Source organism: Stenotrophomonas sp. P2112 (assembly GCF_041897515.1).
GTDB lineage: Bacteria > Pseudomonadota > Gammaproteobacteria > Xanthomonadales > Xanthomonadaceae > Stenotrophomonas > Stenotrophomonas sepilia.
Genome location: NZ_CP169216.1, coordinates 3,593,047 through 3,707,446, shown reverse-complemented (window position 1 = coordinate 3,707,446; position 114,400 = coordinate 3,593,047). Strand labels below are relative to the sequence as shown.

The window sequence follows — 114,400 nt, the reverse complement described above, 5'->3', positions numbered from 1 at the left end:
CTGGAAGTAGTACGGAATGCGGCCCGCGCGGACCTCCACGCTGCCGATGCCGTCCAGCTGCGCCTGCGGCCAGCGCCAGCATGGCTGGAAGATGTCGACGTTGAACACCGCACGCGTTCCCTCGCGCGGGCCGTCGTCTTCCAGGCGCAGCACCAGCCCCTTCTTGCCCACGCAGCTGAGCAGCGCATCGCTGCGGCGGCTGAGCAGCGACTGCGCGGTGAACGTGGCGATGGTCGGCTTCGCGGCCAGCATCTGGCCCTGGTAGAACGCGGCGGCCTGCACGGTGGTCGGCAGCGTCGCGGTCAGCGGCTGCTGGTACAACGGCGACTGCCCGGTCACCGGCTGGCCATCGGTGCTGTAGCGCACTTCATAGCCCAGCGGATTGGCCAGCGATAGGGTCACGGAGTTTTTCGCGCGATCATCGGTGTAGTCCACGCCCACTTCGAACGGGGTCTGAGCGTAGGCCAGGCCCCAGGCACGGTAGCGCTGCAGCTGCGCGGGCAGGCGCGCGAGGAAATCGCGGAAGTCGCGATGTTCCGGCGTACTCCAGCCGGTCTCGGCCACGGCGGCCAGGCGCGGGAACAGGTTGTGCTGCAGGCGCGCGTAGGTGCGCGTGTGCTCGGTAAACATGTTGGCTTGCAGGCCGAGAATGTGCTGGCGCTTGTCGGCCGCCAGCTCGGCCGGCACCGGCTCGAAGTTGTACAGCTTGCCGAGGTTGACCTGGGTCGGGCGGCCCGGCGGTTCATTCGGCGAGGCCGTCTGCAGGTAATCCAGGTACAGGTACCCCACCGGCGACATGACCACGTCATGGCCGGCACTGGCTGCAGCCAGGCCACCTTCGGTGCCCTGCCACGACATCACCGTGGCCTGCGGTGGTAGGCCGCCTTCGAGGATTTCGTCCCAGCCGATCAGGCGCCGGTCGTGCTGCTCCAGGAAGGTCTCCAGGCGCTTGATGATGTGGCTCTGCATGGCCATTTCATCCTTGATGCCCAGCGCACGCATGCGCTGCTGCACCTGTTTCGAGGCTTCCCACTGGTCCTTGACTGCTTCGTCGCCGCCGACGTGGACGTACTTCGCAGGGAACAGCGCGATCACTTCTTCCAGTACGTTCTCGAGGAAGGTGACGGTGCTGTCTTCCACGTTGAACAGGTTCGGGAACACGCCCCATTCGCTGATCGGCTTCAGCGGGGTGTTGATTGAACCCAATTCCGGGTACGCGGCGATCGCCGCGGTGGCATGGCCGGGCACATCGATTTCTGGAATCACCTGGATATGCAGCCTGGCGGCATAGGCGATCACTTCGCGGATCTGCTCCTGCGTGTAAAAGCCGCAGTACGGATGCTGCTGGCCACTGGCCGGGTCGATGCCGCCGTCGCCGGCCGGCAGGCGGCAGCTGCCCACCTCGGTCAGCTTCGGGTAGCGCTTGATCTCCATGCGCCAGCCCTGGTCATCGGTGAGGTGCCAATGGAAGGTATTGAGCTTGTGCGCGGCCATGGCATCGAGCACATGCTTGATCTCGTCCAGGCTCTGGAAGTGCCGCGCCGAGTCGAGCATGAAACCGCGCCAGCCGAAGCGCGGCGCGTCCTGGATCTGCACCGCCGGCAGCACGCCGTTGCTGCCACCCGTGGCCAGCTGGGCAAGCGTGGTTGCGCCGTAGAACAGGCCGGTTTCGTTGCCGGCCTGCACCAGCACGCCCTGCGCGGTGCTTTCCAGCGTGTAGCTCTCACCACTGTCGCGGAAGGTCGGGATGATCTGGAAGCGGATGCTGCCCGACGTGCCTGCCGCCTTGCCTTGGGCCGGCGTAAGGCGCGGACCGCCGCTGCGGGCCAGCAGGTCGGCGAACTGGGTGGCGACGCGCTGCGCGGCTTCGCCTTCGGCGTGCAGCGCGGTATCGGCGCGTACGGTGATGCCGCTACCCAGGCCGGGCTGCACCGTGGCCGGGGCGGGAATCAGCATCAGGCTGCCGGCACGCAGCTGCGGACCCGGTGCTTCAGCGGCCGGCGTGGGATCGGCGGCGAGTGCGGGCAGTGCCGGCAACAGGGCGAGCAGGCTGCCCAGCAGCACTGCGCTGCGCATCCGGGCGCGGGAAGGCTTGACCATCGGAACGACTCCTTGGAACGGTGCGATGAACGCTATACATGAAAAACGCCGGGCCCGGAATGACCCAGGCCCGGCGTGCGTGCACGACTCGGCGATGTTGCTGCCGCTGGATCAGTACTTGAAGCGGAAGTTGAGGTAGTACTGGCGACCGTTGCTGTAGAACGAGGTCGGGATGGCCGCGGTCTGGTAGTACTTGTAGGTCGGGTTGTTGAGGTTCAGGCCATCCAGGCTGATGCTCAGCCAATCGGTGGCCTTGTAGCTCAGCGATGCCGACAGCGTGCCGAAATCATCCTGGTAATACGGGTTGGTGCCCGACAGGCTGATCAGGAACGAGGAACGGCGGGTGTAGCTGACCCGGGCGCCAAAACGCTCGTTCTCGAAGTAGGCACCCACGTTGTAGGTGTTCTTCGAGGTGCCCAGCAGGTTGTGCGAACCATCCGACCAGGTGTGCGAGGTGGTGCCGTTGGCGTAGGTGTAGTTGGCATTGATGCCGAAGTACTCGCCGATCGGCTGCTCGTAGGCCACTTCCACGCCGGTGACCTTGCCGTCGGCATTGATCGGGGTGGAGATCTGGTAGGTCTCAAGCTGGTTGGTCAGTTCGCTGTAGAGCTGGCGCGAGACCACGTCGAAGGCGATGTAGTCCTTCAGCTTCATGTGGTACGCACCCACCGACAGCAGGCCGCGCGGCATGAAGTACCACTCCAGGTTGGCATCCAGGTTGGTCGACAGGGTCGGCTTGAGGTTCGGATTGCCGCCGCCGCCGGTGCGGTTCAGGTCCGAGCCGTACGAGGACGCGCCCAGTGCCGAGTAGTCCGGCAGGGTCTGGGTCTGCGAGGCGGCGACACGCAGCACCAGCGAGTCGTCCAGGTCGAACTTGATGTTGGCGCTGGGCAGGACACGGTTGCGCTTGTTCTGGAAGGCCAGGCGCTCCCACATGCCGAACAGGCTGCTGACATCGGCATCTGCGGCCTTGCTGACGGCGTTGTAGGTGTCGATGTCCTGCTTGATGTTGACGTAGCGCAGGCCGACGTTGCCGCTCCACCAGTCGCCGCGGAAGTTGGCCTGCACGTAGCCGGCGAAGTTCTTTTCCTTCACCTTCCACTCGGCGCCATAGTTGTGGCGACCGGTCGGGCCGTCATTGCCGGCCAGCCAGGTGGAGTTGTTGGTCACCGCGTCCTTCAGCGCGCCCGGGGTGAAGTACCACAGGTTGCGCGGGAAAGTGCCGCCGATGTCACCGGCAAAGCCGCTGGGATAGTTGGCCGTGGCACCGTTCTTCAGCGCGCTCCAGATGTCAACCGGGGTTGCACCTTCCGGCGACAGCGCTTCGCGCTTGTGGTCGGCGAAACGCAGGCCGAAGTCGATCGAGCTCAGTACGCCGCCATCGTTGAAGTACTGGTTGAAGTCGAGCGTGGCCCACTTCTCCTTGTCTTCGGCGGTGACCTGCTGGTTGCCCCAGGTGCCGAAGCTGGTCACGCCGTTGGGCGAGAGGTCGCCGCCGACGTTCCAGTCGATCGGCGAGCCATTGCCGTGGGTGGCCCAGCTGGCGCCGCCGCCGTTGGCCAGGGTGACCTCGGCGATGTACTGGCGCGGCGTCTCACCGGTGCCCTTGGTGCTGCCGGCCTGGAACTTGGCGGTCAGGCTGTCGCTGATCTGCCAGTCGGCATCGAAGGTGACATAGCTCGACTTGGCCTTCGACTCGCGGTAGATCATGTCGTACACCGCATAGTCGGTGCCCGGCACGCCCCTGTAGCTGGCGTTGGTCAGCACGCCGTCCTTGACCACATAGCCCGGATCCGGCGCCTGCGACTTGGCGAAGCTGTTGCCGAACATCATGAAGTTGCGGTTGTAGTTGTTGGCCTTCAGCTCGGAGCTGAAACCATTCAGGCCCAGGGTGAGGCTGTCGCTCGGCTTGAACTGCAACGAGACCAGGCCGCCCTTGCGCTCGCGGGTCTGCTCAAACAGGGTCGAACCCAGCAGGCCCGGCACATTGACGCCGATCAGGTCCGGATTGGTCTTGGCGACCGGATCGCCGGCGCCGATCTTGAAGAAGCCGCCCGGGATTTCCTGTGCTTCACGGCGCAGCTCGCGCTTCTGGCTGAAGCCCTGCACCATCACGCCGAAGGTGCCTTCCTCGTTCTTGTAGTTGAACAGTGCCGAGTACTGCGGGTCGTTCGACTTGGCCTGGTCCGAGCGCACCATGCCGATCGAGCCTTCCGCGGTGAACGGCTTGGAGAACTCCAGCGGCTTGCGGGTGATGATGTTGACGGTACCGGTGGTACCGCCGTCCTGCAGCTTGGCCTGCGAGGACTTGTTCACTTCCACCGAGCTGACCAGTTCCGACGGCAGCAGCGAGTAGCTGACGCTGCGGCCGACGTTGTTGCCCTGGCTGAGCACGAACCAGTCGGCCGAGCCGACGGTGTGGCCGTTGATCAGGGTCTGGGTCAGGCTCGGGCTGGTGCCGCGCAGGCTGACACGGTCGGCTTCATCGAAGCCACCTTCGTCGGCGCTGGACGAGCTGATGTTCACGCCGGGCAGGCGCTGCAGGGTATCGGCAACGTTGTGCGCGGGCAGCTTGCCCACGTCTTCGGCGGTGACCACTTCCACGCGCGCATTGGCTTCGCGCTTGGTGTCCAGCGACTTCTCCATCGAGCCACGGATGCCGGTAACGGTCACGGTGTCCAGATCGGTGGCGGTCGGGGCCGCCTGCTGCGCGTGCGCACTGAAGGCGATGCAGCTGACGATGGCGGCCGAAAGCAGGGTCTTGCGGGTGTTCATGATGTCTCTCCTCATCACTCGATTGGGTGCCGGCGGCGGTGTTCGGTTACGGTTGCGATGACATGCGCGGGGCGGCGGCGAAGTCCCGTGCGTTGGCGTGCCACGTACTGCGTGCTGCGATTGCGTTGAAGCCTGTTGCGGTGTCAGGCGGCCGACTGCTGCAGGTACCAGCTGGCAGCGCCAACCACGCCCAGCTGGCCGTGCTCGACGACCTTTACCGGGATGCGTGCCAGCGCTTCGCCCATCGGCCCCTTCTGCAGGTAGCGTTCGACGAAGGTGCTGGCGTGCAGGTATTCGCGGATCTGCGGCAGGATGCCGCCGGCCAGGTAGACACCACCGTGGGCGCCGTAGAACAGCGCCATGTCGCCGATGGTGCTGCCGAGCAGGCCACAGAACACATCCAGCGCCTGGCGCGCATGCGCATCGGTATCGGCCATGGCCGCAGCGGTGACTGCGTCGGGGCTTGCCAGGGTCGGCGCCTGCCCCTGCAGCGCGCACACCGCACGGTACAGGTTCATCAGGCCGGGGCCGGAGATCGCATGCTCGATCGACACGTGCGCGCGGTCGCGCTGCATGTGGCGGACGATGGCCATTTCCAGTTCGGTGCTGGCCGCCAGGGTCGGCTGGCCGGCTTCGGTGGGCAGGACCACCGGGCCGTGCGCGGTGGGGATCCACAGCGCTGCACCGAGGCCGGTGCCGGGGCCGACCACCAGGGTCGGGCCACGCGCGGCGGTCTCCGGCCCGCACAGGTGCAACACGCCACTGGCGTCCACCTGCGCGGCGGCGTAGGCCACCGCTTCGAAATCGTTGACGATGTAGACCCGCTGCAGGCCGACCTCGGCTTCCACCTGGCGCGCCGACAGCGGCCACGGCAGGTTGGCGGTGATCACCGTGCCGTCTTCGCGGGCATAGCCGGCGCTGGCGACCACGCAATGCGTGGGCCGCGGGCCTTCGCCCAGGAAGTCGGACAGGATCGCGCTGAGGCCGGCATGGTCGGCATTGCGGTACTTGCGGTACTCCAGCACCTGCACCGGATGGGTGGCGTCACCGCTGGCCTGGACCCGGGCCACGCGCACATGGGTGCCACCGACGTCGGCGGCCAGGAACGAGGGCGCGACGCGGGACAGGACATGCGACGGGGCGGGGTGGCTGGCGATCACGCGGGCTCCTGCTGCAGGTGGGCCGGCCCGGGGATCGGGGGCGGCGATTGGGGCGGAGTCTGTAACCGCGCTGACAACGATGTCAACGAGTTCGTGACACTTTCGTTGCTGCGTCGCAACGAATGCGGCGCGCAGTAAACGTTTACACGGTGTGAGTGCGGGTTTCACGTGGGAACCATTGGTGCACGGGGCTCTAGGCCTGCCGCGCATTCAGCGGGGCGTACCGCGGCGGACTTGCGCAGTGCAGCACGAGGTTCAGGCAGGCGTGCATGGAAGTTGACAAACCGCCGTTGTCCATCGAAAGAATGTGACAACGTTGTTCCCAGCCACTCTCCGACGCCGCGTTCTGCGGCCGTCGCCGCAGGAGCCCTCCTGATGTCCGCCGTCCCCGCTGCAAGCGCGCGCCCGAACGTGGCCACCTCCATCGCCATCGTTGGCGTGTTGTTCTTCCTGATCGGCTTCTTCACCTGGCTCAACGGCCCGCTGATCACCTTCGTCAAGTTGGCCTTCGAACTCAGCGAGGTCGGTGCCTTCCTGGTGCTGATGGTGTTCTACCTGTCCTATTTCTTCCTGGCCCTGCCGGCGTCCTGGATCCTTCGCCGCACCGGCATGAAGAAGGGCCTGAGCCTGAGCCTGCTGGTGATGGCCGGGGGGGCCGCGCTGTTCGGTGAATTCGCCACCCAGCGCTGGTACCCGGGCGCGCTCGGCGGTCTGTTCGTGATCGGCAGCGGCCTCGCCCTGCTGCAGACCGCGATCAACCCCTACATCTCGATCCTCGGCCCGATTGAAACGGCGGCACGCCGCATCGCGCTGATGGGCATCTGCAACAAGATCGCCGGCATGCTGGCGCCGGTGCTGATCGGCACCCTGGTGCTGCACGGCATCGGCGATCTGGACAAGCAGGTGCAGGCCGCCGACGCGGTCACCAAGGTCGCGCTGCTCAACGAATTCGCCGCCAAGATCCATGCGCCGTACCTGGCGATGGCCGCGCTGCTGGTGGTGCTGGCGGTGGCCGTGCTGTTCTCGCCTCTGCCGGAGATCAAGTCCTCCGAAGCCAATGCAACGCCGTCAGGTGCACCGGGAACGGCCGAGCGCCGCAGCATCTTCCAGTTCCCGCATCTGTGGCTGGGCGTGCTGTGCCTGTTCGTGTACGTAGGCGTGGAAGTCATGGCCGGTGATGCGATCGGAACCTACGGTCACGGTTTCGGCTTGCCGCTGGACCAGACCAAGATGTTCACCTCGCTGACGCTGGGTGCGATGTTGGCCGGCTACGTGGTCGGCCTGCTGGCGATCCCCGGCCTGGTCTCGCAGTCGCGCTACCTGACCATTTCGGCAGTGATGGGCGTGGTGTTCTGCCTGGGCGCCTGGGCCACCCACGGCTACGTCTCGGTGGCCTTCGTGGCCCTGCTGGGCTTCGCCAACGCCATGATGTGGCCGGCCATCTTCCCGCTGGCGATCCGCGGCCTGGGCCGCTTCACCGAGACCGGCTCGGCCCTGCTGGTGATGGGCATCGCCGGCGGCGCGATCATTCCGCAGCTGTTCGCCGTGCTCAAGCAGCACATCGACTTCCAGCTGGTGTTCGTGCTGCTGATGGTGCCGTGCTACCTGTACATCCTGTTCTACTCGGTGATCGGCCATCGTGCCGGCCTGCCGCAGGACAAGGCCTGATCGGCGATGATGGACTGCAGCCAACCCCAGGGAAAACCCATGCGCAGAGCGACCATCAAGGACGTTGCGGAGAAGGCCAAGGTCTCGCTGAAGACGGTCTCGCGGGTGATCAACAATGAGCCCTCGGTGATGCAGGCCACCCGTGCGCGGGTGCTCCGTGCCATCGCCGAGCTCGACTACGAGCCCGATCCGTCCGCGCGCAACCTGCGCAGCGGCACTACCTTCGTGATCGGGCTGGTCTACGACAACCCGAACCCGTACCACATCATCGGCGTGCAGAACGGCGTGCTGGCCGCGTGCCGCGAGACCGGTTTCGGCCTGCAGATCCATCCCTGTGATTCGAGCTCGCCGTTGCTGGCCGATGAACTGGCCGACTGGGTGCAGCGCTCGCGGCTGGCCGGGCTGGTGTTGACCGCACCGATGTCCGAGCGCCGAGACCTGATCCAGGCGCTGACCGCGCGTGGCATCAAGCTGGTGCGCATCATCGCCGCCACCGAAGACCCGGCCGACGGCGCCTGCGTGTTCGTCGACGACCGCGAGGCGGCCTACGAGATCACCGAGCACCTGATCCAGCTCGGTCACCAGCGCATCGGTTTCCTCTGGGGCGGCAGCTCGCACCGCTCCTCGGGCGAACGCTATGCCGGCTACGAAGCGGCGCTGAAGGACTACGGCATGACCGTGGACAAGCACCTGGTGGTGCAGGGCGATTACACCTTCGACGATGGTTTCCGTGGGGCGCGCCGCCTGCTGGCGCTGCGCGAACCGCCCACCGCCATCTTCGGTTCCAACGACGAAATCGCTGCCGGCGTGCTGGCCGCCGCCAAGTCGGCCGGCATGAACGTGCCCTACGACCTGTCCATCGCCGGTTTCGAGGACAGCCCGTTCTCGCGCCAGTCGTGGCCACCGCTGACCACCGCCAAGCAGGCCACCGAGGACATCGCCCGCCACGCCGCGCGCCTGCTGATCGCACAACTGCGCAGCGACGCCTACGACGATGCGCCGGCACCGCTGCACAACCAGGGCTTCGTGCCGCAGCTGGTGGTGCGCGGCTCGACCGCGCCGATGCGCCCGGCCGGCGCACGCCCCCTTCCTTCCGATCCTGCCTGAGCCCGCCATGTCGCTGTCAGACCCCACGTCCACCCTGATGTTCGCCGAGGCCGCCGAAGCGGCCGACGTGGTTGCCCGCCAGTTCTCGCGCAACCACGCCATCCTGGAAACCCTGGCCGCCAGCCTGCGCGCGGCGCCGCCGCCGTTCGTGGTCACCTGTGCACGCGGCAGCTCCGACCATGCCGCCACCTACGGCAAGTACCTGCTGGAAACCCAGCTGGGCCTGGTGGTTGCGTCGGCCTCGCCGTCGGTGGGGTCGGTCTATGCCGCACCGCTGCAGCTGCGCGGTGCGCTGTTCATCGTCATTTCGCAGTCGGGCAAGAGCCCGGACCTGCTGCGCAACGCCGAGGCGGCCAAGGCCGCTGGCGCACGCGTGATCGCGCTGGTCAACGTCGAGGATTCGCCGCTGGCGCAGCTGGCCGACACGGTCATTCCGCTGCATGCCGGTGCCGAAAAGAGCGTGGCGGCGACCAAGAGCTACCTGGCCTCGCTGGCTGCACTGCTGCAGCTGGCCGCCTACTGGAAGCAGGACAGCAGCCTGCGCAACGCGCTGGACCTGCTGCCGGACGCGATGCGTGAAGCCTGGCAGTGCGACTGGAGTGCGGTGACCGAAGGCCTGGTCGAGGCCACCAACCTGTTCGTGCTCGGCCGTGGCCTGGGCTTGGGCGCGGCGCAGGAAGCGGCGCTGAAGTTCAAGGAAACCTGCAGCCTGCACGCCGAAGCCTACAGCTCGGCCGAAGTGAAGCATGGCCCGATGGCGCTGGTCGACCGCGGCTTCCCGGTGCTGGCCTTCGCCCAGCCCGACGAAACCGGCGCCGGCACCCGCGCGGTGGTCGAGGAATTTTCTGCACGGGGCGCGCAGGTGTGGCTGGCCGGGGCCGGCGGCAACCTGCCGGTGGCGGCCGCACCGCACCCGCTGTGCGCACCGCTGCTGACCGTGCAGAGCTTCTACCGCGCGATCAATGCGCTGGCGCTGCGTCGTGGCTTCAACCCGGATCTGCCGCCGCATCTGAACAAGGTTACGGAGACGGTGTGATGGCAACGGTGCTGCGCAACGCCCGCATTCTCGCCGGCGATGATTTCCGCGATGACCTGGCGGTGGTGATCGAAAACGGGCAGATCACCGCTCTGTTGCCCGACGCCGCACCACAGCTTGGCCATGCTGCCGAGCAGGTGGACCTGGGCGGCGGCTGGCTGCTGCCCGGCTTCATCGACGTGCAGGTCAATGGCGGTGGCGGCGCGTTGTTCAACAACACGCCCGATGTTGCCTCGCTGCGTACCATCGCGCAGGCTCACCGCCGCTTCGGTACCACCGCGATGCTGCCCACGCTGATCAGCGATGACGTGGCGGTGATGCGCGAAGCCATCGGTGCGATGCGCGAGGCGATCGCGCAGGGCGTGCCGGGCGTGATCGGCATCCATCTCGAAGGGCCCTACATCGCGCCGACGCGCAAGGGCACGCACGATGCCAGCAAGTTCCGCGTGCCGGACGAAGAAGAGATCGCGCTGGCCGCGTCGCTGGACAACGGGGTGACCCTGCTGACCCTGGCACCGGAGCGCGTGCCGCTGGAGACCATCCGCGCGCTGGTCGAACGTGGCGTGATCGTGGCCGCCGGCCACACCGCAGGCACCTACGAAGAGATCCGCGCCGGCCTGGATGCCGGCGTGCGTGGCTTCACCCACCTGTACAACGCGATGTCACCGCTGCAGGGCCGCGAGCCTGGCGCGGTGGGCGCTGCGCTGGAAGACCGCGACAGCTGGATCGGCATCATCGTCGATGGCGTGCATGTGCATCCGGCCAGCCTGCGGGTGGCGCTGGCGGCCAAGCCGCGCGGTCGCCTGCTGCTGGTGACCGATGCGATGCCGCCGGTCGGTGCCGACGATCCCAGCTACGTGCTGTACGGCGAAACCATCACCGCCATCGACGGCGTGGTGCGCAATGCCGCCGGTTCGCTGGCGGGCTCGGCGCTGGACATGGCCACGGCGGTGCGCAACACCGTGCAGCTGCTCGGCCAGCCGCTGGCCGAAGCCGCGCGCATGGCTTCGACCTACCCGGCGCAGTTCCTCAATGTCGACGACCGCCTGGGCCACATCGCCGAGGGCTACCAGGCCGACCTGGTGCTGCTGGATGACGCCCTGCAGGTACGTGGCACCTGGATTGCCGGACAGTACGAGGCCGCCTGATGAACAGTACGCCGCCACGCCGTCTGGGCTCGATCGATGCCCTGCGCGGCATCACCGTGGCGGCGATGCTGCTGGTCAACAATCCAGGCGACTGGAGTGCAGTGTTCGCGCCGCTGCGCCATTCGGAATGGCATGGCTGCACGCCTACCGATCTGGTGTTCCCGTTCTTCCTGTTCCTGGTGGGCGTGTCGATGGCCTTCAGCGTGGCACCGCGCGCGCTGGATGCCGCTGCGCGTCCTGCACTGGCGCGCGGTGTGCTGGAGCGCGCGCTGCGCATCCTGGTGGCCGGTGCGCTGCTGCACCTGCTGATCTGGTGGGCGTTGGATACCCATCACTTCCGCATCTGGGGCGTGCTGCAACGCATCGCGGTGTGTGCGGCGTTGGTGGGCGTGCTGGCGGTCTACGCGCGGCCGCGCGTGCAGGCCGGCATGCTTGTTGGACTGTTGGTGGGGTACACGGTGCTGCTGCTGGGCGTCGGTGACCTGGCGCCGTGGACCAACCCGGCCAGCCGCCTGGACACCACGCTGTTCGCACCGTGGATCTATCAATGGCATGCCGATACCCGCCTCGGCCATGACCCGGAAGGATTGCTGAGCACGCTGGGTGCACTGGCCAGTACCGTGCTCGGCCTGTTGGCCGGTGGCCTGCTGCGCAGCGGGCGTTCGACGGCACTGGCCGGGCTGGCCGTGGCGACCGCCGTGCTGGGCCTGTTGCTGGCCGGGGTGCTGCCGTTGAACAAGCAGCTGTGGACGCCCAGTTACGTGCTGTGGACCGGTGGCCTGGCCGCGCTGGCGCTGTGGCTGGGCCACGTGCTGATAGACCTGAAGGGATGGCCGGCGCTGGGCCGGCGCTTCGGCGTCAATGCGATCACCGCGTATCTGGGGGCCTCGGTGATGTCGGTGGCGTTGATGGCCAGCGGTGCCTGGAGCTGGATCTGGCAGCAGCTGGCCGCCGCGATGCCGCAGGCGCTCGAGCTGGCATCGATGCTGCAGGCGCTGGCGTTCGTCGCACTCTGGTGGGGCGTGGCATGGTGGCTGGACCGGCGGAAGATCTACCTGAAGATCTGACCCCATCCGCCAACGCCATCCACGCATGGCGTGGATCTACCAGGTGCCACGATTGAATCGATTGGCGATGCAGGATCAGTAGATCCACGCCATGCGTGGATGCTTTGCGCGTGATTCCGGATGCCGGAAAAATGAACGATTTCAGCCACATCACATTGGCGTGAGGGCCCGGCGATTTCATATCCGAAGTGTGATTTCCCGCACGCAAGTTCACCTATCGAAACGGTTCACATGACGGCAGACTGCACACGCAGCAGCGTGCATTTGCAGTTCCTGATTCCCTGTCCAGGAGGACTGTATGACCCGTGCCGTCCCGCGCGCTTTCCGTCCGCGCCGCCTCACCGTTTCCATGCTTCAGGCACTGGCAGTCCCGTCCATGGTGCTGTTGACCGCCAGCGCCGCCTGGGCCGGCTGCAGCACCGTCGCTCCGGTCGCCGGCCAGACGGTCACCTGCGATGCCAACGCGCCGAATCCGCAGACGGTGCCTATCACAGCCAGCGGCGAAGCGGGCATCAGCGTCAACGTCGCCAGCGGTGCCCAGTTGCAGCAGAGCGGTGGTGGCAGTGCGATTTCGCTGGTCGGGGCCGGCGGGCACCTGCTGTCCAACCTCGGCACGATCAGTTCGGTGGGGGGTGTGGCGGTCCAGCTCGGTGGCGGCAGCCGTGTCGAGAATTCGGGCAGCATCAGCACCGGCAACAACATCGCGCTGCAGTTCGTTGGCGCCGGCGACAGCGTGTTGGTCAACCGTGGAACGATCAGCGGGCGCACTGGCGTACAGTTCGATTCGGGCAACGACCGCCTCGAGATGCAGGCCGGCAGCATCAGCGGCGGCGTCCTGCAAGGAGATGGCAACGATGTGCTGCTGCTGGGCAATGGCACCATCGACAGCATCGACCAGGGTAGCGGCGATGACCAGATGACCGTCACCGGCGGCACCGTCACCGGCGTGGTGGCGCAGGGCAGTGGCCGCGATGATTTCGTCATGAGTGGCGGCACGATCGGCGCGCTGCAGCAGGGCGACAACATCGATACCTTCCGCATGAGCGGTGGCCGCATCGTCGGTGCGTTCGAAGATGGCGACCAGGCCTGGATGACCGCAGGCCGCATCGGCCGCGTCAACATGAAGCTGGACAAGAACCTGTGGGACCAGTCCGGCGGTACTGTTGATGGCAACGTGGTGACCGGCTTCGACACCGACACCATCATCATTTCGGGCACGGCCTACATCGGCGGCAACATCAGCGTCAGCGGCGGCAACGACAGCGTGACCATCACCGATGGTACCGTGCGCGGGCAGATACTGCTCAGTACCGGCGATGACACCTTCAACTGGAGCGGCGGTGGCATTGTCTACGGTGCGATCGACATGGGCCCAGACAACGACGTGGCCAACCTCAGCAACCTCAACCAAGGCAACCTGGGTGCGGTGCCGCTGTTCGACGGGGGCAGTGGCATCGACCAGCTCAACCTGAGCAACGTCAAGACCGCAGGCGTGGGCCGCTTCCAGAACTGGGAGGCGATCAGCCTGGCCAACAGCACGGAGCTGAGCTTCGATGGCGACCTGGTGCTGGGCGACAGCGCAACCGGCACCGGTACGCTCACGGTGGACGACACCAGCACCGTCTACGCGGGCAGTGGCGGCCATGCCATCCGCCCATTCAACAGTGCTGCACTGGTGGAGATGGTCAATGCCGGGCGCATCGACCTGACCGGTACCGGCGCCGGCGACGTGTTCACCGTGCGTGGCAACTACCGTGGTGACGGCGGGGGCCTGTACCTGCGTACCGTGCTGGGCGCGGACAACTCGCCCAGCGATCGCCTGGTGATCGATGGCGGTATCGCCACCGGCACCACCGGCATCGGCGTACTCAATGCCGGCGGCAGCGGCGCGGCCACGCTGGCCGACGGCATCCTGGTGGTGCAGGCCTTGAATGGTGGCCGCACCGCGCCGGGCGCGTTCTCGCTGTTTGCACCGGTCGCGGCCGGTGCCTACGAGTACTTCCTGTTCAAGGGCGGTGTCAGTGCCGGCACCAGCGAGAACTGGTACCTGCGTTCGACGCTGGTGACCGGCCCGACGCCGGCACCCAACGGTGGTGGCAGCGCCACCCCACCGCCGCTGACGCCGCCGGTGGCACCCCCGCCCCCCATTGCCCCGGCGCCGCCACCGCCGCCCGAAGGAGCCATCGATCCGGACCTGACCGCAGGCGAGACCGCACCACCGCCGCCGCCGCCGGAACCGGCGCCGGTGGCACCGCCCAGCGATCCGGCGGTGCCGGACGTGCCGGTGGCCGGCGGTGCATTGCCCGGTACCGGTGCACCGCCGACGCCGGGTGCACGCCCGGCCGAAGGCGCGGTGGTACCGCTGTACCGCGTGGAGACCGCCGCCTACGCGGTGGTGCCGCCGCTGCTGCGCGAGACCTCGCTGGCCAGCCTCGGTACCTTCCACGAGCGGCAGGGCGAACAGCGCCTGCTGTACAACCAGGGCGCATTCCGCACCGCCTGGGGTCGCCTGGTGGGGCAGAGCAGCGAGATCCATTGGAAGGGCGATGCACAGCCCGGCTTTGATGGCGACGTGATGGGCCTGCAGGCCGGCCTCGACGTATGGGCTGCGGCGTCGGACAACCACCGCAACCAGATCGGCGTGTTCGTCGGCCGCACCCGCGCGCAGGGCAAGACCACCGGCCTGGCACTGGGCTGGGAGAACGTACAGGTGGGCCAGAACCGCCTGGACGACAAGCACGTGGGCCTGTACTGGACGTTCACCGACAGCAGCGGTGCCTACATCGACGCCGTGGCGATGCAGAGCCGCTACGACGGCCGCGCGCGTTCCTCGCGCGGGCTCGGCTTCGGCCTGAGCGGCGACGGCACCAGTGTGTCGGTGGAGGCTGGCAAGCCGCTGCTGCACTTCGGGCAGTCCGCATGGTGGCTGGAACCGCAGGTGCAGGTGATCTGGCAGCGCACTTCGCTGGATGACCGTCGCGATGAAATATCGAGCGTGCGCTTCGACAACGACAACGCCTGGACCGGCCGTGTGGGCCTGCGTTTGGCCGGCGATTACCAGCTGGCCGACAACGGCTGGCAACCGTATTTCAAGCTGAATTACTGGCATGGTCGTTCCGGCGAGGATCGCATCCGCTTCGACGACGACGTGATCATCAATTCGCAGCGTTCACGCGCGCTGGAAGCCGGCGTGGGTGTGGTCGGGCGCTTCAACCGCACCATCAGTGCGTACGCCGTGGCCGACTACACGCGCGAGCTGGGCGGCGACCGCAACGAGAAGCGCCGCATCATCGAAGGCAACATCGGGCTGCGCGCGGACTGGTAGCGCCCTTGCGCTCGGGGGACCCTGCTCTGGTAGGTGCCGACCTTGGTCGGCACTGAACCTACCGACGCCACGAGCACAGTGCAGCCGAGCATAGGCTCGGCTCTACGACAACGGCGCGCACGCATCCGGCTCCACCAACGCCCCGGCATGATCGGCCAACACCACCACCGCATGCAGCAACCCTTCCTCCACCTGTGGCGGACACTGCACCTGCGCATCATCCATCTCGCGCGCCGACTGCGCCGCCAGCAACACACCGCCGCAGGCGGACAATGCGGCAAGACAGCGCGTCGCCTCGGCCAGTTCCCGGCCGCGCGCCTCGCTGAGTTGCCGCTCGCGCCACGCCTGGCCGTCGGCTCCGTGGCTGTGTGCGATGCCGCGCAACCGGGCGAAGAGCGCCGACTGCGGCGCCTGTTCGTCGGCTTCGGTGAGCGCATCTTCCAGCGCTTCGGCTGCCGTAGTGGACAGCTGCAGGTCGGGCAATGCAGCACCGAGCAGTGCCTGCAGGCGCGGATAGGTGGGGTAGGGCGTGTTCATGGCAGCAACCTCACAAGGCAAGGCCACCTGCGGGATGCAAGGTGGCGGGCGGTGCGGGTTGGCGTGCCGGTGAAGCTCTTCACGAGGAATGACGCCGGCGGATCCGGGGATCCCCACGCACCGCCCGCCGCAGAACGACGGACGGTGCATTGTTCGGGCAGGCAACGACGTTGCAAGCCCGCTCGTGAAAAGCTTCGTTCAGGACGCCAATCCCGGTCAGCGCAGGAAGCGCCGACGGGGGCCACCTTGGCGCGTTGTGCGCCGCGATGACATGGGCAAAGTTGCAATGTGGTGACTGCACGCAAGCCGCCTTGCTGCAATCAGCGACCGGGCCGGATACGACAGTTCGCGCGTGGCGCAAGCGATCATGCCCCGGTTATGCTGCGGTCCTGACTCAACGACAAGGAAGCGTCGCATGCAGGTTCGCAAGGGAGTGCGTCGCATCGGCGCGCTGATGTTCGTGTTGCTGGCGACCGGCGCCATGGCCGATACGCCAAGCACGGTCGAGGTGCCCTCGCCGGAGGCCCTGGCCGAGATCCTCAGCCTGCTTGAACGCCAGGCGCTGTATCGCGATCGGGTGGACTGGCCCGCCATCCGCATCCGCCTGCAATCGGCGCAGGGCGACCCCGCGCAACGGCTGGCCGTTCTGCGCGAAGCCATTGCGCTCAGCACCGGCCACCATGGTGCATGGACCACGACCCAGCGCCAGCGTGAATCCCTTGCGCGCGCGCAGCAGGCCGGTGCCGCCGCCGTGGACCAGGCCAAGGCCGTCGATGCGGTGGATGCGCGCATCGGCTGGGTGGTCATCGAGGGCTATGCCCCTATGCCCGGCGCGACGCCGCAGGAGAAATTCCGCCAGGACATCCAGCGCGCCGCGCGGTGGCAGCAGGTCATCCGAAGCAAGGACGACGGCATGCGCTGTGGCTGGATCGTCGACCTGCGTGACAACAGCGGTGGCAACATGTGGCCGATGCTGCTGGGCATGGCACCGTTGCTGCGCACCTCGGTGGTGAACAACGAAGATGTGGGAGCGTTCGAAGCCGCACAGGGGCCGGAGCGCTGGACGTTGACCGCGACCGCTGTACAGCGTGCAGGCAAGTCGGTGCTGGACTTCGGCCAGTCCGGCTATGTGCTGCGGCAGCCCGGCGCGCCGGTGGCGGTGCTGTTCGGGCCGCGCACCGGCAGTTCGGGCGAGGCCTCGGTGCTGGCGTGGCGTGGTCGTCCGCAGACGCGGAGTTTCGGTCAGCCTACTGCGGGTGTCTCCACTGGCAATGTCGTGCACACGCTTGCCGATGGCAGTCGCCTGCTGCTGACCACCAGCGTGATGCGGGACCGCAATGATCGTGGTGATGGCTTGAAGATCGAGCCCGACCAGCGCGTCGACGGGGACGCCGCCACCGTGGCCGCCGCCCAAGCCTGGCTGCTGGCCCAGCCCGCCTGCCAAGGCACCCGGTCATGATCCTGATCGGTCAACAGGAACGGGTGCTGATCGTCGGCCCCACCGAAGCCCACCACTGCCTGCGCTGCCAGACCGAAACCGAATTCGCCCCGCAGCTGCGCTACAAAATGGCGCGCATCGACCTGCTGTTCGGCTTCACCTACCAGCGCCGCTACGAACTGGCCTGTACCCGTTGCGAGCACGGCTGGGTGCTGGATACCGAGACCATGGACCAGCAGCTGGGCGGGGTGCCGATCCCGTGGCGGCACCGCTTCGGCCTGCCGTTGATGCTGGTGGTGGTGGCGGGGCTGGCGGTGGCCGGATGGATGTGGCGGCACGGATACATCGGCCGCTGATGGAGATGACACGGTTGCTTATATCCCAAATTGGGACTAGGGTATCCGAATGAAAGTGGTTGCTTTGGCGACGCTGAAACGATTCTGGGAACGTCACCCTGATTCGGAAGCAGCGCTGAGGTCCTGGTATGACGAAGTGAGGCACGCCGTCTGGGACACACCGCATGACGTACGCCAACGTTACGCAAGCGCAAGTTTCGTGGCCAACAGTCGTGTGGTGTTCAACATAAATGGCAACAGCTACCGGCTCATCGTCGCTGTGGGTTACAGGTTTCAAGTGGTCTACATCAAGTTCATTGGCACCCACGCCGAGTACGACCGGATCGACGCCGACACTGTGGAGCTTCTATGAACATCCATCCCATCCGTACGGAAGACGACTACGAAAACGCGCTGCGCATGATTTCGGCCTATGTCGACAACGAGCCGGAGCCGGGCAGCGAAGATGGCGATCGATTTGAAATTCTCGTAACGCTGGTTGAAGCCTACGAAGCGAAGCACTACCCGATCGAGCCGCCAGATCCCATCGATGCAATCCGCTTCCGCATGGAGCAGGGCGGTCTGACCGTGAAGGATCTGGTGCCCTCCATCGGCCAGCTCAACCGTGTCTATGAAGTGTTGAATCGCAAGCGCGGTCTGACTCTTGAAATGATCCGGAAGCTTCACCGCAACCTGGGCATTCCCGCAGAAAGTCTCATCGGCCGCTGAAGCCCCTACCGATACGCTGCCGTGCCTCACTCCCGGCCTGTTAAAGTTGCAGCCTGCAACCACGTACCGGAACCGACCATGGACCACGACACCCCGTTCGAACCCCTCAACGACCTCGAGGTGCGCCTGCTGCAGGCCCAGGACGGTACGCTGACCGCAGCGCAGTTCCTCGACGGCCTGCTGACTTCGACGGCGTTCGTGCTGCTGGACAAGGCCATTGGTGAGGATGGCGCCTGGGACGAAAGCATCTCGCCGCTGGTGCTGACCAGCGAGAGCGGCGAGCCGATGTTCGCGGTGTTCACTGCCCCCGAGCGCGCGGGCCTGTGGCACGAGCAGCTGCCGCAGTTTGCGCATGCCATGCCGATCGCGGTGCACGCGCTGCTGGCCGGTATCGGCGACGGCGTCGGCCTGGTCCTGAACCCGGGCCTGGACGTGGGCATGGAGATGATTCCCGATGCCGTGGCCCAGCTGAAGCAGCGTGCGGCGGCGATTACCCGCGGCATGGCGCACTGAATCCAGCGATTGCGTGGTTGCCGGCCAACGGCCGGCACTACCCGTGGTGCAGGACGGCTGCGATGGCTTGCAAGCGCGTCCTGTTCCATGGGGAGGAGCATCGTGGGCAAGCGTTCTAACCGATCGCTGTGGGTCTATGAGATCGGCCTTCTTGTGGGTTTGACTCTGGCAGCTGCGTTCATCACCCGGTTCAATCCGGTGGAGACGCTCCGGCTGGGTGGATGGCTGTTCCTCTTGATGCAACCCATCATGTTGGGTGCTCATGCTGTCGACCATTTCTCGCGGAAGCGCCGTCGTTAGACGGGCGATGTGAAGGTGCCGGCCAGCAGCCGGCATCATCAGATGCTTCAGCGGGCAGCGGCGATGGCTTTCACCCGGGCCTTGGCGAGTGCCTCACCGATGGCCGGGCCCTTCAGATGCGTGGTATCCAGGTCCCGCGCCTGCACTGACAGCGCTGCCCGGTGCAGGCGCTTGAGCGTTTCGCCCTGCGGGTAGTCGGCATCCTCGAAACCGAGCCGGCCGCGCTTGTCGGCCTCGCAGCACAACGCGATGCGGGCCACGCGTTCCGGCCGGCGCAGCGCATCACAGCGGCCCAGCAGTTCCAGCACGGTGGCATCGCGTAGTTCGTCGATGCGGTGCACGTTCAAGTGCTCGCGGCAGACCGCTTCGGCCAGCTGCTGGTGCTCGGCGGGAATCTTCAACCGCGTACACAGTGCCTTCAGCGGCTTGATGCCGCGCTGCTCGTGCATGATGTGGCGCGGCCATTCCTCCGGCGGGGTCAGGCCCTTGCCGAGATCGTGGGTGAGCGCGGCGAAGCCGACCAGGTCATCACCCGGCGCCAGTTTCGCGGCCATGTCGCTGACCATTTCCTGGTGGATGCCGGTATCGATCTCGGGGTGGAACTCGGCACGTTGCGGCACGCCGTACAGCGCTTCCAGCTCGGGCAGGATCGGGCCCAGGGCATGCGCATCGTGCAGCGTGCGCAGGAAGGCGGAGGGCCGCTCACTGACCAGCGCCTTGCGCAGTTCCTGCCAGACGCGCTCCGGCACCAGCGCGTCCAGCTCGCCACTGGCGGCGACCTCGCGCATCAGCGCCATGGTCTCTTCGGCGACGGTAAAGCCCAGCGGTGCGAAGCGCGCCATGAAACGGGCCGCGCGCAGCACGCGCAATGGATCTTCGACGAACGCAGGACCGACATGGCGCAGCACGCGTTGCTCGATATCGCGCACACCACCGTAGGGATCGACCAGCGTGCCGGTGTCTTCGTCGCAGGCAATCGCGTTGATGGTGAAGTCGCGGCGCTGCAGGTCTTCTTCCAGCGTTACGGCCGGATCAGCATCCACCACGAAGCCGCGATAGCCGCGGCCGGATTTGCGCTCGGTGCGCGCCAGTGCGTATTCCTCACCCGTGTTCGGGTGCAGGAACACCGGGAAGTCACGGCCAACCGCAGTGTAGCCCAGCGCTTCCATCTGCGCGGGCGTGGCGCCAACCACCACCCAGTCATGGTCGCCGGCAGGGCGCTGCAGCAGGCGGTCGCGCACGGCGCCGCCGACAAGATAGATCTTCATGGGGGAATGATCGCACGGCCGGCGCAGATGTTCCGGTAGTGCCGGCCGCTGGCCGGCAGCTTCGGAATGGCTGCGGTTGCCGGCCAGCGGCCGGCACTACCAATACAGAGGCATCACGGCAGGCCGCGCCACCCCGAAGCAGCACCCAGGCGGTGCATATTCCGATCGAGGCCAGCCGCCGGCACGACCGCTGTGCGATCAATCGCCGCCCTGCTCGGCGTTGGCGGCGCAGCTGAAGTTCTTGCGCTTGTCGACCAGGCGGCCCATCAGGCGGTCGCTCAGTGGCAGGGCATCACCATTGAGGCGCCAGTCGTAGATCACGCTGAAGGCCAGCACGCGGGCGACGTACTCGCGGGTTTCCTTGTAGCTGATTGTCTCGATCCACAGGTCCGGATCGAAGCCCGGGCGCTGGCCCTGCCAGCGTGCGGTCGGGGTCGGGCCGGCGTTGTAGGCGGCGATGGTCACGTACGGCAGACCGTCGTACTTGTTCATCAGCTGGCGCAGGTAGGCGGTGCCGATGGCAATGTTGGTGTCCGGGTCGTACAGGCTGTCGGCGCCGCCGTAGCCGGTCAGGCCGATCGACTTGGCCACGCTGGCACCGGTGGCCGGCAGCACCTGCATCAGGCCCATGGCATTGGCAGGCGAGCGCGCACGGGGAGTGAAGGTACTCTCGGCGCGGATCTCCGCGGCCACCCAGGCCGGGTCGATCGCGTTGCGTGCCGATTCGCGGCGGATGGTGGCGTCGTGATGCAGCGGGAAGCGCAGGTCGTACAGGCGCTGTTCCTGCGGCTGCTTGCCGAGCGCGAACACGGCGCGGTCGAACCAGCCATTGTCCTGCGCCACGCGCACGGCGAGGCGGCGCTGGGTGTCATCGAAGCGCGACAGCGCGCTGTTCCATTCGGCCACGGCCCAGCCAGCGCGGTCGATCTGGTACAGCGCCATCGCGCGCTGGATGGCCGGGTCGCGCGCGATCACCGCCTGTGCCTGTGCGCTGTCGTTCGGCTTCCACGGGCACAGGGTGTAGCCCTGCTGCAGCTTGTCGGCGGCGAGGAAGCCGTGGAAGGTCGGCGCGCGCGCGGCCTCGCGGAACAGCGGCTGCGCCTGCTGGGCCTGGCCGGTCTTCTCCAGCATGCGGCCTTCGAAGTAGCGCCAGCGCGGGTCGCTGCGCTGCTTGCTGCCCATCTTGCGAATGGCGGTCAGCGCCGCCGGCCAGTCGCCGCGCGACATCGCTTCGCGCACGCGCCACTCGTGCAGGCGTTCGTCATAGGCCGACTCCGGCACCGCGTTGAGGCGGCGTGCCGAATCGGGCAGATAGGAGGCCACTGTCCACAGCGCGATCTGGTACAGCACCTGGCCCTGCTGGTCGGTACTCAGGCCGAGCGTCTGGGCGTACTGCGGCAGCTGCTGCTCGGTGGCGCCGGGGTCGGCCTTGGCCAGCTTGGCCAGGCCATCGGTGGCGATGCGCCGGCTGCGCTCGTTGCGTGGCCAGTTCAGGGCGCTGGCATTGGGCTTGTCGACAAAGGCGGCGTAATTGTTCGCCAGCGCCAGGTCGGCGGCAGGCAGGCCGCGTGCAGCGCTGCGCATCACCGCCGGTTGCTGGGCATCGGCGGCGGCATCGATGCGTTCCCAGCGCAGGGCGTCGCTCAGGCCACCCTGTGCCTGCAGCACGGCAAAAACGGCATCACAGCCGTCCGGCAGCGACTTGCCGTTCTTGCGCCACAGATCCTGCGCTTCACTGATCCACTGCGGATCGACCTTGCCCGTCACCTGGCGCGCGGTCAGCTGCGCACAGCGCAGGCCGGTGTTTTCGGTGGGCGCCCAGTTGGCCAGCAGGGTCGGCCAGTCCTGGCGGCGTGCGAGCGAGGGCAGCCACACGCTGCGGAAGGTGGTGGCCACGGCCTGGCCGTCGTAGCGCTTGAGGAAGGCCTGCGCCTGCGCGGTATCGACGGTATCGATGTTGCGGCGCAGGTTGGCGTACTCCAGCCAGCCATAGGCCGGGTGACGGCTGAGCGCAGCGGCTTGGCCAGGATCGAACTGGCCGCGTTCGGCGGCTGCGATCGCGGCTTTCAGCTGCGCGTTCTGGGCATCGAGGGACTGGGCATTGGCGCAGCCGATCAGCAGCGTGGTGGCCAAGGGCAGCAGGGACAGGGCGGTCGAAGTGCGTCGGGTCATGGCGGGCAGCATAGCGGGCAATGGCTGAATTCAGTTTCGCATTGCGTGCACGCCGAGCGTCGGCAACGACAGCTGAATGACCCCGCGCAGGCCACTGCCGCAGCGGATGGGAGGCGTCGTAACGTCGGCCTTGGGCGAACGGCCCGGCTGCAGGGAGCGGCACATGGCGTTCAGTAGCGCAGGAAGAAGCGGCCCGCTGGCGGACATCAATGTCACGCCACTGGTGGATGTGATGCTGGTGCTGTTGATCATCTTCATCGTGACCGCGCCGATCGTGGCCCGGCCGATTGCCGTGCAATTGCCGCAGGCCACCGATCGGGTGGTCGACCGTCCCGAACCGCCACCGCCGATCGAGCTGCGCCTGGACGCTGCCAACCAGCTCAGCTGGAACGGCCAGCCGATGGCGATCGGCGAACTGCAGGCGCGCCTGCAGGCACAGGCGGGCGAGCATGCCGGCAACCTGCCGGAGCTGCGCATCGCCACCGATCCGGCGGCCGAGTACGAAGGCATGGCGCGGATATTGGCTGCGGCCGAAGCCACTGGCATGGAGCGCATTGCCTTCGTGCGATAGAGCGTTGTCTCACTGCTGCTCATGCGGTGATTGCTGCATGAGCGGCGCTTGCCCTGCTGACAGCGTCGCATCCAGGATCCGCAGAAAAGCCATTTCAATCTGCACTGGAACCTGGGTCGGATGTGCTCGCCACTTTCTGCGCTCAGGGTCATGTTCAACGTGGAAAGCAGTCAACTCGGCTCTCTCGAAATCCACCACAACCGTCAGTCCCTCTCCCGAGGCCAAGGCCGCATCGCTGGGAGAGGGACAGTTGTTGCACTCGATCACGCCGCCTGCTCTCGATTCACCTGCCAGGGAAAGAAGCAGCGTCATCACCATCGTGACGCCCGGCACGGCAGTCACTGCTTTCATGTTCGGCCCTCCCGCGAATGGCTGGAGGTGCGAGTCTGCGCTGGGTCGACTGGTGGGGCCTCCTGAATGAAGGAATTTTCAAACTATTCCTGAAACGATCCGGCAAAGGCCTTTTCCGTGAATGCGGAAGCTACCGGCGCGCGCTGTCGCAGCCTGCATCAAGGCTGCCTGCGGTGAACAGTATCGTCCGGTCATAACCTGCAGCTATCTGACGCAATCGGCCTGCAATTGCGTCAATTCCGCGTGAAAGAGTGTCGATCATCACGCCGCGATTTTTACCACTTGTTTACAAAGGAGACGGCGCCGCCATGCAGGGAGGGAGTGCGGCGGCCCATGTCCCGACATTCCTTTGGAGAGAGAGCGAATGAATCACCTGCACCACCGCCCTTTGGCGGTTGCCGTCGCGCTGTGCGTGATGACCCTGGCACCGTTGGGTGCCGCTGCACAATCCACCACCAACCTGGATGCGGTGGAAGTCACCGGTACCCGCATCAAGCGCGCTGAGGTGGAGGGCCAGGTGCCGATCCAGACGCTGACGCGCGGCGATATCGAACGCACCGGCCTGACCTCGATCGGCGAAGTGCTGCAGCAGCTCACCGGTTCCGGTTCGGCGCTCAACGCCAAGTTCAACTCGTCCGGCAACTTCGGCTTCCCGCCCGATGGCAGTGGTGTAGGTGCCGGTTCGGCGCAGGTGGACCTGCGCCACCTGGGCGCCAAGCGCGTGCTGGTGCTGGTCGACGGCATCCGCTGGGTCAATGAGTCATCCGCATCCGGCGTCGGCTCGGCCACCGATCTCAATACCATTCCGCTGGCCATCGTCGAGCGCATCGAAGTGCTGGAAGATGGCGCGTCGTCGCTGTACGGTTCCGACGCCATTGCCGGCGTGGTCAACATCATCACCCGCCGTGACTTCGATGGCGGCCAGGTGACCCTGAACTATGGCGAGTACAGCAAGGGCGATGGCACGCAGAAGGGCGTGGACCTGGCCTGGGGCAAGAGCGGCGACCGCTTCAGCCTGTTCCTGGGCGCCAGCTGGACCAAGCAGGATCCGGTGTTTGCCAAGGACCGCGAGCAGTCGCGCTTCCCGATTCCCGGCACCGGGCTGGCGTTCGGCAGCGGTGGCATTCCGCAGGGTCGTTTCATGTTCACCGACCCGAACACCGGCGCGGTGCAGAACATCGTGCCCAATACCGGCGTGAGCAACCCGCGCTACGACGGCAGCGCCGGCTGCGCGCGCACCGATGACTACCACTGCTTCACCAGCGCCGACCGGTTCAATTTCGCCGAGTACAACATGGTGCTGACGCCCTCGGAGCGCAAGGGCCTGTTCGGTCAGTTCCGCTTCGACATCACCGACAACGTGCAGTGGTACGTCAAGGCACTGGGCAACCGTCGTGAGTCGACCAACCAGGCCGGCCCGGAGCCGCTGTTCTTCGGCCCCGATGGCGCCACCGGCAATCCGCTGGCCGACAACATCACCGTGTCCGCGCTCAATCCGTACAACCCGTTCGGCTTCGACCTGGTCTCGGGTGACAACCTGAGCCTGATCGGCCGCCGCCCGGTGGAAGGCGGCGCGCGCGTGTTCAAGCAGGAAGTGGACACCACGTATTTCGCCACCGGCTTCGTCGGCAACTTCCAGGCGGCTGACCGCAGCTGGTACTGGGACGTCAACGGCATGTACAGCAAGAACAAGGCCGAACAGACCAACTACGGCAGCTACAACATCTACAACGTCAACATGGCGCTGGGCGATCCGTCGGTCTGTGCGGCGACGCCGGGCTGCGTGCCGCTGAACATCTTCGGCGGTGTCGGTTCGATCACCCCGGACATGCTGAAGTGGATCCAGCCGGTGGTGCGTGACCGCAGCCAGAACGAACTGAGCCTGTTCACCGCCAACCTGTCCAGCGACCTGTTCACGCTGCCGGCCGGCCCGGTGTCGTTCGCTACCGGCTTCGAGTATCGCAAGTACGAGGGTTCGTACCAGCCCGATCCGCTGACGGTGGCCGGCCACTACAACGGCGTGCCGTCGCAGCCGACCTCGGGTTCCTATGACGTCAACGAGGCGTATCTGGAGTTGAGCGTGCCGATCTTCGCCGATTCGACCTTCGGCAAGAAGCTGGATCTGAGCCTGGCCGGGCGCTACTCGGACTACTCCACCTTCGGTGGTGAATTCACGCCCAAGTACGGCCTGCGCTGGCAGGTCACCGATGACTTCGTGCTGCGCACCACGTACGCCGAGGGTTTCCGCGCACCGTCCATTGGCGAACTGTACGGCTCGGCCGCACGTGCCGACCTGCAGCTGTTCGATCCGTGCTCGGTGGGCCTGGGCGGTACGCCGCCGCGTGGCAGTGCCGCCAATTGTGCCGCGCTGGGCGTGCCGGCCGGCTTCCAGCAGGCCAACTCGCAGATCTCGGTGACCACCGGCGGCAATCGTGATCTGGAACCGGAGCGCTCGCGCAGCTTCAGCACCGGCTTCGTGTGGAGCCCGTGGTTCGGCAACAACGCGTCGTGGTCGGAGCGCTTCGATGTGGAGGTGACCTTCTACCGCCACGCCATCGATGGTGCGATCCAGGCCATCAACGCGCAGACCCAGCTGGACCTGTGCGTGGACACGCTTGACCCGGTGTACTGCGATGGCATCACCCGCGCCAGCACGGGTGCGGTCAGCAGCTTCAACAACCGCCTGACCAATCTGGGCTCGATCAAGACCGACGGCTGGGACGTGGACCTGTTCTGGACGTTGCCGCAGACCTCCTTCGGCCAGTTCAAGCTGGCCTGGAAGAACACGTTCGTCGGTCGTTACGAAGCCACCGGCGCGGCCGGGCAGAAGCAGCCGCAGAAGCCGGGCGTGGAAGTGGCCGACAGCTCCATTCCGGAGTGGACCAGCAACGCCAGCATCGCCTGGACGATGGATCGCTGGAGTGCGAACTGGACGGTGCGGCACATCTCCGAACTGACCGAGAACTGCGGCGATGCCGTGGCATTCCCGGTGTGCAGCAACCAGGCAGCCGGCACCAACACGCTCTCGGCCACCACCTTCCACGACATGCAGGTGGGCTACAAGATCGACTGGATGAAGGGGCTGCAGCTGACCGCGGGCCTGAACAATGTGTTCGACAAGGATCCGCCGATCTGCCTGTCGTGCTCGTTGAACGGGTATGACGCTTCGACCTACGACATCCCGCGCGGTCGTTACTGGTACCTGCGCGCGGACCTGCGGTTCTGATGTGAGGGGGGGCAGCGCCGGTCAGTTCCGGCGCTGCCTTGCGGATGTAGCGCCGAGTCCGCGCTCGGCTGATTCTCTGAGCCGAGCATGGGCTCGGCTCTACAGGTGCGGGGCGGTCGTACCCCGCGTCTGATCAGAACGCCCAGGTGAACGTCAGCGAGCCATTGCGGCCATCGCCGTAGGCACCGTAGCCGGTGATCTGCGAGTAGTACTTCTTGTCCAGCAGATTGTTGAGGTTGGCCTGCACGCTCCATTCCGGCGACAGGCGGTAACGCACGAAGGCGCTGACCAGGGCGTAGCCGCTCTGTTCGATGCGGCCGTAAGCCGGCACCGCGTAGTAGATGCGGTTCTGCCAGTTGGCGCCGCCGCCGACGGTCAGTGCCTGCAGCGACTGAGGGGTGTAGCTGGTGAACAGTTTCAGCGCGGTCTGCGGCAGGTTGGTGTTGATGTCGGCGCCGTTGATGTCCTTGGCCACGTAGCGCGAAGCACCGAAGGTAGCGTTCCAGCCGGGCGTCAGTTCGCCGTTCACTTCGAACTCGAAGCCACGGCTGACGGTGCCGCGCGCGGCCACGTAGGCCGTTTCGCCGCCGGTGCCGCCGATGACCGGCTCGCCGGTGGACTGGCCGACGTTGTCCTGTTCGATGCGGAACACCGCCAGCGAGGCATTCAGGCGGTTGTCGAACCACGCCCCCTTGACGCCCACTTCGTAGCTCTTGCCATCGACCGGATCGAGGTAGCTGCCGTTGCGGTCCTTCAGCGTCTGCGGCTGGAAGATTTCGGTGTAGCTGGCGTAGGTCGAGTACGTGCCGTTGATGTCGAACACCAGCCCGGCGTACGGCGTGGTGACCTTGTGCGTGCGGTCGGCGCCTTCGCCCTCGCTCTTCCAGTCGGTGTAGCGGGCGCCGATGATCAGCTTCAGCGGATCGGCCAGCGACAGGCGCGCGGCCGCGTAGCCGGCCTTCTGGGTGATGGTGCCCTCGCTGGCCAGTGCCAGCGGGTTCCAGTTCGGCTCGCTGATGTTGCCGGTCCAGTTCAGATAGCTTGCGAACGGATCCCAGGTCTGGCCGGCACCGCCGACCTGGTAGTCGCCGTAGTTGGCGTACTCGCGCTTGTTGTAACTCAGGCCTGCCATGAACTGGTGCTCGCGGCCGAACAGCTGGAACGGACCATCAACGTAGCCATCGACGCCGGTGACCTTGCGCTCGGTGTTGTAGAAGCCCGCGGACGGCGAGATGCCCGCGCCGGTGGTCTTGTCGAAGTTCGATGCGCCCGTGGTCCAGTCGTTGTAGGCCGGGTAGAACAGCTTGTCGTCAGCCTTGGTCTCATCGTGCGTGGCACCGACCTTGAACTTCCAGCCATTGCTGAAGGCGTGCTGCAGGGTGGCGAAGGCGCGTTTGCTGGTGGTGTCCCAGTAGGTCCACTTCGGGCTCGCGTTGAACGATTCGTCGTAGCCCGTGCGCGAGCCATCGGAGTACAGCATCGGGAAGCCACCCCAGGTCGCGCCATTGGCGCGCTTCTGCTGGTAGTCGTAGCCCACGCTCAGCTGGGTGTCCGGGGTCAGGTCGGCGTCGATGACGGCGTAGCCCAGCGTCTTGCGCTGGTTATAGCGGTCCATCTGGCCGTCGGTGTCCAGATAGCTGCCGATCACGCGGCCGCGCACGGTGCCGCTGGCGTTGAGTGCGCTGCCCACGTCCACCGTGGTGCGGGTGCGGCCCCAGCTGCCCACGTTCACCGACACGCTGCCGGCCAGCTCGGCGCTGTCGGCGTGCTTGCGGATCAGGTTGACCGATGCGGACGGATTGCCGGCGCCGCTGAGCAGGCCGGTGGCGCCGCGCACCACTTCCACGCGGTCGTACAGCGCCAGGTCCAGGCCGGAATCACCATAGCTCCAGTTTTGCACCATCTGCGTGGGCAGGCCATCGAACTGGTAGGCATCGATGTAGAACCCGCGCGCGTAGAACTCGGTGCGCTCGCTGTCGGACTGGGTGCTGGTCACGCCGGTGGTGTTGGCCAGCACGTCGATGATGTCGTCCAGGTTCTGATCTTCGATGCGCTGGTGGCTGATGATGCTGATCGACTGAGGGATCTCGCGCGGCGCCAGGTCGAAGCGGGTGCCGGCCGAGGTGCGGCGCACCGAATAGCCTTCGGCGCGTTCGCCCTTGACCACCACCTTGTCGAGGGTGGTCGGATCGGCGGCGGTGTCGGCGAAGGCGGCCGGGGCCACGGCGCAGAGAACGGCGAGCACGGCAACGAACAGCCGTTGCGGCTGCGGGGTACGGAAGGCGGAACGGGTCATGGGGGTCCTGGACGAGCACGCGCGCTCGGCCGGCATCCAGAAGGCGAGGCGCTACGGGTAGGGGGAGGGCGGGCAGGCCGTCCTGGCGCCACCGGAAACGAAAGAAATCGTAATACGAACTATTCCTATTTACAAATAATGAACGAATCGATCCGATGATCCGGGTGTGGGCTGGGTCAGCGCAGCAGCGGGAGTGGATCGCGCGCGCCGTCGGTGCCGTAGATGCCCCAGTGCAGGTGCGGCGGCGTGCCCTTGGCATTGCCGCTGTCGCCGACGTGGCCAAGCAGGTCGCCGGCCTGGACCACCTGGCCGCGCGCCAGGCCCTCGGCCCAGTCGTCCAGATGGGCGTAGTAGTAGCGCTCACGCCCGGGCCCGATCACCCACACCTGGCGGCCACCGAGGCCGCGGTCGCTGACATCCACGACGACGCCGGCGGTGGCACTGCGCACCGGGGTACCGCGCCTGGCGAAGATGTCGATGCCGGCGTGGGAGCGGTCACGGCCGCGTGGGGCGCCGAAGGTATCGGCGATCTGGCGGGGCCGCACACCTTCCACCGGCACCGGAAGCTCGGTGGCCGGAGGCATCCGCGAGAGTGTCCACAGCAGTTTCGGTGCAGCGGCCCATGGGCTGTTCCACAGTGCCATGGCGGCAACGATCGCGATGACCAGCCACAGGCCGCGCAGCAGCCAGCGGCGCAGGCGACGGGCGGGGGAGGGCGATGTGTTCATGGTCTCCGACTGTAGCGCCCAGCCATGCTCGGCGGCTGTTGCTTTGCGGTCAAAGCGCAGTCGAGCATGGCTCAGCGCTACAGAACCGGGTCCAGTGGCACTTCGAAACTGCGCTTCAACGTTCCCAGTGCAACCGAGGTGCGGAAGCGCTCGATGTTGTCATCGCCACCGAACAGCCGCTCGGTGATCGCCTCGTACTCTTCCATCGACGCGGCCGACACCAGCAGCAGGAAATCGCCGTCGCCGGTGATCGAGTAGCACTGCTGCACCGCCGGGTCGTCCTGCACGCGGCGCTTGAACGGCGCCACGCGTTCGCGCTGCTCGCTGACCACGCGCACCTCGACGATGATGGTCAGCGGTCGCCCGACCTTGGCTGCGGCGACTACCGCCACGTTGGCCGCGATCACACCGCTGTCCTGCAGGCGTTTGATGCGGCGCTGCACGGCTGGGGTGGACAGGTGCACGGCCTCGGCGATCTCGCGCTGCGGCAGGGTGTTGTCCCGCTGCAGCAGGCCGAGGATGGCGCGGTCGAGGCTGTCGAGCACGGGGGCGGTAGCCATGGTGAGCAGAAGTTGCACGAACGGGCTGTCAATTGAGCCAAGTGCTCGGCGCGGGCGCAATAGACTTTGCCCATGCAGACCTCACGACTCGCGCCGATGTTGCCGGCGCTGGCGGTGCTTGGCTCGGTCACCTCGCTGGCCATCGGCACCTCCTACGCAAAACACCTGTTCCCGCTGATCGGCGCCCAGGGCACCAGCGCGCTGCGCGTGGGCTTCTCGGCGCTGTTGCTGCTGCTGTTCTGGCGGCCGTGGCGCTGGAAGACCGGCCGCGCGGATGCGATCACCCTCCTGCGCTACGGGCTCACCCTGGGCCTGATGAACCTGCTGTTCTACATGGCCCTGCGCACGATTCCCTTCGGCATCGCGGTGGCCATCGAGTTCACCGGGCCGCTGACGGTGGCGATGCTGTCATCACGGCGCCCGATCGATTTCCTCTGGGTGGGCTGCGCGGCGGTGGGGCTGTTGCTGCTGCTGCCGCTGGGCGGCGGCCGGGCGCTGGATCCGACCGGCGTGCTGTATGCGATGGGCGCAGCGGCGTGTTGGGGGCTTTACATCGTATTCGGCAAGCGTGCCGGACACCTGCACGCCGGGCATTCGGTGTCGCTGGGGCTGCTGGCGGCTTCGCTGGTGGTGGTGCCGGTGGGCGTGGTGCATGCCGGTGCCGCGCTGCTCGACCCGAAGATCCTGGCAGCCGGGCTGCTGGTGGCGCTGGTGTCCAGCGCGATCCCGATGTCACTGGAGATGATGGCGCTCAAGCGCCTGCCAAAGGAGACCTTCGGCATCCTGATCAGCATGGAGCCGGCGGTGGCCGCGCTGTGGGCGATGCTGCTGCTGCACGAACACCTGCACGGGCTGCAGTGGCTGGCGATCGGCTGCACGGTGCTGGCTTCGGTGGGCAGCACGATGACCGCGCGGCGATTGAAGGTGCCGGTGGTCCAGGCCGGGTAGCGGCAGAGAGCGTGCGGACCAACGGTCCGCACCCACCAGAGCGGCGTGCGGACCAGCGGTCCGCACCTACCAGGGGGGCGGTTCAGCGCAGGGCGTCGGCCGGGACGTCGATCTGCATCGCCAGGGCGAGGTGATCGGAGAACGCGGCCGGCACGGCTTCCACGGTGCGGGTCTGCAGGCCACTGCTGACCAGGATGTGGTCGATGGCGCGGTCGGGGCGCCAGCTGGGGAAGGTCGGCACGATGCAGCCGGGCGGTTGCAGTCGGGTCTTCTGGTACAGCACCTGCATTTCCGGGCGTTCGGCCAGACAGTTGAAGTCGCCCATCAGCACCGCGTTGGGGTGGTCGGACAGCAGCTCGGCGATGAAGCCCAGCTGCGACATCCGCGATCCCGCGCCCAATGACAGATGGGCCACCGCCACCGCCAGGCCGTCGGCACCATCGCCGAACTTGGCCAGCAGCACGCCGCGCCCGCCGATGCGGCCGGGCAGGGCGTGGTCCTGCACTTCCACCGGTTCCAGCTTGCTCAGCAGGCCATTGGCGCTGGAGGCGACCCCGCCCATGCGCCGGTTCGGCTGGTGGCTCCAGTAGTTGAAGCCGGCGCGCTGGGCCAGGTAATGGGTCTGGTTGGTGAAGCCCGAGCGCAGGCTGCCCGGGTCGGCCTCCTGCAGGCCGACGATGTCATGTTCGCGCGCCAGGGTGGCGATCGCGTCCAGGCTGCTGCGCTTGCGACCCGCCGGCAGCGCATGTGACCAGCTGCGGGTCACATAGTCGCTGTAACGGCGGGTACTTGAGCCGGCCTGGATGTTGGCCGTCAGCAAGCGCAGGGTCCGTGTACGGGGGGAATTCACGGCCGGGAAATGCTTCTCTTGGATCAGTGAGCCTGGGCCGCACCGCGTTCGCGGGCGATCAGGTGGTCGGCGATGCGCAGCATGTCCGGGAAGCTCTTGCCCTTAACCAGGTACTTGCCGTTGACGATGATCGACGGGGTGCCGCTGATCTGGCTGCGCTGGGCGAACTGCTTGGCCGAGTTGGTCTTGGCGTTCACCGCGAAGCTGCCCATGGTGGCCGCGAACTGCTTCGGATCGACGCCGTAGGCGGCGTAGAACTTGGCGATGTCTTCCACCGAGTCACGGCCGCGCTCGCCCTTCAGGGTCTTCTGCGAGTGGATGGCGGCGTACAGCGCTTCGTGGGTCTTCTCCTGCACGCCCAGGGTCTGCGCGGCGTAGAAGGCACGGGCGTAGTCATCCCAGGTGCCGCCGAACATGGCCGGCACGTAGACGAAGTTCACGTCGCTGGGCAGGCCGGCCTTCCACGGGCCGACCAGCGGCTGGAACGCGGCGCAGGCCGGGCAGACGTAGCCGAAGATCTCGGTCACTTCGATCTTGCCGGCGGCCGGCTGGAACGGCTGGCCGTTCGGGATCACCTGGTAGTCGGCACCTTCCACCGGAGCCGGGCCGGTCAGTGCGGCGGTGGTCGGGGCCGGCGCGGCGGCCGGAGTTGCTTCGGCCGGAGTCTTCTCGCCTTCAGCGGCAGCCGGCGCGGCGCCTTCGCTGCCCGCCGCCGGTGCGGCAGCCGGTTCGGTGGTCGTGGCCGGGGTTGCTGCCGGTTCGGCGGGGGCCGCGGTGGTGTTGGTGCTGCCGTCGTCGGCCTTGCAGGCGGCCAGGATCGGCAGCAGCGCTGCGAGGGCGAGGGCGTAACGGATCTTCATGGAAACGTCTCCAGCATCTGGAAAGGTGGGGCCGGCGGCAGGCGCCGGCCAAGGGGAAATGATGACACGCGGCGGCGACAACGCCGTGTCGGTGGTGGGTGTTGGTTCAGCGGCCGCGGGCAGCGCGCGCCTGCACGATCAGCGCCGAGGCAATGCGCAGCTGGTCGTCGAAGCTGTTGCCGCGCACCAGGTACTGGCCATTGATGATGATGGCCGGGGTGCCCGGAATCTTGGTGCGCTGGGCGAACGCGCGCGCGGCCTCGACCTTCTTCTGCACGGCATCGCCGCGCAGGGCCTGGAGGTAGCGGTCCGGGGTCACGCCGTAGGCCTTGTAGAAGGTGGCGAGCTCATCGGCGGAGACGTTCTGCATCGGCAGCGAACCCTGCTCGTGCAGGGCCTTGAACACGGCGGCATGGCTGCGCTTGGCCACGCCGACTTCGTCGGCGGCGTAGTAGGCCAGTGCCCAGGCATCCCAGGCACCGCCGAAGGCCGCCGGGACCGGGGTGAAGCGCACGTCGGCCGGCAGCTTGGCCGCCCAGGCTTCCAGCTGCGGTTCGAAATGGGCGCAGTGCGGGCAGGTGTAGCCGAAGACTTCGACCACTTCGATCTTGCCGGCCAGCGGCTGGAACGGGCCCGGCTGGGCGATGCGCTCGTAGTCTTTGCCCTCGACCAGCGGGGCATTGGCGGGGGTGGCGGCGCAGGCTGCCAGCGGCAGCAGCACCAGCACGGACAACAGCAGGCGGGAAATCAACCTCATCGACACGCATCTCCGTTGAAAAAAGCAACGCCGGCGCAGCCGCCGGCGTGAAGGAAACATACCGCAGCCGTGGGCCGGCGTCGCGGCCCGGGCCGACCAGTGGTGGTCAGGGGGCGGCAGCCGGTTGTGTTGGCGTGGCCGTGGTGGCCACATCGTCTGCCTTGTTGTGCAGGCCCTGCAGGTAGCTCGACAGCGCCTGCACCTCCTGCTCGCTGAGCTTCTGCGCGACCGTGGCCATGATCTGGAAGTGCGCCTTGTCGGTCTCGTTGGTCTGGCCGGCCTGGTACTCCTGCAGGCGGCGCGCGACATAGCTGGCGTGCTGGCCACCGAGATGCGGATAGGCCGGGCCGGGATTGCCGGCACCGCTGGGGCCATGGCAGGCCATGCAGGCCGGCAGGCCACGCTTGGCATCGCCGCCGCGGTACAGCTGCTGGCCGATCTCGTAGAACTTCATGCCCTTGTAGGGGCCGTCGGCGACCGCCGTGTCATCGGCGATGCCGGGGTTGGCCTTCTGCGTGGCGAAGTAGGCGCCGATATCACGCATGTCCTGCGGGGTGAGGTTCTGCACGAACGGCACCATCGCCACCGCCGCGCCGGAACTGCGCTGGCCGTTGGCGATCAGGGCCATCTGCTGGGCCACGTAGCGTTCGCTCTGGCCGGCAATGGACGGGTACATCTCCACCGTGGAATTGCCGTCGGCACCGTGGCAGGCCGCGCAGGCCGTCGCCTTGGTCTGCCCGGCCTTCGCATCGCCCCAATGGGTCTTGCTGAAATCCACCTCCAGCGAGGCGGTGTTGATCGGCCCATTGTCGGGCAGCGGGGTCAACGTGGTCTGCGCGAACGCAGCAGCGGCAACGACTACAGCAGTGGCAAGGGCGGATACGGCAAGAACGCGAGCGTGGCGCATGCTGAAGCTCCGTATGGACCGGGCCGGGCGGTGGCGGCCGGCATCGCCCGGATTATCAACGCCGTTTCCGCGCACGGTCAACGCAGCAGTGCAGCAAAATGCCCGCAAAGGCCGCCGGCACGGGCGCGCGGCGCCGCAACATGCGATCCTAGGCACATGTCATTGCTCATCGAACGCGCCCGTTACCACCTTTCGGCCCATAACGTGCGGCAGCTGCCGCCCGACGAAGGGGCCGAAGTGGCCTTCGCCGGCCGCTCCAACGCCGGCAAGTCCAGTGCGCTCAACGCGCTGACCCGCCAGAACGCCCTGGCGCGTGTCTCCAAGACCCCCGGCCGTACCCAGCAGCTGGTGTTCTTCCAGGTCACCCCGGAGGCGCATCTGGTCGACCTGCCCGGTTACGGCTACGCCAAGGTGCCGCTGGACCTGCAGGCGCACTGGCAGGCCTTCATCGACAAGTACTTCCGCACCCGCGAGGCCCTGAAGGGGCTGGTGGTGGTGATGGACATCCGTCATCCGCTGAAGGACTACGACCGGCAGATGCTGTCCTATGCCGTGCAGCGTGGCCTGCCGGCGCACGCCCTGCTGACCAAGGCCGACAAGCTCAGCCGCAGCCAGCAGATGCAGTCCTTGCAGAAGGTGCGCAAGGAGCTGCAATCGGCCTACGGTGACAGCGTCAGCGTGCAGGTGTTCTCGGGCGAAGACCGTACCGGCGTGGACGAAGCCCGCGGCGTGATCGGCGGCTGGCTGGGGCTGGAATAAGGCATTTCCGGTCGCCCGGCTGGCAGCCGGGCGCTACCCGATCGGTGGGTGCCGACCTTGGTCGGTACACCCTCACAACGGCGAATACTCCGCCGGGACCCACGCATAGGCCTGGCCTTCCCTGCGGACGTGGCCCAGGCCCGGGAACGGCAGGTGCGCACCGGCCACCCACCAGCCGTTGGCGGTGGCCTGCTGCAGCAGCCCGCGACGGCTGGCGATGGCCGCCTTACGGTCCGAATCGGCCTCGAACGCGGCCGCGGGGTGCGCGAACTGCACCGCATGGAAGTGCAGCACGTCGCCCCACACCAGCAGTGACTGGCCTTGGCTGTCGAACCGGTAGGAGACGTGGCCGGGGGTATGGCCATGGGTGTCCATCGCCACCGCGCCGCCGGGCAGGGCATCGCCGGGGTTGAACGTGCGCAGGTGGCCACTGGCCTGGTACGGTGCCACCGCGTTGCGCGCCAGCGGGAAGGCGAAGCGCACACCCTTCGGCGCGGAAACCTCGCTGGCCGGGTTGAGCCAGTAGTCGGCATCGGCCCTGGACAGCCACACCGTGGCATTCGGGTAGGCCGGCTTGCCCTGCGCATCGAGCACCCCGCACAGGTGGTCCGGATGGGCGTGGGTCAGCAGCACCTCGTCCACCTCGGCCGGGTCCACGCCGGAGGCGCGCAGGTTGCCCAGCACCTGGCCCAGGCCGGGGCCGAAGCACTGCGCGGTGCCGGTATCGACCAGGGTCAGGTGGTTGCCCTGGCGCACCAGGAACGCGTTGATTGCGGTCTGCAGGCCCTTCTTGTCTTCGGGCACGTAGCGGCCTTCCAACAGGCGGCTGACCAGTGTCGGCGGCACATCGACCACTTCCTGCCGGCCCAGCGCGACCACGCCGTCGAACAGGGCGGTGACCTGCAGCGCACCGACGCGCTGGTGGTAGACGCCGGGCACCTGCTGGGTGGGCGCGGGCGAGGTGGCTTCGGCCAGCGCCGCCAGTGGCAGGGCGGACAGGGCCAGCAGCAGGGCGGTGCGTAGGGGCAGATGGCGCAGGGTCATGAGGGTTCTCGGTGGATGATGGGCGGTTCCGTTGGCCTAGCGTGCCGTGACTGGCGTGCGCACGGCGCTCAAACCACTGCGTGGAATGCTCAGGGAAGGGGGTGTTGTCTGCAGGGCTGCGCCCTGCACCCGCTACGAGCCAGAGCAACGGCCGAAGCAACAGCAACAGCGGGCTATCCGTGGGATGGCGGGGTGGGTCCGGTTGCGGGAGACGCCGTAAACCCGTCCATGGGGGCTTGGCCGCGGCATCCATGCCGCGGACACTCCCGCAACCGGACCCACCCCGCCTTCGACAGTTTTCCGCGAACTGTTGGAGATGCTCTTGGGGTCAGATCCGTTTTCCGCAGGAAAACGGATCTGACCCCAGATCGATTTCGATATCTGACAGAAAAATCGTGTCGACCAAGGTCGACGCCTACCAACAGCCGCGAAGATCTGTCAGAGGTGGGGCGGTGTGGGTGGGCAGGACCGTTGGCGCCATGGATGGCGCCATCGAGCCCCCATGGATGGGTTTACGGCGTGTCCTGCCCACCCACACCGCCCCGCCCTCCCACGGATAGCCGCTGTTGCTGTTGCTTTGGCTGTTGCTTCGGCTCTTGCACTTGCTTTGGCGGGTGCAGGGCGCAGCCCTGCCGAACCCCTCAAATGTCTGTGGGAGCCAGCCCGTACTGCTCGGCAAAGCGCTTGCTGAAACTGGCCGCAGAGCGGTAGCCCGCGCGTGCGGCCACGGTCTTCAGCGGCAGGTCGGTGGTGTAGAGCAGCTGCATGCCATGCGCCAGCCGGGCCTCGGTGAGCAGCTGGCGCAGGCTGGTGTCCTCGGCGGCGAGCCGACGGCGCAGGGTCGCGCCGCTCAGCGCGAACAGCGCTTCCACATCGCGCGATTGCCAGTCGCGAGCGGGTTCGGCGGCGATGCGGTCGCGGATCTGTTCGCCCAGGCTCGGCGCCTGCGGCAGCAGCAGGTTGCCGTGGCCCTGCCGGCACAGGGTCAGTACCAACGAGGCCAGGGCCAGCCGCGCTTCGCTGTAACGGCCGTCCTGCAGAGATTGCCGCCACTGGCGCAGCACCGCGCCATGATCGATCAACGGCAGCCGCGCCATCGCATGACCGGCGGCGGGAAGCTCCCCGCTCCACAGCGTGCGTGCGGCCGCCAGCACTTCGGCACACAGCGGCACGATGGCGCTGAGGTAGCGGCCACTGCGTGGGTCGGGGGTGTTGACCACATCGATGCGGCAGCGCTGGGTCAGCAGCAGGATGTCGCCGGGCATGAACTCCAGCGACTGGTGCGCGGTACGCACTTGCTTGCGTCCTTCCAGCAGGATCGCGAACTGTGGTTGTGGAATCTCCACCGAGCTGGCGCCATGTTCGCGCCGAGCGGTGATGCACGCATAACCTTCGGCGCGTGCGCAGCCGGCCAGGCTGGCCATCTCGGCCAGCAGTGCGGTGGCCGGTGGCAGCATGGCGGTCATGACACGTGGGCACCGAACAGGCGACCGACGCCGGCCGCCGCGGCCATCGCCAATGCGCCCCAGAACATCACCCGGATCGCGCCGCGAACCGGCGGTGCGCCGCCGGCCCTGGCCGCCACTGCGCCGGTCAGGCACAGGCCGAGCAGGGTACTGGCCGTGGTCATCAGTGCGACCCTGTCGACCGGCGCGAGCAGGGCGGTCAGCACCGGCAGCGCCGCGCCACAGGTGAACGCACCGGCCGAGGCCAGCGCTGCCTGCAGCGGGCGGGCGCGCAGGGTATCGGTGATGCCCAGTTCGTCGCGGGCGTGGGCACCCAGCGCATCATGGGCGGTGAGCTGTTCGGCCACCTGCCGTGCCAGCGCAGGCTCCAGGCCGCGGTGGCGGTAGATCGCGGCCAGCTCCTCCAGCTCGCTGTGCGGATTTTCGCGCAGCTCGCGCTTTTCCATTGCCAGGTCTGCGTCCTCGGTGTCGGCCTGGGTCTGTACCGAGACGTACTCGCCGGCGGCCATCGACATCGCGCCGGCCACGGTGCCGGCCACGCCGGTGGCGAGGATGGTGGTAGCGGAGGCGCCGCCGGCGGCCACGCCGACCACCAGGCCGGCCACCGAGACGATGCCATCATTGGCGCCCAGCACGGCGGCACGCAGCCAGCCGACGCGCTCGGAGCGGTGCAGTTCGGGATGTCGTGAATGGCGGCTCATGTCGTTGAGTGTACGAGGGTCAAGAGGGCGTCGGTGGGATGCTGAAACCCGTCACCGTCGCATGACGCAACGAGGTGCCACGCTATAGTGCGCCCTTGCGATGGAAGGCCGCGAGCCCCACATCCCCCGCCACCGTCCAGCGAGCCCTCCCCTTGTCGAGCCCCAGCCACGTCGCCGATACCCCCATTACCGACCGCTCGCAGCTGGTGGAGGTGATCGCCTCCGGCGAGAAGCCTCGCGCGCAGTGGCGCATCGGCACCGAGCACGAGAAGTTCGGGTTCCGCCTGGACGACCTGCGCCCGCCGACCTTCGAGGGGGAGCGCGGCATTGAAGCACTGCTCAACGGCCTGGTCCGCTTCGGCTGGGAGCCGGTACAGGAGAATGGCTGCACCATCGCCCTGCTGCGCGATGGGGCCTCGGTGACGCTGGAACCGGCCGGCCAGCTGGAGCTGTCAGGTGCGGCGCTGGAGACCATCCACCAGACCTGCGTGGAGACCGGCACCCACCTCAACGAAGTGGCGCAGGTGGCCGGCGAACTGCAGCTGGGCTTCCTCGGCATGGGCTTCCAGCCGAAGTGGAAGCGCGATGAAATGCCGTGGATGCCGAAGGGCCGCTACAAGATCATGCGCGCGTACATGCCCAAGGTCGGTTCGCTGGGCCTGGACATGATGACCCGTACCTGCACGGTGCAGGTGAACCTGGACTACGCCACCGAAGCGGACATGGTGAAGAAGTTCCGCGTGTCCCTGGCGCTGCAGCCGATCGCCACCGCGCTGTTCGCCGATTCGCCGTTCACCGAAGGCAAGCCGAACGGCTACCTGAGCTATCGCTCGCACATCTGGACCGACACCGACGCCGACCGCACCGGCATGCTCGACTTCGTATTCGAGGATGGATTCGGCTACGAGCGCTATGTCGATTACCTGCTCGACGTGCCGATGTACTTCTCCTACCGCGACGGCACCTACCACGACGCCAGCGGGCAGAGTTTCCGCGACTTCATGCAGGGCAAGCTGCCGGTGCTGCCGGGCGCGTTGCCGACCCTGCGCGACTGGTCGGACCACATGACCACCGCGTTTCCGGAAGTGCGCCTGAAGAAGTATCTGGAAATGCGCGGCGCCGATGGTGGCCCGTGGAGCCGCCTGTGTGCGCTGCCGGCGTTCTGGGTGGGCCTGCTGTACGACGACACTGCGCTGGACGCTGCCTGGGACCTGGTGCGTGACTTCACCCTGGCCGAGCGCCATGCGCTGCGTGACGGCGTGCCGAAGCATGCAATGAACCTGCCGTTCCGCAACGGCACGGTGCGCGACCTGGCCCGGGAAGCGGTCAGGATTTCCGTGGAAGGCCTCAAGCGCCGTGCGGCGCGCAATGCCGACGGCCAGGACGAGAGCAAGTTCCTGGACGTGCTGCAGGAGATCGTCGAATCCGGCCTGACCCCGGCCGAGCGCAAGCTGGCGCTGTTCCATGGCCGCTGGCATGGTGACGTCGATCCGGTGTTCCGCGAGTTCGCGTACTGAGTGGATTGCGGTAGTGCCGGCCGCTGGCCGGCAGCCTGGCAGGGTCGCCGGCCAGCGGCCGGCACTACCAGAAGAAAAACCCCGGCATTGCCGGGGTTTTTCATTTCCAGATCCGTCCTGGTTCAGGCCGCGTTCTTCAACGTCGCCATGTCGATCACGAAGCGGTAGCGCACATCGTTCTTCGCCATGCGCTCCCAGGCTTCGTTGACGTTCCTGATGTCGATCATCTCGACGTCGCTGACGATGCCGTGCTCGGCGCAGAAGTCCATCATTTCCTGGGTTTCGGCCATGCCACCGATCGCCGAGCCGGTCAGGTGCTTGCGGCCGAAGATCACGCTGCCGCCGGTCAGCGGCGGGTCCAGTTCGGTCAGCACGCCCACCAGGCACATGGTGGCTTCGCGCTTGAGCAGGCCCATGTACGGATTGGTGTCATGGCTGACCGGGATGGTATTGAGCAGGAAGTCGAAGCTGCCGGCGTGCGCCTTCATCTGCGCCGCATCGCGCGAGACCAGCACCTCATCGGCGCCCAGGCGCTTGGCATCGGCGCCCTTTTCCGGGGTGGTGGTGATCATCACCACGTGCGCGCCGAGTGCCTTGGCGAACTTCACGCCCATGTGGCCGAGGCCGCCGAGGCCGATCACGCCGACCTTCTGGCCCGGGCCGACCTTCCAATGGCGCAGCGGCGACCACGTGGTAATCCCGGCGCACAGCAGCGGTGCGGCCGCCTTCAGGTCGAGGGTATCGGAGACCTTCACCACGAAGCGCTGCTCTACCACCACGTGGTCGGAATAGCCGCCGTAGGTCGGTGCGCCGCTTTCGCGTTCACGGCCGTTGTAGGTCCAGGTCGCGCCCTCGGCACAGTACTGCTCCAGGTCGTGCTGGCAGGCGTCGCAGTGGCGGCAGGAGTCGACCATGCAACCCACGCCGGCGTGGTCGCCGACCTTGAAGCGGGTAACGTTGCTGCCGACCTCGGTGACGCGGCCGATGATCTCGTGGCCCGGCACCATCGGGTAGATCGAGCCACCCCAGTCATCGCGGGCCTGGTGCAGGTCGGAGTGGCAGATGCCGCTGTAGAGGATCTCGATGCGCACATCGTCGGGACCGACCGCACGGCGTTCGAACTCATAGGGGACCAGCGGAGCGGTATGGGAATGGGCGGCGTAACCACGGGCGAGGGACATGGGGAATCCTTGGCAGGGTTTATCGAAAGGCGCTTTACAATACGCCGCGTTCCCAATGGCAAGAAGCGTGGATATCGGCATGATTCATCAAGTGAAACTGCACAATCATGGCCACTGACAACCTTTCCCACCTGGCCGCGTTCGCGGCGGTTGCCCGCCACCGCAGCTTCCGCCGCGCCGGCGCCGAGCTGGCGCTGTCGACCTCGGCGGTGAGCTATGCGATCCGCGCGCTGGAAGAACGACTGGGCGTGGGCCTGTTCCACCGCACCACGCGCAGCGTGGCCCTGACCGAGGCCGGGCAGCGCCTGCTGGAGCGCCTTCAGCCGGCGCTGGGGCAGGTGCATGACGCGCTGGAAGAAATGAACCACTTCCGTGCCGCCCCGGCCGGCCTGCTGCGCATCAACGCCACCCGGGCGGCGGTGGCGACCCAGCTGCGGCCTCGGCTGGCGCGCTTCCTGCACGCTCACCCCGATGTACGCGTCGAGCTGACCGAAAATGATGGGCTGGTCGATATCGTCGCCGAGGGCTACGACGCGGGCGTGCGCCTGCACGAATTCGTGCCCGAGGACATGGTGGCGGTGCCGATGGGGCCGCCTCTGCGTGGGCTGATCGTTGGCTCGCCGGATTACCTGCGGCGACATCCGGCGCCGCAGCATCCGCGCGACCTGGCCGCGCATGAATGCATCCGCTTCCGCTTTGCCAGCGGGCATCTGTACAAATGGCAGTTCGAGCGCAGCGGGCAAGCGCTGGAGATCGACGTGCCGGGCCGGCTGACGTTGAGCGAGCAGGGCACCGTGGTCGGTGCAGTGCTTGATGGCATCGGCCTGGCCTACGTGCTGGAAGACACCGCGCGGCCGTATATCGAATCGAGGCAGATGGTGGCGGTACTGGAAGACTGGAGCGAGCCGTTCGCCGGGTTCGCGCTGTACTACCCGAAGCAGCGGCAGATGCCCGGAGCGCTGCGCGCGTTCGTCGACATGCTGCGGGAGTGACGTGCGGTGGTGCGTATCCACGCATGGCGTGGATCTACTGCCGAACGACAGCCTCCACGCGTTGCTTGAAGCGGATCAGTAGATCCGCGCCATGCGTGGATTGGCGCCCGCGACGCAGCCAGCAATTCATTCGACCAGCGCGTCGTAGCCTTCGCCACTGAACTGGATCAGGCAGAAGCCGTGCCCGAACGGATCGGCCAGCACGGCGATACGGCCCCAGCGGCGCTCGCGCACCGGTTGCTCGAGCATCGCTCCGGCCGCGACCGCACGCATCAACGCGGCATCGATGTCTTCCACCACCCAGTCCAAGTGCAGCGGGGTCCAGTGGCGCTCGTAGTCACGCACATCGCCGTCTTCGGTGGCGGCGCTGCCAGCCTCGTTCTGCAGCAGGTAGAGCGGTGTTGGCCCACCGAGCAGTTCCACCGCGCCGGTACCGAGCCGACGACCGATGCGCAACCCGAACGCGGCCAGGTAGAACGCTTCGGCCGCGGCCAGGTCGGGCACGTCGATGTTGACGATGAAGTTGCGGGCAGTGGCGTTCACGGCAGTGATTTCCAGCATCCGGTGGTTGCAGTCTAGTCTCGCCACCTGCTGCTGCCGGTTCATCTCCTGCGCGGATTCGGGCAAGCTGGGCGGCCTCCATCGACAAGGACATCCATGAGCGTGCTATCCGACATCGAACAGGCCACCGGCCAGGCCTTCCCGCCCCTGTTCAAGCAGTTGCATGCAGCGGGTCGGTTGAGCTGGGGCACTCCCCATCCGGATTGGTCCGAGGTGGTGTTCCCGACGCTGCAGGCGGATCCACCGGTGTTGCTATACGCCCAGGATTACGAGCCGTTGGAACACGATGAGCTGCTGGAGGCGTGGCAGGAGCTGACCGCCGAGGACCACTACAATCCCCTGCGTCCCGACCTGCAGCTCCTGCCGTTTGCGCGGACCGGCGGCGGCGACAGCTACTGCTTCTGGAGCAACGCGCCCGATTCTGCCGAGCCGCCCGTCGTGCTCGTGTGGCATGACGATGATCGTGCCGATGTGCTGGCCGCCAACTACCAGGATTTCCTGTTCCGCAAGATGGTCGAAGCCGTTGCCGACTACCAAGCGCCGTATACGCTGCTGTCGCACGGCGAGCTGGCCGGCAATCTGCAGCGCTGGCTGCAGAGCCACCAGTCGTTCCTGCGCGGCGACCAGTTCGCGGCGTTGCAGCGGTTGTTCGCCCGCGTTGACGATATTGAAGAAGCAAACATCAGCGAAGACGACGCACAGGCCATCGTCGTTGAAGTGATCGGCTTCGAGCGGTTGGACGAGTCGTTCGCTTACGTGCGCGAGGAAGTTTGAGCCAAGGGTCGGAGCCCCACCTGTGGTGGGGATCCGATCCCGTGCGGGATCAGCCTGCGGCCGGGTAATCGAGGTAGCCTGCTTCGCCGCCACCGTAATAGGTGCTGCGGTCGGGCGTGGCCAACGCGATGTTGCGCTGCAGGCGCTCGACCAGATCCGGGTTGGCGATGAACGGCTGGCCGAACGCGGCCAGGTCGATGGTGCCCGCTTCGACCAGCTGCAGGGCGCGTTCGCGGGTCATGCCACCTGCCAGGATGACGGTGCCACCGTAGGCCTGCCTGAACTGCCGCAGGAACGCCTCACCCAGCACCGACTGGCCTGCCTGCAGGTTGTCGTTGAGGTGCACATAGGCCAGCCCACGCTTGCCCAGTTCCTCGGCCAGGTACAGATAGGTGGCTTCGTTGTCGGGGTAGAACGGCATGTCGAAGGTGAGGTTGTTCGGTGCCAGGCGCACGCCGACGCGCTGCGCACCGATGCGCTGGGCCATCGCATCGACGGTCTCCAGGATCAAGCGCGCACGATTGGACAGCGAACCGCCGTAGCGATCATCGCGCTGGTTGATGAGCGGGTTGAGGAACTGTTCGAACAGGTAGCCGTTGGCGGCATGCAGTTCGATGCCATCGAAACCGGCGACGATGGCGTTGTCGGCGCCGCGCGCGAAGTCGTCGACGATGCCGGGGATCTCTTCGGTGGCCAGCGCACGTGCCGGGGTGGGATCGGCGTGGCCGCGGCTGCCGTCGTCCAGATAGACGAACGAAGTGTTCTTCGGTGCACTGGCGACCGGCCGGGTACCGGCGCTTACCGGTTGGCCACCGTCGGGCTGCAGCGAGGAATGCGACATGCGGCCGACGTGCCAGAGCTGGGCGAAGATCGTGCCCTGTGCGGCATGCACCGCCTCGGTGACGAGCTTCCACCCGGCGGCCTGCTCGGCCGACCAGATACCCGGCACGTCGATGTAACCCTGGCCCTGCGGCGAGACCGGGGTGCCTTCACTGATGATCAGGCCGGCGCTGGCGCGCTGCCGGTAGTACTGCGCGGTGAGTTCATTGGCCACCGCGCCGGGGTTGCGGGCACGGGTCATCGGGGCCATCACGATGCGGTTGCGCAGGGCGGTGCCTGCCAGATCGAAGGGGCGGAACAGGGCGGCGGTCATGTCGGTCATCTCGGTGCGGGGGGAGGCGCCAGCGGCGCGATGCACACAGGATGGAGTTGACATGCAGGCGCATAAAGCGCTTCGATCTCCCTAGATGCGGGACGATTTGTCCCCAATGGAGCGCGATAGATGCTGCCGCTGGAATCATTGAATGGCCTGGTCACGTTCGTTACCACGGCCCGCTCAGGCAGCTTCACCGAGGCTGCCGACGCGCTGGGCATCTCGCGCTCGGCGGTGGGCAAGGCCATCGCCCGGCTGGAAGCGCGGCTGGGCGTGCGCCTGTTCCACCGCACCACGCGGCGCATCGCGCTGACCACCGACGGCGAAGCGTACTACGCATCGTGTGCGGCGGCGCTGGAAGAAATCTCCGCCGCCGAGGCCTGCCTGGGGTCGGCCGGCCTGCCCAGCGGACGGCTGCGCATCGACATGCCATCCTCGTTCGGGCGCCTGGTGGTGCTGCCGGTGCTGCTGCGCCTGTGCCGGCAATACCCGGACCTGCAACTGACGATGACCTTCACCGATCACTTCGTCGATCCGGTCGAAGAGGGCATCGACCTGCTGATCCGCTTCGGCGGATTGCACCAGGCCGAACATCTGGTCGCGCGCCGGCTGGGTCGCCAACGACTGGTCACCTGCGCATCGCCGGAGTACCTGCGGGCGCATGGCGTGCCGGGCCGCGTGGAGGAACTGTCGCAGCACCGCAGCATCGTTGGTTTCCGCCACGGCCAGCCGGTGGCGTGGCGGATCGGCAGGGATGATGCCGAGGGAACGTTCATCCCGAATGCGACCTACCAGCTCAACGATGGTGACGCGGTGATCGATGCGGCCATCGCTGGGCTGGGCATCTGCCAGATGCCCGTTTCACTGGTCCGCCGTCATCTGGAATCCGGCGCGCTGCAATCGGTGCTGGATGCGCACATGCAGCGGCATATCGACATCCATGCGCTGTGGCCACCGACCCGCCACCTGCGGCCGAAGGTGCGCTACGTGGTGGATGAGCTGGCGCGGTTGGCGGGTGAGGGATTGTTCGATTGAGCTGGCCACGATTGAGTTCCTGCTGGCTGCTTGTATACTATCCCCCAGTATAGTTCCTGGGTGGTTCGCCATGCCGCACTCCCCCGAAGAGAAGAAGAAGGTCCTGGCCCGCGTGCGCCGCATCCGCGGCCAGTGCGATGCGCTTGACCGCGCGCTGGAAGCCGGCGCCGACTGCGGGCCGGTGCTGCAGCAGATCGCCGCCATCCGTGGCGCGGTCAACGGCCTGATGTCCGAGGTGATGGAGGCCCATCTGCGCGAGGAATTCGGCCAGCCCGCTGCCTCCGACGAGCAACGCGCCGAACGCGTGCGCGACATGAGCGCGTTGATCCGCTCGTACCTGAAATAAACGACGGCGCAACATGGCGCCGCCCATCCTGTCATTGCCTGTCCCTGGAGAAGCCATCATGAAGTCCCGTGCCGCCGTCGCCTTTGGTCCCGGCCAGCCGCTGCAGATCGTCGAGATCGACGTCGCCCCGCCGAAGAAGGGCGAAGTGCTGGTGAAAATCACCCATACCGGTGTCTGCCACACCGATGCGTTCACCCTGTCCGGCGATGACCCGGAAGGCCTGTTCCCGGTGGTGCTGGGCCATGAAGGCGCCGGCATCGTGGTGGAAGTGGGCGAGGGCGTGACCAGCGTCAAGCCGGGCGACCACGTGATTCCGCTGTATACCGCCGAGTGCGGCGAGTGCCTGTTCTGCAAGAGCGGCAAGACCAACCTGTGCGTATCGGTGCGTGCCACCCAGGGCAAGGGGGTGATGCCCGACGGCACCAGCCGCTTCAGCTACAACGGCGAGCCGCTGTATCACTACATGGGCTGCTCGACCTTCAGCGAATACACCGTTGTGGCCGAAGTCTCGCTGGCGAAGATCAATCCGGACGCCAACCCGGAACACGTCTGCCTGCTCGGCTGCGGTGTCACCACCGGCATCGGCGCGGTGCACAACACCGCCAAGGTGCAGGAAGGCGACAGCGTGGCGGTGTTCGGCCTGGGTGGCATCGGCCTGGCGGTGATCCAGGGTGCGCGCCAGGCCAAGGCCGGCCGCATCATCGCGGTGGACACCAACCCGTCCAAGTTTGAGCTGGCGCGCGAGTTCGGTGCCACCGACTGCATCAACCCGAAGGATTTCGACAAGCCGATCCAGCAGGTCATCGTTGAAATGACCACCTGGGGTGTGGACCACAGCTTCGAGTGCATCGGCAACGTCAACGTGATGCGTGCGGCGCTGGAATGCGCGCACCGTGGCTGGGGCCAGAGCGTGGTGATCGGCGTGGCCGGTGCCGGGCAGGAGATCTCCACCCGCCCGTTCCAGCTGGTGACCGGCCGCAAGTGGATGGGCACTGCCTTCGGTGGCGTGAAGGGCCGCAGCCAGCTGCCGGGCATGGTCGAGGACGCGATGAAGGGCGACATCGAACTGGCCCCGTTCGTCACCCACACCATGGGCCTGGACAAGATCAACGATGCCTTCGACCTGATGCATGAAGGCAAGTCGATCCGTTCGGTGGTCCATTACTGAGCCGCAGCGTGGGCTGGTTCGATGCCTTGCGCAGGCCGCGTGCGGAAGATCCGCGCGCGGCCCTGGTTGATCCGATCGAGCAGGCGTTGCGCGTGCTGGGTTGGGTCGAAGGCGTCGTGGGTCCGCCGCGCGCAGTGGACTCACCCTTCGGCATTGACGAAATGCCGTTCGAGCACTGGCTGGCGCAGGTGTTCCTGCCGCGCCTGCACGAAGCCCGCGCCGATGGCCAATGGCCACCGCGCAGTGACGTGGCGGTCGCAGCGTACCGCAACCTGGACGGCCAGCCTGGTGTCGAACCGCTGCTGCGCCTGCTGTCGCAGCTGGATGAGTTGATCAACACACGTGACGGCTGACGCCGGCACGCAGGAGAGTTCCATGGAACGTATTGAACACCGCGCCTGTTTCGGCGGTTGGCAGGATGTTTACCGCCATCGTTCGACCACGCTGGGCTGCGACATGCAGTTCGCCGTGTACCTGCCGCCGCAGGCGGAAACGCAGAAGCTGCCGGTGCTGTATTGGCTGAGCGGGCTGACCTGCACCGAGCAGAATTTCATCACCAAGGCCGGTGCGCAGCGCTATGCAGCCGAGCACGGCGTAATCATCGTCGCGCCGGATACCAGCCCGCGCGGTGATGACGTGGCCGATGCCGAGGGCTATGACCTGGGCAAGGGGGCGGGGTTCTACCTCAACGCCACCCGTGCACCGTGGGCGAAGCACTACCGCATGCATGACTATGTGGCGCAGGAACTGCCGGCGCTGATCGAGGCGAACTTCCCGGTCACCGGGGCGCGTGGCATCAGCGGCCACTCGATGGGTGGCCATGGTGCGCTGGTGATCGCGCTGCGCAACCCGGGGCGCTACCGCAGTGTGTCGGCGTTCTCGCCGATCGTCGCGCCCAGCCACGTACCGTGGGGGCAGAAGGCGTTCACGGCTTATCTGGGCGACAACCCAGCCGACTGGGCGCAGTGGGACGCGTGTGCGTTGCTGGCGACGGCCAGCGAGCGCCTGCCGTTGCTGGTCGACCAGGGCGAGGCGGACGAGTTCCTGCAGACCCAGCTGCAGCCGCAGCGCCTGCAGGAGGCCTGCGCCGCAGCCGGCCATCCGCTGACCCTGCGCCTGCAGCCGGGCTACGACCACAGCTACTATTTCATCGCCAGCTTCATCGGCGAGCACGTCGCCCACCACGCTCGCGCCCTGCACGCCTGAGGGCTTTCCGGTAGTGCCGGCCGCTGGCCGGCAACCCGCAGCCCTGCAATTCCCTGGGATTGCCGGCCAGCGGACGGCACTACCATGGTGATGCACGCGGAGTGTCGTTTTGCCGCAGTGGATCACGCCGCTGTGGCGTGCCGGCGCGCTATCGTGCGCTCAGACGGCCTTGCGGATCGGGGGGATGCATGCCGGTAGTGCTGGCGCTGCTGTACGTGCTCTGCCATGGGCTGGCCGTGGCGTTCTGGCCGAGCCCGGCGGGCGTGGGCTCTTTCCTGTTCCTGACCGGCGCACCGCTGCTGGCCGCCGCCGCGTGCCTGGTGCGGGCGCAACGTGACCGCGCCGCTCTGGGCTGGCGTTCTACCGCGATGGCACTGCTGCTGTGGGCCGGTGGCATGACGTTCAACATGGTGGATGCGCTGGGCGCCGGCCGGGCTGACTTCACCCCACGCGTCAGCCTGTTGTTGTACGTGCTGTATGGCGTGCCGCTGGTGTTCATCCTGGCCCGGGCACGCCGCGAGCGCCCGAGCATCAGCCTGATCGATGCGGCGATGGCGGCGCTGCTGGGTGTGCTGTTCTTCGTGCACACCGCATCGTTCGCCGCCCGTGTCGAGGTCGACGCCCATGCCATGTCCAACATGCAGCGCATGTTCGACATCCAGAACCTGTGTATCGCCGCGTTCGCCGTGGTGCGATGGCTGGCCGGCGACGTGCCCGAACGGCGCAGGTTCTTCCGTGCACTGGCGTTGTACGCACTGGCCTATCTGCTGGTGGCCTACTACATCAACCACTACACCTCCGATGATGCATTCGGTGCGTTCAACGACCTGCTGATCGACGTACCTTTTCTGCTGATCGCCTGCATGGCGCTGGACACGGCGCCGGACACAGGCACCACGGCACACCCGCGGCTGGCGAGGACGGTGCAGGCCGCCGGTCCGATCATCCTGCCGTTGCTGCTGCTGGTGGTCGGCACGCTGGTGGTCGATCATGCGCGGCCGTTGGCCGTCGCGGGCTTCGTCGTAGCCACCCTTGGTTTCGGCCTGCGCAGCGTCCTGCTGCAGACCGATCTGCTGGAGCGTCAGGCGGCGCTGGATCAACTGGCGCGGCAGGATGGCCTCACCGGCGTGGCCAATCGCCGCGAGTTCGACGCGCGGCTGACCTCCGAGTGGAATCGCGCGCGGCGCAGCGGCACCGAGCTGGGCCTGCTGCTGGTGGATATTGACCACTTCAAGGCCTTCAACGACCGGCACGGCCATCCGGCCGGTGATCGTTGCCTGCAGGCGGTGGCCGGGGTGCTGAAGGGCGTCGCAGGTCGCGGCAGTGACAGCGTTGCGCGTTATGGCGGTGAAGAATTCGCTGTCATCGTGCCTGGAAGCCCACTGTCGGGCGTGCTGGCGCTGGCCGAGCGCCTGCGCGAAGCGGTCGAAGCGCTGCCATTGCCGGAAGGCCCGGTCAGCATCAGCGTCGGCGTGGGCTACCTGCACCCACCGGCGCTGGCCAGTGCCGACCAGCTGCTGGCCGATGCCGATGCCGGCCTGTATGCCGCAAAGCGTGCCGGCCGCAACCGGGTGGTCCTGCATGCGCGCGTGCTGGATGACGAGGGCAACGCGCACGGCACCATGGACTGTTGAGCGGACCAGCCCATGGCGTGCCGCCCATCCAGGGACATCGCACTGGGTAGTGCCGGCCGGTGGCCGGCATCTCCTCGGTTGCCGGCCAGCGGCCGGCACTACCACGGCGTGGCCTCAACGCACGTCGCGCAGTTCCCAGTGGTGGCCGGCCAGCAGGCGCAGGCGCTGCTTGAACACGTCACTGTCGATACGGGTGGTGGCGACCAGGTTGATGCGCAGGTCCTTCTGCTCGCCGGTCACGGTGGCGTCCGGATCGGTCACGCTCCACTGCGGTTCCACCGCATCCGGGTCGGGTTGCTTGGCCTTCCACCGTTCGAACAGCGTGCCGCTGCGCAGGGCGTCCTGCAGCTCTTCGGCGAAACCGGCGGCGCCCTGCGAATGGAAGGACAGGTCAGGGTCGTTGCCGCGGGCCTTGGACGGGTCGGGCAGGCTGATGTGGTACTGCGCAGGCATGAAGTTCTCCTTGAAGTGCGGCAAGGCTGGCACAACCACGGTGGAATCGGTGTGCAGATTCGGGGCATCACTCGAACCGATGTGGCCCATCGGCAAAGCCCACGGTGACCGCGCCCTTGCCGACATTGACCATGCCGGTCAGGCTCATCACCGATTCGTACACGGTCACGCCATTGCCGGCGCAGACCTCCTTCATCTGTACATAGCCGGGCAGGCTGCGCAGCTCATCCAGCTCACCGCCGTAGCTGACGCATACCGTCGGCGTCATCAGCCCGGCACGTACGCGCTGGCCGACCACCGCGAACAGCTTCTGCACGGCGCTGTCGAAGCCCTTGATCTTGGCGACCGGCCCGGTTTCGCCGCGGTAGCCGTGCAGCACCGGCTTGATGTCCAGTGCGCTGCCCAGCGCCGCACTGAGCAGGCCGACGCTGCGGTCGCCCTTGTGCCGGGCGCGCGCACGCATGTAGTACAGATCACGGGTGACCATGTAGCCGTGCACGTTGCCAGCCAGTTCTTCCAGCCGTTCGCGGATCTGCTGCACGCTGGCACCAGTGTCACGCAGGCGAACCGCCTCCACTGCGGTCACGGCCTGCGCAGCGAACAGGTTCTGGGTATCGAGCACGCGCAGGGCGAACGGCGAGTTGTAGCCCGCTGCCTGCCGCACCGGCTTGTAATCGTTGAGGATGGCGAAGCTGGCCTGCAGCGCATTGTCGTGGATCGGGCTGCGGGTCTTGGTGATGGTCATGCAGAACACGTGGTCGTAATCGATCACCAGCTGCTGCAGGAACAGGTCGCGGATCTGGTTGACACTGAAGGGGATGGTCTCCGCCTCGGCACCGTGCTCGGCCACGTGTGCATGCAGGAAACTCAGCGTGGCCTGCTCATCGCGATGATCGGCCAGAACCGCTTCACCGATTCGTACGGTGATCGGCAGCAGCACGATGTTGTGCTCGGCAATGAAGTCCTGCGGCAGGTCGCAGGCCGAGTCGACGACGATTCCGATGCGCATCCGCGGCTCCCCCTCCAGGGCGGTTGTAGGTTCGGAAACGTGAAATCTATCTCAAATTCTGGCGTGGCGCGCGAGGGAAACGCGCCAGGCCCTGTTCAGCGACTGCGCTGCACGGCCACCGGAAGTTCGGCCAGGCGCTGCCATTCGGGCTGCTGCAGCAGGGCGGGATCGGCCAGCACGGCGGCCATCAACGGATGGGCGTCGTTGCCCCAGAACAGTTCGTCATCGATGGCCAGGGTCGGTACGCCGAACACGCCGGCAGCAATGGCGGCCTCGGTGTTCCTCCGCAGCTGCTCCTTGACCGCGGGGGCCGCGGTGGCGCTGGCGACATCCTCGATCCCCAGCCGCGCAGCCGGTTCGCGCAGGGCCTCGGCGCTATCGGCGGCATTGCCGTCGCGCCAGATCCAGTCGAACAGCACGTCTACCGCCTGCACGCTGCCACCGGCGGCCAGGCACAGCCGCAGGGCAGACAACGGGTTGAACGGGTGGCCCGGCGGGAACCGCAGCGGTGTTCCTTCGGCCTGCGCAGTCCACAGCAGCTGGCGGTACATGAAGCGGCGCTTGGCCGGAATCTCGGCCGGCCCGAGGTTGCCCAGGTGATGCAGCACGGCACCGAAGGCGATCGGCACGGTCTGGATCCGTGCGAACTGGGGCAGCTGCTTCAGCTTCTGCCAGTGCAGGTAGGAATAGGGCGAGACGAAGTCGAAGTACCAGCGCAGGGTGGCCATGCGGGTTTCCTTGGGTAACTGGAGGTCAGGGCTGCGCGTTGCGCTGCAGGTAGCGGTCGCGCAGTTCGGTCTGGCGCGAGCGCATCGGCATCGCCCGGCCGCCCAGCCAGACCTGTTCGGCATAGTGCGCCACGTCCAGCGGGTCGCCCTCCCACAGCACCAGGTCGGCACGCTTGCCCGGCTCGATGCTGCCGATCTGGTCGGCCACGCCGAACGCCTGCGCCGGCACCCGGGTCAGGCCGGCCAGGCCGTCGGCCCAGGGCAGGCCATTGGCCACGGCATTGCCGGCCAGCTGGCGCATCTTGCGGGCGTTGTGCGAGGCGTCGCCTCGCTGCACGAACGAGACCGCCACGCCGGAACGCTGCAGGCGTGCCGCATTTTCCAGCGTGGCACCGATCTGGTCGAAGCTGGCCGGCAGGTTGGACAACACATCGACGAACACCGGTACCTGTGCGGCGGCCAGCTCCGGCGCCAGCTGCCAGGCTTCGCTGCCACCGGCGATGGCGATCTTCACTTGCTCGCGGGCGGCCCAGCGCAGCAGCTGGCGGATGTCCGCCGCGCGGTCCACCTCCACCACGATGCGGCCCTGGCCGGCCAGGTAGCGGCCCAGCGTGCGGCGCCCGGCCGGGGTCAGCAGCGCATGCGGCGAGTCCGCGGCGACCTGGCCGCGTGCCTCGTCCACCATCTGCTGCAGCAGCATCCATTGCGCCGCACGCGAATGCCCGGTCAGCTCCACTGCGGCCGATCCCAGGCGCAGGAACAGCGCGCGCGGCCCGAGGGGATCGGCGCTGCCGTCCAGCCGCATCACGCCACCCTGGCCTGCAACGAAGCCGCCACCGGTGGCCGCCCCCAGGGCGGTGAAGCCGATGCCGTCCAGGCGCGCCACCGGGATCAGCACCGAGGCCGGGTTGTACGCCAGGGTGACATCGAACTCGGGGCGCAACGGTTGTTCGCCGATCTTCAACGTGCTGTCGACCGTGCTCGCTTCACCGGAGACCTCTTCGATGCCGATCTCGGTGATGCCCCCGAACAGCGCCGGTGTCAGCGGACGGCCATCGGCCTCGACCACGCTGGCCCCGGCCGGGGCGGACAGCCCGCTGCCGACGGCGCGGATGATCCCGCCCTGCACCAGCACATCGGCGTGCTGCAGGCTGCCGCGCGCGCTGGCCGTATGTACGGTCGCGTTGCGCACCAGCAGGTCCTGCGCCTGCACGGATGCGGAGAGGCAGGCCAGCACCATGACCGTAGCGCCGAGCCATGCCCGGCGACGCTTGTTCAACGCGCCCATCAGTGCACCTCCTGGCCAAGCTGGAAGTCGGAACGTGGCGTGGCCGCAGGTGCGCTGCGGTCGTACAGGCGGCGGCCGTCGATGAAGACCTGCTCGGCCAGCGCGTACGAGCTGAAGGGGTTGCCGTTCCACACCACCACGTCGGCCATCTTGCCGGCCTCCAGGGTGCCGGTCTGGCCTTCAATCCCCAGCGCCCTGGCGGCGTTGGCGGTCATCCAGGTGATGGCGTGTTCGGGGGGGATCTCCGGCATGCGTGCGCGGCGCGCGGCGGCGATCACCTTGGCCGCTTCCTGGTTCAGGCGCTGGATGCCTTCGGGGGAGTCGGAATGGACGATGGCGCAGCTGTTCTTCGGCCGATCGACCAGTGCGATGTTCTCCGGAATGCCGTCGAAGGCTTCCATCTTGAAGCCCCACCAGTCGGCCCACAGCGCGCCGCAGACGCCGTCGGCAGCCAGCCGGTCGGCCAGCTTGTAGGCTTCCACGCCGTGGTGGAAGGCGGCCACCTTGAATCCGAATTCCTTGGCCAGGTCGAGCATGGTGGCCATCTCGTCGGCGCGGTAGCAATGGATGTGCACGCGGATGTCGCCTTCGATCGCGCCGGCCAGCGTGTCCAGCTTGAGATCGCGCTTGCCGCCGGCATCACCGGCGCTGTCGCCCTTGTCGCTGCCGAACCAGCCCTTGCGCTTGGCCGGCTTCGGTTTGTTCTTGGCGATGTAGTCGGCGGCATCGATGAAGGCGGCGCGGTAACCGGCAACGTTGCCCATCCGCGTGGCCGGAGCGACGCCCTTGCCTCCGCCGTAGACCCGCTTCGGGTTCTCGCCGCAGGCCATTTTCAGCCCCCACGGCGCGCCGGGGAACTTCATCGCTTGGTAGGTGATGGCGGGGACGTTCTTCAGGGTCACACCACGACCACCGACCAGGTTGGCCGAGCCCGGCAGCACCTGCATGCTGGTCACGCCGCCGGCCAGTGCGGTGGCGAAACCCGGGTCCTGCGGCCACACCGAGTGCTCGGCCCAGACGTTGGCGGTGACCGGCGCGGTCATCTCGTTGCCGTCGCTGTGCGCGCCGACGCCCGGGTTGGGGTACACGCCCAGGTGCGAGTGCACGTCGATCAGGCCCGGTGTGACCCACTTGCCCTGCGCATCGATGCGGGTGACACCAGCATCGGCCTGCAACTGGCGGCCGACGGCAACGATGCGGCCCTCGCGCAGCAGCACGTCGGCGTTGTCCAGGCGCTGGCCGGTGCCGGTCAGCACGGTCGCGTTCTGGATCAGCACCGGTGCATCGGGGTGTGCCTGGTAGGTGCTGGGGTAGGGATCGGCGACGAAGCGCGAGGCGCCCACCGCCGGTGCCGTGCTCAATGAAAGCAGCGCCAGTGCCACCCCGGTGCGCAACAACGTCGATGCCATGCAGTTCCCCTCACCAGAAACATGAATCCACGGACGCTAGCCGGGGCCGATGTGGCTTGCCAAGTGACCTTGGACAGGGGCGTGGGGGGGGGGGGTAGGAATTTTCTGATGGAGGATTTGTGAAGGAAATATTAACGTTGGATGAAGCAATGGGCTGATTACGTCTTGCGCTGACCTGTATCACCAGCTTACGCACCTGCTCCAACGACGGAGCCGGGCCCGTACCTTTCATGGAATCAAGGACGCAACCGATGACTGCTGCAAAGCTCCGCCGTTCGACCGTTTCGCGCCGTTCCTTCCTGCCCTCGCCGCTGGCGTCGGCCATTGTCGGTTCCTTGCTGGTGGCCACCGCACTGCCGGTCCTGGCCCAGGACAGTGACGACGCCCTGGCCCGTTACCAGCTGCAGCGCAGCCTGCAGTCGGCGTTCGCCGCGCAAGGCGGAGTGAGCGCCTCCGCTCCCGCGATGATCGCTCCCTCGGTAGCGATTCCGGTGGCGGCGCTGGCTCCCAGCGTCAATGCTTCCGCGGAGCCGGTCATGGGCAGGCCCGGCGATGCTGCGAGCTGGCGCACCAGTGAATTCGAACTCGACTGGGGCCTGGCTGCGATCAATGCCGACGTGGCCTATGCGCGCGGGCTGACCGGTGCCGGCATCCGCCTGGGCGTGTTCGACAGTGGCACGGGTCTGGACCATCCGGAATTCGCCGGCAAGGACAACCGCAGCGTCCGCATCGCCGATCTGATGGCTGACGGCACGCGCTGCACCAACACCACCGCAGTGCGTGGGCCGGCGGCCTGCTTCGCCAGTGATGGCGATGACGTCCAGATCAGCTATGTCGGGTACAACGCCAACGTGCCCGACAACATCCGCAGGATCATCGAGTCGGGCCCCTATGTGCAGCCGGGGATGCAGTTCGAGATCCATGGTACGCACGTTGCCGGCACCATCGCGGCGAACCGGGACGGAAGCGGCATGCACGGTGTGTCCTTCGGTTCGGACCTGACCGTTGGCCGGCTGTTCTCCGACAGCATCCGCGAGTGGCAGCGCACGGCGACCGGCTACTCGGTCGTGACGCTGGGCGCGATCGGCCCGAAAGTCAGCGCCTTCCAGGACCTCTATGCCCAGATGAACGCGCAGGGCGTGCGTGCCATCAACCATAGCTGGGGCCTGGTCACGGAACCGACGACAGCGACGGACATGGACGCGATCTACAACGACCCGGACGACCGCCAGTACCTGAACACCTTTGCCGACGGATCGCGTGCGCGCGGGATGATCCAGGTGTGGGCGGCCGGCAATACCAGTTCGGTGATTCCGACGCCTGCGCAGAGCCCCATCGCCGGCCTCTACGCCACGCTGCCGCGCGCATTCGCCGACATCGAGCCGTACTGGTTGAGCGTGGTCAACGTCGGTACCAATCTGACCCTGAGCAATCGCTCCAACAAGTGCGGCCTGAGTGCCAACTGGTGCCTTGCCGCACCGGGTTCGGACATCGTATCGACCGCCTATGGTGATGATTCCAGCCTGGCCGGCAGCGTCGGCATCGACGCCAACGGCAATGTCAGCCTGGACATCCAGCAGCGCGTGCCTACCTATGGCTATGCGCTGCTGAGTGGAACCTCCATGGCCGCGCCCCACGTCACCGGCGCGCTGGGCCTGCTGTTTGAACGCTTCCCCTATCTGGACAGCGCGCAGGTGCGCGATGTGCTGCTGACTACGACCACCGATCTGGGCGCGCCCGGCATCGACGACATCTACGGTTGGGGCCTGTTGAACCTGGCCAAGGCCATCGAGGGTTACGGTTCGCTGCGCGTGGACACCAACGTGGTGATGAACCAGCGTGCCGGTGGCCTGAAAGTGTGGGAGGGCGATGCTTGGGACAACTGGACCAACGACATCGGCGGCCCCGGCAAGCTGACCAAGAGCGGCATCGGCTGGCTGCGCTTGAGCGGCGACAACAGCTTCAACGGTGCGCTGGTGCGCGAGGGCGTGCTGGAACTGGATGGCGTCAATACGCTCACCGGAGCGGTGGACGTGGCCGGCGGTAGCTTCCTGCTCAATGGCACGTTGAAGAACACTGCGCTGAACAGTCAGGGGGGCTCCAGCCATATCAACGCACGCGGTGTGCTGGATGGCTCCGACCTGAACGTCAACGGTGGCGTGGTCATCTTCGACGGTGTGCAGCGCGGCGCCCACACCTCGGTGGCCGCGCAGGGGACGTTCGAATTGAACGGAAGGCTGGAAAACAGCGCGTTGACCAGCCTGGGCAACAGTCGTGTGAATGCAGGCGGGGTACTCGCAGGCTCCGATCTGACCGTCAACGGTGGCGTGCTGTCGTTCAACGGCACGCAGAGCGGTGGTCACACCCTCGTTGGCCCGAACGGCACGCTGAAGGGCATCGGCCAGCTGGGCGATACCACCGTGGCCGGTATCGTTGCACCGGGCAACTCGATCGGCACGCTGACCATCAACGGCGACTACGTGCAGACCGCCACCGGTGTGTACCAGGCCGAGCTGGCCCCGGGCGGGCACAGTGACCAGTTGCGCGTCACCGGTACCGCCACCCTGGGCGGCACCCTGATCGCCCTGCCGGAAGCGGGCACCTATTACCTGGGTGAGCAGTTCAACTTCATCCGTGCCGACGGCGGAATCCGTGGCCAGTTCGCCACCACCGACTTCAGTGCGTTCTCGCCGTTCCTGAAATTCGGGCTGTCCTATGGCACCGGTGGCGCGCGCATTGAAGTCACCCGTGGCAATCCGCTCGCCAGTGCCGCCAGTACCGACAACCAGCGCGCGGTGGCCACTGTGGCCGACCGGCTGGCGGTCAACCAGGGCCTGCCGCGCCCACTGACCCTGCTGTTCCCTCAACAGGTAGGCGCTGCACTGGACGGCCTCAGCGGCGAGCTGCATGCGGCCACCGCGATGGCCCTGGTCGAGGGCAGCCGCTACGTGCGTGATGCCGCACTGTCGCGCCGCGTCGGTGCACGCGCGCCGGGAGCAGACGGCGACGCCGCCACGGGGGTCTGGGTACAGGCCATCGGTGGCAGCACCACGCTGGACGGCAATGGCAACACCGCACGCACCGAAGCCAACAGCAGCGGCCTGCTGGTAGGCGTGGACCGCGAGATCAACGGCTGGCAGGTGGGCATGCTGGCCGGTACCGGCCGTACCGATGCCAAGCAGCAGGAAGGACGCCGTGCGCGTGCCAAGGTCGACAATACGCACCTGGGGGCCTATGCCAGTCACGACTGGGGCGCCTTCGGCCTGCGGGGGGGCCTGGCCTGGAGCGAGCATGAGGTGAAGAGCACCCGCGAGCTGGCCTTCTCCGGTTACAGTGATACGCTGGCGGCACGCTATGACGGCCGCACCCGCCAGGCGTTCGTCGAGGCGAGCTATCGCTTCGGCGGCCCCGAGGCGGGGCTGGAACCTTACCTGCAGCTCGCACGTGTGGAAGTGGACATGAAGCGCGTCAACGAACGCGGCGGCGCGGCTGCACTGCAGGGTGAGGTGGACGATCTCCGTATCACCGTGGCCACGGCCGGCCTGCGTTTTGACAAGGGCCTGAAGGCTTCGTTCCAGCAGGACAGCTGGCTGCACCTGCGCGGTGGCGTCGGGTACCGCCATGCCAGCGGGGATCGCGACCCGGCGGCCCGCTTCGCCTTTGCCACCGGCAGCGACAGCTTCGTGGTCAGCGGTGCCCCGATGGCTGACAGGACGGTGGTGGCCGAACTGGGGCTGTCGGCATGGTTGACCGCACGCCAGCAGCTGGAGCTGGGCTATAGCGGCCAGTATGGCGACGAAAGCCGTGACCACAGTGCCAACCTGCGCTGGTCGGTGCGCTTCTAAGCCGCCGGTTACCGCAGGTAAACCAGGAGGGCGGCCGCAGGGCCGCCCTTCTTCGTTGCCGACCCAGGTGTGGGTTGGCCCGTGCACGCCTACAATGGCGGCCCCCACGCCGTACCGGACCGCCCATGAAGAGCAAGCAGGAAATCGTCGACAACTGGCTGCCGCGCTACACCGGCGTGCCGCTGGACCAGTTCGGCCAGCACATCCTGCTGACCAACTTCGGCGGCTACCTGCACACCTTTTCCGAGCTGACCGGTGCGCCCATCATCGGCCTGGACCGGCCGATGGCCAGTGCCACCATCGACGGCATCACCATGATCAACTTCGGCATGGGCAGCCCCAATGCCGCGATCATCATGGACCTGCTGTCGGCAGTGATGCCCAAGGCGGTACTGTTCCTGGGCAAGTGCGGTGGCCTCAAGCGCAAGAACCAGCTGGGTGACCTGGTGCTGCCGATCGCGGCGATCCGCGGCGAGGGTACGTCGGGCGACTACCTGCCGCCGGAAGTGCCAGCCTTGCCGGCGTTTGCGCTGCAGCGTGCAGTCTCGACCATGATCCGCGACCTCGGCCACGACTACTGGACCGGCACTGTCTACACCACCAACCGCCGGGTCTGGGAGCACGACGAGGCCTTCAAGGAGCGGCTGCGGGCGATGCGCTGCATGGCCATCGACATGGAAACCGCCACCGTGTTCGCAGCCGGTTTCGCCAACCACATTCCCAGTGGCGCGCTGCTGCTGGTCTCGGACCAGCCGATGATCCCCGACGGGGTCAAGACCGAGGCCTCCGATGCCAAGGTCAGCTCCCAGTTCGTGGAAAACCATATCCAGATCGGTATCGAGGCGCTTAAGCTTATCCGGCGCAACGGCAAGTCGGTCCGCCACCTGCGCTTCGACGAATGATGATGATGGCCTGGCGCGGCGCGCCGGCCCTGGGGAGTAGGTGATGGACGTTGCCGCGCAAGTGGTGGATTTCTGGAAAGAAGCGGGCCCTGCGAAGTGGTTCGCCCGCGACGATGCGTTCGACGCGCAGTTCCGCCAGTTGTTCCTGGATGAGCATTTCGCCGCCGCTTCGCGTGGGCGTGAACACTGGCTGGGCAGTGCCGAGGGCGCACTGGCGCTGATGCTGCTGCTGGACCAGTTCCCGCGCAACTGCTTCCGCGGTACTGCCCATTCCTATGCTACCGATGGCCTGGCCCGGCACTACGCCATGCGCGCCATCGAGGAAGGCCTGGACCTGCAGCTGGTGCCGAAGCTGCGCGCCTTCATCTACCTGCCGTTCGAGCACTCCGAGGACCCGTTGGACCAGGACCGTTCGGTGGCGATGTTCGATGTGCTGGGCGACAAGGAATACCTGCAGTACGCCGAGCTGCACCGCGACATCATCCGCCGCTTCGGCCGTTTCCCGCACCGCAACGCCGTGCTGGGGCGCATTCCCTCGCCGGAAGAACTGGACTACCTGGCCGAAGGCGGATTCGCCGGCTGAAAAAAGGGGACGGAGGGGATTAAGTCGTTTGTGGCATAAACGACTTAATCCCCTCCGTCCCCTTTTTTTTCGGGGGCCAGATCCGCTTCCCGCAGGAAAGGGCGCTGACCCCGCGCCGTCAATCAGTACTTCGGCACGCCGTTGTCGACGTCTTCCGACCAGGCGTTGATGCCGCCGGTCACGTTGAACACCTTGGTGAAGCCCAGGGCGCGGAACTGCTCGGCAGCCTGCGCGCTGCGGCCACCGTGGTGGCACATGAAGGCCAGTGCGGTGTCCTTCGGCAGGGCTTCCAGCGCGGCGCGGCCGTTGCCGTCGAAGGTCTTGAACGGTACGCCCACGGCGGCGATTTCACGTTCGTCGGCCGGGCGCACGTCCACCAGGGTGATGTTGCCGGCACGCACCAGGTCGTCGGCATCGCGCACGCTGATTTCCTGCACCGGCTTGGGCGCGTTCGGATTGTCGATGGCCAGGCCCTTGCCGCGGATGTCGTCCACCCAGTCGATGGTGATGCCGTTGGCGCGACGGGCGCTGGCCAGGTCGAACTGCACGCGCAGGCCATTGGACTCGGCAGCGATGGCGCCTTCGTCGTGCGGGGCCAGCTGGAAGTTCGGCTGGAAGCCGGCGTCGATGGTCAGCTGCAGGGCGGCGCCCGGGGCGTCGGCCAGCGCGCCCTTGAGCATTTCCACGGCCCCCGGGGTGACGGTGATGCTCGGCGGGGTACGGTCCGGTGCCGGCAGCCCCAGCACGCTGCTCAGCTCGCCGCTGGCGGCCATCTGCAGCACGATGTCGCTGCCGCCGACCAGTTCGCCGTCGATGTACAGCTGCGGGATGGTCGGCCAGTCGCCATAGGCTTTGATGCCTTCACGGATTTCCTGGTCGGCCAGCACGTTGACGTGGGCGAACTCGACGCCAAGGTCCTGCAGGGCGCCCACGGCCTTGGCCGAGAAACCGCACTGCGGCATCGACGGCTGGCCCTTCATGAACAGCACGACGCGGTTGGCGTTGAGGATGGATTCGATGCGCGAACGCAGGGCAGGATCGAGGGACATGGACGTCGGGGTTCCGGGAATTCGAACCATCAATTCTACCCCTCATGGCATCATGGGGTATGAGCAACGCAGGAACATTGCATCGCATCCCGACCCGGCCCTGGCGCTGGCTGCCCTGGCTGGTGGCGTCGCAGCTGCTGGTGATCCTGGTCTGGGCCCTGGCGGGCTGGCACTGGGGGCTGCCGCTGATGGTGGCCAGCCACGCACTGTTCATGGTGCCGGTGTTCCTGCCCAACAGTCGCTTCTATGCGCCGGTGCTGAGCCGGTTGTCGGATGTCGGCAACAGCGTCTGGTTGACCATTGATGACGGTCCTGGCCCGGAAACCCGTGCCGTGCTCGACCTGCTGGACCGCCACCAGGCCCATGCCACCTTTTTCCTGGTGGGCGAGCGCGCGCTGGCGCAGCCGGAGCTGGTGCAGGAGATCCTGCACCGCGGCCACGACCTGGGCAACCACAGCCACAGCCACCCGCAGGCGCGCTTCTGGCGGCTGGGCCCGGCGGCGATGCGCGCCGAGATCGAGGGCTGCCAGCACGCGCTGCAGGCGGTAAGCGGTCGCCCGGTGCGCTGGTACCGCTCGGTGGTGGGCATGACCAATCCGTTCGTGGCGCCGGTACTGCAGCGGCTGGGTCTGGTCCGGGTCGGCTGGAGCGCGCGCGGCTTCGACGGCATCGGTTGCACGGCGCAGGGGGTGCTCGACCGCCTGCTGCCGGATCTGCGCCCGGGGGCCATCGTGCTGCTGCATGAGGGGGCCGCCCACGGCCACAACCTGGCGATCATCGAGGGCGTGCTGCAGGCACTGGACGAGCGCGGGCTGAAAGCGCGGCTGCCGGTCCCGTAACGCCGGCCCTGGTGATGTAGAGCAGCCGGGCATGGGCTCGGCTCTACAAGGGGGCGCTGCTGTAGCGCCCGAGCCGATGCTCGGGCGGCGGTGTGAAGCACCGGAAAAACGTCGCAGCGCGGCTCTACAGCGCGGGGCGTTCGGCCACCAGCAACCAGCTGTTGAATGGCGTGCGCCCATGCAGGGGACGCGGCGCCGTCACCTGCAATCCGGCCTCGGCCAGTGTCGCTTGCAGCACGTGCGGGTCGGGGTAGTGGCGCGGCCGCGTGCCCATCCAGCCGACCAGCCAGGCCAACCGGTCCGCCACCCGCGTGGTGCGGTCGCGACCATCGCCGGTGGCCAGCGGCGTGCGCAGCAGCAGGCGGCCGCCGGCGGCCACCCGCGCGCTGGCCGCACGCAGCAATGCCAGTTGTGGGCCCGCGTCCAGGTACTGCAGCACATCCAGCAACAGGACGTGTCCAGGCTGCGCCGGCAGTGGCGCCTGCACGTCCAGGCAGTCGAAGCGCACAGCGTGCAGGCCGGCGGCGGCACGCTGGGCACGGGTGATCTTGCCGGCATCCACGTCCACGCCGAGGTAGGGGTGGGTGCCGCTGCGCTGGCGCAGCACGTGGGCGAACAGGCCCAGCCCGCACCCCAGGTCCAGTAAGGGTTGCCCGTCGTCGGGCAGATGCTGCAGCACGCCGTCATACAGCGGGTCGCTGCCGAGCTTGCCGCGGGTGTAGTAGTAGTCGCGGCGGCTGCCCCAGGCCCGTGCCGGGCGGAACGCTTCGGCGATCGCGCGGGCCTGCGGGGCGGTCAGCGGTGTGCAGGGCAGGGGCGGGCCGTTCCGTGGCGTACCATCCATCGTGTCAGTCCGTGCCACCGAGCAGGTGTGCGGCGACCGGCAGCGCGCGCGCGCTCCACAGTGCGTACATCCGCGCCGACGGGTGCAGGCCGTCTTCGGCGATCATTGCCGGGTTGTCACCCTGGTCACGGCTGATGTCGGTGATGTCGACGAAGGCCACGTCCTGCTGGGTGCTGATCACCTCGGCCGCTGCGTTGAACTCGTCGGTCTCGATCTCGATGGTGGCCAGGTCGCGGCCGCTGCCGGCACCGAACGGCGTCGCGCCCCAGTCGGGGAAGGACAGCACCAGCACACGCCCGGGGCGGCCCCCGGCAAAGCCGATCGCCCGCTGAAGCAGGGCCTGGAACTGTACGCGGTACTCGTCCAGCGGCCGGCCGCGGTACTGGTTGTTGACGCCGATCAGCAGGCTGACGAAATCGAACGGACCCTGGGGTGCGGCCGCATCGATGCCGGCGTCCAGCTCGTCGGTGGTCCAGCCGGTGGTGGCGATGGTCTGAGGGTCGGCCAGCGCCACATCCTGCGCACGCAGGGCGGCGGCCAGCTGGTGCGGCCAGCGGCCTTCGACGGCAACGGCTTCTCCGACGGTGTACGAGTCGCCCAGCGCCAGGTAGGACAGCGCCACCGCTCAGGCCACCGAACGGCGCGGCTTCAGCGGCACGACCTTGGTCGCGTCCTCGGCACGCCGGGCCAGCACGCGGTCGATGCGGGCGAACACATCGCGCATCACCGAGGCTTCCGGCAACAGGGTCACGCGGAAATGATGGCGGTAGGGCACGTTGAAGCTGGAACCCGGTACCACCAGCACGCCTTCGTTGTTCATCAGGTCCAGCGCGAAGTTGTGGTCGTCAAAGCCCTTGGCAGCGGCACCGACCACGGCCGGGAACGCATACAGCGCACCGGCCGGCGCGACCAGCGACAGGTGCTCGCTGGCTTCGCAGGCGTCGATCACCGCACGGCGGGTTTCATACAGGCGGCCACCCGGGGTGCACAGTTCGGAGATGGTGTCCGGGCCGTTCACTGCGGCCTCGATGGCGTACTGGCCCGGTACGTTGGCGCACAGGCGCAGCGCGCCCAGCAGGTCCAGCGCGGCGCGGAAGTCGCCCAGGCGCGCGTCGTCGCCGCTGAGGTGGGCCCAGCCCACGCGCCAGCCGCAGGCACGGTGCACCTTGCTCAGGCCGCTGAAGGTCAGGCACGGATGGTCGCCGGCCAGCGGCGCGACCGGCTGGAACACCGCATCGTCGTACAGGATCTGGTCGTAGATCTCATCGACCAGCAACAGCAGGTTGTGGCGTCGTGCGATCTCGACCACGCGCTCCAGCAGTTCACGCGGGTAGCTGGCGCCGCTGGGGTTGTTCGGGTTGATCAGCACGATGGCGCGGGTGCGTGACGACACCAGCGTCTCGATCTCGCTCGGGTCCGGCTGGAAGCCGTTTTCGGCGGCGCAGCGGTAGTACACCGGTCGGCCATCGTTGAGGATGGTGGAGGCCGACCACAGCGGGTAGTCCGGCGACGGCACCAGCACCTCATCGCCCGGATTGAGCAGTGCGCGCAGCGACAGGTCGATCAGCTCGCTGACACCGTTGCCGACGAACACGCGGTCCGGGTGTGCATCCGGTGCGCCGCGGCGGACGTAGTAATCGGCGATGGCTTCACGCGCCACCGGCAGGCCCTGCTGGTGGGTGTACGGGTCGGTGCGGCCCATGTCGTCGGCGATCGCGCGCTGCAGGTGCTCGGGTGCGCGGAAACCGAAGTTGCCCGGGTTGCCGATGTTGAGCTTGATCAGCTTGCGGCCCTGCGCCTCCAGCTCCCGCGCTCGCCGGGCCAGTTCTCCGCGGATCTCGTAGCGCACTTCGGAAAGGCGCTCGCGGATGGCCAGGGGCTTGGGCGAAAGGGTGGACATGGGGGCTGGGCCGTCAAAAGGCATGGGGATTCCATCCTACCGGAATTGCTGCAGTGCATGGCAACGGCTCCGCGCCTGCCATTGCTGGGCTGGCCGGGGGCCGTCACAGGTAGAATGGCGGCGATGACCCAGACCCCCGATTTCATCGCCCTGCAGACCATCGGCTGGCCCTGGCCGGGCCCGGCGCAGCAGGCCGACTGGCAGGCCATGATGGCCGCGCACCCGCAGGCCCGCCCGGCGCGGGTGATCGAGCAGCACCGGACCCATTACGTGGTGGCCGATGGCCCGGATGCGGCGATCAAAGCGGAGTCACTGCCGGAATGGCAGCGCCCGCGCTTCCCCAGCCACGAGCGGCCTGCAGTGGGCGACTGGGTGCTGCTGGACGGCATCCGCATCGTTGCGCTGCTGCCGCGTCGCACCGCGATCAAGCGTGGCGCGGCGGGCGAGCACTACCACCAGCAGGTGATCGCAGCGAACATCGATACGGTGTTCATCGTTTGTGGCCTGGATGCCGACTTCAATCCGCGCCGCATCGAGCGCTACCTGCTGCTGGTCGGCGGTGGCGGCGCCGAACCGGTGGTGGTGCTGACCAAGGCCGACCAGACCGAGTACAGCGAGGATGCGCTGGCGGTGCTGGAAGAACTGGAGATGCAGGGCATCGCGTTGCATGCGATCAACGGCCTGGATGCCGACAGTGTGGCGGTGCTGCAACCGTGGCTGGGCCCGGGGCGCACGGTGGTGCTGGTGGGCTCCTCCGGTGCCGGCAAATCCACGCTGACCAACACCCTGCTCGGCGAGCAGCGGATGAAGACCAACGCGGTGCGTGCCAACGATTCGCGCGGCCGCCACACCACCACCCATCGCGCGTTGATGCCGCTTCCGACCGGCGCCTGCCTGATCGACACCCCCGGCATGCGCGAGCTGAAACCGACCGGCGAAGAAACGCTGTCCGAAGGTGGCTTCGCCGACATCGAAGCGCTGGCCACGCAGTGCCGTTTCAACGACTGCAAGCACCAGCAGGAACCGGGCTGTGCTGTCCGCGCAGCGATCGACGCTGGCGAGATCGAAGAGAGCCGGCTGCTGAACTATTTCAAGCTGAAGGAAGAAGTGGCCGCCGCTGCCGCCAAGCTGGCGGTGCGCCAGGCCGAGACCGCGCAGGAACGTGGCGGCAGGAAGGGCAAGGGCCAGCAGTTCCGCCCGGCCGCCAAGCCGCGCCGGCGCTGATGGGTGTCGGGGTCGGATCCCATTGCCTCGCAATGGGCTCCGACCCCTGTATTGAACCCGCGTCTGCCTGCTTCGGGTGGGTGCCAACCTTGGTTGGCACGAATCTGTCCGCAGCCCGCCGTCGGCGCATGCCAACCAAGGTTGGCACCTACCAAAGCAAGGGCAGGGCGCTATAGTCCGCCCATGGAACCGACCGCGACGCTGGACCGTGAGGTGGCCCACCATGCAGCGCTCGATGCGCGCCTGGTCGAGGCCGTGGGAGGCATCCGCCTGCTGGGGCTGACCAGCTGGCCGGCCACGCTGCAGGCCCCGTTCCTGGACAGCGTGGCACGTGGCCAGCCGGTGCTGCCGAAGGTGGATTACCCGAGGCTGGATTTCAGCGAGGAGCGCCGCGCATTGGCTGCGATCGCCGCCGACTGCGATGATACTCATCCGCTGGGCCACTACGTGCGGCAGTCGGCACAGAGCTGGGACCTGGCCGCGCAGCTGCTTGAGGGGCTGGGCACTGCCGCCGTCGATACCTGTTCGGTGCAGCTGTTCGGCGCGCCCGAGCAGCCGTTGCCAGGCAATGGCCCGAGCACGCGCGAAGCGGCGCGTCACTTCATCCAGATTGCTGCCGAACTCGATCACGAACTGCTGGCGCCGGAAGAGCAGGTGCCGGTCTCGGCCATTGCCCTGCAGCTGCAGCTGCAGAATGACCTGGATGCGTTCTTCGAATCGCGCATCATCCAGGTGCAGCTCGATCCAGAGCTGGTGTCCAAGGCCGCTGCCGGACCGACCCGCATCCGCCTGCGCACCAGTGCGCGCTTCAGTGCCTACGACCGCGCGCAGCTGTTCCACCACGAAGCGCTGGTGCATTCGCTGACCGCCTTGAATGGCCGCGAACAACCGGTGCTGCCCAGCCTGGCGTTGTCCTCGCCGCGGGTGACGGCCACCCAGGAAGGGCTGGCTACCTTCGCCGAACAGATCACCGGCAGCATCGACATCGAGCGCCTGAAGCGAATCAGTCTGCGCACTGAAGCGATCGCGATGGCCCGCGAAGGCGCCGACTTCATCGAGGTGTTCCGCTACTTCTGCGACGCGGGACAGAACGCGGAAGAGAGTTTCGCCTCGGCGCAGCGCGTGTTCCGCGGCGTGCCGCCGAGTGGCGGCCTGGCCTTCACCAAGGACACGGTGTACCTGCGCGGCCTGGTGTCGGTGCACACCTTCTTCCGCCACATGCTGGCCGAGGACCGCCTGCAGGTCTGCCGCTGGTTGTTCGCCGGCAAGATGAGCCTGGCCGATGCGATCGCGTTCGCACCGTTGTTCGAGGCGGGGGTGCTGAAGCCACCGCGCTGGCTGCCGCATTGGGTGAGCCGGGCGAATGGGCTGGCCGGCATGCTGGCGTTTTCGCTGTTTGCCAACCGGATACGGATGGACCAGCTGGCGCCGGAATGAAATGCGTTGGCGGGATGATGCGCTGGCGCCTCGATTGATATCGCTGGGCGGCGGTGGCGCACCCTGGCCAGGACACGCCGTAAACCCATCCATGGGGGCTCGATCGGCGCATCCATGCGCCTCACGGTCCTGGCCAGGGTGCGCCACCGCCGCCAGACAGTTTCCCGCGCGGGCGGCAGCACATCACCGCGCCGAAGGGATTGCGCTTGAAAATCTTGAAAAGCAAAGAGCCGGGCAATGCCCGGCTCTTTGCTCTTGCTCTTCTTTGTCCTCCGCACCGTGGCGCGGGAAACCGTCGAGCAGGGTCGGATGGGCCGGCGCAGGACCGTTGGCGCCATGGATGGCGCCATCGAGCCCCCATGGATGGGTTTACGGCGTGTCCTGCATGGGCCTGCCTACCCACGCCATGCAGGAACAATCAACGCGCCGCAGCGCCCGCTTTTGACTTAGAACTCCGCCGCCACCGTCATGAACAGCTGCCGCGGTGCGCTCGCATGGATCGCATAGCGCGTGCCCTTCGGATCGGTCGGTGCGAACGAGCTCAGCTGGCCGGCGTAGCGCTTGTTGGTCAGGTTGGTCGCATTCAACGACACCCGAACGTTGCGCAGGCCCAGGCCCGGGCCGAAGTCGTAGCCTGCACCGGCGTCGAAGGTGGTCACCCCCGGCACCGACTGGTCGTTGGTGTAGGTGTAGTAGCGCTTGCCGGTGTACTTGGCACGCAGGCTGGCGAAGAAGCCATCGCGGTTCCAGCTGATCTCGCTGGAGGCCATGCGCTGCGGCGTATCCACCGTGATCTTGCCGGCCACCGGCACGATCGCGCCGCCCGAGGTGTAGTCATCCTCGTAGGTGGTCTTGTTCCAGGACAGCGCGTTGTACCACTGCAGGCCGTCGATCGGCTTGAGGATGAAGGTCAGTTCCGCGCCGTGGCTCTTCACCGAACCGACATTGATGAAGCGCGTTACGCACTCCGGACGCGTGCCGACTTCGATGCTGGAACACGGGTTCAGCGACAGCAGGCGGTTGTCGAACTTCACGTTGTAGGCCGCGATCGAGGCCTGGTACTTCTCGCCGAAGGTACGGAAGCCGGCTTCCAGGCTCTTGGACTTCTCCGGTTCCAGCCCGGCGCTGGCTGCGAACGATTCCGGCGACACCTGCAACGGGCCACCGCTGCCGCCACCGACGAAGGCGGCGATGTTCTCGGCGTACGAGGCGAACAGTTCATTGTTGGCGTTGAGCTTGAAGCCCAGGCCCACCTGCGGCAGCACCGACTTCTTGGCGGTCAGCGTGCCCGAAGCGATGCTGGTTTCCACGCCCGGCTGGGCGGTGGCGCGCATGCGGGTGTTCGGGCTCTTGATGCCCACGTCCACGGTCAGGCGCTGGTCGAGGAAGCGCATGCGGTCCTGCACGTAGAACTGGCGCGTGCGGATGTCGAAATCCTGGTTGAACAGCAGGCGGTCCGGGTTCTTCAGGTACAGGTCGTCCAGGAACGGGCCGCTGATGTAGTAGAAGTTGCGCGACACGTTATGGTCGTTCTGCTCGTACCACAGGCCGGCCTCCAGTTCGTGGATGCCCACCGTCCACGACAGCGCGGCGGTCACACCATCGCGGTTGATCGTGTAGTTGGTGCTGCGGATCGAAATCGGCAGCATCCTGTCGGTGCCCGGGTAGGACGGCTGGCCCGGTGCCCACCAGTGGCCCTGGCCACGGTTGTCGTGGTGGTAGGCCAGCAGCTTCAGGCGACCCTGCTCGCCCAGGCGCAGGTCGGCATCGACCGAATAGAGGTTGTCGTCGCGCAGTGCACGGCTCTGGTAGTACGCATCGTCAATGCTGTTGACGCCGCCGCTGAACCTGCAGCGCGCCTTGTTGTAGGTGCCCGGCGCGCAGTACGCAGCAGCGACGGCGCGGTCCCAGTCCGGTGCGTAGATGTTCCAGTCATAGCCCAGGCCACGGGCCAGCATGTCCTTGGACAGGTAGGCGTAGTTGGCCTGGCTGGCGCGCGAGGTCGCCACGAACGCACCGAAACGGTGGTCGCCGATATTCCACACGGCCTTGGCGTTGAACTGGCGGGTGGTCTGGTTCTGGTACGGCGCGGCCCACATGTCCTGGTCCTGGTGCACGCCGGACACATAGGCCGAGAAGCCGTTGAGGTCGCCGGTGTCCACGCGCAGGTAGCCACGGCGCTGGTTGTTGTCGCCGACGGTGACGCTGGCGCGGCCACCGAATTCAGTGGACGGGTCCATCGAGAAATACTGGATGGTGCCGCCCAGGTTGCTGGTCGAAGCCACGCCCAGCGAACCGATGCCCTGCGACAGCTCGGCACCGGCCAGGTTCTCGGCAATGATCGCGCGGGCAATGCTCAGGCCGTTGTAGTTGCCGTAGCTGTTGTCACCCAGCGGGATGCCGTCCAGCGTATAGCCGAGGCGGCTCTTGTCGAAGCCGCGCAGGCTGATGGTCTGCGATTCTTCGTTCGCGCCGAAGGCATCGTTGGACTGCACCGACACGCCCGGCAGGCGGTCGAGGATTTTCTGGCCACTGGTGCCCGGCGGCAGCACCTGCTTGTCGACGGTGGTGATGCGCTGCACCTGGCGGGTCTCGCCCTGGCCGATCACGGAGACGGTGTCCAGCGTCTGCGCGCTCAGCGCGGCATCGGTGCTGGCGCCGGTGTCGGCGGCGGTGGCGGCATGGGCGCTGGCGGCGGCGGAGAGCGCGATCGCCACGGCGATCGTCAGGTGTCGGGTCTGCATGGTGGTCCGTTGCATGGGGGGTGGTCACCGGCACGCGTGCGCGGTGCATGGCCACTATGCGAACGGAACATGAAACCTTCTTTACGAAAAACCAACGAACGACGCAGGCGCCCGTGCGTGTCCTGCTACCAGATGGAAAAAGGGGCCGGATCCCCCTCGCGAACGAAGGTTCACCGGCCCCGCGCACTCCGTGGGGGAGGGCTCAACCCATGTACAGGCCACCGTTGACCGGATAGTCGGCACCGGTCACGTACGAGGCTTCATCCGAGGCCAGCCACGCGCACAGGCCGGCCACTTCCTCGGGGCGGCCGAGGCGGCGCACCGGCACCGATGCGGCCAGCCGATCCAGGACGTCCGGCGGGAAGCTGCTGATCGCCTGGCTGGCGATGTAACCCGGCGACAGCGTGTTGACGGTAACGCCGCGCGAGGCCACTTCGGCGGCCAGTGCACGGCTGAAACCGTGCATCGCGGCCTTGGCGGTGGCGTAGTTCACCTGGCCGATCTGGCCCTTGTGGGCGCTGACCGAACCGATGTTGATGATGCGGCCCCAGCCACGCGTGGCCATCCCATCGACCACCTGCTTGGTCAGGTTGAACAGCGCATTGAGGTTGGAGGCGATCACCGCATTCCAGTCTTCCACCGTCATCTGCCGGAACAGCAGGTCGCGGCTGCCGCCGGAGTTGTTGACCAGCACGTCCACTTCACCGACTTCTGCGCGGACCTTGGCGAACGCGGCGCTGGTCGAGGCCCAGTCGGTGGCGTTGCCTTCGGAGGCGATGAAGTCGAAGCCCTGTTCGCGCTGCTCGCGCAGCCAGTTGGCCTTGCGCGGCGAGTTCGGCGCGCAGCCGGCAACCACGGTGTGGCCGCTGCGGGCCAGGCTCTGGCAGATGGCAGTGCCGACACTGCCCATTCCACTGGTGACGTAAGCGATTCGAAGCGTCATTGCAGAAGGCTCCTTGGCAAAGGGTCAGGCGGCGAGGGGGTAAAGGCCGAACAGCAGGCTGCCGATCATCAGCAGCATCGAGATGGCGATGGCCCACTTCAGGGTGAACTTCTGGTGGTCGGCGAATTCGACCTTGGCCAGGCCCACCAGCAGGTAGGTGGAGGGCACCAGCGGGCTGAGCAGGTGCACCGGCTGGCCGGCCAGCGAGGCGCGCGCCATTTCCACCGGGGTGATGCCGTAGTTGCCGGCGGCCTCGGACAGGATCGGCAGCACGCCGAAGTAGAACGCGTCGTTGGACATGAAGAAGGTGAACGGCATCGACGCCACGGCGGTGATCACCGCCAGGTACGGGCCCCACGACTCCGGAATCACCGCCAGGAAGCTGTGTGACATCGCCTCGACCATGCCGGTGTTGTTGAGGATGCCGGTGAAGATGCCCGCAGCGAAGATCAGCGACACCACCGACAGCACGTTGCCGGCATGGTTGACCACGCGGCGGCGCTGCTCGGCCAGATTCGGGTAGTTGATCACCAGAGCGATGGCGAAGCCGACCATGAACAGCACCGGCATCGGCAGCACGCCGATGATCAGCGCGGTCATCAGCGCCACGGTCAGGGCCAGGTTGACCCACAGCAGCTTCGGACGCTTGATGTCCTCGGCGTCTTCCACGGTCGGCAGCGGATTGCTGTCATCGGACACGCTGTTGTCCATCCAGCTGCCGCCCTTGGGCAGGGTCACCACGCCAAGGCGACGGCGTTCCTTCAGGCCCAGGTACCAGGCCAGCAGCAGCACGCCGGCACAGGCGATCACCATCGACGGGATCAGCGGCACGAACACATCGGCCGGGTCCACGTGCAGCGCGGTGGCCGCGCGTGCGGTCGGGCCGCCCCACGGGGTCAGGTTCATCACGCCGCCGGCCAGGATGGTCACGCAGGTCATGTTCAGCGCGTTCATGCCGAGGCGCTGGTACAGCGGCAGCATCGCCGAGACGGTGATCATGTAGGTGGTCGAACCGTCGCCATCGAGCGAGATCAGCATCGCCAGCACCGCAGTGCCAAGCACGATCTTCATCGGGTCGCCCTTGACGAAGCGCAGGATCACCCTTACCAGCGGATCGAACAGGCCGGCGTCGATCATCACCCCGAAGTAGAGGATGGCGAACATCAGCATCACGCCGGTCGGCGCGATCTTCTTGATGCCCTCCAGCATCATCTCGTCGATGCCGGCGCCGAAGCCGCCGATCAGCGCGAACAGGATGGGAATGGTGATCAGGGCCACCAGCGGCGACAGCCGCTTGCTCATGATCAAGTACATGAACGTAATGACCATGCCAAAGCCGAGGATGCTCAGCATCATCTGCGGACTCCTTGCGAAAACAGGATGTGGGGGAGTGGAAGGGGGCCGGGTGGTTTGCCCGGCACAGCTGGCTTAGAAGTCGTACTGCAGGCGGCCGGTGACCGCGCGCGTGCGGTCCACCGTGACCCCGGCCAGGCGGTCGCGGTTGCGGCTTTCGATCACGTTGAGCATGAAGCGCAGGTTGTCGCGCAGGTACCAGTTGCCACCCAGCGTCCAGGCTTCGGTGCTGCCACGGCGCAGGTCCGGCGCGCCATCGAGGTGCTGCGCGCCCCACATCTGGTCGTAACGCAGCGCTACTTCGAAGGCCCCAGCCTTGTGGCGGATGTCCTTGACCCGTGCGAAGCGGCCGGTCTTGCGGTCGTAGGCACGGCTTTCGCCGGTGACGAACCAGCTAAGCATGCCGTAGGCCGCCATCACGTCGCCGCGCTGGGCGCCGTCATCGAAGGTGGCGCCACTGAACTCACCCTGCCACGACAGCGGGCCGCGCACCTGCGCGTATTCCAGCGACCACTTGTTGACGTCGGTATCGCGGCCGGCGGAGAAGTCGACCAGGGTCAGGCGGCTGTTGTCGGACAGGTGGCCGGCCGGGCGCGGACGGATGCGCAGGCCGGGCACGCCGTTGGCACCCGGGTTGTCGTAGGCCTCGCGGGCCAGCGACAGGCCCAGGTGCAGCACGTCACCGTCGCTGGGCGTGGGCGCCCAGGTGACGCGACCACCCGCCGCGCGGCCCTTCACCTGCCAGGCGTCGATGCTCTCCAGGCTGTAGAGGCTGGCGGCCCAGGTGAAATCCCCCGGATTGGCCTGCCAGGACGCACCCAGGCGGTACAGCGGCGCCAGCGTGGTGCCGGCGTTGCCGCGCTCCAGGAAGCTGCCGTAGTTGGAGCTGGTACGGTCATCCAGCGAGAAGTACTGCTTGAACTGGCCGACGGTCAGCTTGCCGGCCTCGCCGAAGCTGCGTGCCAGGTAGACATCCTTGGCCTCGACGCGGTCGCCGGAGAAGTCGGCTTCCAGCTTGTAGTCGACCACGAAGAACTTGCCGGACACGTCCAGCCAGGCGCGACGGATCTCGGTGTCGTCCTTGTTCGGGGTGCCGCGGTTGTCGTTGTCGAAGGTGGCGAAGTCCAGGTGCAGGCGGCCACCGAGGGTGGCGGTGACCGGGCGGTCGTCTTCGGCAGCGAAGGCCGGCGCCGACAGGGCAGCCAGCGCCATCATGGCGGCAGGACGCCGCCAGGCAAACGTGAATTCCACAAACCCTCCCAGGTGCGCGCCAGGCGCGCGGCAATCGTGGGCACCGGACGGTGCGCGGCCGCAGTCTGGGTCGGGCAAGCTGTCATCGTCCTGTCAGTGGTTTGTGCGGTGCAGCGTAAAAGACCGCCGGGCACCGCCCTGTGCTACCCATGCGGTGTATCCCGGTAGCGCCGGTCCATGACCGGCGGGCGGACCCGGCGGCATGCGGTAGCATTCGGTTCCCCTCCCACCCGTGTGCCCATGCGCCTGCTGCTGGTCGAAGACAACCCGGATCTGGCCGATGCGATCATCCGCCGGATGCGCCGCAGCGGGCACGCCGTGGACTGGCAGGCCGATGGCCTGGCCGCCGCCAGCGTGCTGCGTTACCAGAGCTTCGACCTGGTGGTGCTGGACATCGGCCTGCCCAAGCTCGATGGCCTGCGCGTCCTGGCCGGCATGCGCGAGCGCGGTGACAGCACGCCGGTGCTGATGCTGACCGCGCGCGATGGCATCGAGGATCGCGTGCAGGCGCTGGATGTCGGTGCCGACGATTACCTGGGCAAGCCGTTCGATTTCCGCGAGTTCGAAGCGCGCTGCCGCGTGCTGCTGCGGCGTGCGCGTGGCCAGGCCAGCGAAGTGGTGCAGATCGGCGGCTTCCAGTTCGACAACGCTGCGCACCGGGTCAGCCTCGACGGCGAACCGATCGAACTGCCCAACCGCGAGTACCGCCTGCTGGAGATCCTGGTCGGGCGCCTCGGCCAAGTGGTCGGCAAGGATGAAATCGGCAACGGCCTGTTCGGTTTCGATGACGAAGCGGGCCCGAATGCCATCGAGTTGTATATTGGCCGCCTGAGAAAGAAGCTGGCGGGCGCACCGCTGCGCATCACCACGGTGCGCGGTGTCGGCTATCTGCTGGAGGCCAGCGATACCCATGCCGACGCCGATGGCTGACGCGCGCGCTGCGACTGCGGCGCCGGGTTCACTGCGGCGCACGCTGCTGCTCTATCTCGGCGTGCTGCTGGCGGTGTTCGCGGTGGCCCTGCTGTTCGCCGCACGCGATTACGGCCAGCGTGCCGCCAACCGTTCCTACGATCACCTGCTGGTGTCCTCGGCGCTGTCCATCGCCGATTCGGTGGCGCTGGTCGATGGGCAGTGGCAGGTCGATCTGCCGTATGCGGCGCTGGACCTGCTGGCGATGGCGCCGGAGGACCGCGTGTTCTATCGCGTGGCCGACAGCCGCGGCACGCTGATCACCGGCTACGATGACCTGCCGGCAGCGCCGCGCCGGCCCGGTACCCAGCCGCAGCTGTTCGATGCCACCTACAGCGGCGAGACCGTGCGCTTCGTGGTGGTCGGCCGCAGCTTCGCCGCTGCCTCGGCGCAGGGCGAAGTGCAGGTCCAGGTCGGCCAGACCCGGCGCGCACGCGAAGCCGTCGCGCAGGATATGGTCAACCGTGCTTTGCTGGCGATCGGTGTGCTGTCCGGCCTGCTGCTGGCGCTGGTGGCGTTCGGCGTGCATCGCGCGTTCCGCCCGCTGGTGCGGGTGGAACGCGAGCTGTCGCGTCGCGAGCCTTCCGACCTGAAGCCGCTCGACGCCCGTGTACCGCGTGAGATGGACCAGATGGTGGCGGCGCTGAACCGCTTCATGGAACGCCTGTCCAGCAGCAACGAGACACTGCGCGCGTTCATGGCCGAGGCTGCGCACCAGATGCGCACGCCGCTGGCGGCATTGCGCGCACAGGCACAGCTGGCGCTGGATGATGACGATCCGGAGGACATGCGGCGCAGCCTGCAGGCGATCGAGCGCAACGCCACCCATATGAGCCGGCTGCTGAACCAGCTGCTCAGCGATGCCAGCGTGATCCATCGTTCGCATCTGCAGCGCTTTGCAGCGGTGGACCTGGCTGAGACCGTGCACCAGGCCCTGCATGAAGCGCTGCCGCAGGCCGGTCCGGCGCCGCGCGTGCAGTTGGCGATGACCGCCGAACCGGCATTGGTGCACGGCGATGCGCTGCTGCTGCGCGAGGCGATCAAGAACCTGGTCGACAACGCACTGAAGTACGGCGGTGACGGCGACTTGCAGATTGCCCTTACCGTGGAAGGCGAGCAGGCCGTGCTGACCATCGCCGACCACGGCGCGGGCATCGCCCCGGCCGATGCCGAGCGCGTATTCGAGCGTTTCGCCCGTGGCGAAGGCGCGCCCTCAGGTGGTGCCGGGCTGGGCCTGGCCATCGTCAAGCGCGTGGTCGACAGCCATGGCGGCCGCATTGACCTGAGCAACCGCCCGCAAGGCGGGCTGGTCGCCACCATCCGCCTGCCCCGGAGCAGTCCATGATCCGCTTGTTCGCCACGACTGTTGCGCTGCTGCTGGCCCTGCCGGTGTTGGCCGCGCCCGGCGATGTGCGCCGTTTTCCCGCACAGGGAGCGGCCACCGCTCAGCTGCGCATCCACGGCACCACCGACATCGAAGTGTTCGCGGTGGTCATCGCCGACTACCAGCGCCTGCACCCCGGCACCGAGGTGGTGTACGAGGACATCATCACCCAGGACCTGTACGCGCGCTACCTGCACGACCGCGGCGGCCCGGCATCACCGGACCTGCTGATCTCCAGCGGCATGGACCTGCAGACCAAGCTGGTCAATGACGGTCACGCGCTGCCACACCGTTCGGCGCAGACCGCCGCGCTGCCGGCCTGGGCACAGTGGCGCAACGAGGCGTTCGGCATCAGCTACGAGCCGGTGGTGATGGTCTACAACACCCGCGCGATTCCTTCGGCCAAGGTGCCGCACACGCGCCGCCAGCTGCTGGACCGGCTGCGTGCTGAAGGTGCACCCCTGCGCGGCAGGGTCGGCACCTATGACATCGAGCGCAGCAGCGTCGGCTACCTGTTGGCGACCCAGGACGCGCAGCGCGGCAGCATTGCCGGCGCGCTGCTGGGCGCGCTCGGCGACAACGACGTGGTGCGCGAGGAGCGCACCGGCGTGCTGCTGGACCAGGTGGCCAGTGGCCAGCTGTCGCTGGTCTACAACGTGCTTGGCTCCTACGCGCAGGCGCGCGTTGATGCCGGCGCGCCGCTGGGCATTGTGGAGCCCGAGGACTACACGCTGGTGGTGCTGCGTACCGCAGTGATCCCGCGTACCGGCCCACACCCGGAAGAAGCCCGGCGCTTCCTTGACTACCTGCTGTCGCCACGCGGCCAGCAGGTGCTGTCGCGCGAGGCACGGCTGATGCCGATCGTGACCGGCAACGCGCGCGGCGATGATGCGCCGGGCCGCAGCCGCCGCCCGATCCAGCTGGGTCCGGGCCTGCTGGTGTATCTGGACGCGCTCAAGCGTCGCCAGTTTCTCGATGCCTGGCGCAGCAGCGTCGAGCCGGCCGGGCGCTGAGGCGGCGACCTGCCCGTACAATGGCGGTATGAGCGAATACACCATCCTGATCGCCGATGACCACCCGCTGCTGCGTTCGGCGGTGGTGCAGTCCTTGCGGCAGAGCCTGCCGTTGGCACAGGTGCGCGAGGTTGCGAGCGCCGAGGCATTGGCCGAGACGCTCGACGCGCATCCCGATGTGGACCTGGTGCTGCTCGACCTGACCATGCCCGGCGCACACGGTTTTTCCGCGCTGCTGCACGTGCGTGGCTCGCATCCGGACATTCCGGTGGTGATCCTATCGTCCAACGACCATCCGCGGGTGATCCGCCGTGCCCAGCAGTTCGGCGCGGCCGGCTTCATCCCGAAGTCGGCCCCGGCCGAGACCATCGGCGAGGCCGTGCAGGCGGTGCTCGATGGTGGCCTGTGGTTCCCGGCGATGGCCGCCGAGCGTTCTGAGGCCGATGCACTGCTGGCCAGCCGCCTGGCGCAGCTGACCCCGCAGCAGTTCCGCGTGCTGCTGTGCCTGGCCGATGGCCTGCTCAACAAGCAGATCGCCTACGAGCTGGGCCTGGCCGAGAACACGGTGAAGGTGCACGTCACTGCCATCCTGAAGAAGCTCGAATGCCATAGCCGCACGCAGGCGGCGGTGCTGGTGAAGGCGCTGGAACCGGAAGGCGACGCGCGGGCAGGGATGGACGGCTGACCTGGGCAGGGCACTTGGCTCTTGGTGAGAGCATTCTGAGCTGCTCGAATCAACTGCGCCAACGCGAAAATGGAGTCTGGCCCGTCAGTTGCCGCTGATCGAACTCATCTGCGGGTCGATCGAAAAGATGAACCTGTTCTCGTATCCCATCCAGGAACGCTCAGACGCTTCGGCATAGCTGTAAGTGGGAGAGGATGCATCTGACGCAAACCTGTGACCCCACGCCTCATGATCCGCGCTGCTTCGGGTCCGGGCGATACCGATGCAGATGCTCAGGCCACACGAAAAGCGTTCAAGTACACCTTCTTGACCGATTGCACGTTCAAGTGATGATCGATAGTGCCGGGTCAGGTCCTGCGCCTCGGGGCTGGAAGCTGCATCCTGCGTCATGCGGTTGATCGCATCCGACATGTTTCTGCTTGACTGCAGGAGGCCCTCGGCGGCCAGGATCGAGATGCCGTCCTTGAACATGAGTGCGGATTCTGACCGAAGAAGCGCGAGCGAAGACGCTGCGCGATGCGTGGCCGCTGTCGGAATGCCGGGGTTCGGCGAGGCGTCCGCATTCGATATGGCTGGAGGAGCCTGTGCTTCTGTCGCGGCCCTCCTGAGGCTGACGTCCGTATCTGGTGTGCTGTCAGCCATGCATCCCGCGCAGCACAGGCAGAAGAGCATTGCTGTGATTCGATGGAGGTATCGGAGGGGGGCGATGGATAGGTGATGGCAGGGCATGCTGGATCCTTGGCCGTAGGCTGTGGCTGTCTTCAGTACGATCTGCCGATCTGCCGATCTGCCGATCTGCCGATCTGCCGATCTGCCGATCAGCCGAACGTTGAAATCTACTGATCCTCAGCAGCGCCGGTCAGTCAGGAGACTGCTCTCTCCCCACTCGGATTTTCTCCATGCCCTACGCAATGACGCGGCGCATCCATTTCCTCCTTGCCCATGGCTGTCGCGCGAAGAGGTTTGGGAATTCGGTACGGAATCAACGAGGAGCAAAGCCAGCGTGCGCCGGCAACGCGACGCCCGCGTGGCCGAGCCGTCCTAGCCCCGATGCCGCAACAGCATCTGCGTCATCAATGCCCGCAACGCGGGCGGCCGCACCGGCTTGAGCAGGAAGCCCCAGCCGTTCTCGGCAGCATGCGCTTTCAGTGCTTCATCACGCTCGGCGGTCACCAGGATCACCGGCGGCCGCGCCTTCCACAGCGTGCACAGCGCTTCATACAGGTCCGGTCCGTGCCATTGCCCCATGCGCACGTCCAGCAGCAGCAACTGCGGCACGTTCAATGCACTGGCGATTTCCAGTGCACCCTGCGGACCGTCGGCAAGTTCCACCTGGCAACCCCAGCGCTCCAGCAGCGCACGGGTCGCCGCACAGACGTGGGGATCATCGTCGATGCTCCACATCCGGCACTTTCGCAGTGGGCTGTCGTCGGAGGGTTCGCTCGCGATGACCGGCGCTGCGGCAGGTGCGATCACATCGTCGGCGCGCCCGAGTGCTACGCTCACGGCGAAGACGCTGCCCTTGCCCAGTGTAGAGCGCAGGCTGATGCGGTGGCCGAGCAGGCGGCCGATGCGTTCGACGATGGCCAGGCCCAGGCCGGCGCCACGTTCCTGTTCCACGCCGTCGTTCAGCCGGCGGAACTCCTCGAAAATCTCACCCTGCAGGCTTTCCGGAATGCCCGGGCCCTGGTCATGCACTTCGATGCGCAGTTGATCGCCTGCACGCCGGCAGCCGATCAGCACGCGCCCACGTGGGGTGTAGCGCAACGCGTTGGACAGAAAATTCTGCAGGATCCGCCGCAGCAGGGCTTCGTCGCTGACCACCACTGCGCGGGTATCCACCCAGTCAAGCTGCAGGCCACGGCTCTGGGCGGCGATGCCGAACTCGCGCGCCAGGGTCTCCAGCAGCGGAGAAAGTGCAAACGTGCGCACGCGGACCTGCAGCGATCCTGATTCCAGGCGCGAGATATCCAGCAGGCTGTTGAGGATGGCATCCTGCGCGGCCAATGCAGCATCGATGTGGTCACTGGTCTGCTGCTGCGCCGGGTCGCCCAGCTTGCCGCGCAGCACCGAGACGAACATGCGCGCAGCGTTGAGCGGCTGCAGCAGGTCGTGCACCGCCGAGGCGACGAAGCGGGTCTTGTAGCGGTTGGCCTGCTCGGCCTCGCGCCGCGCCTCGTCCAGGTCACGGGTGCGTTCGGCGATGCGGTGTTCCAGCGCATCGGCCAGCGAGCGCAGTTCGCGCGCGGCATTCTTGTAGCTGGTGATGTCGGCGTAGCTGGTGACGAAGCCGCCATCAGGCAGGGGATTGCCGCGGATCTCCAGCACCGTGCCGTCGTCCTTTTCGCTCTCGCGCATGTGCGGGCGGCCACTGCGCAGGTGGTTCAGGCGGCGCTCGATGGCCTCGTCCACCGGGCCGGGACCGAGCAGGCCACGACGGGCATTGAAACGGAACAGTTCCTTGATCGGCCGGCCCACGCGCACCAGGTCTGCCGGGAACCGGAACAGTTCCAGATAGCGCGAATTCCACGCGACCAGGCGCAGGTCGCGGTCGATCACCACCACACCCTGCGGCAGGTGTTCGAGGCTGCGGCTGAGACCACTGTCGGCGTCGGTGGCGGCCTGCAGCAGGCCATCCTGTGCGGTGCGCAGCTCCTGTGCGTGCTGCTTGAGCAGGGTTTCCAGTTCGCGGCGGCTGCGCAGGCGATGCTTGGCCAAGCGCCTGCGCTGCTGCACGAACAGCACCAGGAAGCCCAAGGCCAGCCACGCGGCACCGCCGGTCAGGGCGGCCGCGCGACCGGCAGCAGTAGCGGCGCCGGCGTCGTGCAGCAGGTGCAGGTTCCAGCCCTCGGCGGGCAGCGCCAGGCTTTGCCACAGCATCGGTTGCGGCAGCGCAGGATCCAGCAGCCGCACCATGCGGCCGCCATCGGACAGCACGTCTTCGGTACGTGCACGCAAGGGCTGCAGGGCACGGTCGGCGTACTGACGTGCATCGAGCATTTCGCGGCGCTCACCGGCACGCAGCGGACGCAGCAGCCGGTAGCGCCAGCTGTCCCGGTTGGACAGGAACACGACGTCATGGTCGTCGCTGGCCAGCACCACGTCCGGGCTGCTCAACCATTCCTGTTCCAGCGCGGACAGCTCGACCTTGATCACCACCACGCCGAGCCGCTTGCCGTCATCCTCGATGGCCTGCGAAAGGTAATAGCCGGGCACGCCGGTAGTCATGCCGATGCCGTAGAAGCGGCCACGGCCCTGCGCCAGCGCCTGGCGGTAGTAGGGGCGGTAGCTGTAGTTCTCGCCGACGTTGCTGGTCGGTTGGTCCCAGTTGCTGGCCGCCACCGCCACACCATCGTGGCCGACCAGGGTCAGGGTCGAGGCCCGGGTGACTTCATTGGCACGTTGCAGCTTCAGGTTCAGTCGCTGCCGTTCGCCGGGCGAGGGCGGCACACGCAGTGCGTGCAGCAGATCCGGATCCAGCGCCATGACCTGCGGCAAGGTGCCGAAGCGGTCGATGCGCTGTTGCAGGCCCTGGCCATACAGCTGCAGCTGGCGTTGCACCTGGCTGCTTTCGTCGCCGAGCGCGCGCCGCCAGGCGTAATGGCCAGCGACGACCGCGCACAGCACGGTGCCACCGACCATCACCAGGATCGTCAGCAACAGCATCCGGTGGCGGCTGAGCCAGTACATGGCGGCAGTCTACGCAGGGCCGGCGGGCGTGGCGTGCACGCCCGCCGGGGTCTGACGTGGAAGGGGTCAGAAGTGCATCTGCGCGCGCAGTTCGAAGATCTCCGGCGTGCTGTGCACGCCACGACGGCTGGCGTCGACCTTCACGTAGTTGGCCTGGAACTTGAAGTGGCTGGTCAGGTACCAGTTCGCACCCAACGTCAGGTCGTGCTGGCGGCCACCCAGGATGTCACCATCGTCGAGGTCCAGGCGGCTGTAACGCGCCACCAGTTCGACCGCACCGTAGTTGTGCGCCGGCTTGATGTTGGCCACCGCGCCGGCGTTGTACGGCCGCGATTCGCCGGTCAGCACCCAGCTGGCCATCGCGTACTGGCCGCTGCCGGTGAAGTCGGGCTTGCCGTCATGGCGGGTGACCGTGGCGCGCAGCGCTTCGGCCTGCAGCGAGAACGGGCCGCGGATCCAGATGCCTTCCAGGCCGGTGCGGCGGATCTGGTCGGCGGTGACCAGCGCGCCGGAATCGACGTAGCGGATGTCGGTCAGGCCGGCTTCCGGGCGCGCGCGCAGGCGGGCGCTGGCCTCGTGGTGCACGTCGCGGCCATCGCTGTAGCCGCGTGGGTTCTCCTGCGAGTAGGCCAGGCCCAGGTGGATAACGTCACCTGGTGCCTTCACCGGCGTCCACACCGCACGCACCGCCTGGGTGGTGCCGGGGTTGTCGCCCTGCAGGTCCTTGCCGCCATAGGCGCCTGCCTGCAGCAGGTACTGCGGGCGCTCCAGCACCCATTCCACACCGGTACGGCGGCCTTCGTAGAAGGCCTGCACCGGCAGCGAGGTTTCCAGGAAGCTGCCGGCACGCGAAGAGGTGTTCGCATCCAGGCCGACCGGGGTCTTCATGTAGCCGAAGCGGAAGCGGCCGACGTCACGGCCGAAGAAGGCCTTGCTCTCGAAGCGCACGAACACGTCCAGCCAGGTATCGGCCTGGAAGTCGTAGTAGACCATCGCGTCGTACACGCCCTTCTTCTTCAGCGTCGCACCGAATTCCTTGCGGCGCACGGCGTCGTCGTCCTCGAGGCCACTGGCCGAGGAAAAGTCGTTGTAGTCGTAGGCGATGTTGGCGGTAGCGGCCAACTCGGTGCCGTCGCCGAAGGTGTACTTGGTCGGCCAGTTGTCGAAATCCGCAGCCGAAGCGAGGGCGGGTAGGGCGGCCAGCGACAGGGCCAGCAAGGTGGGATTCGGGCGCATGTTGGGTGCGGCTCTCTCAGATTGCGTGTGGACAGGACATCAACGGCCGCAGGGGCCGAAACTTTCGCAGGGACATGCCCAGCCGTTCAGCCCGGGCCACCGGCCTTCCCGTTTCTGGGCGGTGCGGCGCCAGTGTAGGCACCTGTGCCACCTGAACCGGGGGGCTAGTACCAATAGGTTATCTGCGCCGGCGTGCCTGGCGCGTACAAAGGCGTCCATTGGTCGCACCCCCCTGTGCGTGCAGTACAGGGCCTGCGGTCAGTTTCCACGGTAACGGCTCCCGTGCAGTCCCGGGGCCGTACGTGCCTGAAAACGCCCCTTCCGGAGTCCGCCATGCACATCCCGACCGCAGCACCGGTGCCTGCAAAGCCGTTGCCGATCTATCGCCAGCTGTACTTCCAGGTGATCGTGGCGATCGTCCTGGGTGCCATCCTCGGCCACTACGAACCGCTGGTCGGCGAGAAGATGAAGCCGCTCGGCGATGCCTTCATCAACCTGGTGAAGATGATCATCGCGCCGGTGATCTTCCTCACCATCGTCACCGGCATCGCCAGCATGACCCACCTGCGCACGGTGGGCCGGGTGTTCGCCAAGGCGATGGCGTACTTCCTGTTCTTCTCCACGCTGGCGCTGATTGTCGGCATGATCGTGGCGCACGTGGTGCAGCCCGGCGCCGGCATGAACATCAATCCGGCCGAGCTGGACCAGACCGCAGTGCACAGCTACGTCGAGAAGTCGCATGACCTGACCCTGGTCGGCTTCCTGATGGACATCATCCCGAAGACGCTGCTCAGCGCTTTTGTCGATGGCAACATCCTGCAGGTGCTGTTCGTGGCCGTGCTGTTCGGCATCGCGCTGGCGATGGTGGGCGACAAGGGCAAGCCGGTGCTGAACTTCCTGGAGGCGCTGGTCGCCCCGGTGTTCAAGCTGGTGCACATCTTGATGAAGGCCGCCCCGATCGGTGCCTTCGGTGCGATCGCCTTCACCATCGGCAAGTACGGCGTCGGCTCGCTGATCAACCTGGCCTGGCTGGTGGGCTCGTTCTACCTCACCGCGTTCCTGTTCGTGGCGGTGATCCTCGGTGTGGTCTGCCGCCTGTGCGGGTTCTCGGTGTTCAAGCTGGCGCGCTACCTGAAGGCCGAACTGCTGCTGGTGCTCGGCACCTCCTCGTCGGAGTCGGCGCTGCCGTCGCTGATGGAGAAGATGGAACGCGCCGGCTGCAGCAAGTCGGTGGTGGGCCTGGTGGTCCCGACCGGCTACTCGTTCAACCTGGACGGCACCAACATCTACATGACCCTGGCGGCACTGTTCATCGCCCAGGCCACCAACACCGAACTGACCCTGGGCCACCAGATCGCCCTGCTGCTGGTCGCCATGCTCAGCTCCAAGGGCGCGGCGGGTGTCACCGGCGCCGGTTTCATCACCCTGGCCGCCACCCTGGCCGTGGTGCCGGAGGTGCCGGTGGCTGGCATGGCGCTGATCCTGGGCGTGGACCGGTTCATGAGCGAATGCCGCTCGCTGACCAATTTCATCGGCAATGCGGTGGCCACCGTGGTGGTCTCGCGCTGGGAAGGCGCGCTGGACCGCAACCGCCTGCAGCTGGCGCTGGATGGCCGCGAGAGCGAACTGCCGCCGCCGGTCGATGCGCTGCCCGAGGCGCTGCCGGCCAAGGGCTGATCCAGGTGTGTGGTACCGCGGGGCCGATCACGTCAGTGGTACGGCCCCGCGGCGTTTCAGGGCGTCCCATGGCTGTCATGGGCAGCGCCGAAGCTGGTATCGCGGTACCGTCGCATACGGCACGGAATTGTGCGGTCGCAGCATGGTTGCGACAGGATAGCGACAGGTCCGGACGCTCCAACGGGGGTATCATCCCCTGTCCCTTCTGCCCATTCATGTAACCCACATCGATGTCCAACGAAGATTTCAAACAGGCCGCCCTCGATTACCACCGGATGTCCCCGCCGGGAAAGATCAAGGTTTCCGCTACCAAGCCCATGCTGACCCAGCGCGACCTGTCGCTGGCGTATTCGCCGGGCGTGGCTTACGCCTGTGAAGCGATCAAGGCCGACCCGCAGCAGGCCAGCGAGCTGACCGCCCGCGGCAACCTGGTGGCGGTGATCTCCAACGGCACCGCGGTGCTGGGCCTGGGCAACATCGGCGCGCTGGCCGGCAAGCCGGTGATGGAAGGCAAGGGCGTGCTGTTCCAGAAGTTCGCCGGCATCGATGTGTTCGACATCGAAGTGGATGAGACCGACCCGGACAAGCTGGTCGACATCATCGCCTCGCTGGAACCGACCTTCGGCGGCATCAACCTGGAGGACATCAAGGCGCCGGAATGCTTCGTGGTCGAGCGCAAGCTGCGCGAGCGCATGAAGATCCCGGTGTTCCATGACGACCAGCACGGCACGGCGATCATCGTCGGCGCGGCCGTGCTCAACGCGATGGCGATCACCGGCAAGAAGATCGAGGAAGTGAAGCTGGCGACCACGGGCATGGGCGCAGCCGGCATTTCCTGCGTGAACATGCTGGTGCAGCTGGGCCTGAAGCCGGAGAACATCCTGGCCTTCGATCGCGAGGGCGTGATCCACACCGGTCGTACCGACCTGGACCCGGAAAAGCAGCGCTATGCGCGTGACACCGACAAGCGCACCCTGGCCGAGATCGTCGACGGCGCGGACATTTTCCTGGGCCTGTCGGCACCGGGCATCCTGACCGCCGACATGGTCAAGACCATGGCGCCGGATCCGGTGATCTTCGCGCTGGCCAACCCGACCCCGGAAATCATGCCGGAGGTGGCGCGCGCTGCGCGTCCGGACGCGATCATCGGCACCGGCCGTTCGGACTACCCGAACCAGGTCAACAACGTGCTGTGCTTCCCGTACCTGTTCCGTGGTGCGCTGGACGTGGGCGCCACCGCGATCAACGAGGAAATGAAGATCGCCTGCGTGCGTGCCATCGCTGCACTGGCACGCCGTGCAGCCACCGACATGGGTTCGGCCTACGGCGGCGAGACCCCGAGCTTCGGCCGTGAATACCTGATCCCGCGCCCGTTCGACCGCCGCCTGCTGGTGGAACTGTCGGCCGCCGTGGCCCAGGCCGCGATGGATTCGGGCGTGGCCTCGCGCCCGATTGAGGACATGGGCGCCTACCGCGACAAGCTGGCCCAGTTCGTCTACCGCACCAGCCTGATGATGAAGCCGGTGTACGACCGCGCGCGCAGCGACAAGCAGCGCGTGGTGTACGCCGAGGGCGAAGAGGAAGTGGTGCTGCAGGCGGTGCAGAACGTGGTCGATGACGGCCTGGCGCATCCGATCCTGATCGGCCGCCCGGAAGTGATCGAGTCGCGCATCGAGCGCCTCGGCCTGCGCCTGAAGATCGGCGAGAACGTTGAAGTCACCAACATCAACGACGACCCGCGCTTCAACGAATACTGGCAGTACTACCACGGCCTGACCGGCCGTCGTGGCGTGACCGTGGCCGCGGCGAAGAACCTGATGCGTTCGCGCCCGACCCTGATCGCAGCGGTGATGGTGGCCCGTGGCGAAGCCGATGCGATGCTGACCGGCATCGTCGGCCGCTTCCACAAGAAGCTGGGCTACGTGCGCAGCGTGCTGCCGCTGGAGCCGAAGGTCACCTCGACCTCGGCGATGACCGGCGTGATCAACCAGCAGGGCGTGTTCTTCTTCGTGGACACCCACGTGCAGGAAGACCCGACCGCCGAGCAGCTGTGCGAAGCGACCCTGCAGGCGGCCTATCGCATGAAGCTGTTCGGCATCGAGCCGAAGGTGGCGCTGCTGTCGCACTCCAACTTTGGCAGCCATGATTCGAAGGATGCGCTGAAGATGCGCCAGGTGCGCGAGCTGCTGCTCAAGCGCAACCCGCGCCTGAACGTGGATGGCGAAATGCAGGGCGACACCGCATGGGATGAAGCGCTGCGCCAGAAGCTGCTGCCGGGCTCGACCCTGCAGGGCCGCGCCAACCTGTTCGTGCTGCCGAACCTGGAAGCGGCCAACATCGCCTACAACCTGGTGCGGGTGTTCACCGACGGCGTGGCGATCGGCCCGATCCTGATGGGCGTGAACAAGCCGGTGCACATCCTGACCACCAGCGCGACCTCGCGCCGGATCCTGAACATGACCGCCATTGCGGCGGTCGATGCGCAGATCAGGAAGCAGCTGGAAGCGGAAAAGAAGGCATAAGCCTTCTTTCCCACTTCCGCTGCCCACGCATTCTTCCTCTACCCCCGCCTTCGGCGCGCCCCTTCAACAAGAAGGGGCTCCTGGTCGGAACAAGGATGGCGCTGGCGCGGTTGGACGGCGGCGTAAATGAAAACACCGGGCATTGCCCGGTGTTTTCATTTGCCGCAACGGCCGCCAAACCTGCCACATGCGCTACGCCGCCCGGTCATTTCCCTGCAACGCCGCTGCGGCCCAATACGCCCACGCGGCCCGGCCGTGGGAAGGGACCGGACCGGCCTTCCCACCCTGGGCCCGACCAACTTCCCATCGGCGAGGGTGTCATGCGCAATCGAGTGACGCGGCGGTACTTCCAGCAGCTGTTCGCGCTGTACGCCGGTTTCGTGCAGTCGCGCTGAGGCGTAGACGCCAGCGAGGTAGAGTCGACCGTTGGTCGACTATCGCGCGAAGCGCGGGGTTTTCGGGGGCTGTACGAAAGTCAGTCGACTAACAGTCGACTCTACCCAGTCGACTCTATCCAGTCGCGGCTATACCCAGTTGATCGCCCAGTCAGCGCCGCTTGCCGCGGCGTGCAGGGGCCGGCGGCGGAGCGTCGGAACGCGGCTTGGCGTACTGCGCCCACAGCGCCGGCAGTGCCTTGCCGGTGTGCTTCTGCCACAGCGCCGGTGCATAGCGGCCGTCGCGCAGGGCCTTGTCCAGTGCCAGCACCAGGCCTGGATGTTCGGCGTCGGCCCATTTCAGGAACGCACCGGTGACACGGTAGCCGCTGTCGAAGTTCTGCCCCTTCTCGACCTTGCCCGGCAGTGCCCAGCCCGCGGCGGCATTGTCCATGCCGTAGCGGTCGCGTGCGTAGTCGGCGATGCCCTCCACCAGCCAACCCGGCACCCGTGCGTCGCCATAGCCCGGATAGCCCTGCACGATGTGCATGGCCTCATGGGTGACCAGATCGATGTCGTTGGGGTGCTGCGCCAGCCAACCCGGGTTGATGGTGATCGTTGCGGCCTGGTCCTTGTCACCGACGAAGGCGATCCCGGTGTAGGCCGGGTCGATCACGATGCGCACCATCGACGGCGCGGCCGGGTGGAAGTCCGCACGTTCGCGCAGGTAGGCGAAGTAGAACGTATCGATCACCCGCTTGCGCTGCGGCGCGGCCAGGGCGCCACGGGCGTCCTGGTAGTTCAGCGTCACGCCGTCGCGGGTCAGCTGCGCATCAAAGGCCTGGGTCTGGCCGAAGCTGGAGAAGGAAAGGGCAACAAGGGCCAGAGGCAGCAGACGGTAGCGCATGGGGCTCATTGTACGGCGCTGGGCGCCAACAGTTCGATCTCCGCCAGCGGCAGCCGGCCCGGTGCGGCCAGGCGCAGCCGATACTCGCTGTAACGACCGGGTTTGGCGATGCGGAACGGTCGGGTCTGGCGGGCAGACTCGAAGGCTTCGCCGCTGCGCTGGTCGAGCACGATCCAGCGGCCGTTGCCGCTGCGCGCTTCCAGCGTCCATTCGCCGCCCTGGATGCGGCCGTCACCGCTGGTGAGCGTGTACATGGTCGGCACGCCGTCGCCCAGGCCGGTCAGTGCGATGGTTGCGCCGCCGCCCAGGCCGACGGTCGTGGCGGCATCGTCGTCGACCAGCGCCGGCAGGGCGCGACCATCGGCCAGCGTCGCCTTGGCGCCTCTGCCGAGCAGGTCGTGCAGCAGCTGCGGGCGCTGGCCCCGCGCGGTCAGCGAGCGCGGCACATCGTCCACGCCGCTGCCCCAGCGCGACGGCTGCGGCCCCATCACGAAGTCCAGCGTCGCGCCCTTGGCGATCAGCTCGTGCGGCACCCAGGTCTTCGTCCACGGCTTGCCATTGATCTTCAGCGACTGCACGTAGACGTTCTCGGGTGAGTTGTTGGCCGCGTTCACGGTCAGCACCGCACCGCCCTGCAGTTCCACCCTCGCATGTTCGAACGCCGGTGAACCGATCACGTACTCCGGGGCGCCCATGCGCAGCGGATACAGGCCCAGCGAGGCCAGCACGTACCACGCGGAGGTCTCGCCGTTGTCCTCGTCGCCCGGATAGCCCTGGCCGATCTCGCTGCCCACATACAGCCGCGACAGGATCTCGCGCACGTGTTGCTGGGTCTTCCACGGCTGCCCGGCGTACAGGTACATCCATGGGATGTGGTGCGCCGGCTGGTTGCTGTGCGCGTACATGCCCATGCGCACATCGCGCGCTTCGGTCATCTCGTGGATGGTGCCGCCGTAGGATCCGGCAAACGCGGGGTCGGCGGTTTCCGGGGTGGAGAAGAAGGCATCCAGCTTCGCTGCCAGCTTGTCACGGCCACCATAGAGCGCGGCGAGTCCTTCGCCATCGTGGGCGGCGGTGAAGGCGAAGGTCCAGCCATTGGATTCGGTGTAGTCGTGGCCCCACACGCGCGGGTCGTAGGCCTTGGCGTCCACGCGCCACTGGCCATCGGCCTTGCGGCCCTGGAAGAAGCCGGCGGCCGGATCGAACATCGTCGCGTAGCTGGCGGCGCGATGGCGGAAGTAGTCGGCCTCGGTGCTGTAGCGCTCGCGTCCGGCCGGCGTGGTCGCGCGCTTGGCCAGAGCGTCGGCCATGTTGGCGATGCCGAAGTCATTCAGTGCGCCTTCCATCGTCCACGACATGCCTTCGTGCACGTCCGCGCTGGCGTAGCCACGGAAGGTCGAACGGTCCATGCCCTTGCGGCCGACATGGCGGTCGGGGGGGACCACGGTCGCGTTCTTCAGCGCGGCGGCGTAGGCCTCGGCCGGATCGAAGCCGCCGATGCCCTTCAGCCACGCATCGGCGAAGGCAACGTCCGAACTGGTGCCGACCATCAGGTCGGCGTAGCCCGGCGACGACCAGCGTGCGATCCAGCCACCGGCACGGTACTGCTCGATGAAGCCCTGCACCATCTGCCCGGCATCGTCGGGCGTGAACAGCGCATAGGCTGGCCAGGTGGTGCGGAAGGTGTCCCAGAAGCCGTTGTTGACGAACACCTTGCCATCGCGCACGCCGGTGAAGCTGCGGTTCGCGCTGCCTTCGGTGTTGTCGTCGCTGGCGCTGGCCTGGTTGGCGTAGCGCCAGTCAGGCGCGGCCGCGCTGCCGGCATTCTCGTGGCCGGAGTTGGGATACAGGTATAGCCGGTACAGGCTGGAATACAAGGTGGTCTTCTGGTCGTCAGTGGCATCGCCGATGTCGAAGCGGGCCAGGCGCGCGTCCCATGCATCCTGCGCACGGCCCGCCACGCTTTCCAGCGTGTCGGCGGCGGAGATTTCCAGCGCCAGGTTGTGACGCGCCTGTTCCACCGAGATCAGCGAGGTCGCGATGCGCATCGTCACCTGCCGGTCGCTGCCAGCATCGAACTTGATGTAACCGGTCGGGCGGCCGGTGTCGAGGCGGCCGCTGCTGCGCCACGGCTTGTCGAAGCTGGCCACCACGTACATGCGGCTGGCGCCGTTGGACAGGCCACTGCGCGTATCGGTGTAGCCGCTGAGGGTCTGCGTGGCCGTGTCCAGGGTCAGGCCACCACGCGCATCGACATTGTCGAACAGCAGGTTGGCGTCGCCGCCCTCGGGGAACTCGAAGCGGAACAGCGCGGCATGGTCGGTCGGTGCGATGGCAGCAGCGATGCCATTGTCGAAGCGCACGTCGTAGCGGTAGGGGCGCGCGCTTTCATGACGGCGGTCGAACGACAGCGCGCGCTTGCGGCGGTCGGCGTCCGGCACGCCACGGCTGACCGAGGGCATCACCTGGAAGGTCTGGCGGTCGCCCATCCACGGGCTGGGCTGGTGGCTCAGTGCCAGTGCCTGCAGCTGCGGGCGGTTCTGCGCATCGTTCTGTTCGTTCCAGCGGTACAGCCAGTTCAGTGCGCCGGCGTCGGTCACCGGGGTCCAGAAGTTGAACCCGTGCGGCACCGCCGTGGCCGGGAAATTGTTGCCGCGCGAGAAGGTGCCGTTGGCCTGGGTGCCGCGGGTGGTCAGCACCCAGTCGGAGACGCGCTGCGGCCGCTGCCGCGGTTGGGCATCCAGGCGCACGTCATCAATCCAGCCAGAGACCGGCGCGCCCTCTGCACTGGCTACCTCCAGCTCGATCGCCACCACGCGGCGGCCCTTCAGCGTGGGCACGTCGCCCAGCCGCACTGCCTTGCGGGCCCATTGTTGCGGGTACAGCGTCTTCGATTCGCCCTGCGCGCGTGCGCCGATCGCCACGCCATGCTGGTCGCGTGCCGCACCGGCCGAAACGCGGCTGCCATCGTCCAGCAGCAGGTCCAGCGATACATAGGTCGAGGCGACGGTGTCCTTGCCGACGATTTCCGGCAGCACCAGCCACGACAGCGTGGTATCGGCCTCGATGGGCAGGTCGGCCTTGAACAGTTCGCGCCGCGCGCTGCCGCCTTCGCTGCTGTAGCGCAGCGCATGCAGGCCGCTGTAGCCGGCGTTGCGCTTGGCGGCGTAGGGCGCGGCCGGTCCATTGCCGATCGTGACCTGAAGCGCACCGGTGGCCTGCGCCGGTACAGGTTCGCCCGGTTCGAACGAGGTCTGCAGCCCCTGCGCCCGCGCCGGCATCGCAGTGGTCGCACAGGCCAGGGCCAGGGCGAGCGGAAGCAGGGCGCGGCGCGGATCGGACAGGGTCATGCAAGGGTCTCCCGGAAGGGCTGGCGGCGGGCGAACCCGCATCGGCGGACACCACGGACAGCATCGCTCCGCCCGCCAGGCTGGCAGTGGAAGAGGCGATGCCGGTCCGGTGGGGGCGGGCCATGCGATCGGGTTGGGTTGGGTGGGTCGAGGTGCGACCTGGCCCGATCCTGCAACAGCCGCCGCGCGCTGGCAAGTGCCATTTAGTTCGATCCAAATGCGGGAAATATCGCTGGAGTCGATTCTGGCGAGCGAACCTGCCGGAACGACCGCGAAATCCCCGGAATCGCCGCCGCCCGGCGCGCGGTGGGGAGATGCGAGGCATCGGCGGCGGCGTGCAAAGGCCCGTTGCGGGGCAATGTCGTTGCGGCCCAGATGCTAGAATCACGGGCCTCGCAACCCGTTCACCGAATCCGCCATGAGCCATACCGCCACCGCGCCCGCCAACGCCGAGAAGCGCTACACCGTGCACCGCAGCGATCTGCCGTTGAGCTGCCCGACCCCGGAAATGGCGCTGTGGAACTCGCATCCGCGCGTGTACCTGCCGATCGAAGACGAGCCCAACGGCGAAGCGCAGTGCCCGTACTGCGGTTCCGTGTTCGTGCTGGCCGACTAAACGGCGGCCCCTTCGATGCGCCGATTGACCGTGGTGCAGTTGCTGCCGGCGCTGCACTCCGGTGGTGTCGAGCGCTCGACCCTGGAAATCGCTGCGGCCCTGGTTGCCGCCGGCCATCGCGCGCTGGTGGTGTCTGCCGGTGGCCGCCTGGTGCAGCCGCTGCTGGACAGTGGTGCCGAGCACCTCACCCTGGATATCGGCCGCAAGTCGCTGCTGACCCTGCGCCATCTGCCGACCCTGCGCCGGCTGTTTGCCGAAGTTGGTGCGGACATCGTGCATGCCCGTTCGCGGCTGCCGGCCTGGTTGGGCCTGTACGCGATCCGCGCCATGCCCGCCGCACAGCGCCCGCATTGGGTGACCACCGTGCACGGGTTGAACTCGCCCAGCCGCTACAGCGCGGTGATGACCAGTGGCGAACGCGTGATCTGCGTGTCCAACACCGTGCGCGCCTACGTGCAACGCCATTACCCGACGGTGCCGGAAGAAAAACTGCGGGTCATACCGAGAGGTGTCGACGTCAACCAGTTCCCGCGCGTGGCGCGCGCCGACCGCCGCCCGCGGCTGGCGCTGGCGGCCGACTACCCGTGGCTGGCCCAGGTCGAAGGCCCGCTGCTGCTGCTGCCGGGGCGCGGCACCCGGCTGAAGGGCCACACCCACGCGCTGCAGCTGCTGGCCGACGTGCGTGCCGCCGGCGTGCCTGCCCAGCTGTGGATGCTGGGCACCGACGAACCCGGGCGCGAGGCCTACGTGGCTGACCTGCGCCGCCAGGCCGCGGCACTGGGCGTGGCCGAGGCCGTACAGATCAGCACGCCTACCGTCCGCATCGCCCAGGCCTACGCCGCCAGCGATCTGGTGCTGCAGCTGTCAGACAAGCCGGAAGCCTTTGGCCGCACCGTGGTCGAGGCGCTGTCGGTCGGTCGCCCGGTGCTGGGCTGGGACCACGGTGGCGTCGGCGAACTGCTGCTGCAGCTGCAGCCCAGCGGTGCGGTGCCGCTCGGCGACGCGCGCGCGCTGGGTGAACGTGCGCTGGCCCTGCTGGCGCAGCCGCCGTCCCTGCCGACCCGCATCCCGTTTACCCTGCAGGCCATGCAGCGCGATACCCTCCGCCTCTATGCCGATTTCGCCGGCTGACCCCGCTGCTATCGTGCGCGACGACCGTGCCGGGCGCTGGGCGCCCTGGTGGGTGCTGGCGTACGTGGCGATGTGGCCGCTGCCGGGCATTGCCGAAACCGTGCTGGGCCTTGGCGCGGTCTATGCTGCCGCGCGCATGGTGATGCGCCGGCTGCAGCGCCGTCCGCACCTGTTGAGCACGGCGGCGTGGGCGCTGACCTCGATCCTGTTCCTCGGCTACTGGCTGCCGCAGGCGTTTTCGGCCATCGATGCGATCGACCCTTCGGCCTCGTGGACCAAGGCGGCCGCCGGACTGCGCTACCTGCCCTTCATGTGGCTGGTGGCGATCGCGGTGGCCACGCCGGAACGGCGGCGCTTGACCTTCGGTGGCCTGGCGCTGATCACCGGCGTGTGGACGCTGGACGCGCTGGTGCAGGCGCTGGCTGGCACCAGCCCGTGGTTCTGGTCGCTGGAACACCTGAAGCTGGCCGTGAGTGGCCACGCGTTGTGCCCGGCCGACGAAGCCGCACTGGCCGACCGCCTCAGTGGCGCGCTTGGGCCCTGCAATCTGAAATTCGGCCAGGTGCTGGCCAGCCTGTCACCGTTCCTGCTGCTGCCGATGGCGCAGCGTTTCGGCAATGCAGGGTGGCTGCTGGCCGCTGCAACACTGGGGTGCGTGCTGCTGCTGGCAGGTTCGCGCGCCTCGTGGATCACCTTTGTGCTGGTGCTGGCCTACAGCGGCGTGCGCCAGTTCGGCTGGAAGCGGCTGCTGCTGCTGGCCCTGGTGGCAGCGCTGGGTACGGCCGCACTGACAGCGGGCGTGCCGCAGCTGCGCGAGCGTGTCGCGCGCACGGCGCAGGCATGGAACGAAGACGGGCAGGGCGTTGACGAGGCGCTTTCGGGGCGCGCGCGCATCTGGGCCGCAGCGGTGTGCATGATCGAGGAGCATCCGGTCAACGGTGTCGGTGCGCGCGGCTTCCGCGATGCGTATCCGGCCTGCGTGTCAGATGAGGGTCCCGCCGTGTGGGGCAGCCAACCGGCGTTGCACGCCCACCAGATCGTGCTGGAAATCCTTGCCGAGACCGGCGTTCTGGGCCTGCTGTTGTGGTTGGCGGCGGTGGCGCAGGCCTGGCGGGCCTGGCGCTATGCCCCGGCGGCTGCGCGTGATCGCGCCCGACCGGCGATGCTGGCGCTGGCGGTTACGGTGTTCCCGCTCAATACGCACCTGGCGTTCTATTCCGCGTTCTGGGGTGGCCTGACGGTGCTGCTGGCAGCCCTGTTCGCCGGCAGCCTGCTGGCGCGCGACGCAGATGATTCCCCGCCGGTGAAGTGACCGCGCATCCGCGCATGGTAGGGATCAACCATGGAGTCGATCAGTAGATCCACGCCATGCGTGGATGAGGCTTTCCCGACCTGAACACGGTGACATCTCCACTATCGGTGTCCCGGCAGTTCGCGCACGCTGGAGGCATGGCCAGCCCCAGACTTCGCTACGGTCGGTATTCCCGATCCGGCAACGTTTATTCATTGACCACAGCAACCCTCGGCCGCGAACCGTTGTTCGCCGATGCGGCAAACGTGGCGATCCTTATCGACACCCTGCGCTTCGTAGAGCGCAAGGGCTTCAGCCACAGCCTCGCCTGGGTGGTCATGCCCGACCATCTGCACTGGCTGATGGAGCTGCGCGGAGGAACCCTGGCCGAGTGTATGGCCCTGCTCAAATCACGCAGCAGCCGACTGCTGAACCGGCGATTGGAGCGACGAGGGGCGCTGTGGCAGCACGGTTACCACGATCATGCCGTACGCAGCGATGAATCCCTTCATGAGAAGGCGATGTACATCCTGGCCAATCCGGTCCGTGCGGGCCTGGCCGGCACGTTGGGTGAGTACCCGCACGCATGGTGCCGTTGGCCGTTGTAGGTGCCGGCACCCGGATGTAGAGCATCCACGCATGGCGTGGATCTACTTCAGAATGCTCCGCGTCATCAAATTCACGCCATGCGTGGACGAAACCCTCCCGCCCCACCGTTATTTGTAGAAATCACTCCGGCCGCCGGGCTGGCGCTTGAAGCGGCGGTGGATCCACAGGTACTGGTCGGGAGCCTCGCGCACCATCGCTTCGATGGCCTGGTTGACCCGCGTGGTATCGGCTTCCACATCCTCGCTGGGGAAGTTCTCCAGCGGCGCGCCGATCTTCAGGAAGTACTTTCCGCCTTCGCGCCGGTGGAAGTACGGAATCACCGCACAGCCGGTCATGCGCGCCAGCTGATGGGTGGCGGTGATGGTCGAAGCGGTGTGGCCGAAGAACGGCACGAACACGGTGTCCTTGCCGCGCATGTCCTGGTCTGGCGCGTACCAGAGGAAGCCGCCCTTCTTCAGGTGGCGCACGGTCGCGCGGATGTCCTCGTTGGCGAACATCGCCTTGGCATAGCGCAGGCGGCCGAACTTCACCGCCCACTCGTACACCGGGTTCTTGTGCTTGCGGTACATGCCGGAAAGATCGACGTAGTCGCACAGCAGGCGGCCGCACATTTCCAGGGTCATGAAGTGGCCGGAGACCAGCAGGACGCCGCGGCCTTCGGCCTGCATCCGCCGCAGGTGTTCCAGGCCTTCGATCCGTACCTGCGGGCGGATGCTGTCGATGCTGCCCCACCAGGCGCGGATGCACTCGAACACGCCGACGCCCAGCGCATCGAAACTGTCGCGCACCAGGCGCTGCCGCCACGCCTCGTCCTTCTCGGGGAAGCACAGCTGCAGATTGACCTCGGCGGCGCGGCGGCGGCTGCCGAGCAGGCGCCAGGTGATCCAGCCGACGCCCCGGCCCAGCGCGCGCTGCAGCATCCACGGCAGGCGGGCGATGGCGAAGGCGCCGAACATGGCGGCGAACATCGGCCAGTTGCGCGGATCGCGCAGCGACGGGCGGACGGCGGTGGAGGCATCTGACATGGGGCCATTCTACCAAGGCGGCCGCGTGTCTTTCCCGGGGGGCTCCCGTATCCTTGCCGCATGCGTAAAGACCCTGTCGAATGGATCCTGCGCGGCCTGTACTCGGTCGTGCTCTACATCCTGCTGCCGATCACCGTGTACCACCTGGTCTGGCGCGGCTTCCGGGTCCGTGAGTACTTCCGGCGCTGGGACGAACGCTACGCCTCCTATCCGCAGCCGACCGGCCAGCCACGGGTGTGGCTGCACGCGGTCTCGGTGGGCGAGGTCAATGCCGCCGCGCCGCTGGTCAACGCCCTGCGCCAGCAGCGCCCGGACATCCGCTGGGTCATCACCACCATCACTCCGACCGGCTCCGAGCGCGTGCGTGCGCTCTGGGGCGACGCGCTGGACCATGTCTACCTGCCGTACGACGTGCCGGGCAGCGTCAATCGCTTCCTCGGCCATTTCCAGCCCAGCCTGGCGCTGATCCTGGAAACCGAGTTGTGGCCGAACATGCTGTTCGGCTGCCGTGACCGTGGCGTTCCGGTCTACATCCTCAATGCCCGGTTGTCGGCGCGTTCGCTGCGCGGCTACCGGCTGCTGGCCGCATTGATCCGCCGCGCCCTGCGCACCGTCACCTGCGTGGCCGCGCAGTCACAGGACGATGCCGAGCGCTTCGTGCAGCTGGGGGCGGAGCCCGGCCAGGTGCAGGCACTGGGCAACCTGAAGTTCGACATCACCACGCCGGACGTGCAGGGCTTTGTCGAACAGTTCCATGCACGGGTGCCGGCCGCGCGCCCGGTATGGATCGCCGCCAGTACCCATGATGGCGAAGAGCAGGCGGTGATCGACCTGCACCGCCGCCTGCGCCAGCAGCATCCGGATCTGCTGCTGCTGTGGGCACCGCGCCATCCCGAACGTTTCCCGAAGGTGGAAGCGCTGGCGCGCGAACAGGGCTGGAGCGTGGCGACCCGCCGCGTGGACCAGTGGCCGCACGCCGCCACAGACGTGTTCGTCATCGACACCCTCGGCGAGCTGATGCCGTTCTACGCCTGCGCCCAGGTCGCCTTCGTCGGCGGCAGCCTGCAGGCCATCGGTGGCCACAACCTGCTGGAGCCCGCTGCGATGGGAACCGCGGCGGTGACCGGCCCGCACCTGCACAACTTCGCGGAAATCTCCCGGCGCATGCGCGAGGCCGGTGCGCTGCTGATCGGCGAAGATGCGCAGGCGGTGGGCGACCTGCTGCAGCATCTGCTTGAAGATGCGCAGGCCCGCGAAGACATGGCGCGTGCGGGCTGCACGTTGGTCAGCAATGGCCGTGGCGCGCTGCAGCGCACGCTTGCGCTGGTCGCACCGCACCTGCCACCACCGCGCGAGTGATCCCGGCAGCGCGGCGTCGGCGCTGCGCTGCGTTGTCGTGATCAACTTCATCAATTCTGCTTAGCGACGATTTTTCTGTCGTTGCTGGACCGACCCTGCCGATGGCAGCGTGCCTGCCATCACATCGTGGCGCACGCAGCACCGATTCCGATTCCGCAGGACGACGCAGGCTGCCAGCCTGCTGTCGACCGCGCTTGGGCGGATATCAAGGGAACTTGCGATGGACGGCGACAGGGGCAGGGACGGCACCGGTGGGGCGCGCTTGGGGATGGACCACCTGGCTGTGGTGGCACTGACGCTGCTGGTGGGCGGCAGCGTGATCGCGCTGGTGGGCCAGCACACGGCGGCACAGGCTGGCCCGGCCATCGTACTGAGCCTGTTGCTGGCCGCACTGGGGGCTGGCCTGGTGCTGTGCTGCCTGCAGGATCTGGTGCTGCGACTGCCGGCGGCCGATGGCCTGTACGGACTGTTGGCCGCCAGCTGGGGGCCACGGGTGGCCATCGTTCTGGGCGCGATCCTGTTGCTTGAGCTGACGGCGACCACGGCGGGCGCGGCACAGTCCATGGCCCGCCATGTACATGCCGTGCTGGCTACCGGAGGCCTCCATGCCAACGACTGGCTGCCCGTGCAGGTAGCGGCGGCCATGGGTCTGCTGATGTTGAGCGCGCTCGCGTTGCTGCCGCCGCGGGGTGTGGCTCTGGCGGCCTGTGCGCTGCTGACGGTGAAGATCGGTGTGGGGGTGTTGCTGCTGGCGCTGGCGGCGCGTCATGTGCACTACGGGCATTGGATTCCCTGGCTGCCTCCGGCGACCGCACCGTATCGCTTCGGGCTGGGGGGCGTGCTGGCGGCTGCGGTGCCGCTGCTGGGCATATTTGCCAGCGTGGGCCTGGCACTGGGCTTTCCTGCGCTGCGCCGCCAGGGCGCGATGTGGCAGCCGGCGGTGCTGGCGCTGGTCTCGTTGCTGGCGATGCTGCTGCTGATCGTGCTGGCAGCATTGCAGGCCGGGCTGGTCGAGTTTTCCGCGCTCGCCAGTACCCGGCCACTGGCGGTTGCGCTGCAGGTGCACCCCCAGCTGCAGTGGATGCTGCCATTGTTGCCCCTGGCCGGGGCAGCGGGCCTGGCCGCCCTGCAGTTGGTGCTGCTGATGCTGGCCGTCCGGTTGGCCACATCGTTGTGGCCCCGCGCAGCTGACGCGGCGGGACGATCCCGCACGCGCCTGAGCGCAATGGTGGTTGCGCTGCCGGCGGTGATGCTGGTGCTGGGGCTGCCGCAGGGCACCTTGCCGGCGCTGCCGGGTCCGGCAACGCTGGTGGTCATGGCAGCGCTGTGCCTGGCGGTGCTGCGGCGTCGGGATGACACCCGGCAAGGCGCAGCCGGCTGCGGGCTGATGATGTCGATGCTGGCCCCCTTGGCAGCCGTGCTGTGCGCGCTCGCGGCGTTGGAACGCCTGCGCGCATGGCCGGGCTGACGGTTCGTGGGGCCACGCCGGGGCGCGCGCGTGTGGATGCAGCATCTGCAAAAAAGCCACCCTCGCGGGTGGCTTTTTCGTTGCAGGGGCGACGACTCAGCGCGTGGTCGTGGCCGGGTTGCCCGCGTCCTGGGTCAGCAGCCGATTGACGTCCTGCAGTTCGGCCACGTCCAGCGCACCCAGCGACTGGCTCAGCAGCAGGCGGTTCTGCAGGAAGGTGTAGCGGGCCTGGGCATAGTCCAGCTGTGCCGAGAACAGGATGCGCTGGTTCTGGATCACATCCAGCACGGTACGGGTACCGACTTCCAGGCCGACCTGCGAAGCGTCGTACGCGCTCTGCGCCGAGACCACCGCCAGGCGGCGGGCTTCCACTTCGCTGATGCCCTGAACCAGGGTCTGGTAGGCATTGCGGGTATTGCGATCCAGGGCACGCTTCTGCTGCTCGTAGCCGTCCTGGGCGATGTCACGCTGCGCCAGCGCCTGGCGCACGCCGGACTGGGTGGCACCACCGGAGAAGATCGGCACGCTCAGGGTCAGGCCGATGCTGTTGGTGCGCGCATCCGGCGACAGCGAGCCGGCACCGGTGCTGTCGCCCCAGGTGGCGCTCTTGCCCCAGCTGCCGCCCAGCGACAGGGTCGGGTAATGACCACCACGGGCAGCCTGCACGCCGGCTTCGGCGGCACTGACCTTCAGCTCCTGCGCCTTCAGCGCCGGATTCTGGGTGGTGGCCTGCTGCACCAGCTCGTCGATGTTGCCGCGGTTGGCCGGCACTTCCGGGCGGAAGTCCGCCGGCAGGCCACGCAGGTTGGTCACCGGCTGGCCGGTCAGTTCGGTCAGGGCCTGGTAGTTATCGGCCAGGGTGTTCTGCGCGATGATGGTGTTGGCGCGCGCTTGGTCGTACTGGGCGCGTGCTTCGTGCACGTCGGTGATCGGCGCCAGGCCCACTTCCAGGCGCTTGTCGGCGAAGTCGAACTGCTTCTTCGCGGCCGCTTCATTGGTCTGTGCGGCGTTCAGCGATTCGATCGCCACCAGCACATTGAAGTAGGCCGCCGAGGTGCGCACGATCAGGTTGTCGTTGGCCGATTCGAGGGTGAAGTCCGCCGCCTTGCTCAGCTCACGCTGCGAGCGCAGGTTGTTGATCTGGGTCCAGTTGAACAGCGTCTGGCTGCCGTCGATCGTGTAGGTGCGGCGCTTGTTGGTGAACGAGCCGGAGTTGGCGTCGGCGTTCGGCTCGCTGCGCGTGCGGTTCAGCGCGGCCTGGCCGTTGATCTGCGGCAGCAGGGCGGCACGCGCCTGCACGGCGCCTTCCTTGTCGTACAGCCGGGTCGATTCGGCGGCCGACAGCTGCGGATCGCCGTTGCGGGCCATTTCGTAGACCTGCAGCAGGTCGGCGGCATGGGCGGACAACGGCAGCAGGGCAGTGGCCAGCGCAACAGCGAGGGATCGGCGGATCATTGCGGCTTCCTTGGACTCAGAGGTGGAACTGGGGGGCCGGGGCGGCACCACGCAGGTAATCGATATCGGTCTCGAACAGGGACTCGGAGCTGCCGTCGGCCTTGACCAGCAGGGCCTCCATCGCCGGCGAGCGGCCGTGGATCACGAACAGGCGGCCACCCGGACGCAGCCACGAGGCGAACTGTGACGGCACCACGTCGACCGCACCAGTGACACAGATCACGTCAAAGCGGCGTTCGGTCTGCCAGGACAGGGCATCGGCCACTTCCACGCGGACGTTGCTGCCCAGGCCGGAGGCGTCCAGGCGGGCACGCGCAGCGGCGGCCAGCTCCGGGTCGATTTCCAAGCTCAGCACATCGCGCGCCAGCGCGCCGATGCAGGCCGACAGGAAGCCGCTGCCCGTGCCGATTTCCAGCACTTCGTCACCCGGCTGCAGGTCCAGTGCCTGCAGGGTACGGCCCTCGATGACCGGCTTCATCATCTTCTGGCCGTGGCCGATCGGCAGTTCGACATCGGCGTAGGCCAGTGCCCGGTGCGCGTCGGCGACAAAGGCCTCGCGCGGCAGGCGGGCCAGGACGTCGAGCACCTTGATGTCCAGCACGTCCCAAGGACGGATCTGCTGTTCCACCATCAGTTCGCGGGCGTGGGCGTAATCAATCGTCATGAGGTTCAAATCCAGCGCAGTGGGCCGGCCATTTTACCGGTGCCGGAGGCCGGCGGCGCGCCCAGAGCATCAGCTGCCGGGGGCCGGGGTCGCAGTGCCGGAAGTCATCGCGACCTCCGGTTCGTTCAGTTTTGGTTATTCAGCCGTTCCGGCCCCTCGCGGCGCGTAGGCGCGCAGGAAGAAGTCGATGCTGGCGGTCACGTGGGCAAGAGGGTCGCATTCCACGGGTGACAGTGGCATGCCGCACATCATATGCATGTGCACTTCGCCCTTGACCAGGGTCAGGAACTGCTCGCCGGCCAGAGCACAGTCGGGGATATCCAGTTCGCCACGTTCGGCGCGGGCACGCAGGAAATCGGCCAGGGCCTCGCAGGTACGCTCGGGGCCGGCTTTCCAGAACAGCGCGCGCAGGCGTTCGTCGGTCTCCGGCGCCATCATCATGCGCTGGATCGAGATCGCCGCGTCGGAGGTGATCAGCTCGAAGAAGGCCAGGCCGATACCGATCAGCTGGTCGCGCAGCGGGCCGTCCGCGTCGGCTACGAACAGCGCGTCGGGCAGCATTTCAATGCACTTTGACTGCACCGCCTCGGAGAACAGCGTCTCCTTGTCGCCGAAGTGGCTGTACACAGTCAGCTTCGAGACGCCGGCCTGAGCGGCGATGGTGTCCATGCTCACGCCGGTATAGCCCTGTTCGATGAACAGTGCCTTGGCTGCTTCAAGGATCGCCGCGCGCTTGCCGAGGTCCTTGGGGCGCCCGGGTCCGGCGGCCTTGGCAGCGGGCTTGGCCGACGGCTTGCGGGAAATGTGGGAACTCATCGCGACAATACTAGACCAAGCGGTTCGATATTTATACTATACCGGCCGGTTTATTAAATTGGGCCGGCAGTCGCGGCTCCTCCCTTAGTTGCAACCCTGCGTTTTCAGGACGTTGACCGATGAAGATCGTGCGCTGGATGGGCGGTATGGTGTGGATGGCTGCGCTGGCAGCCTGTTCGGGGCAGGAACAGGCGCCACCGGCGGCCGTACCGGTGCTGGTGGTTCACCCCGGCGAGCAGGCCGGGCAGGCGCCGGCGGCGTTCCCGGGCACGGTGCGTGCGCGACAGGAAAGCCCGCTGTCGTTCCGCGTTGGCGGCAACCTGGTCAAGCGCCACGTCGATGCCGGGCAACGGGTGAAGAAGGGCGACGTGCTGGCCGAGCTGGACGTGGCCGACTTCGCGCTGCAGGCCCGTGCCTCGCAGGCGCAGCTGGCGGCAGCCGAAGCCGATCTGGTGCGCGCCCGCGATGACCTCAAGCGTTACCAGGTGCTGGCCGACCAGCAGCTGGTCAGCCGCTCGCAGCTGGACCAGCAGTCCGCCGCGTTCAAGGCCGCGCAGGGCCAGGCCAACGCCGCCCGCGCCAACCTCGATGTGCTCCGCAACCAGGCCGGCTACGCACAGCTGCGTGCGCCGGCCGACGGTGTGATCGCCAACCGCGAGGCCGAGGCCGGGCAGGTAGTGTCCGCCGGGCAGACCATCTTCAACCTGGCCGCCGACGGTGGCCGCGAAGTGCTGATCGACCTGCCCGAGGCCACCATCCGCGACTATGCTGTGGGCCAACCGGTCGAGGTGGAGTTGTGGAATCGCCCCGGCCAGCGCCTGCCGGGCACGATCCGGGAGATCGCCGCCGCTGCCGATCCGCAGGCACGTACCTATGCGACCCGGGTCAGCCTGCCCGCCGATGCGCTGGCCGACGTCGAACTGGGCCAGAGTGCACGCGTCTACAGCAGCGCCGGTCGCCACGGCACCCTGCAGCTGCCGCTGGGCGCGCTGCAGCGTGGTGCCAACGGTGCCGCCAGCGTATGGGTGGTCGATCCGGGCAACAGCACGCTGAAGGCCGCAACGGTTACCACCGGTGCGTTTGGCAGCGAGACGGTACCGGTACTGTCGGGCGTGAGCGGGGGCGACTGGGTAGTTGCTGCGGGTGGCCACCTGCTGCGGGCCGGCCAGCCGGTGATCGCCGTGGACCGGCAGAACCGTCCCGTGCTGAAGCCGGCTACGCCGGCCGCTGCCGCCAAGGCCAGGGAGTAAGCCGGTGCGCCGCTTCAATCTTTCCGAGTGGGCGTTGTCCAACCGCCCGCTGGTGCTGTTTGCGATGCTGGCTTTCGCGCTGATCGGCGCATGGTCGTACAAGCATCTGGGCCAGTCCGAGGACCCGCCGTTCACCTTCAAGGCGATGGTGGTGCGCACATTGTGGCCGGGGGCGACCGCCGAGCAGGTCTCGCGGCAGGTGACCGAGCCGCTTGAGAAGGCGCTGATGAATACCGGCGAGTACGAGTTCATCCGCTCGTACTCGCGCCCGGGCGAATCGCAGATCATCTTCATGGCGCGCGACAGCCTGCGTTCCAGGCAGATCCCGGACCTGTGGTACCAGGTGCGCAAGCGCGTGGGCGACATCCGCCCGACGCTGCCGCGCGAGATCGTCGGTCCGTTCTTCAACGATGAGTTCGGCGACACCTACGGCAACATCTATGCGTTGACCGGCAAGGGCTTCGACTACGCGGTGATGCGCGACTACGCCGACCGCATCCAGCTGGAACTGCAGCGGGTGCCCGACGTCGGCAAGATCGACCTGGTCGGCCTGCAGGACGAGAAGGTGTGGATCGAACTGTCCAACACCCGGCTGGCCACGCTGGGCGTGTCGATGCAGCAGGTGCAGCAGGCGCTGGCCGACCAGAACGCAGTGACCGGCACCAGCTTCTTCGAGACCGCCACCGATCGCGTGCAGCTGCGGGTGACCGGCCAGTTCAACGACATCGAAGCGATCCGCCAGTTCCCGATCCGCGCCGGCGACCGCACCGTGCACCTGGGCGACATCGCCGAGGTCAAGCGTGGCTTCGCCGATCCGGCGTCGCCGAAGATGCGCTTCATGGGCGAAGAGGCGATCGGCCTGGCGGTGGCGATGAAGGATGGCGGTGACATCCTCAAGCTCGGCGCCAACCTCGATGCCGAGTTCGAACGCCTGCAGAAGACCCTGCCGGCCGGCATGCAGCTGCGCAAGGTGTCCGACCAGCCGCAATCGGTGGAAGAGTCGGTCGGCGAGTTCGTGCAGGTGCTGACCGAGGCGGTGGTGATCGTGCTGCTGGTCAGCTTCTTCTCGCTGGGCCTGCGCACCGGCCTGGTGGTGGGCGTGACCATCCCGCTGGTGCTGGCGATGACCTTCTTTGTCATGCACTACTTCGACATCGGCCTGCACAAGATCTCGCTGGGTGCATTGGTGCTGGCGCTGGGACTGCTGGTGGACGATGCGATCATCGCGGTGGAGATGATGGCCACCAAGATGGAGCAGGGCTACGACCGCCTGCGCGCCGCCAGTTTCGCCTGGGAGTCGACCGCGTTCCCGATGCTGACCGGCACCCTGATCACCGCGGCCGGCTTCCTGCCCATTGCCACTGCGGCATCGAGTACCGGTGAATACACCCGCTCGCTGTTCCAGGTGGTGACCATCGCGCTGGTGGTGTCGTGGATCGCAGCGGTGCTGTTCATCCCTTACCTGGGCGACAAGATGCTGCCGGACCTGTTCAATCCGCAGCCGCCGAAGCCGGGCAGCCTGTCAGCGCGCTGGCACGCCAAGCGCCAGCAGTGGGCCGACCGCTATCCGGCGCTGGCCAATCTGATCGCGCCGCCGCAGCACGGGCACGACCACGATCCGTACCAGCGCCCGTTCTATCGTAGTTTCCGTCGCTTCCTCGATACCTGCCTGCGGCATCGCTGGTGGGTGATCGCGGCGACCATCGGCCTGTTCGTGTTCTCGCTGATGATGTTCCGCTTCGTGCCGCAGCAGTTCTTCCCGGACTCGACCCGGCCGGAACTGATGGTGGACATCGAGCTGGCCGAGGGCGCCTCGCTGCGCTCGACCCAGGCCCAGGCCGAGAAGCTTGAGAAGCTGCTGTCCAGCCGCGAGGGCATTGCCAACTACGTGTCCTATGTGGGCACCGGTTCGCCGCGCTTCTACCTGCCGCTGGACCAGCAGCTGCCGGCGACCAACTTCGCCCAGTTCGTGGTGCTGGCCAAGGACATCACTTCACGCGAAAGCACCCGCGACTGGCTGCTGCACGAGGTGATCCCGAAGTTCCCGGACGTGCAGATGCGCGTGACCCGCCTGGAGAACGGCCCGCCGGTCGGCTATCCGGTGCAGATGCGCATCTCCGGCGAGCACATCGAGAAGGTGCAGGCGATCGCGCGGCAGGTCGAGGCCAAGGTGCGGGAGAACCCGCACGTGATGAACGTCAACCTGGACTGGAGCGAGCCGAGCAAGGTGGTGCGCCTGGTGGTCGACCAGGAGCGCGCCCGCGCGCTGGGCGTGAGCAGCGCCCAGGTCAGCCAGTTCCTGTCCAGTTCGTTGGCCGGGCAATCGGTAAGCGTGTATCGCGAGGGCAATCGCCAGATCGAGATGCTGCTGCGCGGGCCGGCCGATGAGCGCAATCAACTGGAGCTGCTGTCCAGCCTGTCGATGCCCACCGCCAACGGTGGCAGCATCACGCTGTCGCAGGTGGCGACGATGGAGTACGGCTTCGAGGACGGCATCATCTGGCACCGCAACCGGTTGCCGACGGTGACCGTGCGCGCCGACATCAGTGATGGCATGCAGGCGCTGGACGTGGTGCATCAGATCCTGCCCACACTGGACGGCATCCGTGCCGAGCTGCCCAGTGGTTACCTGCTGGAAACCGGCGGTACCGTGGAGGATTCAGCGCGTGGCCAGAACTCGATCAAGGCCGGCATGCCGCTGTTCCTGGTGGTGGTGGCCACGCTGCTGATGCTGCAGCTGCGCAGCTTCTCGCGTGCAGCGATGGTGCTGGTGACCGCGCCGCTGGGCATCATCGGCGCGACCCTGTTCCTGCTGCTGTTCCGGGCGCCGTTCGGCTTCGTGGCGCTGCTGGGCACGATCGCGCTGGCCGGCATGATCATGCGCAACTCGGTGATCCTGATCGACCAGATCCAGCAGGACATCGATGCCGGGCATGACCGTTGGCATTCGATCATCGACGCCACGGTGCGCCGCTTCCGCCCGATCGTGCTGACCGCACTGGCAGCCGTGCTGGCGATGATTCCGCTGTCGCGCAGCGCGTTCTACGGCTCGATGGCGATCTCGATCATGGGCGGCCTGATCGTCGGTACGGTGCTGACCCTGGTGTTCCTGCCGGCATTGTACGCGGCGTGGTTCCGGGTGAAGCCCGATGAATCCGGGGCGTGATGCCGACCGGGGTCGGATCCCTTTCCCTCGGGGAAAGGGCTCTGACCCCACCCATGCCGGTTGCTCCCTTCCCAGGTAGGTGCCAACCTTGGTTGGCACGGATGCATGCATTCACGCATGGCGTGGATCTACTGCAGCTGCAGGCCGCTCCGCAGCACCGGCAGCAGCCATTCGATGAACACCTGCACGCGCAGCGCACGGTGCTGCCGATGCGGCTGCAGCAGGGTGACCGGCAATGGCTGTGCGACGTGCTGTGGCATCACTTCCACCAGCGCGCCGGATTGCAGCTCGGCCTGTACGTCGTAGCGCGGAATCTGCAAAAGACCCAACCCCGCCACACAGCACGCAATCGATGCCTCGGCGCTGTTCACACGCACCCAGCCAGGCATCGGCAGCGTGCGCAGTTGGCCGCCGTCCTGCCACTCCCAAGGTTCCACCCGTGCCGTGGTCGGCGACGCGTAGTTCACCGCGCGATGCTGCGGCAGGTCGGCAGGATGCTGCGGCACGCCGTGTTCGCGCAGGTAAGCCGGCGCCGCAACGTTGGCAAAATCCAGTTGGCCCAGCGTGCGCGCCACCAGGCTGGAGTCGCCCAGCTGGCCGACCCGCAACACTGCATCGCAACCGTCCTCGATCAGGTTCACCGCGCGGTCGCTCATGCCCAGGTCCACTTCCACCTGAGGGTAGCGGGCGAAGAAGTCTGGCAGCGCCGGTGCGATGATGCGGCGGCCGATGCGGCTGGGTACGTCGATCTTCAGCAGCCCCGACGGCTGGGCGTCGACCTGGAGGAACAGCGATTCGGCGTCCTCGACCTCGGCGATCAGGCGCAGGCAGCGGGCATGGAACACGTCGCCGTCGTGGGTGGTGGACACCCGCCGGGTCGAGCGCTGCAGCAGGCGGGTGCCGAGCCGCTGCTCCAGCTCCGCAATGGCTGCCGAGACAGTGGAGCGGGGCAGGCCGAGCTGGTCGGCGGCGCGGGTGAAGCTCGCGCACTCCACGACCCGGGTGAAGATGCGGAAGCGATCGATCCGGTCCATTGTTCGCTGACTCTGGAAAGTTAAGTCAATGTGGCGGGCTTTATCCGCTTTTTCTGCACGATATCGTCGTCAGGGCAGGGTTGCCACCCCGGGCAGCCCCCTCCCGAGACCGAAGCCATGACCGAGCATTCCCTCAAGGGCAAGACCGTGCTGATCGCCGGTGGCGCCAAGAACCTGGGCGGCCTGATCGCCCGCGACTTCGCCGCACAGGGCGCCAAAGCCATCGTCATCCACTACAACAGTGCCGCTACCCAGGCCGATGCAGAAGCGACTGTAGCCACGGTGCAGGCCGCCGGCAGCAAGGCGGTGGCCCTGCAGGGCGACCTGACGTCGGCGGCAGCGATGGAGCGCTTGTTCGTCGATGCCGTGGCCGCAGTCGGCCGTCCTGACATCGCCATCAATACGGTGGGAAAGGTACTCAAGAAGCCGCTGCTGGACATCAGCGAGGCGGAGTACGACGAGATGAGCGCGGTCAATGCCAAGGCCGCGTTCTTCTTCCTGAAGGAGGCAGGTCGCCACGTCAATGACGGTGGCCGCATCTGCACCCTGGTCACCTCGCTGCTGGGTGCGTTCACGCCGTTCTATTCCAGCTATGCCGGCACCAAGGCGCCGGTCGAGCATTTCACCCGTGCGGCGTCGAAGGAGTTCGGCGAGCGCGGCATCTCGGTGACCGCGATCGGTCCCGGTCCGATGGACACGCCGTTCTTCTATCCGGCCGAGAGCGCCGATGCGCAGGCGTATCACAAGACTGCGGCGGCGTTGTCGGCGTTCACCCGCACCGGGCTGACCGACATCGCCGATATCGTGCCGTGGATCCGCTTCCTGGTGACCGATGGCTGGTGGATGACCGGGCAGACGATTCTGGTCAATGGTGGGTACACCACCAAGTAAGCAAAGCCATGCATGGCGTGGCCCTACCGCGCGGGAACCGAATCATCCACGCATGGCGTGGATCTACCGCTGTGGTAGGTGCCAACCTTGGTTGGCACGGAGTCGGGCAGTGGCCACGGGCCACCTGTAGAGCCGTGCCATGCTCGACTCTACAGGTGTTGCCCGATGGATCAGCCCAGCTTCGCCAGCACCGCGTCGGTTGCCGCGGCGGTGCTGACGGCCTGGCCCTTGGCCGCAAGGTCGGCGGTGAACACGCCGTCATCCAGCACCGCATGCACGGCGGCTTCCACGGCTGCCGCTTCGGCCTCCAGCCCCAGCGAATGGCGCAGCAGCATCGCGGCGCTGAAGATTGTCGCGTACGGATTGGCAATGCCCTTGCCGGCGATGTCCGGGGCCGAACCGTGGATGGGCTCGTAAATGCCCACCGCACCCGGCTCGCCCAGCGAGGCCGACGGCAGCAGGCCCAGCGAACCGGCCAGCATCGAGGCCTCATCGGTGAGGATGTCGCCGAACATGTTCTCGGTGACGATCACGTCGTACTCGCGTGGCTTGGCCAGCAGGTGCATGGCCATCGAGTCGACCAACTGGTGCTCCAGCGCCACGTCCGGGAACTCCTCGCGGCCGATGCGTGCGGCCACGTCGCGCCACAGGCGCGAGGTTTCCAGCACATTGGCCTTGTCCACCGAAGTGACCTTGCCGCGACGCTGCTGGGCCAGGCGGAAGGCGCTGCGCAGCACGCGCTCGATTTCGGCCACGGTATAGCGGCACAGGTCGCTGGCGCTGTCGGCGTCGCGGGTCTTGTCGCCGAAGTAGATGCCGCCGGTCAGTTCACGCACCACCACGAAGTCCACGCCCTGCAGCAGCTCGGCCTTGATCGGCGAGGCGTGCAGCGCGGCCTCGTGGGTACGCACCGGGCGCAGGTTCGCATACAGGCCCAGCGCCTTGCGGATCGCCAGCAGGCCCTGTTCCGGGCGCACCTTGGCGTTCGGGTCGGACCACTTCGGGCCGCCGACCGCGCCCAGCAGCACCGCATTGGCGGCCTGGCAGGCGGCGAGGGTCGACGCCGGCAGCGGTTCACCGTGGCGGTCGATGGCAATGCCACCGATGTCGTGCTCGCTGAAGGTGAAGGTGTGGTTGAAGCGTCCGGCGACCGCCTTCAGGACGGCAACTGCCGCGGCGGCCACTTCCGGGCCGATGCCATCACCGGGCAGGACAACAATTTCAGCGTGCATGCTCACTCTCGTAACGTTCGATTTCAGGGACACGGCCCAGCAGATACCCCAACTGGTCGACGCCTTCCAGCAGGCAGGTCTGCGAGAAGCCATCCAGCGGGAAGGAATAGACCTGGCCATCGGGGGTGCGCAGTTCGCGCGCAGCCACGTCGATGGTCAGCGCATCGTCCGGGCGCTGCATCAGCGCCTGGACGTCGGCCTCGTCCAGCACGATCGGCAGCAGGCCGTTCTTCAGCGCGTTGCCGCGGAAGATATCAGCGATCTCGCTGCTGACGATGGCACGCAGGCCCAGGTCGGTCAGCGCCCATGGCGCGTGTTCGCGCGACGAGCCGCAGCCGAAGTTGCGGCCCGCCAGCAGGATGCTGCGGCCGGCGTTGTGCGGCTGGTTGAAGGCGAAGTCGGCCACCGGCGAACCATCAGCTTGCCAGCGCCAGTCGTTGAACGCGTTGCGACCCAGCCCGGCACGCTCGGTGGTGGACAGGAACCGCGCCGGGATGATCTGGTCGGTGTCGATGTTGGTCTGGCGCAGCACCACGCTGGCCGAGGTCAGGGTACGGAAACCGGCCATCACGCCACCTCCTGTGCGAACAGTTCGCGGGTATCGGCAACGTGCCCGTTCACCGCCGCCCATGCGGCGCTCATCGGCGAGGCCAGCAGCGTGCGCGAACCGGGGCCCTGCCGGCCTTCAAAATTGCGGTTGCTGGTACTCACGGCCAGCTGGCCGGGGGCGACCAGATCGCCGTTCATCGCGATGCACATCGAGCAGCCCGGCTCGCGCCATTCGGCACCGGCCGCGCGCACGATCTCATGGATGCCCTCGGCCTCGGCCTCGCGCTTGACGATCTCCGAGCCCGGTACCACCAGCATGCGTACGCGCTCGGCAACACGACGGCCGCGCAGCACCTGTGCGACTTCGCGCATGTCGCTCAGGCGGCCGTTGGTGCACGAACCAACGAACACTACGTCCACCGGTGTGCCCGCCAGCGCCTTGCCGGCCTGGAAGTGCATGTAGTCCAGGCCCTTCTGTGCGGCGGCATCGTTGGCGGCGGGAATCGGCGCATCCACGGCGATCGCGGTACCCGGATGCGTACCCCAGGTCAGGGTCGGGCGGATGTCGGCGGCGTCGATGTGCACTTCGCTGTCGAAGCGCGCGCCGTCATCGCTGCGCAGCTGTTGCCAGCGCGCCACGGCAGCGTCGAAGTCGGCGCCCTTGGGGCCGCGCGGCGTAGCGGCGACGAAGTCGAAGGTGACCTGGTCGGGCGCGACCATGCCGGCGCGTGCACCGGCCTCGATCGACATGTTGCACAGGGTCATGCGCTGTTCCATGTCCATCGCTTCGATGGTGCTGCCACGGAACTCGATCACGTGGCCGGTGCCGCCGTTGACGCCGATCACGCCGATGATGTGCAGGACCACATCCTTGGCGCCGACGCCGGGTGCCAGCGCACCGTCAACGGTGATCGCGAAGGTCTTGGCCTTGCGCTGCAGCAGGCACTGCGTGGCCAGCACGTGGCCGACCTCGCTGGTGCCGATGCCGAAGGCCAGCGAGCCGAATGCACCGTGGGTGGAGGTGTGGCTGTCGCCGCAGACGATGGTCATGCCCGGCTGGGTGAAGCCCTGTTCCGGCGCAATGACATGGACGATGCCGCGGTTGTCCGAGGCCATGTCGAACAGTTCGATGCCGTGCTCGGCGCAGTTTCGCGCCAGGGTGGCGACCTGTGCCTCGGAAGCGGCGCTGGCGTAGGGCAACGTGCCGTCCGCCGCAGCCGGCAGGGTCGGCGTGGAATGGTCCATCGTCGCCTTGGTGCGGTCCGGCCGGCGCGGCGACAGGCCGCGCTCGCGCAGTTCAGTGAACGCCTGCGGCGAGGTGACCTCATGGATCAGGTGCAGGTCGATGTACAGCACGGCGGGTGCGCTGTCGGATTCGGGAACCACCACGTGGGCGTCCCACAGTTTGTCGTACAGGGTGCGGGGTGCGGAAGTCATGCGTATGCCTGGCAGAAGTACGAGATAGCGAACATCAGTAAAGAAAGCGGAACGGTCAAGTCAGCGACGGCGGGCGAGCACACGCAGGCGCACGTAGTCGGCCAGCGCCTGGCCGGCGGCATTGCGTGGCAGGTCGGCCAGCAACGCGGTGGCAGCCTCGCGCACGGTGGCGCGGGCCTCGGCGGGCAGGTCATCCAGCAGCGGCGCGGCGAATACCCGCAGCCAGCCGGCCACGCCGGTCGGCAGTGGGGTCGGGCGCGGCGTGCATTCGATCAGTTGCACCTGGAAGCCATGCTGGCGCAGGCGGTCGGCATAGGCATCGGCGGTCGGGAAGTACCACTGGAAGGTGCTGGCGCCATGGCCGTGGGCCACGCGTGCGGCCTGTACCGCCGCGACGATCGTGGCCACGTTGCCATGGCCGCCGAACTCGGCGACGAAGCGGCCACCGGGGCGCAGCGCGCGACGCACGCCTTCCAGCACGCGGTCCGGGTTGCCCATCCAATGCAATGCGGCATTGCTGAAGACCGCATCGAACTCGCTGTCGAACGACAGCGCGTGGCCGTCCATCACCTGCGCGTCGACGCCACGTGCACGGGCGGCGATCACCAGTTCCGGCGACGCGTCCACGCCGTGGATGCACGCGCCGCTCAGGGCCAGCTCGGTGCTGAGCACGCCATCGCCACAGCCCAGGTCGAGGATGCGCTCACCGGCGCGCGGATCGAGCAGGCGCGCGACCGCGCCACCGAGCAACGGTACGAAGCCGGCATCGATCGCATAGTCCTGGGCGTTCCACTGCTGGCCAGCGGCTGCGCTAGGAGTGTCGAAGGCGCTCATCTCGGGTTCCTCAGGCGGTGGCAGGGGCGGGAACGTCGGTGCTGCTGTGGGCGGTGGCCTGGCGCTGGCGCAGCAGGCGGTTGGCCACATCCAGCCAGGCCAGCGCGGAGGCTTCGATGATGTCCTTGCTGGTGCCGGTGCCGTCGTACTCCACGCCGTCGTGGCGCACGCTCAGATTGGCTTCACCGCGCGCATCGGCGCCGATGCCGACGCTGTGCACCTGGTAGCTGTCCAGCATCAGCTGCACGCCGGTGGCAGCCGACAGCGCGCCGAACAGCGCATCGACCGGGCCGTCGCCCTGCGCGGTCTCGGCCACGCGGTTGCCGTCCGGGTCGGACAGTTCGACCAGTGCATTGGCGCGGCTGCCGACGTCGCTGATGGTCATCGACGCCAGGCGATAGCCCTGCGCGTTGGAGCCGCCCTGCATCAAGGTTTGCAGGTCGGCATCGGTGACCACGCGCTGCTGTTCGCACAGGCCCTTGAACTGCTCGAACACCAGCTTCAGTTCGTCTTCGTCCAGCCAGAAGCCCAGTGCACGCAGGCGTGCTTCGACGGCGGCGCGGCCACTGTGGCGACCCAGCACCATCTGCGAATCTTCCCAGCCCACGTCTTCCGGGCGCATGATTTCGTAGGTGCCGCGATGGCGCAGCATGCCGTGCTGGTGGATACCCGATTCGTGGGCGAAGGCATTGGCACCGACGATGGCCTTGTTGCGCTGTACCGGCATGCCGACCAGGCGCTGCAGCAGCTGCGAGGTGCCGACGATGCGCGGGGTGTTGATCGAACTGTCCTGTTCGTAGAAGGCCTGGCGCACCTTCAGCACCATCGCGATCTCTTCCAGCGAACAGTTGCCGGCGCGCTCGCCGATGCCGTTGACGGTGCACTCGACCTGGCGTGCACCGCCTTCGATGGCGGCCAGCGAGTTGGCCACCGCCAGGCCCAGGTCGTTGTGGCAGTGCGCGCTGAAGATCACATTGGCGGCATTCGGCACGTCGGCGACGCCGGCGATGACCTGCTGGAACATCGCGCGGATCTCTTCCGGCGTGGTGAAGCCGACGGTGTCGGGCAGGTTGATGGTGGTGGCGCCGGCGGCAATGGCCACGCGCGAGACTTCGATCAGGTAGTCCAGCTCGGTACGGGTGGCATCCTCGGCCGAGAACTCGACATCGTCGATGTAGGAGCGAGCCAGCGAGACGTGCTTGCGTACCGATTCCAGTACCTGCTCGCGGGTCATCCGCAGCTTGTGCTCGCGGTGCAGCGGGCTGGTGGACAGGAACACGTGCAGGCGCGGGTTGGCTGCGGCCTCCAGGGCACGTGCCGAGGTCTCGATGTCGGCCTGCAGGCAGCGCGACAGCACGGCCAGGCTCAGGCTCGGGCGGCGCAGTTCGCGGCCGATCAGCGCCATCGCCTCGCGGTCGGACTGCGAGCTGGCCGGGAAGCCGGTCTCGATGATGTCCACGCCCAGTTCGTCCAGCGCACGCGCCATCACCAGCTTCTGCGGCGGGCTCATGCTGCAGCCGGGGGACTGCTCGCCGTCACGCAGGGTGGTGTCGAAGATGCGGATGCGCGGGGTGGTAATTCGTTCGATGGTGGTCACAGGGAAATCTCCTCGACAGCGGGTGCGGCGGCTTGCAGGGGGGAAGGGGAAGAGGTGGGGGACGCGAGGGCGCTGGCCTTGCCGGGCGAGCGCGGGGTT

The 114,400-nt window shown here is 67.2% G+C and carries 95 protein-coding genes (2 of these 95 running past the window's edge); 46 read left to right on the top strand and 49 right to left on the bottom strand.

Annotated features, from left to right (window positions below; genetic code table 11):
* The 3 genes from ACEPA4_RS17035 to ACEPA4_RS17025 all read right to left on the bottom strand — a co-directional run.
* A protein-coding gene (locus ACEPA4_RS17035; protein ID WP_164230298.1) for a family 20 glycosylhydrolase crosses the window boundary here: on the bottom strand, window positions 1-2,100 show its 5' portion. It extends 258 nt beyond the left edge of the window; 2,100 of the gene's 2,358 nt are visible here — the first part of the coding sequence; the start codon lies at window positions 2,098-2,100; the stop codon falls past the left edge of the window.
* Window positions 2,101-2,211: 111 nt separating this feature from the next.
* On the bottom strand, window positions 2,212-4,875 hold the full coding sequence (locus tag ACEPA4_RS17030) for a TonB-dependent receptor (RefSeq protein ID WP_374082910.1): 2,664 nt from the start codon (window positions 4,873-4,875) through the stop codon (window positions 2,212-2,214).
* Window positions 4,876-5,018: 143 nt separating this feature from the next.
* Window positions 5,019-6,035, bottom strand: coding sequence for a glucokinase family protein (locus tag ACEPA4_RS17025; protein ID WP_139727670.1), 1,017 nt, complete (start codon window positions 6,033-6,035; stop codon window positions 5,019-5,021).
* Window positions 6,036-6,410: 375 nt separating this feature from the next.
* Here ACEPA4_RS17025 and ACEPA4_RS17020 point away from each other — a divergent pair, with 375 nt between their 5' ends.
* From ACEPA4_RS17020 to ACEPA4_RS16995, 6 genes are all read left to right on the top strand, one after another.
* A complete protein-coding gene (locus ACEPA4_RS17020; protein WP_005419333.1) occupies window positions 6,411-7,703 on the top strand; it encodes a sugar MFS transporter in 1,293 nt (430 codons plus the stop codon).
* A gap of 39 nt (window positions 7,704-7,742) precedes the next feature.
* The gene (locus ACEPA4_RS17015) at window positions 7,743-8,810 is read left to right on the top strand and encodes a LacI family DNA-binding transcriptional regulator (RefSeq protein WP_005411045.1); all 1,068 of its coding nucleotides are present in this window, start codon (window positions 7,743-7,745) and stop codon (window positions 8,808-8,810) included.
* A gap of 7 nt (window positions 8,811-8,817) precedes the next feature.
* Entirely contained in the window at window positions 8,818-9,846 is a 1,029-nt protein-coding gene (locus ACEPA4_RS17010) for an SIS domain-containing protein (RefSeq protein WP_374082909.1), read from the top strand.
* Window positions 9,846-10,994: an N-acetylglucosamine-6-phosphate deacetylase gene (gene nagA / locus ACEPA4_RS17005; protein ID WP_134956164.1), complete on the top strand. Its 1,149-nt coding sequence runs from the start codon at window positions 9,846-9,848 to the stop codon at window positions 10,992-10,994. Before ACEPA4_RS17010 ends, nagA begins: the two co-directional genes overlap by 1 nt.
* Window positions 10,994-12,061, top strand: coding sequence for an acyltransferase family protein (locus ACEPA4_RS17000; RefSeq protein ID WP_065196476.1), 1,068 nt, complete (start codon window positions 10,994-10,996; stop codon window positions 12,059-12,061). The genes nagA and ACEPA4_RS17000 overlap by 1 nt, the downstream gene beginning before the upstream one ends.
* A 298-nt stretch (window positions 12,062-12,359) precedes the next feature.
* Entirely contained in the window at window positions 12,360-15,386 is a 3,027-nt protein-coding gene (locus tag ACEPA4_RS16995; RefSeq protein WP_374082908.1) for an autotransporter outer membrane beta-barrel domain-containing protein, read from the top strand.
* Between the two features lie 102 nt (window positions 15,387-15,488).
* On the opposite strand, the gene ACEPA4_RS16990 is transcribed toward ACEPA4_RS16995, so the two are convergent.
* On the bottom strand, window positions 15,489-15,923 hold the full coding sequence (locus tag ACEPA4_RS16990; RefSeq protein WP_374082907.1) for a hypothetical protein: 435 nt from the start codon (window positions 15,921-15,923) through the stop codon (window positions 15,489-15,491).
* A 415-nt stretch (window positions 15,924-16,338) separates the two neighbouring features.
* Between ACEPA4_RS16990 and ACEPA4_RS16985 the strand changes: the two genes are divergently transcribed.
* The 6 genes from ACEPA4_RS16985 (at window position 16,339) to ACEPA4_RS16960 (ending at window position 19,238) form a co-directional block, all read left to right on the top strand.
* Window positions 16,339-17,382: a S41 family peptidase gene (locus ACEPA4_RS16985; protein ID WP_005419313.1), complete on the top strand. Its 1,044-nt coding sequence runs from the start codon at window positions 16,339-16,341 to the stop codon at window positions 17,380-17,382.
* A complete protein-coding gene (locus ACEPA4_RS16980; protein WP_188247764.1) occupies window positions 17,379-17,717 on the top strand; it encodes a hypothetical protein in 339 nt (112 codons plus the stop codon). Before ACEPA4_RS16985 ends, ACEPA4_RS16980 begins: the two co-directional genes overlap by 4 nt.
* 49 nt (window positions 17,718-17,766) lie before the next feature.
* The gene (locus tag ACEPA4_RS16975; protein ID WP_374082906.1) at window positions 17,767-18,069 is read left to right on the top strand and encodes a type II toxin-antitoxin system HigB family toxin; all 303 of its coding nucleotides are present in this window, start codon (window positions 17,767-17,769) and stop codon (window positions 18,067-18,069) included.
* A complete protein-coding gene (locus ACEPA4_RS16970; protein WP_253137185.1) occupies window positions 18,066-18,425 on the top strand; it encodes a type II toxin-antitoxin system HigA family antitoxin in 360 nt (119 codons plus the stop codon). The genes ACEPA4_RS16975 and ACEPA4_RS16970 overlap by 4 nt, the downstream gene beginning before the upstream one ends.
* Window positions 18,426-18,503: 78 nt before the next feature.
* Window positions 18,504-18,938 (top strand): SseB family protein, encoded by a 435-nt coding sequence (locus ACEPA4_RS16965; RefSeq protein ID WP_005419309.1) that lies wholly within the window; start codon window positions 18,504-18,506, stop codon window positions 18,936-18,938.
* A 102-nt stretch (window positions 18,939-19,040) separates the two neighbouring features.
* Window positions 19,041-19,238, top strand: a complete 198-nt coding sequence (locus ACEPA4_RS16960) for a hypothetical protein (RefSeq protein ID WP_139727662.1) — start codon at window positions 19,041-19,043, stop codon at window positions 19,236-19,238.
* Between the two features lie 47 nt (window positions 19,239-19,285).
* On the opposite strand, the gene ACEPA4_RS16955 is transcribed toward ACEPA4_RS16960, so the two are convergent.
* Window positions 19,286-20,506: a multifunctional CCA addition/repair protein gene (locus ACEPA4_RS16955; protein WP_139727660.1), complete on the bottom strand. Its 1,221-nt coding sequence runs from the start codon at window positions 20,504-20,506 to the stop codon at window positions 19,286-19,288.
* Window positions 20,507-20,704: 198 nt separating this feature from the next.
* On the bottom strand, window positions 20,705-22,690 hold the full coding sequence (locus ACEPA4_RS16950) for a transglycosylase SLT domain-containing protein (protein ID WP_262089874.1): 1,986 nt from the start codon (window positions 22,688-22,690) through the stop codon (window positions 20,705-20,707).
* A gap of 151 nt (window positions 22,691-22,841) precedes the next feature.
* On the opposite strand from ACEPA4_RS16950, the gene ACEPA4_RS16945 reads away from it, so the two are divergent.
* Window positions 22,842-23,249 carry a biopolymer transporter ExbD gene (locus ACEPA4_RS16945; protein ID WP_019338425.1) on the top strand — a complete coding sequence of 136 codons (408 nt, stop codon included), beginning with the start codon at window positions 22,842-22,844 and terminating at the stop codon, window positions 23,247-23,249.
* A 9-nt stretch (window positions 23,250-23,258) separates the two neighbouring features.
* Here the strand turns inward: ACEPA4_RS16945 and ACEPA4_RS16940 are convergent, their stop codons facing one another.
* Window positions 23,259-23,600 (bottom strand): hypothetical protein, encoded by a 342-nt coding sequence (locus tag ACEPA4_RS16940; RefSeq protein WP_139727656.1) that lies wholly within the window; start codon window positions 23,598-23,600, stop codon window positions 23,259-23,261.
* Window positions 23,601-24,015: 415 nt separating this feature from the next.
* On the opposite strand from ACEPA4_RS16940, the gene ACEPA4_RS16935 reads away from it, so the two are divergent.
* Window positions 24,016-26,826 carry a TonB-dependent receptor gene (locus ACEPA4_RS16935; protein ID WP_374083050.1) on the top strand — a complete coding sequence of 937 codons (2,811 nt, stop codon included), beginning with the start codon at window positions 24,016-24,018 and terminating at the stop codon, window positions 26,824-26,826.
* Between the two features lie 133 nt (window positions 26,827-26,959).
* Here the strand turns inward: ACEPA4_RS16935 and fhuE are convergent, their stop codons facing one another.
* The 3 genes from fhuE to ACEPA4_RS16920 all read right to left on the bottom strand — a co-directional run bounded on the left by fhuE (window position 26,960) and on the right by ACEPA4_RS16920 (window position 30,410).
* Complete coding sequence (gene fhuE / locus ACEPA4_RS16930) at window positions 26,960-29,122, bottom strand: ferric-rhodotorulic acid/ferric-coprogen receptor FhuE (protein WP_164093300.1); 2,163 nt, start codon at window positions 29,120-29,122, stop codon at window positions 26,960-26,962.
* A gap of 176 nt (window positions 29,123-29,298) precedes the next feature.
* The gene (locus ACEPA4_RS16925) at window positions 29,299-29,850 is read right to left on the bottom strand and encodes a M23 family metallopeptidase (RefSeq protein ID WP_065185389.1); all 552 of its coding nucleotides are present in this window, start codon (window positions 29,848-29,850) and stop codon (window positions 29,299-29,301) included.
* A 77-nt stretch (window positions 29,851-29,927) separates the two neighbouring features.
* On the bottom strand, window positions 29,928-30,410 hold the full coding sequence (locus ACEPA4_RS16920; RefSeq protein ID WP_164093299.1) for an Lrp/AsnC family transcriptional regulator: 483 nt from the start codon (window positions 30,408-30,410) through the stop codon (window positions 29,928-29,930).
* A 72-nt stretch (window positions 30,411-30,482) separates the two neighbouring features.
* Here ACEPA4_RS16920 and ACEPA4_RS16915 point away from each other — a divergent pair, with 72 nt between their 5' ends.
* A complete protein-coding gene (locus ACEPA4_RS16915) occupies window positions 30,483-31,358 on the top strand; it encodes an EamA family transporter (protein WP_065185387.1) in 876 nt (291 codons plus the stop codon).
* A gap of 82 nt (window positions 31,359-31,440) precedes the next feature.
* On the opposite strand, the gene ACEPA4_RS16910 is transcribed toward ACEPA4_RS16915, so the two are convergent.
* The 4 genes from ACEPA4_RS16910 to ACEPA4_RS16895 all read right to left on the bottom strand — a co-directional run bounded on the left by ACEPA4_RS16910 (window position 31,441) and on the right by ACEPA4_RS16895 (window position 34,732).
* Window positions 31,441-32,178, bottom strand: coding sequence for an endonuclease/exonuclease/phosphatase family protein (locus tag ACEPA4_RS16910; RefSeq protein WP_005419292.1), 738 nt, complete (start codon window positions 32,176-32,178; stop codon window positions 31,441-31,443).
* 53 nt (window positions 32,179-32,231) lie between these two features.
* Complete coding sequence (locus ACEPA4_RS16905; RefSeq protein ID WP_053500287.1) at window positions 32,232-33,068, bottom strand: thiol:disulfide interchange protein DsbA/DsbL; 837 nt, start codon at window positions 33,066-33,068, stop codon at window positions 32,232-32,234.
* A 106-nt stretch (window positions 33,069-33,174) separates the two neighbouring features.
* Window positions 33,175-33,825 carry a thiol:disulfide interchange protein DsbA/DsbL gene (locus tag ACEPA4_RS16900; RefSeq protein ID WP_262089860.1) on the bottom strand — a complete coding sequence of 217 codons (651 nt, stop codon included), beginning with the start codon at window positions 33,823-33,825 and terminating at the stop codon, window positions 33,175-33,177.
* Window positions 33,826-33,931: 106 nt separating this feature from the next.
* A complete protein-coding gene (locus ACEPA4_RS16895; RefSeq protein ID WP_262089859.1) occupies window positions 33,932-34,732 on the bottom strand; it encodes a cytochrome c in 801 nt (266 codons plus the stop codon).
* 156 nt (window positions 34,733-34,888) lie between these two features.
* On the opposite strand from ACEPA4_RS16895, the gene yihA reads away from it, so the two are divergent.
* Window positions 34,889-35,491, top strand: coding sequence for a ribosome biogenesis GTP-binding protein YihA/YsxC (yihA, locus tag ACEPA4_RS16890; RefSeq protein WP_005411022.1), 603 nt, complete (start codon window positions 34,889-34,891; stop codon window positions 35,489-35,491).
* Window positions 35,492-35,563: 72 nt separating this feature from the next.
* Here yihA and ACEPA4_RS16885 read toward each other — a convergent pair whose 3' ends face one another.
* From ACEPA4_RS16885 to ACEPA4_RS16875, 3 genes are all read right to left on the bottom strand, one after another.
* Window positions 35,564-36,535 carry an MBL fold metallo-hydrolase gene (locus ACEPA4_RS16885; protein ID WP_374082905.1) on the bottom strand — a complete coding sequence of 324 codons (972 nt, stop codon included), beginning with the start codon at window positions 36,533-36,535 and terminating at the stop codon, window positions 35,564-35,566.
* A 641-nt stretch (window positions 36,536-37,176) separates the two neighbouring features.
* Window positions 37,177-38,001, bottom strand: a complete 825-nt coding sequence (locus tag ACEPA4_RS16880; RefSeq protein ID WP_065185384.1) for an AraC family transcriptional regulator — start codon at window positions 37,999-38,001, stop codon at window positions 37,177-37,179.
* Window positions 37,998-38,702, bottom strand: coding sequence for a VIT family protein (locus ACEPA4_RS16875; protein WP_005419279.1), 705 nt, complete (start codon window positions 38,700-38,702; stop codon window positions 37,998-38,000). Before ACEPA4_RS16875 ends, ACEPA4_RS16880 begins: the two co-directional genes overlap by 4 nt.
* A 152-nt stretch (window positions 38,703-38,854) precedes the next feature.
* Between ACEPA4_RS16875 and ACEPA4_RS16870 the strand changes: the two genes are divergently transcribed.
* Complete coding sequence (locus tag ACEPA4_RS16870) at window positions 38,855-40,219, top strand: glutamate--cysteine ligase (RefSeq protein WP_065185383.1); 1,365 nt, start codon at window positions 38,855-38,857, stop codon at window positions 40,217-40,219.
* A gap of 122 nt (window positions 40,220-40,341) precedes the next feature.
* Here ACEPA4_RS16870 and ACEPA4_RS16865 read toward each other — a convergent pair whose 3' ends face one another.
* Window positions 40,342-41,400: an NAD(P)-dependent alcohol dehydrogenase gene (locus ACEPA4_RS16865; protein WP_061479602.1), complete on the bottom strand. Its 1,059-nt coding sequence runs from the start codon at window positions 41,398-41,400 to the stop codon at window positions 40,342-40,344.
* A 107-nt stretch (window positions 41,401-41,507) separates the two neighbouring features.
* Here ACEPA4_RS16865 and ACEPA4_RS16860 point away from each other — a divergent pair, with 107 nt between their 5' ends.
* On the top strand, window positions 41,508-42,392 hold the full coding sequence (locus ACEPA4_RS16860; protein WP_065185382.1) for a LysR family transcriptional regulator: 885 nt from the start codon (window positions 41,508-41,510) through the stop codon (window positions 42,390-42,392).
* A gap of 126 nt (window positions 42,393-42,518) precedes the next feature.
* Here ACEPA4_RS16860 and ACEPA4_RS16855 read toward each other — a convergent pair whose 3' ends face one another.
* Window positions 42,519-42,953, bottom strand: coding sequence for a VOC family protein (locus tag ACEPA4_RS16855; protein ID WP_065185381.1), 435 nt, complete (start codon window positions 42,951-42,953; stop codon window positions 42,519-42,521).
* 96 nt (window positions 42,954-43,049) lie between these two features.
* Between ACEPA4_RS16855 and ACEPA4_RS16850 the strand changes: the two genes are divergently transcribed.
* Complete coding sequence (locus ACEPA4_RS16850) at window positions 43,050-43,727, top strand: SMI1/KNR4 family protein (protein ID WP_164093600.1); 678 nt, start codon at window positions 43,050-43,052, stop codon at window positions 43,725-43,727.
* A gap of 49 nt (window positions 43,728-43,776) precedes the next feature.
* Here the strand turns inward: ACEPA4_RS16850 and ACEPA4_RS16845 are convergent, their stop codons facing one another.
* The gene (locus tag ACEPA4_RS16845) at window positions 43,777-44,880 is read right to left on the bottom strand and encodes an alkene reductase (RefSeq protein ID WP_235649098.1); all 1,104 of its coding nucleotides are present in this window, start codon (window positions 44,878-44,880) and stop codon (window positions 43,777-43,779) included.
* Window positions 44,881-45,009: 129 nt separating this feature from the next.
* Here ACEPA4_RS16845 and ACEPA4_RS16840 point away from each other — a divergent pair, with 129 nt between their 5' ends.
* From ACEPA4_RS16840 to ACEPA4_RS16815, 6 genes are all read left to right on the top strand, one after another.
* Window positions 45,010-45,915 (top strand): LysR family transcriptional regulator, encoded by a 906-nt coding sequence (locus ACEPA4_RS16840; RefSeq protein ID WP_139727643.1) that lies wholly within the window; start codon window positions 45,010-45,012, stop codon window positions 45,913-45,915.
* Window positions 45,916-45,985: 70 nt separating this feature from the next.
* A complete protein-coding gene (gene frmR / locus ACEPA4_RS16835; RefSeq protein WP_005411009.1) occupies window positions 45,986-46,261 on the top strand; it encodes a formaldehyde-responsive transcriptional repressor FrmR in 276 nt (91 codons plus the stop codon).
* Window positions 46,262-46,319: 58 nt separating this feature from the next.
* Window positions 46,320-47,429 carry an S-(hydroxymethyl)glutathione dehydrogenase/class III alcohol dehydrogenase gene (locus ACEPA4_RS16830; protein WP_053500575.1) on the top strand — a complete coding sequence of 370 codons (1,110 nt, stop codon included), beginning with the start codon at window positions 46,320-46,322 and terminating at the stop codon, window positions 47,427-47,429.
* A gap of 8 nt (window positions 47,430-47,437) precedes the next feature.
* A complete protein-coding gene (locus ACEPA4_RS16825) occupies window positions 47,438-47,782 on the top strand; it encodes a YqcC family protein (protein ID WP_005419244.1) in 345 nt (114 codons plus the stop codon).
* Window positions 47,783-47,804: 22 nt separating this feature from the next.
* Window positions 47,805-48,635 carry an S-formylglutathione hydrolase gene (fghA, locus tag ACEPA4_RS16820; RefSeq protein WP_005419242.1) on the top strand — a complete coding sequence of 277 codons (831 nt, stop codon included), beginning with the start codon at window positions 47,805-47,807 and terminating at the stop codon, window positions 48,633-48,635.
* Window positions 48,636-48,823: 188 nt separating this feature from the next.
* On the top strand, window positions 48,824-50,269 hold the full coding sequence (locus ACEPA4_RS16815; protein WP_065196463.1) for a GGDEF domain-containing protein: 1,446 nt from the start codon (window positions 48,824-48,826) through the stop codon (window positions 50,267-50,269).
* A gap of 114 nt (window positions 50,270-50,383) precedes the next feature.
* Here the strand turns inward: ACEPA4_RS16815 and ACEPA4_RS16810 are convergent, their stop codons facing one another.
* The 5 genes from ACEPA4_RS16810 to ACEPA4_RS16790 form a co-directional block, all read right to left on the bottom strand.
* Window positions 50,384-50,722, bottom strand: coding sequence for a hypothetical protein (locus tag ACEPA4_RS16810; RefSeq protein WP_374082904.1), 339 nt, complete (start codon window positions 50,720-50,722; stop codon window positions 50,384-50,386).
* 67 nt (window positions 50,723-50,789) lie between these two features.
* Complete coding sequence (locus ACEPA4_RS16805) at window positions 50,790-51,731, bottom strand: DegV family protein (RefSeq protein WP_262090942.1); 942 nt, start codon at window positions 51,729-51,731, stop codon at window positions 50,790-50,792.
* 95 nt (window positions 51,732-51,826) lie between these two features.
* Window positions 51,827-52,459: a 2-hydroxychromene-2-carboxylate isomerase gene (locus tag ACEPA4_RS16800; RefSeq protein WP_065185376.1), complete on the bottom strand. Its 633-nt coding sequence runs from the start codon at window positions 52,457-52,459 to the stop codon at window positions 51,827-51,829.
* A gap of 25 nt (window positions 52,460-52,484) precedes the next feature.
* A complete protein-coding gene (locus ACEPA4_RS16795) occupies window positions 52,485-53,747 on the bottom strand; it encodes an amidohydrolase family protein (protein WP_065185375.1) in 1,263 nt (420 codons plus the stop codon).
* Entirely contained in the window at window positions 53,747-55,156 is a 1,410-nt protein-coding gene (locus ACEPA4_RS16790) for an amidohydrolase (protein WP_262090943.1), read from the bottom strand. The genes ACEPA4_RS16795 and ACEPA4_RS16790 overlap by 1 nt, the downstream gene beginning before the upstream one ends.
* Before the next feature lie 251 nt (window positions 55,157-55,407).
* Here ACEPA4_RS16790 and ACEPA4_RS16785 point away from each other — a divergent pair, with 251 nt between their 5' ends.
* From ACEPA4_RS16785 to ACEPA4_RS16775, 3 genes are all read left to right on the top strand, one after another.
* Entirely contained in the window at window positions 55,408-59,001 is a 3,594-nt protein-coding gene (locus tag ACEPA4_RS16785; RefSeq protein WP_262090944.1) for an autotransporter domain-containing protein, read from the top strand.
* A 125-nt stretch (window positions 59,002-59,126) separates the two neighbouring features.
* Complete coding sequence (locus ACEPA4_RS16780) at window positions 59,127-59,903, top strand: AMP nucleosidase (RefSeq protein WP_049415280.1); 777 nt, start codon at window positions 59,127-59,129, stop codon at window positions 59,901-59,903.
* Between the two features lie 43 nt (window positions 59,904-59,946).
* Window positions 59,947-60,486, top strand: coding sequence for a DUF924 family protein (locus tag ACEPA4_RS16775; protein ID WP_005419210.1), 540 nt, complete (start codon window positions 59,947-59,949; stop codon window positions 60,484-60,486).
* 122 nt (window positions 60,487-60,608) lie between these two features.
* On the opposite strand, the gene grxD is transcribed toward ACEPA4_RS16775, so the two are convergent.
* On the bottom strand, window positions 60,609-61,535 hold the full coding sequence (gene grxD, locus ACEPA4_RS16770; protein ID WP_262090945.1) for a Grx4 family monothiol glutaredoxin: 927 nt from the start codon (window positions 61,533-61,535) through the stop codon (window positions 60,609-60,611).
* 59 nt (window positions 61,536-61,594) lie between these two features.
* Here grxD and ACEPA4_RS16765 point away from each other — a divergent pair, with 59 nt between their 5' ends.
* A complete protein-coding gene (locus ACEPA4_RS16765; protein WP_374082903.1) occupies window positions 61,595-62,374 on the top strand; it encodes a polysaccharide deacetylase family protein in 780 nt (259 codons plus the stop codon).
* A gap of 124 nt (window positions 62,375-62,498) precedes the next feature.
* On the opposite strand, the gene ACEPA4_RS16760 is transcribed toward ACEPA4_RS16765, so the two are convergent.
* The 3 genes from ACEPA4_RS16760 to ACEPA4_RS16750 are packed head-to-tail and all read right to left on the bottom strand — an operon-like array spanning window position 62,499 to window position 65,118.
* Window positions 62,499-63,218, bottom strand: coding sequence for a methyltransferase domain-containing protein (locus ACEPA4_RS16760; RefSeq protein ID WP_005419203.1), 720 nt, complete (start codon window positions 63,216-63,218; stop codon window positions 62,499-62,501).
* A 4-nt stretch (window positions 63,219-63,222) separates the two neighbouring features.
* Complete coding sequence (locus ACEPA4_RS16755; RefSeq protein ID WP_005419202.1) at window positions 63,223-63,840, bottom strand: SGNH/GDSL hydrolase family protein; 618 nt, start codon at window positions 63,838-63,840, stop codon at window positions 63,223-63,225.
* A gap of 3 nt (window positions 63,841-63,843) precedes the next feature.
* On the bottom strand, window positions 63,844-65,118 hold the full coding sequence (locus ACEPA4_RS16750) for a pyridoxal phosphate-dependent aminotransferase (protein WP_065185367.1): 1,275 nt from the start codon (window positions 65,116-65,118) through the stop codon (window positions 63,844-63,846).
* A 114-nt stretch (window positions 65,119-65,232) separates the two neighbouring features.
* Here ACEPA4_RS16750 and rsgA point away from each other — a divergent pair, with 114 nt between their 5' ends.
* Together rsgA and ACEPA4_RS16740 are read left to right on the top strand one after the other, a co-directional pair.
* A complete protein-coding gene (rsgA, locus tag ACEPA4_RS16745) occupies window positions 65,233-66,342 on the top strand; it encodes a ribosome small subunit-dependent GTPase A (RefSeq protein ID WP_065196455.1) in 1,110 nt (369 codons plus the stop codon).
* Window positions 66,343-66,525: 183 nt separating this feature from the next.
* Window positions 66,526-67,779, top strand: a complete 1,254-nt coding sequence (locus ACEPA4_RS16740) for a flavohemoglobin expression-modulating QEGLA motif protein (protein WP_005419197.1) — start codon at window positions 66,526-66,528, stop codon at window positions 67,777-67,779.
* A gap of 446 nt (window positions 67,780-68,225) precedes the next feature.
* Here ACEPA4_RS16740 and ACEPA4_RS16735 read toward each other — a convergent pair whose 3' ends face one another.
* The 4 genes from ACEPA4_RS16735 to ACEPA4_RS16720 form a co-directional block, all read right to left on the bottom strand.
* The gene (locus ACEPA4_RS16735) at window positions 68,226-70,523 is read right to left on the bottom strand and encodes a TonB-dependent receptor (RefSeq protein WP_262090946.1); all 2,298 of its coding nucleotides are present in this window, start codon (window positions 70,521-70,523) and stop codon (window positions 68,226-68,228) included.
* A gap of 202 nt (window positions 70,524-70,725) precedes the next feature.
* Entirely contained in the window at window positions 70,726-71,466 is a 741-nt protein-coding gene (gene phbB, locus ACEPA4_RS16730; protein WP_005419193.1) for an acetoacetyl-CoA reductase, read from the bottom strand.
* 24 nt (window positions 71,467-71,490) lie between these two features.
* On the bottom strand, window positions 71,491-72,819 hold the full coding sequence (locus tag ACEPA4_RS16725; RefSeq protein ID WP_005419191.1) for a CitMHS family transporter: 1,329 nt from the start codon (window positions 72,817-72,819) through the stop codon (window positions 71,491-71,493).
* 75 nt (window positions 72,820-72,894) lie between these two features.
* Window positions 72,895-74,034 (bottom strand): OprO/OprP family phosphate-selective porin, encoded by a 1,140-nt coding sequence (locus ACEPA4_RS16720; RefSeq protein ID WP_070489913.1) that lies wholly within the window; start codon window positions 74,032-74,034, stop codon window positions 72,895-72,897.
* Between the two features lie 276 nt (window positions 74,035-74,310).
* Here ACEPA4_RS16720 and ACEPA4_RS16715 point away from each other — a divergent pair, with 276 nt between their 5' ends.
* The 4 genes from ACEPA4_RS16715 to ACEPA4_RS16700 are packed head-to-tail and all read left to right on the top strand — an operon-like array spanning window position 74,311 to window position 78,121.
* Entirely contained in the window at window positions 74,311-75,000 is a 690-nt protein-coding gene (locus ACEPA4_RS16715) for a response regulator transcription factor (RefSeq protein WP_262090947.1), read from the top strand.
* Window positions 74,993-76,384, top strand: a complete 1,392-nt coding sequence (locus ACEPA4_RS16710) for a sensor histidine kinase (RefSeq protein WP_032954514.1) — start codon at window positions 74,993-74,995, stop codon at window positions 76,382-76,384. The genes ACEPA4_RS16715 and ACEPA4_RS16710 overlap by 8 nt, the downstream gene beginning before the upstream one ends.
* A complete protein-coding gene (locus tag ACEPA4_RS16705) occupies window positions 76,381-77,436 on the top strand; it encodes an ABC transporter substrate-binding protein (RefSeq protein ID WP_095377943.1) in 1,056 nt (351 codons plus the stop codon). The genes ACEPA4_RS16710 and ACEPA4_RS16705 overlap by 4 nt, the downstream gene beginning before the upstream one ends.
* A gap of 28 nt (window positions 77,437-77,464) precedes the next feature.
* Window positions 77,465-78,121: a response regulator transcription factor gene (locus tag ACEPA4_RS16700; RefSeq protein WP_188239475.1), complete on the top strand. Its 657-nt coding sequence runs from the start codon at window positions 77,465-77,467 to the stop codon at window positions 78,119-78,121.
* A gap of 84 nt (window positions 78,122-78,205) precedes the next feature.
* On the opposite strand, the gene ACEPA4_RS16695 is transcribed toward ACEPA4_RS16700, so the two are convergent.
* From ACEPA4_RS16695 to ACEPA4_RS16685, 3 genes are all read right to left on the bottom strand, one after another.
* Window positions 78,206-78,592: a hypothetical protein gene (locus ACEPA4_RS16695; protein ID WP_262090948.1), complete on the bottom strand. Its 387-nt coding sequence runs from the start codon at window positions 78,590-78,592 to the stop codon at window positions 78,206-78,208.
* 570 nt (window positions 78,593-79,162) lie between these two features.
* Entirely contained in the window at window positions 79,163-81,811 is a 2,649-nt protein-coding gene (locus tag ACEPA4_RS16690; protein WP_262090949.1) for a PAS-domain containing protein, read from the bottom strand.
* A gap of 66 nt (window positions 81,812-81,877) precedes the next feature.
* A complete protein-coding gene (locus ACEPA4_RS16685; RefSeq protein ID WP_005419152.1) occupies window positions 81,878-83,047 on the bottom strand; it encodes an OprO/OprP family phosphate-selective porin in 1,170 nt (389 codons plus the stop codon).
* Window positions 83,048-83,380: 333 nt separating this feature from the next.
* Between ACEPA4_RS16685 and ACEPA4_RS16680 the strand changes: the two genes are divergently transcribed.
* Window positions 83,381-84,724 (top strand): dicarboxylate/amino acid:cation symporter, encoded by a 1,344-nt coding sequence (locus tag ACEPA4_RS16680; protein ID WP_065178333.1) that lies wholly within the window; start codon window positions 83,381-83,383, stop codon window positions 84,722-84,724.
* A 230-nt stretch (window positions 84,725-84,954) separates the two neighbouring features.
* Window positions 84,955-87,246 carry an NADP-dependent malic enzyme gene (locus ACEPA4_RS16675; protein WP_005419150.1) on the top strand — a complete coding sequence of 764 codons (2,292 nt, stop codon included), beginning with the start codon at window positions 84,955-84,957 and terminating at the stop codon, window positions 87,244-87,246.
* Between the two features lie 546 nt (window positions 87,247-87,792).
* Here the strand turns inward: ACEPA4_RS16675 and ACEPA4_RS16670 are convergent.
* Together ACEPA4_RS16670 and ACEPA4_RS16665 are read right to left on the bottom strand one after the other, a co-directional pair.
* A complete protein-coding gene (locus tag ACEPA4_RS16670) occupies window positions 87,793-88,536 on the bottom strand; it encodes a basic secretory protein-like protein (RefSeq protein WP_032954509.1) in 744 nt (247 codons plus the stop codon).
* Complete coding sequence (locus tag ACEPA4_RS16665) at window positions 88,533-91,877, bottom strand: GH92 family glycosyl hydrolase (RefSeq protein WP_262090950.1); 3,345 nt, start codon at window positions 91,875-91,877, stop codon at window positions 88,533-88,535. The genes ACEPA4_RS16670 and ACEPA4_RS16665 overlap by 4 nt, the downstream gene beginning before the upstream one ends.
* A 418-nt stretch (window positions 91,878-92,295) precedes the next feature.
* On the opposite strand from ACEPA4_RS16665, the gene ACEPA4_RS16660 reads away from it, so the two are divergent.
* The 4 genes from ACEPA4_RS16660 (at window position 92,296) to ACEPA4_RS16645 (ending at window position 95,523) form a co-directional block, all read left to right on the top strand.
* Window positions 92,296-92,493, top strand: coding sequence for a zinc-finger domain-containing protein (locus tag ACEPA4_RS16660; RefSeq protein ID WP_005410967.1), 198 nt, complete (start codon window positions 92,296-92,298; stop codon window positions 92,491-92,493).
* Between the two features lie 15 nt (window positions 92,494-92,508).
* Window positions 92,509-93,624, top strand: a complete 1,116-nt coding sequence (locus tag ACEPA4_RS16655) for a glycosyltransferase (RefSeq protein WP_139727636.1) — start codon at window positions 92,509-92,511, stop codon at window positions 93,622-93,624.
* Window positions 93,605-94,936: an O-antigen ligase gene (locus ACEPA4_RS16650; RefSeq protein WP_262090951.1), complete on the top strand. Its 1,332-nt coding sequence runs from the start codon at window positions 93,605-93,607 to the stop codon at window positions 94,934-94,936. Before ACEPA4_RS16655 ends, ACEPA4_RS16650 begins: the two co-directional genes overlap by 20 nt.
* Window positions 94,937-95,073: 137 nt before the next feature.
* On the top strand, window positions 95,074-95,523 hold the full coding sequence (locus ACEPA4_RS16645) for a transposase (protein WP_032954504.1): 450 nt from the start codon (window positions 95,074-95,076) through the stop codon (window positions 95,521-95,523).
* Window positions 95,524-95,631: 108 nt separating this feature from the next.
* Here ACEPA4_RS16645 and ACEPA4_RS16640 read toward each other — a convergent pair whose 3' ends face one another.
* A complete protein-coding gene (locus ACEPA4_RS16640) occupies window positions 95,632-96,549 on the bottom strand; it encodes an LpxL/LpxP family Kdo(2)-lipid IV(A) lauroyl/palmitoleoyl acyltransferase (RefSeq protein ID WP_065185354.1) in 918 nt (305 codons plus the stop codon).
* 60 nt (window positions 96,550-96,609) lie between these two features.
* Here ACEPA4_RS16640 and waaA point away from each other — a divergent pair, with 60 nt between their 5' ends.
* Together waaA and ACEPA4_RS16630 are read left to right on the top strand one after the other, a co-directional pair.
* Window positions 96,610-97,908: a lipid IV(A) 3-deoxy-D-manno-octulosonic acid transferase gene (gene waaA, locus ACEPA4_RS16635; RefSeq protein ID WP_262090952.1), complete on the top strand. Its 1,299-nt coding sequence runs from the start codon at window positions 96,610-96,612 to the stop codon at window positions 97,906-97,908.
* Window positions 97,909-98,176: 268 nt separating this feature from the next.
* On the top strand, window positions 98,177-99,376 hold the full coding sequence (locus ACEPA4_RS16630) for an amino acid transporter (protein WP_374082902.1): 1,200 nt from the start codon (window positions 98,177-98,179) through the stop codon (window positions 99,374-99,376).
* A gap of 96 nt (window positions 99,377-99,472) precedes the next feature.
* Here the strand turns inward: ACEPA4_RS16630 and ACEPA4_RS16625 are convergent, their stop codons facing one another.
* The 3 genes from ACEPA4_RS16625 to ACEPA4_RS16615 form a co-directional block, all read right to left on the bottom strand.
* A complete protein-coding gene (locus tag ACEPA4_RS16625) occupies window positions 99,473-100,831 on the bottom strand; it encodes a TolC family outer membrane protein (RefSeq protein ID WP_374082901.1) in 1,359 nt (452 codons plus the stop codon).
* Between the two features lie 16 nt (window positions 100,832-100,847).
* Window positions 100,848-101,495 carry a protein-L-isoaspartate O-methyltransferase gene (locus ACEPA4_RS16620; protein WP_049416694.1) on the bottom strand — a complete coding sequence of 216 codons (648 nt, stop codon included), beginning with the start codon at window positions 101,493-101,495 and terminating at the stop codon, window positions 100,848-100,850.
* A gap of 135 nt (window positions 101,496-101,630) precedes the next feature.
* The gene (locus ACEPA4_RS16615) at window positions 101,631-102,311 is read right to left on the bottom strand and encodes a TetR/AcrR family transcriptional regulator (RefSeq protein WP_005419125.1); all 681 of its coding nucleotides are present in this window, start codon (window positions 102,309-102,311) and stop codon (window positions 101,631-101,633) included.
* Window positions 102,312-102,430: 119 nt separating this feature from the next.
* On the opposite strand from ACEPA4_RS16615, the gene ACEPA4_RS16610 reads away from it, so the two are divergent.
* Both ACEPA4_RS16610 and ACEPA4_RS16605 read left to right on the top strand, forming a co-directional pair.
* Window positions 102,431-103,561 carry an efflux RND transporter periplasmic adaptor subunit gene (locus tag ACEPA4_RS16610; protein WP_262090953.1) on the top strand — a complete coding sequence of 377 codons (1,131 nt, stop codon included), beginning with the start codon at window positions 102,431-102,433 and terminating at the stop codon, window positions 103,559-103,561.
* Window positions 103,562-103,565: 4 nt separating this feature from the next.
* Complete coding sequence (locus tag ACEPA4_RS16605; protein ID WP_049416701.1) at window positions 103,566-106,727, top strand: efflux RND transporter permease subunit; 3,162 nt, start codon at window positions 103,566-103,568, stop codon at window positions 106,725-106,727.
* Between the two features lie 128 nt (window positions 106,728-106,855).
* Here the strand turns inward: ACEPA4_RS16605 and ACEPA4_RS16600 are convergent, their stop codons facing one another.
* On the bottom strand, window positions 106,856-107,761 hold the full coding sequence (locus tag ACEPA4_RS16600) for a LysR family transcriptional regulator (protein WP_053499076.1): 906 nt from the start codon (window positions 107,759-107,761) through the stop codon (window positions 106,856-106,858).
* 117 nt (window positions 107,762-107,878) lie between these two features.
* Between ACEPA4_RS16600 and ACEPA4_RS16595 the strand changes: the two genes are divergently transcribed.
* Window positions 107,879-108,652, top strand: coding sequence for an SDR family oxidoreductase (locus ACEPA4_RS16595; protein WP_065178342.1), 774 nt, complete (start codon window positions 107,879-107,881; stop codon window positions 108,650-108,652).
* Window positions 108,653-108,822: 170 nt separating this feature from the next.
* On the opposite strand, the gene leuB is transcribed toward ACEPA4_RS16595, so the two are convergent.
* The 6 genes in view from leuB to ACEPA4_RS16565 are tightly spaced (at most 60 nt apart) and all read right to left on the bottom strand, a layout consistent with a single transcriptional unit that may run on beyond the window.
* A complete protein-coding gene (gene leuB / locus ACEPA4_RS16590) occupies window positions 108,823-109,884 on the bottom strand; it encodes a 3-isopropylmalate dehydrogenase (protein WP_053499071.1) in 1,062 nt (353 codons plus the stop codon).
* Window positions 109,874-110,452, bottom strand: coding sequence for a 3-isopropylmalate dehydratase small subunit (leuD, locus tag ACEPA4_RS16585; RefSeq protein WP_005419117.1), 579 nt, complete (start codon window positions 110,450-110,452; stop codon window positions 109,874-109,876). Before leuD ends, leuB begins: the two co-directional genes overlap by 11 nt.
* The gene (gene leuC / locus ACEPA4_RS16580; RefSeq protein WP_065178343.1) at window positions 110,452-111,870 is read right to left on the bottom strand and encodes a 3-isopropylmalate dehydratase large subunit; all 1,419 of its coding nucleotides are present in this window, start codon (window positions 111,868-111,870) and stop codon (window positions 110,452-110,454) included. Before leuC ends, leuD begins: the two co-directional genes overlap by 1 nt.
* Before the next feature lie 60 nt (window positions 111,871-111,930).
* Entirely contained in the window at window positions 111,931-112,704 is a 774-nt protein-coding gene (locus ACEPA4_RS16575) for a trans-aconitate 2-methyltransferase (RefSeq protein ID WP_065178344.1), read from the bottom strand.
* A gap of 10 nt (window positions 112,705-112,714) precedes the next feature.
* Complete coding sequence (locus ACEPA4_RS16570) at window positions 112,715-114,301, bottom strand: 2-isopropylmalate synthase (protein ID WP_065178345.1); 1,587 nt, start codon at window positions 114,299-114,301, stop codon at window positions 112,715-112,717.
* Window positions 114,298-114,400: the end of a threonine dehydratase gene (locus ACEPA4_RS16565; protein ID WP_053499063.1), read on the bottom strand. The gene runs 989 nt beyond the window's last position; 103 of the gene's 1,092 nt are visible here — the last part of the coding sequence; the start codon falls outside the window, past its right edge; its stop codon occupies window positions 114,298-114,300. The genes ACEPA4_RS16570 and ACEPA4_RS16565 overlap by 4 nt, the downstream gene beginning before the upstream one ends.

Coding starts and splice junctions, on each gene's coding strand:
- waaA (WP_262090952.1), top strand. CDS start 96,610: ATGCGTAAAGACCCTGTCGAATGGATCCTGCGCGGCCTGTACTCGGTC.
- ACEPA4_RS16775 (WP_005419210.1), top strand. CDS start 59,947: ATGGACGTTGCCGCGCAAGTGGTGGATTTCTGGAAAGAAGCGGGCCCT.
- leuC (WP_065178343.1), bottom strand. CDS start 111,870: ATGACTTCCGCACCCCGCACCCTGTACGACAAACTGTGGGACGCCCAC.
- ACEPA4_RS16990 (WP_374082907.1), bottom strand. CDS start 15,923: ATGAACACGCCCTACCCCACCTATCCGCGCCTGCAGGCACTGCTCGGT.
- ACEPA4_RS16815 (WP_065196463.1), top strand. CDS start 48,824: ATGCCGGTAGTGCTGGCGCTGCTGTACGTGCTCTGCCATGGGCTGGCC.
- ACEPA4_RS16790 (WP_262090943.1), bottom strand. CDS start 55,156: ATGGCATCGACGTTGTTGCGCACCGGGGTGGCACTGGCGCTGCTTTCA.
- ACEPA4_RS16855 (WP_065185381.1), bottom strand. CDS start 42,953: ATGCTGGAAATCACTGCCGTGAACGCCACTGCCCGCAACTTCATCGTC.
- ACEPA4_RS16810 (WP_374082904.1), bottom strand. CDS start 50,722: ATGCCTGCGCAGTACCACATCAGCCTGCCCGACCCGTCCAAGGCCCGC.
- ACEPA4_RS16795 (WP_065185375.1), bottom strand. CDS start 53,747: ATGGGCGCGTTGAACAAGCGTCGCCGGGCATGGCTCGGCGCTACGGTC.
- ACEPA4_RS16860 (WP_065185382.1), top strand. CDS start 41,508: ATGGCCACTGACAACCTTTCCCACCTGGCCGCGTTCGCGGCGGTTGCC.
- ACEPA4_RS16640 (WP_065185354.1), bottom strand. CDS start 96,549: ATGTCAGATGCCTCCACCGCCGTCCGCCCGTCGCTGCGCGATCCGCGC.
- ACEPA4_RS16645 (WP_032954504.1), top strand. CDS start 95,074: ATGGCCAGCCCCAGACTTCGCTACGGTCGGTATTCCCGATCCGGCAAC.
- ACEPA4_RS16850 (WP_164093600.1), top strand. CDS start 43,050: ATGAGCGTGCTATCCGACATCGAACAGGCCACCGGCCAGGCCTTCCCG.
- ACEPA4_RS16650 (WP_262090951.1), top strand. CDS start 93,605: ATGCCGATTTCGCCGGCTGACCCCGCTGCTATCGTGCGCGACGACCGT.
- ACEPA4_RS16970 (WP_253137185.1), top strand. CDS start 18,066: ATGAACATCCATCCCATCCGTACGGAAGACGACTACGAAAACGCGCTG.
- ACEPA4_RS16875 (WP_005419279.1), bottom strand. CDS start 38,702: ATGAGCCGCCATTCACGACATCCCGAACTGCACCGCTCCGAGCGCGTC.
- ACEPA4_RS16830 (WP_053500575.1), top strand. CDS start 46,320: ATGAAGTCCCGTGCCGCCGTCGCCTTTGGTCCCGGCCAGCCGCTGCAG.
- ACEPA4_RS16670 (WP_032954509.1), bottom strand. CDS start 88,536: ATGAGCCCCATGCGCTACCGTCTGCTGCCTCTGGCCCTTGTTGCCCTT.
- ACEPA4_RS17000 (WP_065196476.1), top strand. CDS start 10,994: ATGAACAGTACGCCGCCACGCCGTCTGGGCTCGATCGATGCCCTGCGC.
- ACEPA4_RS16625 (WP_374082901.1), bottom strand. CDS start 100,831: ATGATCCGCCGATCCCTCGCTGTTGCGCTGGCCACTGCCCTGCTGCCG.
- ACEPA4_RS16925 (WP_065185389.1), bottom strand. CDS start 29,850: ATGAACACATCGCCCTCCCCCGCCCGTCGCCTGCGCCGCTGGCTGCTG.
- ACEPA4_RS16665 (WP_262090950.1), bottom strand. CDS start 91,877: ATGACCCTGTCCGATCCGCGCCGCGCCCTGCTTCCGCTCGCCCTGGCC.
- ACEPA4_RS16705 (WP_095377943.1), top strand. CDS start 76,381: ATGATCCGCTTGTTCGCCACGACTGTTGCGCTGCTGCTGGCCCTGCCG.
- ACEPA4_RS16900 (WP_262089860.1), bottom strand. CDS start 33,825: ATGAGGTTGATTTCCCGCCTGCTGTTGTCCGTGCTGGTGCTGCTGCCG.
- ACEPA4_RS16715 (WP_262090947.1), top strand. CDS start 74,311: ATGCGCCTGCTGCTGGTCGAAGACAACCCGGATCTGGCCGATGCGATC.
- ACEPA4_RS16995 (WP_374082908.1), top strand. CDS start 12,360: ATGACCCGTGCCGTCCCGCGCGCTTTCCGTCCGCGCCGCCTCACCGTT.
- ACEPA4_RS16760 (WP_005419203.1), bottom strand. CDS start 63,218: ATGGATGGTACGCCACGGAACGGCCCGCCCCTGCCCTGCACACCGCTG.
- fghA (WP_005419242.1), top strand. CDS start 47,805: ATGGAACGTATTGAACACCGCGCCTGTTTCGGCGGTTGGCAGGATGTT.
- ACEPA4_RS16840 (WP_139727643.1), top strand. CDS start 45,010: ATGCTGCCGCTGGAATCATTGAATGGCCTGGTCACGTTCGTTACCACG.
- ACEPA4_RS16785 (WP_262090944.1), top strand. CDS start 55,408: ATGACTGCTGCAAAGCTCCGCCGTTCGACCGTTTCGCGCCGTTCCTTC.
- ACEPA4_RS16920 (WP_164093299.1), bottom strand. CDS start 30,410: ATGGCTACCGCCCCCGTGCTCGACAGCCTCGACCGCGCCATCCTCGGC.
- yihA (WP_005411022.1), top strand. CDS start 34,889: ATGTCATTGCTCATCGAACGCGCCCGTTACCACCTTTCGGCCCATAAC.
- ACEPA4_RS16735 (WP_262090946.1), bottom strand. CDS start 70,523: ATGCAGACCCGACACCTGACGATCGCCGTGGCGATCGCGCTCTCCGCC.
- ACEPA4_RS16610 (WP_262090953.1), top strand. CDS start 102,431: ATGAAGATCGTGCGCTGGATGGGCGGTATGGTGTGGATGGCTGCGCTG.
- ACEPA4_RS16685 (WP_005419152.1), bottom strand. CDS start 83,047: ATGCGCCCGAATCCCACCTTGCTGGCCCTGTCGCTGGCCGCCCTACCC.
- ACEPA4_RS16700 (WP_188239475.1), top strand. CDS start 77,465: ATGAGCGAATACACCATCCTGATCGCCGATGACCACCCGCTGCTGCGT.
- fhuE (WP_164093300.1), bottom strand. CDS start 29,122: ATGACCCGTTCCGCCTTCCGTACCCCGCAGCCGCAACGGCTGTTCGTT.
- ACEPA4_RS17020 (WP_005419333.1), top strand. CDS start 6,411: ATGTCCGCCGTCCCCGCTGCAAGCGCGCGCCCGAACGTGGCCACCTCC.
- ACEPA4_RS16865 (WP_061479602.1), bottom strand. CDS start 41,400: ATGTCCCTCGCCCGTGGTTACGCCGCCCATTCCCATACCGCTCCGCTG.
- ACEPA4_RS16945 (WP_019338425.1), top strand. CDS start 22,842: ATGGCGTTCAGTAGCGCAGGAAGAAGCGGCCCGCTGGCGGACATCAAT.
- ACEPA4_RS16620 (WP_049416694.1), bottom strand. CDS start 101,495: ATGACGATTGATTACGCCCACGCCCGCGAACTGATGGTGGAACAGCAG.
- ACEPA4_RS16595 (WP_065178342.1), top strand. CDS start 107,879: ATGACCGAGCATTCCCTCAAGGGCAAGACCGTGCTGATCGCCGGTGGC.
- ACEPA4_RS16680 (WP_065178333.1), top strand. CDS start 83,381: ATGCACATCCCGACCGCAGCACCGGTGCCTGCAAAGCCGTTGCCGATC.
- ACEPA4_RS16600 (WP_053499076.1), bottom strand. CDS start 107,761: ATGGACCGGATCGATCGCTTCCGCATCTTCACCCGGGTCGTGGAGTGC.
- ACEPA4_RS17010 (WP_374082909.1), top strand. CDS start 8,818: ATGTCGCTGTCAGACCCCACGTCCACCCTGATGTTCGCCGAGGCCGCC.
- ACEPA4_RS16690 (WP_262090949.1), bottom strand. CDS start 81,811: ATGTACTGGCTCAGCCGCCACCGGATGCTGTTGCTGACGATCCTGGTG.
- frmR (WP_005411009.1), top strand. CDS start 45,986: ATGCCGCACTCCCCCGAAGAGAAGAAGAAGGTCCTGGCCCGCGTGCGC.
- ACEPA4_RS17015 (WP_005411045.1), top strand. CDS start 7,743: ATGCGCAGAGCGACCATCAAGGACGTTGCGGAGAAGGCCAAGGTCTCG.
- ACEPA4_RS16895 (WP_262089859.1), bottom strand. CDS start 34,732: ATGCGCCACGCTCGCGTTCTTGCCGTATCCGCCCTTGCCACTGCTGTA.
- ACEPA4_RS16955 (WP_139727660.1), bottom strand. CDS start 20,506: ATGAAGATCTATCTTGTCGGCGGCGCCGTGCGCGACCGCCTGCTGCAG.
- ACEPA4_RS16655 (WP_139727636.1), top strand. CDS start 92,509: ATGCGCCGATTGACCGTGGTGCAGTTGCTGCCGGCGCTGCACTCCGGT.
- ACEPA4_RS16660 (WP_005410967.1), top strand. CDS start 92,296: ATGAGCCATACCGCCACCGCGCCCGCCAACGCCGAGAAGCGCTACACC.
- ACEPA4_RS16695 (WP_262090948.1), bottom strand. CDS start 78,592: ATGTTCAAGGACGGCATCTCGATCCTGGCCGCCGAGGGCCTCCTGCAG.
- ACEPA4_RS16765 (WP_374082903.1), top strand. CDS start 61,595: ATGAGCAACGCAGGAACATTGCATCGCATCCCGACCCGGCCCTGGCGC.
- ACEPA4_RS16935 (WP_374083050.1), top strand. CDS start 24,016: ATGACCCTGGCACCGTTGGGTGCCGCTGCACAATCCACCACCAACCTG.
- ACEPA4_RS16725 (WP_005419191.1), bottom strand. CDS start 72,819: ATGCTGAGCATCCTCGGCTTTGGCATGGTCATTACGTTCATGTACTTG.
- phbB (WP_005419193.1), bottom strand. CDS start 71,466: ATGACGCTTCGAATCGCTTACGTCACCAGTGGAATGGGCAGTGTCGGC.
- leuB (WP_053499071.1), bottom strand. CDS start 109,884: ATGCACGCTGAAATTGTTGTCCTGCCCGGTGATGGCATCGGCCCGGAA.
- ACEPA4_RS16630 (WP_374082902.1), top strand. CDS start 98,177: ATGGACCACCTGGCTGTGGTGGCACTGACGCTGCTGGTGGGCGGCAGC.
- ACEPA4_RS16965 (WP_005419309.1), top strand. CDS start 18,504: ATGGACCACGACACCCCGTTCGAACCCCTCAACGACCTCGAGGTGCGC.
- ACEPA4_RS16940 (WP_139727656.1), bottom strand. CDS start 23,600: ATGAAAGCAGTGACTGCCGTGCCGGGCGTCACGATGGTGATGACGCTG.
- ACEPA4_RS16905 (WP_053500287.1), bottom strand. CDS start 33,068: ATGAAGATCCGTTACGCCCTCGCCCTCGCAGCGCTGCTGCCGATCCTG.
- ACEPA4_RS16880 (WP_065185384.1), bottom strand. CDS start 38,001: ATGACCGCCATGCTGCCACCGGCCACCGCACTGCTGGCCGAGATGGCC.
- ACEPA4_RS16885 (WP_374082905.1), bottom strand. CDS start 36,535: ATGACCCTGCGCCATCTGCCCCTACGCACCGCCCTGCTGCTGGCCCTG.
- ACEPA4_RS16980 (WP_188247764.1), top strand. CDS start 17,379: ATGATCCTGATCGGTCAACAGGAACGGGTGCTGATCGTCGGCCCCACC.
- nagA (WP_134956164.1), top strand. CDS start 9,846: ATGGCAACGGTGCTGCGCAACGCCCGCATTCTCGCCGGCGATGATTTC.
- ACEPA4_RS16720 (WP_070489913.1), bottom strand. CDS start 74,034: ATGATGGCGCTGGCTGCCCTGTCGGCGCCGGCCTTCGCTGCCGAAGAC.
- leuD (WP_005419117.1), bottom strand. CDS start 110,452: ATGGCCGGTTTCCGTACCCTGACCTCGGCCAGCGTGGTGCTGCGCCAG.
- ACEPA4_RS16740 (WP_005419197.1), top strand. CDS start 66,526: ATGGAACCGACCGCGACGCTGGACCGTGAGGTGGCCCACCATGCAGCG.
- ACEPA4_RS16675 (WP_005419150.1), top strand. CDS start 84,955: ATGTCCAACGAAGATTTCAAACAGGCCGCCCTCGATTACCACCGGATG.
- ACEPA4_RS16985 (WP_005419313.1), top strand. CDS start 16,339: ATGCAGGTTCGCAAGGGAGTGCGTCGCATCGGCGCGCTGATGTTCGTG.
- grxD (WP_262090945.1), bottom strand. CDS start 61,535: ATGTCCCTCGATCCTGCCCTGCGTTCGCGCATCGAATCCATCCTCAAC.
- ACEPA4_RS16915 (WP_065185387.1), top strand. CDS start 30,483: ATGCAGACCTCACGACTCGCGCCGATGTTGCCGGCGCTGGCGGTGCTT.
- ACEPA4_RS16750 (WP_065185367.1), bottom strand. CDS start 65,118: ATGTCCACCCTTTCGCCCAAGCCCCTGGCCATCCGCGAGCGCCTTTCC.
- ACEPA4_RS16805 (WP_262090942.1), bottom strand. CDS start 51,731: ATGCGCATCGGAATCGTCGTCGACTCGGCCTGCGACCTGCCGCAGGAC.
- rsgA (WP_065196455.1), top strand. CDS start 65,233: ATGGCGGCGATGACCCAGACCCCCGATTTCATCGCCCTGCAGACCATC.
- ACEPA4_RS16780 (WP_049415280.1), top strand. CDS start 59,127: ATGAAGAGCAAGCAGGAAATCGTCGACAACTGGCTGCCGCGCTACACC.
- ACEPA4_RS16615 (WP_005419125.1), bottom strand. CDS start 102,311: ATGAGTTCCCACATTTCCCGCAAGCCGTCGGCCAAGCCCGCTGCCAAG.
- ACEPA4_RS16575 (WP_065178344.1), bottom strand. CDS start 112,704: ATGAGCGCCTTCGACACTCCTAGCGCAGCCGCTGGCCAGCAGTGGAAC.
- ACEPA4_RS16710 (WP_032954514.1), top strand. CDS start 74,993: ATGGCTGACGCGCGCGCTGCGACTGCGGCGCCGGGTTCACTGCGGCGC.
- ACEPA4_RS16975 (WP_374082906.1), top strand. CDS start 17,767: ATGAAAGTGGTTGCTTTGGCGACGCTGAAACGATTCTGGGAACGTCAC.
- ACEPA4_RS17030 (WP_374082910.1), bottom strand. CDS start 4,875: ATGAACACCCGCAAGACCCTGCTTTCGGCCGCCATCGTCAGCTGCATC.
- ACEPA4_RS16800 (WP_065185376.1), bottom strand. CDS start 52,459: ATGGCCACCCTGCGCTGGTACTTCGACTTCGTCTCGCCCTATTCCTAC.
- ACEPA4_RS16950 (WP_262089874.1), bottom strand. CDS start 22,690: ATGCTGCCCGCCATGACCCGACGCACTTCGACCGCCCTGTCCCTGCTG.
- ACEPA4_RS16845 (WP_235649098.1), bottom strand. CDS start 44,880: ATGACCGCCGCCCTGTTCCGCCCCTTCGATCTGGCAGGCACCGCCCTG.